Origin of the sequence: Labilibaculum filiforme, from assembly GCF_002843315.1 — a bacterium.
Taxonomy (GTDB): domain Bacteria; phylum Bacteroidota; class Bacteroidia; order Bacteroidales; family Marinifilaceae; genus Labilibaculum; species Labilibaculum filiforme.
The window spans coordinates 230,687-346,029 of sequence record NZ_MVDD01000004.1 but is presented as its reverse complement, the minus strand read 5'-3'; the positions used below and the strand labels follow the sequence as shown (position 1 = coordinate 346,029).

Genomic DNA, 115,343 nt, shown 5'->3' with positions numbered 1-115,343 from the left:
ACTACATCAAACAATTCACATTCAAAGGGAAGCGCATCTTTAACTTCCGAAAGCTTGGTAAGCCATATGGGAAAAGCTTTTAAAACGGCTTCGAATTTTACTTCCGAAAACTTAGCAATTTTTGCGGTGTCGTTCCCCATTTTTAGCGCCTCATTAAAGCGCTGTATATTTTTCCAGTCGGTATCCATTACCTCCAGAATCTGAAAAATATATTTCAAACGTATCAGTAACTGAACCTCTTTTATTTGAGCTTCATCGTTTTGCTTTAGTTGTTGGCTGTATTTCCAAATTGGAACCTGAATTTGGTTTCTTATATCGATGTATTTGGTTTTTATTTTGTTCCAAGTTCCCGTTTTTTCTTTACTAAGATGTTCTCCCCATTGCAGTTCATGATCCACTTCTTTTGCGAAAGAGGCTTCCAGCTTTTTAATCAATTTAGCTCGCGAATGTATGGCCGACGATAAAGCATCTATTTTTTGTACCAGTTCATTCCTACTCATGTTTGGTAAATCGAATTCTTTCAGCAGGAAGCTTAGTTTGCGCGCGCGAGTAAGTAAGGATCGCATAAATTGATTCAATGGCGTGGAGTAGGAACGTTTTTTTCCAGTTCGGACAACCGCTTTATCTATTCCTAATTGCTCGTTAATTTTCGATGCAATTACATCTACGGCTTCGTCGGTTCGCGACGCAATTAATACCGATTCTCCTCTACTCATGTGCTCCAAGGCAACAGCGCTAATGGTATATGTTTTACCTGTTCCCGGAGGTCCAACAATTAAAGTAATAGGATTTATCGCGCTCGATTGTAGGATAGCTTGTTGGGCTTCGCTTAAAATCATCGGAAGATTGCCCTTTTTGTATTTTCTGATTTTTTTGTTGAAAGCGACATCGAAGAACAGGGAGCGTAAAGGCAACGAATGATTCGATTGGGAAGCCAGATCGTTTAGTTCGTTCAATACACCTCTGGTGTTTGATGATTTTTCAACAATGCCTAGTATGCTGCTGGGTAGCAGTATAAATTCATCTTGTTTTTCTTTCGATAATTTCGCGATGTTCTTTTTTATAGAGCTTACGCTTGTATTTTCTGGGTAAGAGTAAATATTTTCGATGTTTACATTGGCAAAATACTTTTTAAAGAGTCGAACAATCGATTCAATGTGCTCAAAGCGAATAAAATCTTTTGGTAGTTCCTCAAAAAGGGGATCGTTAAGAATATCTCCGCAGGAATCCTGCGATAAAAGAGTAATAATAGGGTAGTTAAGCCTTCTTTCGCTGGTATTGATGGATAGATAAAAGAATTCTTCTTTTTGTGTTATTTCAGCAGGATAATAGAACAGTGGAGCACATAAAGTTTTTACATCTCCTTTAAAATCGGTGTAGTTCCCACAAATAAAAAAGGTACCGTAAAGTAATTCCTTTTCTTTCTGGTAAATTTGCATTTTCTTTAAAATAGCTAAAGCTTTTACAGAATCAATCGGAACAATTGGGTGATTGTCGGTTAGCAAATCTTCTTTTCCTTCGAAGTACACTTTATTTTCAATTTTCGCATCTAAAAAATTATAGATGATTAACTCACGATTATCAGCTTGGTAGCAGTCGTGAAAGTATTGAATCAGATGGTTGATTGAATCAGGCATAATTGAATTTTGTGTAGAGTAGAGAATAGAGTGGTGCTGTAGTTTTTAAATTAGTTCAATATTCTAGCTAGTTCGGTAATAAACTCAGAATTGCTGTTTATACTATTGTGTCCTTCCCCTTTGAGTGTGATTAATTGATCGCTCGATTTAATAACTTTTTGAAGCATAAGCGAAGATTCGTAGGGAATTACCTTATCCTCGGTGCCATGAAAGAGAACAATTGGCATTCGGCATGCTACTATTAGTTCATTGGTTGGGAACTTATACTTTAGTAGTACTGTTGGTAAATATCTATACCTACGTTTCATCATATCCGTTAAGCTGAAATAGGGCGCTTGTAATAGTAGTAATTTCGGATTATTAGTGGATGCCAGATGGGTTGCCAATCCCGTTCCTATTGAGTAACCCAAAACAATCACCTGCTTTTCGGGATATCTTTTCAGGAGTAAGTTATATGCAATTTGTACATCGGTAAAAAGTTGTTGCTGACTATTTATTTCACCTTCGCTTTTGCCAAAGCCTCTGTAGTCGAGCATAAAAATATCGTAGTTTAATTTGTTGAAGGTTTTGGCAACTTCGCCACAATTAGTAAGTGAACCTGCATTGCCATGTAGATAAAATACAAGGCCTTTTGAATTTTCTACCGTAAATAATAGTCCATTTAGATTTTTATCATCTTCACTTTCAACATTTATTTCCTCAAAATTCATGTCGAAAGAATACTGATACTCTTTATCTAATTTTTGGGGAAAGAAAATTAATTTTTCCTGATTGAAATATAGAAGACTTGTAAGTAATAATACAAGGATACAAACAGCTTTTATACAACGGGATAAGAGTTTTTTCATGGGATTATTTCGCTAATTCTACTTTAAGTTGATTCCAGCCGTTTTTAGTCAGGATACTTTTGATTTTTGTGGATGTAGAATCGCGATTTTCCAATGTATATTTGGCACGAATTTCGGACTTGGGATGGGTGTCGATCCACACTGGATGTTTCGAATTAATGTGCTCGGATAAACTGATTCGAATTAGAAAATTTGCGAAAGCAGTTACATCTATTTGTGCATTATTTAAGTATTCAACAGCTTTTAAATCAGCTTCTTTTTCTAATTTTCGGTCGTATGCCGATGAAGATAAAAGCTTAGCGCTTTTCTTTACTGTTTTCGCATTGTTATTGCCACTACTTATGGATGTAATTACAGATAATCCCACTTCTTTCAGCATTTTTTTCACAACATGATTAAGTTCTATGTGTGCAATTTCGTGACAAATTACTCCAGCTAGTTCGGTATCACTTTCGGCAGCTAATAGTAAACCACGATTTAAAATTAAGTGTTTATTTGGAAACGCGAATGCATTCACCTCTAAATTATCAATAATATGTACTTTAATGCTTGTTTTATGGATAGCATTATTTTCACAAATTTTTGTAAGAATACTATCTACAGATGGAACGATTAGCCCTGTGGTGATTTCTTTTTCATCTGCACGAAAGCTTTCCCAGTAGATATCGCCTAGTATTTCTTCCGTTAAAATTTGTGTTTTTTGTTTCGTAAAGAAAGACAACCAGTTGATCTCTTGCAAGCCAAATAGTAATCCGAAGAAAAGTCCTGTGCTTACCAGTGCTTGAAAAACGATCTTTTTCATCTTATTTTTTGCAGATTAAGTTGGTGATTTCGCCATAGAACCACCACGAAACATGAATTCCTTTTCGGGTGTTTACTGCTGTATATATGCTTGTTGTAAATTCGGCCAGATTAAGCAGGAAAGCAGTAATTAGATAGGAAATGTAGTGGTTGGTAATGGGTTGGGAATCAAATAGAATTGCTACGGTCCACCAAAAGCCAAAACTATTTACAAATAGTAAAGAGAACTGCGAAAGTAAAGCTTGTGTGCAGTGCCAGCGAACAAAGTAGCTTTCTTTTCTATTGGCAATAAAAAAAAAGAAAGTGGCAATTAAATTGAAAATGGGGAGAGGTAATCCTACTACCATCGCAGCAAGCGAAATCACATAGCTGTTCGAAGCTTTTTCGGCTTCATGTTCTTGTACTTCGTAAGGGAATTTACCGGGGCTCATATGTCTTTATAAATGTTCCAAATCCAATTTAATAGAACTAAGCCGATGAGAGGTACTGCAACGGCTTTTTGCTTTATAATGCGCTCTGCTTGCTTGTAGAAATGGTAAAAGCTATCCTTTTTTAATAAATAATCAATACAAATCCAAATCGGACTTACCATCATAATTAAAAATAGAAGGAAGCCAATTGGATTGAAAAGAAAAGCCTGTTCTATCTTGCCATGAAGCAAAGATAAAACAGACCTTGTTGACCCGCAGGAAGGACAGGGAATGCTAGTTACTTTTTTAAACAAACAAACATTTACTTCCTTCGAAAGAAATTCGCTTTCGTTTGTCAGGTTGAGAAATAACCATAAATATCCCACTAAACATGCTCCAATTAGTAGGGCATAAAGCCGATTCCTGCTTACTATCATTTAAGCTAGTGCTTGCATTAATTTAGTCATGTTTTTTCCTTTTGCTGCGCCCATAATTAGGAACCAATCGACTAAGGTCCAAATTCCAAGGCCACCACATGTTATCAATTTACCAATTCCCAATCCTGTATCGCCCAAAAAGAAACGATCAATACCCAATGTTCCACCTAGTAAGGAAACGATTAAACTTGTTGTTGGATCTTTAAAAGAGATAGATTGAACAACTGACCATTTGGATTCATCAGCATTTTTTAAGCTTTCTCTGATTCCTATGATTTGGTGACTTTCGAAATATTTTCCGTAGGTCATGATAAACATGTCAACTTTTTGTGATTCCATAGTGTAAAATTAGATTTTATAGACCTACTCGTATGGCTTTTCGGATGCGCCCTATTTTTAAAGTGGTATTCGATTCCACTTGAATTTTATTTTGTAAAAATAAAAGATGCTAAAGTATGAAAATCATTTTTTGTAACATACTAAAAAGATAAATAAATGGCTATTCTGTGAGGTTTTGGTGATTATTTTCAATTTTTTTTGGAAGAACGCAAGTTTATTTGTGATTGGGTGTCTAAGCAATTAAATTCACATACCGTATCGAAGTATTTTTACTATGACCGAAAAGGAGTTAGTTGAACAACTTAAATCTGGAAATGAAACTGCATTTCGCCAGCTTGTCGAGACATATCAGGCAATGGTGGTGAATACGGCTATGGGGATGCTTCACAATAAAACAGATGCCGAAGATGTTGCACAGGATGTTTTTATTCAAGTGTACCATGCAATAAATGAATTTAGAAGGGAGTCAAGTTTAAAAACTTGGTTGTATCGAATCACAATTACACGAAGTTTAAATACAATTCGGTCGAATAAAAGAAGAAAATTTCTTCATCGAATCGAAGACTTTTTTCAGACGAAGAAGGAGGAAATTAGTGAGGAGGCAAGTTTTATAAACCCCGATCGATATTTGGAGGAAAAAGATCATGCGAAGGCAATTCATGCGGCCTTGGATGCTTTGCCCGAAAATCAGAAAATTGCTTTTACATTAAGCAAGTACGAGGAATTAAGTTATGCGGAAATTGCTGATTTAATGCAAGTTTCAAAATCGTCGGTAGAGTCATTGCTATTTCGTGCGAAAACGAATTTACAGAAAAAATTGATCGATTATTATAAAAATTTTAAGAAGTAGCGCAAGTATTTTTAATCCCTGGTGTCCAATACTTAAAATAAGACAAATGAAATGCAAAACGGTAAATAGCAAATTAATTTTTTATCTGGAGAAAGAACTCTTGAAGGATGAAATGGTACTGGTAGAAAATCATTTGTCGACTTGTAACCGGTGTTCCGAACATTTGGCGCTATTAAAGAATGCCATGGGAGTTATCGATAAGGAAAAAATGCAAGCAGTAAATCCTTATTTTCTTTCCAAAACACTAAACCGATGGAAAGAGGAGCAAGAGGAAAGCTCTTCGCCTGTGTTTACAAGAGTAGTAATGCCGGCGTTACTAGGTTTGGTTTTTCTGATGGCGATTGGATCGGGTATTTTTATGGGAGCAAATTTTGCTAAGGATTCGGAAAATTTGCAACAATCGAATGTAATCGATCCTTATTTTAATGAAATAGATAGCGAAACCATTGAATTGTTCTTTTTAAATGATGGATATCATGAATAACACAAAGAAATTTTGGATGTGGTTGGCTTTTATCTTGTTGGCAATTAATTTGTCTACAATAGGCTCGTTCTGGTATCATATGCAAAAAGAGCAGCCAGTAGCGGATAGTAATGTAGAATTGCCAGATGAATTCAGAACCAGATTTTTGAAGGAGCAATTAGGATTAGATGAGGAGACGCGGATTGTTTTTCGTACCCTAAATAGGAAGTACAATCAGGATGCAAATCAAATTATGAAGGAGTTGAATGGACTAAGAAAGGAAATGGTGCAGCAATTGGGAACAAAAAATTGCGATACTCTGGAACTGAAAAATATTGCCGGTTTAATAGGTAGTAAACATCAGGAGTTGAAATTGGTAACCGTTCAGTTTTATTTGGATATGAAGAGTGAATTGAATGAGGAGCAACAAATGAAACTTTATGATTTGTTTAGTAGTTTATTACAAAAAGAAGTGGAAGTAAAACCACCACAAGGCCGAAGAAAAGGCTGGGGGCGTGGCAATGGTCCTGGCGGTAGATATCAATAGCATTTAATTATAACAATTCTTTTTTGGAAGTGATTTGTATTGCATCCTGGGAGAAGTATGTCAAAAAATAACAAAAAATGAAGATCATGAAAACACAAAATTTAATTAAAAAGCTTGGATTACTGCTCTTAGTAATCGTATTCACAATTCCTGCAGTTAGCAGTTTTGCACAAAACAGACGTGGAACGAATGATTGTTGTCAAATATCAAATTTAACGGTGGAGCAGAATCAACAATTGGCTGATTTAAGAGCAAGTCATTTACAAGTTATGGATGCTTTGCGTACCGAAAGAAGGGCTGCAACAAGTGTAAATGCTCGGGAAATTGTGAGAGAGAAAATGCTGGAAGAACTTAATAGACACACCAATGCCGTAAGTGCCATATTAACTCCTGCACAACGCGAACAATACCTGCAAAACAAAAACTCGAATAGTCAGTTTTATGGAAGAAACGGGAGAAGAGGAAATGCTTGTGCTTATGGGTGCAGACAAGGGAGAAATGGCAGGGGAGCTTATGGGCGTGGAAACTGGTAAGGAATGCTTATTTGTAATGTAAACCGAAAGGGCTGTTGATAGAATATCGATGGCCTTTTTGTAGGCATTGCAAGTGATGATGATTCCTAAAATTTTCCTTAAGTTTGAATTTCGAAAGAATCAAAACAAAAAAAAATAGATATGGAAATTAGAAAAAACGAAACTCAGTTGGTGTGTATTGCAAGATTTATTGCAAAAGAGGGAGAGTCCGATCAGTTGATCAAAAATTTGCATGCTTTACTACTTCCAACTCATCAGGAGGGTGGTTGTATTCGTTACGAACTTAATCAGAGTATTGATAATCCGCATGTTATTACTTTTATCGAGAAGTTTTACGATCAGAAAACTTTTGATTCGCATTGCAATCAAAAATATATAGTCGACTTTTTTAAGGGAGATAAGCCAGATCACGTAAAGGAATTTGACGTGAGTTTGCACAAAGAAATATTAAAATAGGGAGGTATTATTGAGTTTAAGTACCCAGCGTTCTTCGTACTTCCACTTTCTAGTAAAGAAATATTGAAAAAAGAAAAGAGGCAAACCGATCTGATTTGAGAAAATTTCGGTTCACCTCTTTTTGGTTCCTTTAAATACAGCTCGAAAAAAGCTGTAGGTAAAGGAATACTAATTTGCTTTGATCCATGCTTGACCCACTTTTAAAATTGTACGACCAGCAACGTCGTTAATAATAATTGCAGCCATCATATACCAAGCGCATAATGCACAAATAATAAGTTCGTATCCTGCTACTACGTTTAATATTGGGAATCCGAAATGTCCTAAATCCAAAAGAATAAAGCCAATTACCAAAGTTGTAAAGGTAGTTGCCATTGCTGCATGAATAAAGAAAGATGCCACCCATAAAATAAGGGTAAATAATGTCCAGGCTAATAGGTAATATCCTACATCAGTAGTCGATGATTTGTATACTCCGTAAAAATTCATCAACCAGATAAGTCCTAAGCCAATCCAAAAAGATCCGTAACCTGCAAATGCTGCAAAACCAAAATTGTTTCCATTTTTGTGTTCCAGCATGCCAGCCATAAGCTGTGCGAATCCACCAAAAACAAAACCCATTGCAACAACCGGACCTAGTCCACACAAGCCTATGTTGTGAAATTGCAATAAAAGGGTTGTCAATCCAAACCCGCCAAGTCCGACTACCGCCGGATTACCTAATTTACCGTTACTCATCTTTATATTTTATTTCTAATTTTTCCGACCGCAAAACTAACAATTTGATCAAAAGACTAGTACTCTGTGTAAGTAGTTATAAAACATGCTTTTAGGGAGATGTTTTGTTTTGGAATCTGTAAGATCTTGATAGTTAATGGGTAAGCATCTTTTTTGTGGAGGAAATAGAGATTTATTCCTCTAAAAATGTGTACAAAAGGTCTGAAAAAGAGGAGAGAAGACTCCAAATAAAAAAAACCTTATGCACAAGCTGTGCATAAGGATTAGTAATGATTTTTTTTGAAGTATTTTAAAATTTATAAGTAAACATAGAGCTTCACATATCAGCAGCACGTAAAAAGGAGTGATTCGCTATCTACTGCTTAATTCTAGTTCTTTGGTCGAAATTTCACGCATTTCAATTTTACGGATTTTTCCGGTAACGGTAATTGGAAATTCGTTTGTGAATTTAAAGTACTTAGGAATTTTATAAGTAGCAATTTGTCCTTTGCAGTAATTTCTAAGCTCTTCTTCCGAAGCCGATTTTCCTTCCTTAAATTTTACCCATGCCATTACCACTTCGCCGTATTTGTAATCGGGTACGCCTATTACATATACTTCGCTGATACTTTCGTGAGAATGAAAAAATTCTTCTATTTCGAAGGGAGAAATGTTTTCTCCACCTCGAATAATCATATCTTTTATTCTACCCGTAATGCTAACGTAACCTTCTTCGTCCATGCTTGCCAAATCGCCGGTATGCATCCAACCGGCATCATCAATTACCGATTTGGTGGCTTCTTCGTTGTTCCAATATTTAAGCATTACTGAATAACCTCGCGTACAAAATTCGCCAGCTTCACCACGTTCAACAATCTTTCCCGTTTCCGGATCAACAATTTTTATTTCCTGATGAGGATGAACACGACCAACCGTACCCACTCGTTTGCTTAGCTTATCGTTTACAAATGTTTGAGTGGAAACAGGAGAGGTTTCTGTCATTCCGTAGCAAATGGCTACTTCTTTCATGTTCATTTTTTCCTGTACTTCGAGCATCGCTTTTTCCGGACAAGAAGCTCCAGCCATAATTCCGGTGCGCAAACTGCTTAGGTCGTACTTTTTAAAATTAGGATGTTCTAATTCCGCAATAAACATTAAAGGAACTCCATACAGCGAGGTACATTTCTCGTTCTGAACAGTTTGTAAAACGGTTTCAGCATCGAAAGCTTCACCTGGAATAACCATTGCGGCACCGTGCGTAATACAAGCCAAATTTCCCAATACCATTCCAAAGCAGTGGTAAAAAGGCACAGGAATACAAACCCGGTCGTTTTCGTTGTAATGCAAACGCTCGCCAATAAAATAGCCGTTGTTTAAAATATTATGATGTGTTAAAGTTGCACCTTTTGGAAATCCCGTTGTTCCCGAAGTATATTGAATATTAATTGGATCATCAAATTGCAAGTGCTTTTCAATTTTTTCAATTTGAATGGTGTTAATTCTTTTTCCTGCTTCGATTAAAGCATGCCAGTCGCGATCCAATATCACAATTTGTTTTAGGTGAATACACGACTGCCTAACTTCCTGAATAATTTCGAAATAGTTCGTTTTTCGGAAGCCTTCCGACATGATTAATAGACTAATTTCAGATTGACGAAGTGCAAATTTAAGTTCTTTAGCTTTATATGCGGGATTTACGTTTACCAGAATTGCTCCAATTCGTGCAGTAGCAAATTGTACAATTACCCATTCGTGTCGGTTTGGCGACCATATTCCCACACGATCTCCTTTTTCTACACCAAAGGCAAGTAATCCTTTCGCAACATCCTCAATTTGTTGCCAAAACTCCTTATAGCTTGCGCGATAATTCTGATAAGGAACAATTAGAGCATCTCGATCGCCAAATAATTCGACTGTTTTGCGAAGACGCTCAATAATTGTTTCGCCTAAAAGAGGCAAGTTCGAGCTACCATGCTCGTACGATAGTTTGTTCATTCTTTTCAGTTTATAGGAGCTAATTGAACACAATTAACCCGTGATGCAATTATTTTATAATACATCAATTAACAATTGAAAAACCATCTTTCGTTCGTTCACCGGAACCGGTGCAACTTTTTTGATTAGGAAGTAATATAGTTGTGTTGGAGTGTGAACTCCTTGTTTTAATATGGGCGCAATTTATAAAAAATATTTTAGCAGACAATAATTGTATTTGTGATAGAGAACATAGATTTACTATTTGCTTATTTCATTCTAAATACAGAGAAATGGCGGTTTAAAGTCGTATTAGTGGAAAAAGGAAGCCCTATTCATTTTCCCAAACAATTGTTTTAATATCTTCCCAATAGGGACCAAATTGTATTTCTGAAATTACACAGTTATCGATCCATAGATGTAAATTTTTATTGCGGAAAAAGATCAATTCATGGGTTGGAAACTCCTCCGAATAAACATCTTCAAATTCATATTCTCCGAGTTGGAAGTGTTCTAATTCATCCAGAAGCATGCTTTTACTTAACCCAAGTTTAATAAACTGAAAAATACTATAACGGCTATCCAACACCGAAATGTAGCTCAGTTTGTATTGGTCAATCGATTCAAAGGTAAAGCTAAGTCCTTTCTCATGGTAGAAAAGACTTACACTTCCTTCGTTTGGTGCAAGAGAATATTCCTTAACATCATCTGGGTTTCCCAGTATTTTTTCTACTTCGGCTCTAAGCATTCCAAATTGAATATTTAGAATTCCTTTTCCCAGTATAATGTCATTTTTATTCATGTTTTTATTTTTCGAATGGATATTTTAAACCGATTTGTGATCTCACCTGATCCATAATTGATAAAATTCTTTTGCTTTTTAGTTGAGGAACTACAGCACTTTCGGTTGCGCCATTGTTTAGTAATTCATTTACAGCGTATGCTTCATGATTGTATCCAAGCTGTTTATCGGTATCAATAAACTCTAATTGTTCTTCCTCACTAATTAAGAATGCTTTTTTGGCCATCCAAAACTGAGGAATTTCAATGCGTCCTTTTGTACCATATATAACAGCTTCATTTTTAAGTTCGCACACAAACGAGCTTGAAATTTGAGCCATTCCTCCGCATTTGTATTTTAGTTGAATACTATTATAATCATCAACTCCAGTTTCCGAAAAATGAGCCATTGACTGAATACTTTCCACCTCATTATCAAACACCAATTCAGCCATGGCGATGCCATATATTCCAATATCCAATAAAGCTCCACCTGCAAGATCCGGATTTGCTAATCGCATTTTTTCATCCATATCACCAGGAAAACCAAAACTAAGCTGAACCTGTTTTATGTCTCCAATTTTTCCTTCCTGAATCCAACTCACTACTTGCTGTATAGCAGGTAAGTAGTAGGTCCAAATAGCTTCCATAAAAAACAGATTCTTTTCTTTTGCAAGATTTTGAAGGATAGCAAACTCGGCAGAGTTTACGGTAACTGGTTTTTCGCACAAAACAGATTTGCCGTTGTTTAGGCAAAGCATGGCATGTTCTAAATGAAAATTGTGTGGTGTAGCGATATAAACGACATCAATTTCCGAATCTTTTACCATTTCATCGTACGAGGAATAGGCTTTTGGAATTTTAAATTCCCGAGCAAATTCATTCGATCGATTTGCCGATCTCGATGCCACCGCACTAATTATTCCATTGTTTACTACTTTAAAGTCATCTGCAAATTTCTTTGCAATTCTGCCTGCACCTAAAATTCCCCAATTAATAGTCATAAAAACAAGTGTTTATTTTTTAATTCATCAGAATGATAATAAAATTCGGATGAAAAATTACGATTCAGATAAAATTACTGATTTTTAAATATAAGCTTTTGTGTTAAAAGGAGAAATGAAAAAGCAGTATAGTTTTTCTTGTGTAATGGATGGTATTTTAGTATTACTAAATAAAATATAAGATTTATTTAGCTGATAATAAGAGTTGTGTCGTTTTTTGCGAGGTTTGTTTCTTTCTATTTATGCTTACTGTTACCGGGCTAAGCTAAGAGGAAATTTTTCTAAATAGTTAAAAAATGTTTATCAAGCCGTTCAAAATGTCTATTTTTATGCTTTCAAAATCAAAACGTAAACGAATGGCTATAAATTTTCGAGCTACTGAATATATTCTGGAGTCTCTTGAAACAGGGAAGAAATTTGAAGACGAGGGTTGGACTTTAGATGCGCCAGCAGAAGAGAAAGCTTGTTTAATAAGAACAAAGTATCAAAAAAAGCAATTGGAGCTGAAGGATAGCTCGTTGGGAATTTACAAATTTGCCGATTGGTTGCCAATTTATAGAATATTGGAAGGATCGTCGGCTCCTGCAACTTATAAAAGTGAAGGATTGTCTAAATACCTTGGTCTGGAAAATTTATATATCACATTTAGTGGATATTGGCCGGAAAAAGGAGCCAATTTTAGAACCTGCTCTTTTAAAGAAACAGAGGCATTTTCGGTAAGTGGACGATTGAGTGATACAGGAAAAGTTCTTGTGGTGGCTTCTGCGGGAAATACAGCACGTGCATTTGCAAGAGTGTGTTCCGATAATAACATTCCTTTGCTTCTTTGTGTTCCTGAGGATAATATTGATGCTCTGTGGTTCGACGAGCCAATTAAGGAGAATGTGAAATTAATTGCTACAAAATCGGGAAGCGATTATTTCGATGCAATTCATTTGTCGAATTTAGCTTGTCAGTTAGAGGGATTCATAACCGAAGGTGGTGCTAAGAATGTTGCCCGTCGCGATGGAATGGGAACCACTGTTCTTTCTGCAGTAAGCGAAATTGGTAAAATTCCTGATTATTATTTCCAGGCGGTAGGTAGTGGAACAGGAGCAATTGCGGCTTGGGAAGCCAACCTTCGATTTATTGAAGATGGTCGTTTTGGTTCCAATAAAATGAAATTGATGGTATCGCAGAATACTCCTTTTTTGCCAATGTACGATGCATGGAAGGTAGATTCGAGAGATATTTTGCCTTTAGATGATAATTTGGCCAGAAAGCAGGTAGAAGAAATTGTTGCTAAAGTATTGTCGAACCGGAAACCTCCTTACTCTATTGTTGGTGGCCTGTTTGATGCAATGAAGGATGCTGGTGGCGATGTTTTAAAAGCGACTAATGAAGAAGCTTTAGAAGCAGCTAAAATATTCGAAAAAACAGAGGGGAATGATATTCATCCGGCAGCAGCGGTTGCCGTAGCTAGTTTAATTAAATATGTACAGGAAGGAAATATCAATAAAAAGGCATGTATCATGTTAAACATAACCGGTGGAGGAGAAGAGCGCTTCAAAAGAGAAAAAGAGGTTTGTTATTTGAAACCATCTCATATTTTCGATATTAACCCCGATTTAAATTCATTAAAAGAGGTTTTAGATAAGCTCTTTAAAATAGAATCATCAGAAATAATATAAATAGAAGCAGGCTTTCGAGCCTGCTTTTTTATTTTCTTACAATATTGGTGATTATCTGCTTTTAAACAAACAGATTTGTAGTTCTTGCTCGTAAGTTATTTAGAATTATTGGTCTTTTTTTGTTTCTCGTGAAGTCATATCGAATGGAGCAATTTCTAAATTTTTGGTGTAATTGTAACCCAATTCGAAAATGTCTTCGGCATGATTACCATTTAATATTTCATACTCTCGTAGTCCGGTTGGTTCAATAAATAAGGAACATTTTTCTTTGTGTCGGATGATATTGGAGTGAACCCCCAGCTGAAAGGTTCGGGAGGCAACCTGCACTAAATTATCAAACTTTTCAATTTTATGAACCGGACTCACATTAACTGCAATAATAACATCGCATTTTTGCAGCAAGGGAGAAATTGGAAGGTTGTCGAAAAGCCCACCGTCGGAGTACATTTTGCCATCGATTACAACAGGAGCAAACAGTACCGGAATACTTGCCGAGGCTAATATATAGTTGGTTAAATCTCCTTCTTTAATATATTCAACTCTGCCATCGTTTAGGTTCGATACGGCTATAAACATTGGAATTTTTAAGTTTTCAATTTTCTTTATTTTAATATGTTTCTTAAGATCCTGTTTTAAGCCATCCAAACTAAATAAGCCAAATTTTGGATAATGTAATTTAGAGTAGGCCAAAAGTGTTTTATTTTTTAGAATTTTTAAGGTTTTGTCATAGGTATATCCCGAAGCTATAAAGGCACCAATTATTGCTCCTGCACTTACTCCTGAAATAAGATCTGGTCGTATTCCTTTCTCTTCCAATGCCTTTAGTACGCCTAAATGAGCAAAGCCTCGAATACCACCTCCTCCTAATGCAATTCCTATTTTCATTTGCTAATCTAATTTAAATGTTGGATTGTAAATTATGCCGATCACATTTCCCCAAGGATCTATTACGCTGGCTACCCAGATCTCTCCACCTACATTTGTTGGTTTTTCGTGAATAGCTGCACCCGCGTTTAATAAATGCGAAAATGCTTTATTTATATCTTTAACACCCCAGTAGGAGAGGATGTTATCTGTTTTAGGAGAGCTTGGTTCGCTTTCGGGAAGTAAGCCAAGCTCATAACCAGCAATCGAGAATCCAACGTAAAAATCTTCGTCAAAATAGGGAGCGGTATTGAATGCTTTGGAATACCATGTTTTTGCTTTTGTTAGATCAGTTGTTTTGTAAATAGTAGTTCGTAAACCTAAAAAATGTTTTTTCATATCAACGGATTAAGTAAGAGGGTAACGAGTGAAGTATAGTTTGTAAAAATTTAAGTAATATTTTTATAAAATACTCAATTGATTCTAATTAATCTATTTTTAATGTCGCGTTTTTTACAAAAAAGAGCTTACCGTTTCGATAAGCTCCCCACCTTATTAGTCGTTCTAATTCTTGATTGCTCCTTGAATAATTTCATCGACTACCGAAGTGTCTAAAAGAGTGGATATGTCACCAAAACTCGAGTGATTTCCTTCCGCAATTTTTCGGAGTATTCGTCGCATAATTTTACCCGATCTAGTTTTGGGCAGGCTTTTCACAAGTTGTATTCGATCGGGTTTTGCAATTGGTCCAATTATTTTGCTTACTCCTTTTCGAATACTGCTCTTAATACCTTCTTCGCCGCCAGCTGATAGTTCGCCACAAACCACAAAAGCATAAATTCCTTGCCCTTTAATATCATGAGGAAAGCCGACAACTGCCGATTCATTTACCAATGGGTGTTCGTTGATCGCATTCTCAACTTCTGCAGTTCCCATTCGGTGTCCCGATACATTAATAACATCATCAACGCGACCTAAAATTCGATAGTAGCCATCTTCATCCCGTTTTACTCCATCTCCCGAGAAATAAAGATTATCATAGGTGCTAAAATAGGTCTTTTTAAATCGCTCATGATCTCCCCAAATGGTTCTTAGCATTCCAGGCCATGGATATTTAATGCATAAATTTCCTTCCACGCTTTTGCCAGATAGCTCTTTTCCTTCTGCATCAACAATAATTGGTTGAATGCCTGGGAGAGGTAAGGTTGCAAAGGAAGGTTTGGTAGGAATGATTCCTGCAATGGGGCTAATTGCAATTCCACCAGTTTCGGTCTGCCACCAAGTATCTACAATTGGACATCTGTTTTTTCCAACATGATCGTGATACCAATGCCATGCTTCTTCATTAATAGGTTCTCCAACGGTTCCCAAAACCTTTAAGGAGCTAAGATTCTTATTTTCAATATATTCCTGTCCCATCGACATAAGGGATCGGATGGCGGTAGGAGCGGTGTAAAATTGAGCAACCCCATATTTATTTACGATATCCCAATATCTACCTGCATCAGGATAAGTGGGTATTCCCTCAAACATCATTGTTGTAGCTCCATTTAATAGGGGACCGTAAACAATGTAAGAGTGTCCGGTAATCCAACCTATATCAGCAGAACAAAAGTAGATATCCCCATCGCTGTATTGAAAAACGTTTTTAAAAGTATAGGCGGTGTACACCATATATCCGCCACAGGTATGAACAATTCCTTTTGGTTTGTCGGTAGAGCCGGATGTGTATAGTATGAATAAACTATCTTCTGCATCCATTACTTCTGCTTCGTGCATTTCGTCGGCATTTGCCATGCATTCGTGCCACCATATATCTATTTTATTATGGAAGCTTATTTTTGAATTGGTTCGCTGTACTACAATTACTTTTTTTATACTCGGGCACTTTTCTACAGCTTCATCAACAATATCTTTAATTGGAATTATTTTACTTCCTCGATATCCACCATCCGATGTGATTACCATTTTAGCATCCGCATCAATAATTCTATCTGCAAGAGAATTTGCCGAGAATCCCGCAAAAACGATAGAATGAATGGCTCCAATTCTTGCACAAGCAAGCATGGCAATTGTTAATTCGGGAATCATAGGCATGTAAAATGCAATCCGATCTCCCTTTTTAATTCCTTGTTGAAGCAATACGTTAGCGAATTTTTTAACCTCTATAAATAGTTCAGTATAGCTAAGAATTCTATTTTCATCCTTGGGGTCGTTAGGTTCCCAGATTATTGCGGGTTGATTGCCTCGTGTGAAGAGATGTCTTTCGAAAATGTTTTCAGTAATGTTCATTTTTCCATTAACGAACCAATTAATTCGAGGTTCAGAAAAGTTCCAATCTAATATTTTATCCCATTTTTTTCTCCAAAAAAAACTTTCTGCAATTCTACTCCAAAACTCTTCTGGTTTTGCTACACTCTTTTGATACTCATGGATGTATCCTCCCAGAGTGCTGATTTTATCTATCATGTGTAATAGTATTAGGTTATTAGCTTAAATGTACATATCTCAATATATGAAATTCTGTATTCTCTGCCCAATATTTTTTTTTGGCAATATTCGCAGGGTAAAAAAAGAAAGGAAAACGAAAAGTTGCCACGATTAAAATGATATTTTACTATATTACCATGTAAATAAGAAATGACTCTTGGTTTTCAAGGGTTTTTTAATTGGAATATAAAAGGGAATAATGAGTAATAAAAAAATGGTAGTTATTGTTCTGTCGCTAATTTTGATTTTATCGATTAGTGCAGTATTGGTCATTAATGGTTTTCCGGAATTAACACCTAACTGGAGTGTAGAATCGAAGTCGATACTTAAGCAGTACATTAAGTTATTTGGCTTTTTAAGTGTAATGGGATTGGTTTATATTCTAGTTGAAGGATTGAAAATGGCAAAAGTGCAGGAGCAAGAAATTGAGGATGAAATTAAATAATTTTTTCTGCGATTTTAACAGAATAAGAATGAATTGTGAAAGTCTTGATTTTGTTGAAGTTTCGGATGGTTATTAAAAAAAAAATAGTTCTTAAGTGATTTTTTTTTTTTGAAGAGGACATTTCTTTGAAAAAATGTTTTTATTTGCAAATTAAGGCAGTTAGTAACAACAAAAATATTTTATGATTACGTAGATGAAAAACACCTATTTTGATTTGATTGAGCAAAGCTATTATTTCCCACAGGAAGGCTTTGATTTACGCGATGATTATCTCACCTTTCAAGGTATTTCTATGAAATATCTTATAGAAAAACATGGTACTCCATTTAGATTTTTTTACCTTCCTCGAATAGGAGACCAAATAAAAAAAGCCAGAAATCTTTTTAATAAGGCGATCAAAAAAAACAATTACGCTGGTAGTTATCACTATTGTTATTGCACAAAATGTAATCACTTTGCTCATGTAATTGGAGAAGCGTTAAAGCACAATGTTAATCTTGAAACTTCTTCAGCTTTTGATATTGATTTGATTTTGAATCTTTACCGGGAGAAAAAAATCGATTTGAATCGAATAATTGTTCATAATGGATATAAAACGGACGATTATCTGAAAAAAATCCTGGATATGCAGGAGGTTGGTTTTAAAAATAGTATTATCATTTTTGATAGTGTACAGGAATTAGATAGACTGGAAATAATTGCTAAGGATCGAGTTGTTAAAATCGGTTTAAGAATGGCGATTAATGAGGAATCTCAATCGGCTTATTATACTTCCAGAATGGGAATTCGAAGTAACGAAATTATTAACTTCTATCATGATAGGATCAAAAATAATCCTAAGTTCGAGCTTAAAATGCTTCACTTTTTTGTGGATTCAGGAATTAAGGATAGTTTGTACTATTGGGGTGAATTTCAGAAGGCATTAAAGGTATATACCGAATTAAAAAAGGATAGCGAAAGTTTGGACTCATTTAATTTGGGTGGAGGTTTTCCAATTCGTAATCATCTAGGATTCGAATACCATTACGAATACATGATTAATGAAATTATTGCTAATATTAAAGATGCTTGTACAAAGGATGAAATTCCAGAGCCAAACATCTATACCGAATTTGGTAAGTATACTGTTGGTGAGAGTGGCGCAATTGTATTTAAAGTGCTGGAACAGAAACAACAAAACGATACTGAATCTTGGTATTTAATAGATAATAGTTTAATGAATACTATTCCGGATGCTTGGTCTATTCACGAGAAATTTATTCTATTGCCTATTAATAAATGGAAAAATGAATATAAGCGGGTAAATATTGGAGGAATTAGCTGTGATCACTCAGATTATTACAATTCCGAAGATTTAAACCAAGAGGTTTTGCTTCCGAGTTACTCCAACGATGAAAAAGAACCATTATATATTGGTTTTTTCCACACAGGAGCGTACCAGGATGCGATTAGTGGATATGGAGGAATTAAACATTGCTTGATTCCATCCCCAAAACATGTAATTATCGACAGAGATGAAAAAGGTAATTTTTTCGATTATGTGTATCGAAATGAACAATCTGCTGATGAAATGTTTAAACTTTTAGGATATAAAAAATAGTACTTGCCTCTCTAGAAATAGAAAGGGACGTGTTTAAAGATATTGCAGAATTGGCACTGCAAGGAGACGAAAGTTTCAAATTTAACTGCCAGATAATATTAAAAGACTTTGCTATAAATTTAAAATCATGCAAAATAAAGGAGCCGTTACTGAATTCATATTAGAACATTACAGACATTTTAATTCTGCAGCTTTGGTAGATGCGGCTGTTGCTTATGAAAAGCACTTAGCCGAAGGAAAGAAAATGATGATTACCCTTGCAGGTGCTATGAGTACTGCAGAATTGGGTAGATCTTTGGCAGAAATGATTCGTCAGGATAAGGTTCAGATTATCACTTGTACAGGAGCTAACCTGGAAGAAGATATCATGAATTTGGTTGCTCATTCACATTACAAAAGAGTGCCTCATTACCGAGACTTAACCCCAAAAGACGAATGGGCTCTATTGGAAAAAGGTTTAAATAGAGTAACAGATACCTGTATTCCGGAAGAAGAAGCTTTTAGAAGATTACAGAAACATGTTTACGATATTTGGAAAGATGCTGAAGATAAAGGGGAAAGATATTTTCCTCATGAATTTATGTATAAGCTGTTACTTTCTGGTGTTTTGGAGCAATATTATGAAATAGATCCTAAAAATAGCTGGATGTTGGCAGCGGCGAAGAAAAATTTACCAATTGTAGTTCCTGGATGGGAAGACTCTACTATGGGTAATATTTTTGCATCGTATTGTTTAAAAGGAGAGTTGAAAGCTTCAACCATGAAGTCGGGAATTGAATACATGACATGGTTGGCAGATTATTATACCAATAATGCAGGAGACCAAGGGATTGGATTTTTCCAAATTGGTGGTGGAATAGCAGGTGATTTCCCAATTTGTGTGGTGCCAATGTTGTATCAGGATATGGAAAGAACAAACACTCCATTTTGGAGCTATTTCTGCCAAATTTCCGATTCTACAACTAGTTACGGATCGTATTCGGGCGCTGTTCCAAACGAGAAAATTACTTGGGGTAAATTAGGTATTGATACACCTAAATTTATTATTGAATCGGATGCTACTATTGTAGCTCCATTAGTTTTCGCCTATTTATTAGGGTGGTAATTTAAAAGAAACCAAATATATTTCCATTTTTCGATAAACAAATTATTGTATGAAGAGCAGCAATAAACCAAGAGTAATCCAGAGCTATGAAAAGCTTAGTCAGGAGATACAAGAGCAAATAAAATTGTATTATTCAGAGGGTTATATGGATAATCTGATTGAATTCAGAAATCATAATAATGAATTAGTAAGTGCCTTGCCATTCGAGACTGAGGATAAAATTTACATGGTTCGCATGTCCGTTCGAAAAGCACAAGAGCTTATTGAAGAGGATGATGACTTTGATGATGATGGAAATCTGCTAGACAGTAAGAAGGAATCGTATGAAGATAAATATTCCGATTCCGATTCGGATTATTTGCTATCTGATGATGATGCCGAGGATGATATTATAGATGAAGTCGATTTGGAGGATGAATAAACGTTTAGCCGTTAATTCTTTCCAAATTTAAATAATTAAAGAAGGCGATAGAATCATTAAATTGATTTTATCGCCTTTTGAATTGAATGTATTCCTGAATTTTTTGGAGGAAAGAAATAGCAGAATTCTATAAGTTAAGGGACTATAGATAATCCTGCTACTTCAGTCAACCACTACGCACTAAATATTTTCTCTGTTCGAGAGAAAATCAACTAGTACTTTCTATTTGAATCACTAAATTATTCTTCGCTTAAGCTACGGTTGATTTAGCTTGAATTAAATTGTATTTACAACTGCACCTTTTTAATTGGAATAGGAAGAGAGTCGGGATCGGTTCTAGAGCAATATTTCTGTTGAGTTGTACGAGTATTTAAAATACAAAATTGCAGAGGCAATGTCCAGTAAAAACGGAACTTTTATCGCGAAGACTGCTGTGTTTAAGGAATACTAATCACTAAAGTTCTTTTGGTATTTAAAACAAAATGTAAATTGGATTCTTTATTTTTTGACATAAAAAAAAGGATTGTTTCCCGAAAGAAACAATCCTTTTGTGTAGTATTGGTACTTCTATTATATGAATAGATTAATATTTGATTTTTCTGCTTCTTCCAAATAAGTTGCAACCCCTCCGATTGTAACTCCTTCCAGTAGTTCATCCTTATCAACACCCATAACGTCCATAGACATTTGACAGGCAATCATTTCCACACCATTTTCCATAGCCGTTTTTAGTAAATCTTCCAAAGAATCCACTTTTTTCGACATCATTCTTTTTTTCATCATTTTTGAGCCTAAGCCCATCATGTTCATTTTAGATAGCTTCAAATCGTCAGCATCGCTTGCCATCATTTTCGCAAACATTTTACCCATTAAGTCTTTTTGAACTTTCGGTTTATTTGCCTTTTTAATAACGTTCAATCCCCAGAATGTGAAGAATAAAGTTACTTTGCTTCCTGTGGCAGCCGCTCCGTTAGCAATTACAAGTGATGCCAAAGCTCGATCTAATTCATCCGAAAAAACAACCATGGTTTTATTCTTTGCAACACCACCAATTAAAGTAGGACATTGTTCCTCTTTCTTCTGTTTTTCGATAAGAGCTGTAATAATTCCTTTGTCCGATTCAACAGAAATTAATTTGTTACCTGTCATGTTGCACCAAGAAGCAACGTCTTTCATAAATCCCTGATCGGTAACCTTTTGAAGAAGTCGATCACCATTTTCCAGTTTATCGATTTCTTTTTTAAGTTTGATGATTGGTCCAGGACATTGTAATCCACAAGCATCTACCTCAATAGTTTTAATATCAGATCTAATTTCTTTTTCGGGTGTGCTTGATTTTTTTCTGTAAATATGACTATCGTTAGCCACATAACTAGATTCGAAAATATCTTCGTTGCTTTGTTTGCAGGTGGCGTGTTCGTAAGTTTTGTACCCGCCACTTAAATTACAAACATCGGTAAAGCCTTTTTGCATTAATATTCTTGCAGCAAAATAGCCACGTAAACCAACTCCGCAATAAATAATTATTTTCTTATCTCTAGGAATTTCATCCAAGTGATTTCTAATTTCATCTAACTCTATATTTACAGCATCTTCAATTTGCCCTAATTCGAATTCTTCAGGAGTACGAACATCTAAAATAAAATTACTCGCAGCATGAGATTGAAGCAATTCATCCCAATGAATAATATTTACCAAACCTTCAATAATATTTCCTGCAGTAAATCCGGCTTGGTTTACAGGGTCTTTAGCTGAAGAGTAGGGAGGAGCATAAGCATGTTCAATTTCCTGTAAATCATATATTGTTCCTCCTTTTTGAAGTACAGTTGCAATTAAATCGATTCTTTTATCAACACCTAAATAGCCGATTATTTGTGCGCCATACAGTTTGCCGGTTTTTGGATCGAATGTAATTTTAATTGTTGTTGGCATTGCGCCAGGGTAGTATCCTGAATGTGATCCGCTATGGATAATATTGGATACGTATGAAATACCTTCTTTTTTAAGCACTTTTTCAGCCAATCCGGTTGATCCAATGGTAAGATCAAATACCTTGGCAATAGCAGTAGCAATTGCTCCTTTGTAGGTTTGTTTGTGGCCTAAAACCAAATTATTAGCTAAAATACGGGCTTGCTTATTCGCCGGACCAGCTAAATATGCATTCGTATATTTACCAGTGATAGGATGAGGAAAAGCCATTGCATCGCCTAATGCATAAATATTAGGATCGCTGGTTTGTAGGTATTCGTTCACCTTAATACCACCGTTTGGTGCCAATTCTATACCGGCATCTTTAATTAGTTTGGTTTCCGGTTTTACACCGATAGAAAGAATCACCATATCAGCATCTACCTTTCTACCCGATTGCAATTGAATTTCTAGGTGATCGGTCTCTCTTTTAAATTGACTAACTCCATCATTCAAATAAAATTCAACATTTTTCACTTTTAGATGTTGATGTACAACAGCAGCCATTTCGTAATCAAGAGGAGTCATTACTTGTTCTGCCATCTCAATAATGGTAACCATCATACCTAGGTGATGAAGGTTTTCAGCCATTTCTAAACCAATAAATCCTGCTCCAACAACAACTGCTTTTTTTGGCTTATTTTCGTTGATGTAAGTTTTTATTTTATCTGTATCGTGAACGTTACGAACCGTAAAAATTGCTTGGTCTTTAATACCGGGAATTGGTGGTTTTATAGGTTCAGCACCTGGCGAAACAATCAGTTTGTCGAAAGTTTCGGTGTAACTTGTATTGTTGATTAAGTCGTTGATTTCAACTAATTTGTTTTCGCGATCGATTCTAACTACTTCGTTTTTAATGCGAACATCAACATTAAGTCTTTTTTTAAAACTTTCAGGGGTTTGAAGTAATAAGTTCTCCCTTTCGGTAATAACATCTCCAACATAGTAAGGTAAACCACAATTTGCGTAAGAAATGTGCTCGCCTCTTTCGAACATGATTATCTCTGCAGATTCATCCATTCTGCGTAAACGAGCAGCTGTTGTTGCTCCTCCTGCTACGCCACCAACAATTAAGAATTTTGCCATTGTATATCGTTAAAAAGTTATCTTTATTACAATCTTTATATGTAGATATCCACATAATTACAGTGCAAATGTAATCTTTCAAAAAAACATTGCAATATTACCACGCTAAAATTTAGTATGTTGCTCAACATGTTAAATTTATAAAAAAGAGTTAAGTTATTGTATTATAGTGGTTGCAATGTTTTTTGGTTGGAGGTTGAAAGCTCTCAAATGAGAATATTCTTATAACCAATAATGCTTCAGGTTACATTAATAAAGACTTCAAAAGAAAAGTGATTTGCTTTGATTATAATGTAAAAGAATATTATTTTCTTTATAGAATAGAACGGGAATATGATAAAATGTGAGAATATTAACTTAAGTTTTCCTAAGCAAATTGTATGTGAAAATTTTAGTTTCGAAGTAGCAACAGGCGAGTCGGTTTGTATTAGCGGACCATCGGGTAAAGGAAAGTCAAGTTTGCTAAAAGTGCTAATGGGTTTTATGATACCACAATCCGGTAAAATTCAAGTAGATGGTTTAGATTTGAATAGTGATACCATTGCTACTATTCGGAACAAAATGATATGGTTGCCTCAAAATAGCAATTTACCAGTTGATTCGGCTGATGAACTAGTTGTTTTGTTGCAAATGAAGGAGGAGCAAATAAGAAAATTTAATCAATTTTTAGAGCAATTAGGAGTAAAGGAGTATGGAGGCGATAGGAGTTTTAATGAGATTAGTGGCGGACAGAAACAAAGAATTGTTTTAGCTGCATGTTTAAGTCTTGATAAACCAATTATTCTTTTAGATGAACCTGTTTCGGCATTGGATGATTATTCCATTGATTTGCTGTTTGCAACATTAGGTTCCTTGCCAAACAAAACCATAGTTTCTACCTCTCATAATAAGAAATGGCTTGACTTTTGCGACCGAACTATAGAACTATGAAAGAAATTGTTGACATAGGAATAGAGAGCTTGGCTTTGGGATTTTTGTTAATGATTATTCCAATAGTTGGTTTTATCTACTTTCAAGTAAAAATTGTTAAAGAAACGCTTATTGCTTTGTTTCGGATGGTGATACAACTTTCCTTGATAGCTTTTTATTTAGAATATATTTTTGAATGGAACAATGCCTGGGTAAATGTTGCTTGGGTTAGTGTAATGATATTGGTTGGAACTTTTACTACTATTAAGCGGGCAGGACTGACCTACCGTTTTTTCATTCTTCCCTTTGCTATTTCAGGTTTCATAAGTATCTTAATTTTAGATGCCTTCTTTCTTGGTTTTGTGATTCGTCTCGATTATGTTTTTGATGCTAGATATTTTATTCCGATATCAGGTATGGTTTTGGGAAATGCTCTCAACCACAATATTGTTGGTATCAGCAATTATTTTAATCGTTTATCGAAAGAACAAGAATTGTATTATTTTTTGCTGATAAATGGAAATAGTAGAAAGAATTCTCTAGCACCATTTATTCGATCGGCCATAAAAAGTGGTTTAAATCCGTTAATTGCAAGCATGTCGGTTATTGGTTTAATTTCCCTACCAGGAATGATGACAGGACAAATTTTAGGTGGAAGTTCGCCCGTGGTTGCGATTAAGTATCAGATATTAATTATGCTTGCGATATTTGTTGGTTGCTCCATTAATTTAATGCTTAGTATTCTTTTGGCAAATCGTTTTGCCTTCGATTCTTTTGGTCGAATTAAATCCAATTTATTTAAAAAATAAAACTTCTCACTATATCGAAGTTTTTGGTGTAGTATGCTGTTAGTCAATAGAAACGGATTTCGACGTGTTTTGATGCAACCGTTTTCGTTATTTGAAACAGTTCTAAACTCCATGCTTTTGGTTTTCTTTTATTGATTTTAAATCAAATATTGGTATTTTAGCAACAATTATTAGAAACAAAGGTCATTTTTGTTACAAATTATAAGCTGTAAGATGGAATTAGCTGCCATATATTATTTTGTGAATGCATATCTAGTTGGATATTTAAAGTTATTTGGTGGACTATAAAACCCACTCCCTTCCTCGATCCTTGTGATCAAATTTTCATTCTGTTTTTCAAATAATTGTAATTGATGTTTTAGTACATCAATAATTATATAATTAGGCACTTTATATTTTCGAAGTGTTGTAACTTATAGATTAACCAAAATAGTTAAACAAACATAACATGCAAAAATCTTTATTATTAGGCGTCGAAGCCATTGCTCAAGGAGCAATTGATGGTGGAATGTCTGGAGTTTATGCGTATCCGGGAACACCTTCTACTGAAATTACCGAGTACATTCAACATTCGAAACAAGCAAGAGAATTAAACATTCATAGCGATTGGGCTGCTAATGAAAAAACAGCCATGGAATCAGCTTTAGGAATGTCGTATGCAGGAAAAAGAGCAATGGTTTGTATGAAGCACGTTGGATTAAACGTTGCTGCCGATTGTTTTATGAATGCCGCTATTACAGGAGCAAATGGAGGAATGCTGATTGTAGTTGCCGATGATCCATCGATGCACTCTTCTCAAAATGAGCAGGATTCTCGAGTGTATGGTAAATTTGCAATGATGCCAATTTTAGAGCCTTCAAATCAGCAGGAAGCTTACGATATGTCTCGTTTTGGGTTCGAATTATCGGAAGCTTGTGAGATTCCGGTATTGATGAGAATTACGACTCGTTTGGCTCACTCGAGAGCGGGAATTGCTAGAGCCACTACGCTTACGGCTCAAAACAAATTAAAACTTCCCGAAGATAAATTGCAATTTGTATTACTTCCTGGTATCGCACGAAAGCGTTACAAAATGTTGTTAAGTAATCAGGAAAAATTCGAAGCAGCTTCGGAAGATTCCGCTTTTAATTCATATACCAAGGGTACCGATAAGTCGATGGGTATTATTGCTTGCGGATTAGGATATAATTATTTAATGGAAAACTATCCAAATGGAGATTGTCCTTATCCTGTAGTTAAAATCAGTCAGTACCCAATACCTCGTACCATGATTCATAAAATCACCAGCGAGTGCGATAAAGTGATGGTTTTAGAAGAAGGTTATCCGGTGATTGAAGAATTACTGAAGGGATACTTAGAAAAAGAATCGGTTGTAGGTCGTTTAGATGGTACTCTTTCGCGCGATGGTGAATTGACTCCTGATATGGTGGGAAGAGCGCTTGGATTTAAAATTGAAGAAAGTCTTGAAATACCAAGTATCGTTGCTGCTCGTCCGCCAGCATTGTGTGTTGGATGTAGTCATATAGATGTGTATAAAGCATTGAATGAAGTAATTGCAGAGTATGGTTCAGGTCGTGTATTTGCAGATATAGGATGTTACACTTTAGGTGCCTTGCCTCCATTTAATGCAATTAACTCTTGCGTAGATATGGGAGCATCAATTACCATGGCTAAAGGTGCGGCTGATGCCGGATTAATTCCTTCGGTAGCAGTTATTGGAGATTCAACTTTTACTCATTCGGGAATGACTGGTTTATTGGATGCGATTAATGAAAAGACGCCAATTACCGTAATTATTTCTGATAATGAATCCATTTCTATGACAGGTGGTCAAAAGTCATCGGCAAAAGGAAAATTGGAAGCAATTTGCGAAGGTTTAGGAGTAGAGAAGGAACATTTGCATGTTTTACTTCCTGTGCCTAAAAAACACGAAGAAATAAAAGATATTTTCCGTAAAGAGATTGAATATAAGGGTGTTTCTGTAATTATCCCTCGAAGAATATGTGTACAGAAAAATATTCGGGATCAAAAAATTAAGAAAGCAAGAGCTGCAGCTAAAGCTTAGCTAAATATTAATCTGGGAAAAGTAATTATAAAACCTTCATTTTTGAAGCTTTCTGCACATAGAAAGACGATTATTTGCTAAGTTTTATAGAACAAAAACTTAAAACAAAAATAGATGAAAACAGATATGGTTATTGCAGGTGTTGGTGGTCAAGGGATTTTATCCATTGCCGCTGCTTTGGGTTCTGCTGCTCTAGATAACGATTTGTACATGAAACAAGCTGAAACTCACGGTATGAGTCAGCGTGGTGGTGACGTTCAGTCGTTTATGAGAATTTCTGACAAGCCAATTTATTCCGATTTAATTCCTAAAGGCGGTGCTGATATTATTCTATCGGTAGAGCCAATGGAAGCATTACGTTACCTTCCTTATTTAAAAAAGGGTGGTTATGTAGTAACCAATTCAACTCCTTTTATTAATATTAATGATTATCCAGAGCAGGAAGAATTGGAAGCAACGATAAAAGCTTTGCCTAATTATGTGTTGATTGATGCAGACAGAATAGCCAAGGATGAAGTTGGTTCAGCTCGTGCGTTTAATTTCGTAATGTTAGGTGCTGCATCTCCATTTATCGATGTTCCATTTGAATATTTAGAGGAAGGAATTCGTAAAATATTTGGCAGAAAAGGCGAAGATGTGGTAGAAATGAATATTAAAGCTCTTCATGCCGGACGCAAGTTCTCGGAAGAAAATAGATAGTCAAAACTCAATTATTATAAGTCAAAATCCCCGTTTGGAATTTATTCCTAGCGGGGATTTTTTTATTCGTTTAAAAGGGTAAGATGATTGGATCAAAGTCTATGTTTAATTAGTGATGGCACTTATTCCTTGCACCTTTATACTTTGAGCTTAATTTATCCTTTATGGTCTAAAATTTCACTAATTGTTCGCAGACAAATTGCAATTTCTCTTTTAAAGGGATGATTGGGCATAATTCCACTTTCTGCATCCATTCCGTTTAAAATCCCCATCCAAATCGCACTTAAGCCAAAACCAACCAACACATCATTTTTGTAGTTTTCTACGAAAATCTGACGGTATTGCTCGGTAAAATTGTTAAAATTAACGGCTATTTGAAAAGCATAGGAAGCATCGGGATTTTCTCCGTTTTTCATATGGTAATCGATCACTTTTAGGAAGGATTCGGACAGTTTTGTAGCTTCAAATTCTATTTCATTTCTTTTATTTGGATGAATATCCATATCGTGTACTCCTTTAAGAATCAAATCATTGATATCTTCGGCATTTATTTTATTTTTTAATAATATAGGTTCCATGTTACTTGCTATTTTTGTAAGAACATCTAAATTACTCGAAAAATGTGAGATTGCATTGCTAAATGCTTTGATTATTTAGGAAAGGTGAGTAGTAATTACAGTTCCTAAAAAATGAAAATCATGGATGAATTAATTTGGATTTTAATAGGGATCATTTTTCAAAAGAGAGGTAAAAGGTTGATCCTTCTCCCTGTTTGCTTTCTACCCATATTTTACCATTGTTTAGTTCCATAAATTCTTCGCATAGAATTAAGCCTAATCCAGTTCCCGTTTCCTTATTAGTTCCTGGGGTAGATATATTTTCGTCAATTTTAAAAAGATGAGTAATTTGCTTTTCTGTCATACCTACTCCAGAATCGTTGATGGCAACAATAAAATTACCGTTTTTTTCTTCTGATGAAATGCTTATGCTTCCTTTTTCATGGGTGAATTTAATTGCATTATTTACTAAATTCATTAGCACAGTTTCAGTCGAATTCTTATCAAATGTAGCGATTGAATTTTGGGGAATAGAATTAATAATAGAAATGTTTTTAAGCTTTGCAGCAGCCTGAGTGAGTTGTATAATATTTGCGATTAGACTAGAAATGTCTTGTTCTTCTTTATGTATTTTGATACTTCCTTGTTGAATTCTCGACCAGGTTAATAGGTTCTCGAGTAAATTGAAGGTGTTCATGGAAGCATTATGCAAATCATTAATATACATTTTGCGTTCTTTTTCACCAATTTCCTCATAAGATTGGGATAGAAGTTCACATAAACCAACTAAAGCGCTAAAAGGAGATCTTAAGTCGTGTGCTATAATAGCAAAAAACTTATCTTTTGTACTGTTGGCAATTTCTAATTCCGATTTCTGATTTTCGATTATTTGATGGGATAGTTTCTTTAATCGAGCTCTATTCAGTAATATTAGTACCAGAACAATAACCAAAAGAAAAACAATAATTAAAAAGTTGCGAATTTGAGTTTGCTTCTCGGTGTTTAATTTATGCAGAGCAAGGTCTTTGCGAAGACTTTCGTTTTCATTTTCTTTCAGCTTTGTTTCGAATTTAGTTTCCAGTTCTGAAATTTGTTGCTGACGAGTTTCAGTAAAAGTTCTATCCTTCTCATTTAATTCTTTTTGTTTGTATTCTAATGCTTTTTCGAACTGTTTGGTTTTAGTGTAGTAGTAGCTATAATTACTATATAAATCTTTTTTATTGGTATTTATGTTGTATTGGTCTATGAGTTCATTGGCCTCATCTAAATGTAGTTTTGCTTTGCTAAAATTTTGGTTGGTAACCTGTACCTCTGCATCTATAATTAAACTAATAATTAGTTGAGTATAAATTTTATTAGCCCTATTTAAGTCTATTGCTTTTTGTAGGTAGGAGGAGGCCAATTCCATATTGTTTAATCGGTAGTTGGTTTGCCCTAAGTTCGTATAAAGAAGACCAACTTGAATTAAATTGTTTAGCTGTTTAAAGGCCAATAAAGCCCGATTGAAAAAGCCTAAAGCTTTTTCATCTTCCCCTTTACGAGTGTAGCATGCTCCCATATTGGTTAAGGCTGCTGCATAGGCAATGGTAGCGTCTAAAGAATCGGATTTGGCAATTACTTTTTCGAAGTATTTCATCGCATTATCGAACTCCTCGTTGTAAAGTAAAGTGGTGCCTATATTTAAGGATATGTTAATTAGTACTTTATCAATATTAAGACTATCTGCAAGTTGGTACGCTCGGGTAAAATTTTCCAGAGCATCGTTATATTTTGCCTGATTGAGATAGTTGGCAGCAATTGTATTAATGCATTGTAATTGTAGGCGAGCTTCTTTTGAGTCGATAGATCTTTGATATGCCTGTTTTAAAAAAAATAAAGAGCTATCGGATTGTCCGGTAGCATAATAATAGTATCCTTTAAAATATTGCGACGAAATACTTTCTTTGGTTAGCTTACTACTATCTGCAATTTGAAATGCTTTTTTATTGTAGATTATTGCTTGCTCAAGTTTTCCTGAGTGAATGGATGCATACGATAAAATATTAAGCGCATTTACTCGAATACTGTCTATATTATGCATTTTCGCTAATGAGTCTGCTTTTTGAGAGTAAGCTGCGACTTTAAGAATATCTTTATAATAGACTTCTTTTGCGAGTAGAAAGTAAATGTAGGCTTTGTCTTTTTCTTCAGATACTTTTAATACTTTTTCTAAGCTATCAATTTTACTCTGACTAAAACCAGATAAGGAATAACTAATAAGAAGGATAAACAAAAAGAGTTTTTTCATAGCTTAACTGTAAAAAAAGGAATTCAATATTTAAAGATCTAATTGTACGTCATTATTGGGAACTTGTTCACAAAAAGTAGAAAAAAAGGCTGTAAAAATCAGTGTTTCATAGTTATGATTGATAGTAGGTTGAAGGAAGGAGATATAAAAAATGAGTCCTCCTAATGATAATAGATGTTTTGAGTATAAAATAACCAATTTGATTATGAAAGTCAGCTGTACATGCTTTTTTTGAATCGTTAGCATTGTGAAATGCTATTACTGAAAAGGTTAGGGGAGGGAAAATGAATTTTGGCACTAATCATATCGAAAATAATCCCTAAAATATAACAGACTTATTGTAAATAAGTAGTTTTTGGTTGATTGGATACAACTACTTGTATATCTGGCTGAAAAAAAAGGAGCTCATTTATTGAGCTCCTCTGAGTTTATTTTATTTCTTTTTTAATTCGTAGATGTCTTTTCTGCGATCTCGCAAATTTCGAACACTTCCAAATTGGTTCAGTTCTCGAAGCAAGTCAATATCCACATCAGCAATAAGAATCATTTCGGTATTCGGGGTTGCTTCCGCTTTAATTCCATTGGCTGGAAAAGCAAAGTCGCAAGGTGTAAATACCATTGATTGAGCATATTGAACATCCATGTTGTGTACTTTAGGTAGGTTACCTACACTACCAGCAATTGCAACATAACACTCATTTTCGATAGCTCTGGCCTGAGCGCAGTTTCTAATTCGAGAATAACCGTTTTGTGTATCGGTTAAAAATGGAACAAATAGTATGTCCATACCTTCGTCGGCTAATAATCTACTCAACTCAGGAAATTCAACATCGTAACAAATTAGGATGCCGATTTTTCCACAATCGGTATCAAATACTTTTAATTCCGATCCATTTTGCATTCCCCAAACTTTTATCTCGTCGGGTGTTGTGTGTAGTTTTTCGTAACGTTCAACAGTACCATCTCGTCTACACAAGTAGCCAACATTATAAAGTCGATCATTTATAATTTCGGGCATACTACCAGAAATTATATTGATGTTATAAGAAATGGCAAGTTCCGAAAATTTTTGAACAATAGTTTCTGTGTGTTCTGCTAATTTCCGTATTGCTTCGGGCTCGGATAAATGGTTGTTTTCGGCCATTAATGGAGCATTAAAGAATTCAGGGAATAAGGCAAAATCGGAGCGATAACCAGAAACAGCATCTACAAAATATTCTGCTTGATGCATTAATTCATCTAAGGTTTTGTAGGAACGCATTTGCCATTGAATTAAACCAAGGCGTACAATTTTTTTGATGAGACTAGGCTTTTTATTCTTCTTCTCATAGTAAATGTTATCCCATTCAAGTAGTACCGCGTAATCATTAGAATCTTCATCACCTTCCAAATAGTTTTTCAGAATTTTAGATGGATGAAAATCATTCGAAACTTGGAAATTTAAAACCGGATCGTGAATCTCTTTTCGTCTTACTTTTGCAATGTATTCTTTAGGTGATAAGTGGTCGGAGTATTTATGATAGTTAGGTATTCGTCCGCCAAATGCGACTCCCTTTAAATTTAAACGTTCACTTAATTCTTTTCGATAATCGTACAAACGTCTTCCTAATCGTAAACCTCTAAATTCGGGTTTAATAAAAACATCAACTCCATACAAAACATCTCCATCCGGATTATGTGTTGAAAAAGTATAATCGCCAGTTATATCTTTGTACGTGTGCTTGTCATCAAATTCGCTATACTCAACAATAATTGATAAAGCACATCCTGCAATATGATTATTTACCTTAATAACCACCTGGCCATCAGGAAAATTATCGATCAAAGTTTTAATTTGATGTTCTCTCCAATATGAATTGGGCATACTTGTGTATGACTCAATCATTGCTTTCTTAAGTTCTTGATAATCATCTAAACTCAAAAAAGATAATTCAATGTTTTCTATTTCTTGCATGTTAATAATAGTAGCAGAATAGGTTGTGCAACAGTGCACAAATCGTTCTGTTTTTGAAAGAATAAATATAATAAAATTGGTAATATTTTGAGTAGTAGTAAAAAAATAATAAAAATACGATTTTAAGTAGCCGTGTTAAGAGTAACTAATCTTAAATTTATGTTTTCTAGCGAAGGGGAATTGCGGGTTTCTTGCTTCTTACATGATTACAGGAGGTTTTAAAAGTTTTAAAAAAAACTGCTAGGACATAAAGAATAATGTTGCCATAATGAAATGATTTAATCAAGTTTATTGAAAAAACTCACACCATTAACTTAGAAAATACATCGATAATTTTGTAAATTTATTCTTGCGGTTTCTTTTCAACCAATTAATTATCAGCTATATGAAACATCCATGGCAAAGTAATTTTGACACACAGGGAGATGATTATTCCAGCATGGTAAGTTCCATATGGCAACTAAAAAACAAATTATAATCATATGAAACGTCCATGTATAAAGCTTTCTACACACAGGGAGATGATTATTCCAGCATGGTAAGTTCCATATGGCAACTAAAAAACAAATTATAATCATATGAAAACAATAAAGTGTTTATTTGTTTTTATTCTCATCCTGATGTTAGGATGTGTAAATAATAAACCACAATCCCAAGAGGAAAAAAAATCGTTGCCTAGCTATAATGGCGAAATTAGAATAAAAGGAGCTTATGCATTATTGCCCCTTGTTCAGCAATGGATTACGGAGTATCAAAAACTTCATCCTGAAGTGGTATTTAATTTATCTCCCTTAGGAAGTGGCGAGGTACTTCCCGAAATTTTTTCGGATACTAACGATATGGTAATGATTTCGTCCGAATTGCCAGATAAATTGGAAGCAACAGCATGGGTATTTCCTGTAGCCAAGCTTTCTGTTGTTTTAATTGTCAATAAAAATAATCCGTACTGGCCTCAAATCCATAAAAATGGAATAAAAAAGGACGATTTGGCGAAATTGTTCACTGGCGAAATAGCTACGTGGGGCGATTTATTTGGCGAAGCGGGGAAAAATCCTGTATCGGTTTACCTTCGTTCCGATCAGGCGGGAGCTACCGATGTATTATCTAAATATTTATGGCTTGAAAATCAGGAGTTGAAAGGAATTGGTATTGTAGGGGAACATTTATTAATGGAAACCATTAAGAGTGATCCGCTTGCAATTGCTTACTGCAATTTTATTTACTCTTTCGATTCAAAAACAAAAACATTTATCGATCCCGTAAGTATTATTCCGTTAGATTTAAATCAGAATGGACAGCTCGATCTAAAGGAAAATTTTTATGAATCTTTTGAAAGATTGCAACGAGCAATGTGGTTAGGGAAATATCCGTGTACATTAAATAGACCGTTACGATTTGTTGCATCGGAAAAACCTGCCACAAACGAATTACACGATTTTTTAAAATGGATTATACTCGACGGGCAAAAATTAGTGCCTGAAATGGGATATATGGAACTTCATTCGAGCGAGGTTCAATGCTGTTTATCACACATCGGAAAATAAATAAATTTTGCCTTTCGATTGCTTATTTGTAAAGTAAGTCTAGTCTATAAAAAAACTCCTTTGAAAGTATCAAAGGAGCAATTCAGGATTAATTATGTTTTTACTCTTTAATGCGTACATAAATGTGTTTAATATTTCGTTTGCCACTATCGCGTTGGTCAATTTCGAAATATTGTTGCATCGATTTAATTAGAGGAGTTAATTTCGAAAAGCCGTAGTTTCGAGGATCAAAATCGGGTTTCTTTTTATTGATTAACGAACCAAGTTCTGCCAGAAAAGCCCATCCATCGTCGTCGGCAATATCTTCAATCGAATTTTTTAGTAGGTTCACAAATTGCTTGTCAATTTTGTCGTATTTTGGTGTTTCAGAAGCACTTGTTGTAGTATTTGTGGCTGCTTCTTTCTTCTTTTCTCGAAGTTTTTTGCCACTAATAATTTCGATATAAATAAATTTATCGCAAGCCACAATAAAGGGGTTAGGTGTTTTCTTTTCTCCAATGCCAATTACAAGCATTCTAGATTCTCTAAGTCGTGTTGCCAAACGAGTAAAATCACTATCGCTGGATACCAAACAAAAACCATCCACTTTACCATCGTGCAGAATGTCCATGGCGTCGATAATCATGGCCGAATCGGTAGCATTTTTTCCCGTGGTGTAGGAGTATTGCTGAATGGGAGTAATAGCGTGTTCGAGTAAGGCAGGTTTCCACCCAGCAACAGTAGGTTTGGTCCAGTCGCCATAAATGCGTTTAATGCTTGGAGTACCTAGTTTGGCAATTTCATCGAGCATTCCTTTAATGTTCGCATATGGGATATTATCTGCATCAATCAGAACCGCAAGGTTCAAGTCATTATTTTCGTTCATAATTTTTTGTAATTATTAATAGGACTAAGGTAAGAATTTGGTTTGGAAATTAGCTCCTTTTAGCGAAAAGAGTATTATGTTGTGTGTTTCGAAAGGGAAACATTACTTTTAATTCATCTCAAATATAGAAGGAATCTAATAAAACTTATATCTTCGGAATAGCTTAGTAGCTGAACTGAAAATTGTGTTTTTTGTGAACAAAATACGGCACAAAACTGTTTAGGGATTATACATTGATAACAACTAATAAAATCTTTTTTGCAATGAAGAAACTCCTTATATTTCTCCTGATTTTAATCAATATTGAGGCCTACTCGCAAGTAAGAACCGAAATTACCGGATACGTAAAAGATAAAATCGATCTGCCTTTAATTGGAGCTTCGGTATATTTGGAGAATACCACCAATGGAGCTACTTCCGATACCAACGGGTACTATAAAATCGAGAATGTAAAACCGGGTACTTATAATTTGGTGGTAAGCTATTTGGGTTTCGATGGACAAACCCGTTACAATATTGAAATTAAATCGGTCGGAAATCAGCTGTATAACTTTACACTTTTAGAACAAACACAAAACCTTTCCGAGGTAATCGTATCCAATAAAAATAAAGTAACTCGCCCGCGCGAAACGCCACTTTCCACACAAACACTTAGTGCAGTCGAAATTGCAACTTATCCCGGTGGGAATAACGATGTAGTTCGTGTTGCTCAGTCATTACCAGGTATTTCGCCTTCGCCCGGTGGTTTTCGTAACGATTTAATTATTCGCGGAGGTGCACCCAACGAATCGGTTTACTATTTGGATGGTGTAGAGATACCCAACATCAATCACTTTAGCACGCAAGGTAGTTCGGGTGGTCCGGTTGGCATTTTAAATGTTTCCTTTATTGATGATGTAAGTTTGGCCACCTCTGCTTTTGGCAGTCAGTACGATAATCCTCTTTCGGGCGTACTGCAATTTTCGCAACGCGAGGGAAACAACCGAAAACACAACACCAACTTTCGATTAAGTGCCAGCGAGGCAGCTTTAACGCACGAAGGTCCTCTATTGAAAGGAAAAAATAAGGAGAGTAAAACCAGTTACATTATTTCGGCAAGACGATCGTATCTGCAATTTCTATTTAAAATGATTGGCTTGCCCATTCGTCCCGATTATTGGGATTATCAGTACAAAATCACACATAAAATAGATAAATACAATACCTTACACCTTATCGGATTAGGTTCTATCGACGAATTTGCCATTGATGCTTCCGGGACTATTGATGAGGATCAACAATCGACTTTAGATCAGACTCCTTTTATTGAACAACGCACCAATACCATCGGTTTGAGTTGGAAAAATCGGTTTAAAAACGGCAAAGGTTTCATGCAAACCACCATCAGTAATAATTTGTTAGATAATGATTTTTCGAGGTACGCAGACAATGAAAATCAGACTGGATTGTACTTTAAAAATGATGCTCGCGAAATGGAAACTAAATTGCGATATAGTTTGACTTATTATGCCAAAGATTGGAGACTATCGGGTGGTTTTAACGCACAACGAAGCGATTATGAAAATAAAACCATAGATAGTAACGAAGGATTTCAATACAATACGAAAATCGATTTTATGAAGTACGGGATGTTCGCAAATGCTACTAAATCTTTTTTCGATCAGAAACTCGATTTCTCTTTTGGTTTTAGAACCGATGGCGATAGTTTTACTCAAGGCAATGATTTGTTTTCTACTTTTTCGCCACGATTGGCTTTGTCTTACGAATTTGCCGACGATTGGAAGGTGAAAGCAAGTGTTGGGCGTTACTTTAAGCTACCGCCCTATACTATTTTAGGATTTCAGCAAAACAATTTGTTTGTAAATAAGAAGCTTGATTATACGCAAAGTGATCATTATGTATTGGGTATCGAGCGAATTCTTGGTCCTTCGTCGAACCTAAGTGTTGAGGGATTTTACAAGCGATACAAAGATTATCCTGTTTCGGTTCAGGATCAGGTTTCCTTGGCCAATAAAGGAGCCGATTTTAATATCTTGGGGAACGAAGAAGTGAAATCGGTAGGATACGGACGAGCTTATGGTGTGGAATTTTTGTTTCAGCAGAAGTTGAGTCATCGTTTCTACGGAATTTTCTCTTATACCTTTTTCTATAGCGAATTTACTGGCTTCGATAAAAACAAATATTTACCATCGGTATGGGACAGTCGTCATCTGGTTTCCTTAACCGGAGGATACAAACTCAATAAAAATTGGGAGTTAAGCGCTCGTTATCGATTTGCCGGAGAAACTCCATATGTTCCCGTAAATATCGAGGCAACTACGTCCCGTTATCCGGATATTGTGTTGGATTACAATCGACTAGGAGCCGAAAAAATGGGTGTTTTTAGTCAGTTAGACGTTCGAATTGACAAGAAGTGGAATTTTAAAAAGCTTTCGCTCGATCTGTTTTTCGAAATTCAAAACATCCTAATGCGTAATTCACCCGAGTCACCCGAATACGTGCTTCAGCGAGATGATATGGGCAACACAGCAGATCCTCGCAATTTGATTCAGTTAGAAGAGGAGGATGGAAAAGCGATTCCAACTATTGGTATTGTAATTGATTTTTAAACTCCAATTAATGACTCTTAAAGTTTAGGATGATATTGGAAAGTATGCGTAACTTGATAAAACAGACAAGAGGTCCATTCCTTACAAATCGTTAAATAAAAACTAAAATGTCGAAGCTAATTCATATCGTATATATAAGTATTTCCCATCGAGATTTATCCGAGAAAGAACTATCCGATTTTTTGCGTGAAATTCGTGCTAAGAATAAAAAGTTAAACATTACGGGCTTACTACTTTATAAGGATGGCAGTTTTATTCAGGTTATTGAAGGAGAAGAGGAGACCCTACAAACGCTTTTTAAACAGGTTAAAAACGATTCTCGTCATACCAATATTATTGAACTGCTTACAGAACCAATTACCGAGCGATCGTTTCCCGATTGGTCGATGGGTTTTAGAGTTGTGGAGACAAAAGATTTGGAAAAAATTCGTGGATTTTCGGCACTAATGAACGAAGAACACGATTCGGAAGTATTGCCAGGAATTGCCGATCAGGTACTAATGCTTTTGAATAGTTTTCGCCACTATACATAAATTGAAATAGTTGTTTTTTTATTTCATTCCGGTATCGATTAATTTTTGTTTCCACTACTTGAAGTGTTTTGTAACTTCAAAAAAAAAAATAACTTTGAGCATATATAAATGGTTCAAGTATTGTTTTTATCTCCATATAAAACAATAATAATAAAGATGTTTACCAATTGTGCTAGTGCCAAAACTCAACCATCGTTAAATGACAAAATCATCAAGTATACGTCTTACAAAATCCAATTTTCGAAAAATGTTCGATTCGTATTTTAAGGCATTGGTTGGCTTTGCAAATGGTTTTGTTGCTGATCTTAGTTTAAGTGAAGATTTGGTACAGGAGGTATTTGTTAGCCTCTGGGAAAAGCAAGATGAATATCAAAACGAGATTGCTTTAAAAGTGTATTTGTATCGTGCGGTTCGAAACAGATGTTTGAATACAATTAAGCACGAGCAGGTAAAAGCCAAATACCTTGAAGAAACACTTCCTAAATTGGAGTCGGAGGAGTTTTTTCTCGATCAGGTTTTGTCCGAAGAGGTATCTCGACTCTTGTATAAGTTCATAGCAGAATTACCTGTGCAAAGGCAACAAATTATTCGGTATAGTTTGTTGGGCTTAAAAAATCAGGAAATAGCCGATATTATGGGCTTAAAAATGAATACCATAAAATCGCATAAGTTAAATGCTTATAGGGATTTACGCGAGAAGCTGGGTAAGCATGTCTATCTTATTGCTATTCTTCTCGACCTAAATGCTTAAAAGAACTATTCGCATTTCTACACATCCTTTTAACAAGGATTAAATTTATTCATCGAAAATTCTTAACTTATTAAGGATGGAAAGCTGTGGCTTTTCTATTCTGCGGGTTTTATAGAGATTTTGTTTGCTTAAGACGCTCTGTTTTAGCACAAATTAATTTTTTTTCAAAAAAATACACATTTCCACTAACACTCTTTTCAAACTTAGGGGTCTCTTAATTAAATCACACAAAAGAAATGAAAAACATATTTGATATTGCAAAGCTAATTTCCAAAGAAAAGGTGGGACAGTTAACGGATGAAGAAACTCGTCAATTAACTATTTGGAAAGAAAGTGGGAGAGCAGAAGAGAGTGCATATAAAAGGGCATCCGATTATAAATGCATTCAGGAAAAGCAGGAATTTTATTCGAAGATTAATGAGGAAAAACAGTGGAGCCAAATTACAAAGCGGATACCGGAATTAGGAGAACGTCCAATTTTTAGATTGAGAAATGTGATGAAGTGGGCGGCTATATTTTTGCTTCCCTTATTGGCAACTACTTATTTGCTTAACGAAGTTTATTGGAGTCAAAATGAAGTATTGGTGGAGGCAGGTAGCCCGAAAGCCAGTTTGCAACTTGCTAATGGGAAAACCATTTATTTGGAAGATTTTCAGGGAAAGGAAATTAAAACAGGAAAAGGAAAGTTGGCAAGTAACCAAAATAATAGTTTGGTATATCAGGCCGGAGAAGCTACTGAAGATGTATTAGCATACAATAAAATTAGTACTCCAGTTCAAGGAGAATATACATTGGTTTTATCGGATGGAACCAAAGTGCAGTTAAATGCTCAAACCAGTATTGAATATCCTGTTGAGTTTGGAAAAGGAAAGAGAGAACTAAAATTGCTTGGAGGAGAAGCTTGTTTTGAAGTAGCGAAGGATGCTAAAAGGCCTTTCATTGTTCATTTAGCGAATGGTTCGGAGGTGGAAGTGTTGGGTACGGTGTTTAATGTTATGGCTTATGCCGATGAGGCCGAAATACAAACAACACTTGTAGAAGGAAAAGTGAAGTTTGCTTTTGGAGAGAAGAATGTAATTCTAGCACCAGGCGAACAGTCAGGATTAAATAGAAATACAAGTAAAATTCAGGTTCGAGAAGTAGATGCTTCGGAATTTTTAGCCTGGCGGGATGGAAAATTCCTTTTTGATAAAGAACCTTTGGGTAGCGTATTTCGAAAAGTGTCTAGATGGTATGGTGTCGAAGTAAATTGTAAGGATCAAGCATTGCTAGAAAGAAGAATATCGGGTGTAATAAACCGATACGAAAATATTGATAAGTTAATTAGTCTGATTGAGGAAGTTTCACCAGTTCAGATCGATTTAGATAAAAGAGAAATGATAGTATCTAAGAAATAACTGATAATAGAAAAAAATATCCTTTAAATGAAGGAGCTTATGAAAAAATAAAAAAAAACGGGGAACGGACCAGGTTCCCCGAAAATAAGAGTCTTACGACTCAATAAATGTAAGTTAAACCGATTGTCTAACCCAATTTCAAATTTATGAAAAAAAATTGTGTTTACGTTGGCTGTGAGAATAGATTCTCACCGCTAAGAAAAATACTACTAACCATGAAGCTAAGTGTATTTTTATTTCTGCTAGGAATTTTGAGTGTTAATGCGAATGAGATTTTTTCGCAAACATCCTTAAATTTTAGGATGGAGAAAGCTAGTGTTGAGGAAGTTCTTGAGCAAATACAACAACAGTGTAGCTACGATTTTATTTACGACTACGAGTATGTGAATGAATTGAAGGCTGTTAGCGTAGAGTTTCATGATGCTAGTCTTGATCAAGTACTTTATGAGGTGTTACGAAACACCAATTTAGATTATCGTGTTGAGGATAAAATGATTGTTCTGTTTCCTCGTGAAATTACAAAGCCTGTTAAAACAGAGTCTGTAAACTCTCCAGTTCAGAAAAAGAAAATAATTACGGGTAAGGTTACAGATAACGATGGGATTCCATTGCCAGGTGTTTCTGTTGTTGTAAAAGGCACAACTGTTGGAGCTGCTACAGATATAGATGGAAATTACTCTATTGGTTTTGAGGTAGATAAGGCTATCTTAGTTTATTCATTTGTAGGAATGATTGCTCAGGAATTTGTCTATGAAGGACAAACAGTACTTAATGTAACTCTTTTTGCTGATGCGGAACAAATGGCTGAGGTTATTGTTACAGGATACCAAACTATTTCAAAAGAAAGATCGACTGGTTCATATGCTATTGTTAAAGCAGATGATATGAGAAGTATGGAAACTAGCTTGCAAAGCAAGTTGGAAGGTTTAACTTCTGGGGTTTTAAACTCATCGTTTGGTGATGGTAATTCAATGGCAAGTTACTTACCAGACTCAGATAATGATAATCGTTTGATTATGCGTGGTATTTCTACCATGTCTGAAAATTCTTCCCCACTAGTTGTTATTGACGGTTTTCCAAGTAGTGAAGGTTTGTCAAGTGTTAATCCTAACGATATTGAGCAGATTACTTTTCTTAAGGATGCTGCTGCTGCGTCAATTTGGGGATCTCAATCTTCAAATGGTGTAATTGTTATAACAACTAAAAAAGGTACTCAGTCTAAGCCTAAAGTTTCTTATAAATTTACACATCAATACATTCCTAAATGGGATCTTGATTATTTAAATAAAGCTTCGGCAGACGAAATGATTACCTTTCTAGAAGAATCATTCGAAGGAGCTCCTGCAGCTTATATGAATTATTGGGCCCCTACTGAGTTAGGTACATTGATGCAGGACTACAAAAATGGAGTTATTACTGAAGCTGTTTATAATGCTGGTGTTGCTGAACTTAGAGCACGTGGTGATAATTATGGTCAGATTGAAGATGAGTTGCTTGAAGCTGGTGCTATTCAACAACATGACCTATCAATCCAAGGAGGAACTGAAAATATTAGTTATCGTGCAGCGATTAACTACATGAAGAAATCTGGAGGATATGTAGGAAATGAAAATGAAAAAATTAATATCAGCATGAATAACGATTTTAATATCAACAGTCGCTTAAAAGCAAGTCTGGGTATTAATTTCATGTACGAAGATGTTGATTATTCTCCTGTTTATGCAGCTGAACCTGGTTATAGTGGAAGAAGTGCAGTTGTTGATCGTATTACTCCATGGGAAATGCTTAAGAATGAGGATGGTAGTTATGCTAATCAATCTAGTGGATACCTTAGTGCACCTTTAGGATTAGGAGGTTCATATCCTCTATCACATTCTCAATCTTTATTGGATACATATGGTATAAATACGTTTAGTAACATTCTTAATGATATTGACCATTCAAAACGAGGTTATGAGTCATATATGACCAGACTTAAGGCCAGTTTTAATTATAAAATTATTGAAGGCTTAAACTTCAATGGTGGTGTTCAGTATGAAAAAGGCAGTAGAACTGATAAAAGTTACTGGGGAAAAGAGCATAGAGGAGTAGCTCAAGCTAGAACATTTTTTGCTATTGGCGGGCCTAATGGTACAATTGCTGAAGATAAAATACCAGAAGGTGCTATTCAACAAATAAATACTGGCGATAATTCTTCATATACTATTCGTGGAACTCTGAATTATACAAAAGAATTAGGTAAACATTCATTTACAGCATTAGGTGGTGGAGAAATCAGTAAACGCTATAGTGAATATTATAAGACTAGTCAATTTGGTTTAGATACCAAAACATTGATTGAGAAGCCTATGGATATAGCTTCACTTTCAGGATTTAATTTTGGAACTTTGGGTAGTTATGGTTATAGCTATTACTTTGGGAATTATGATGATTTCTTTCAGTTAACATCTACTGATGACCGTTATGCATCCTATTTTGGAAACTTTGCATATACATTCGATAATAGATATGTGTTTAATGCAAGTGGTCGTATTGATAATTTCAATTTATACGGTGGAGAATCAAGATTCAATAAAAAGCCATTATGGGCTTTAGGTGCTGGGTGGAATGTATCTAACGAAAAGTTCATGGAAGAAATTGAATGGTTAGATCATTTAAAGTTTACTTATACCTACGGTAGTAATGGTAACGTGGCAAGAGGTGCAATTCCAGAGTTGCAAATTAGCCAATCTATTGATTCCTATCATAACGGTTTGGCTGGTACTATTAGTTCACCTAAAAATGCTTCTTTAAAGTGGGAAGAAACAATTACGAACAATTTAAAACTTGATTTTGGTTTATTCAATAGTAAGTTATCAGGTTCGATTGATTTTTACCACCGAAAAAGTAAGGATGTATTATCAGGAAAGGAAATTGATCCTACTCATGGTTTGACTCGTGTTACTTTTAACAATGGTACAATTGTTAATAAAGGATTCGAATTCGAATTGGGTGGAACGGTTATGGAAAAAGGTGATTTTTACTGGGGAACAAAATTCTTATTATCGTATAATCATAACGAAGTTGTTGATATTAATACTTCAACAAGAAGTCAGTATCCTGAAGATTTACTACGTGGTTTATATTCTGCTCCTGGAAAACCTACAAATGGTTTATATAGTTTCCAGTGGGCTGGTTTAAATGAGCAAGGACATGCACAAGCAATAGACCAGAATGGAGAAGCATCAAGTAGTTATATAGATATGGAAGGTACTAGTATGCTTAAGTTTAGCGGAACAGTAGTGCCTTCATGGGTTAGTAGTTTTACCACTCAGTTTAAGTATAAAAACTATGAGTTGTCAGCCTTATTTGTTGGTAGTTTTGGAAACATCATGCGTAAGGATGTTCCTGAGATTGCTATTGACGAGGTTTATAGACCACATGCAGATATATCTAAAAGATGGAAAAAGCCAGGTGATGAAAATCATACAAACATTCCAAAAGTTGGGACTAGATATACAGAGCCTGCTTTAGCTAATTATTTATATGCTTATGCTGATATTAATGTAGTATCTGCTGACTATATCAAGCTTAGAGAAGTTAATTTTATCTACAATTTTCCTAAGAAGTTCTTATCAAGTTTATCCTTAGGATCTGCACAAGCTATGTTCCAGGTTACGAATCCACTAAAATGGACTAAAAACAAAGATGGTATCGACCCTGAAGCTATGGATATGTCTTTTGGTAAAAGACAGATGCCAATTATGACTTCTTATACTGTTGGTCTAAATATTAACTTTTAATTCTGGATAAAATGAAAAATAAAATATTTGCTATATTAATTGGTTTAACGGTTTTCTTCACTTCGTGTGAAGATTTCCTAAACGAACAACCCAAAGGGTCGTTTATTCCTACAGAAATTGAGCATTTTGAGTCTTTAATGCTTTCTACCTATACGATGCAAGGACGTTTTTCAGCTGGTTTAGTTTTAATGTCTGATCAAGTTACTGGTGATGCTGCAACCTTAGCAGCAAATGATGCTAATAACATTAGACGTTATCTATTGACTGATTTCACTGATGAAAGTTTAACTGAGAGTAATGAGTTCTGGGAATGGGGCTACGCTCGTATTTTTGTTTACAACAGTATTATTGAAGAAGCTGATAATAAAACTATTGCAGGTACAGAAGATGAATTGAATACTTTAGTTGCATTAGCGAGAGCTGCTCGTGCTTTTGATTACTTTGATTTAGTGAATGCATTTGGAAAATCTTATAATGCATCAACTTCATCTACTGATCTATCTGTACCTCTAGTTGTTTTGGCTGATGTAAATGCTCAAATACCTGATAGAGCAACAGTTAAAGCTGTATATGATTATATGGTTCAAGAACTTACTGAATCTTTACCATATCTTCCTGAAACTAGATACTATAAGACTCTTATGCCTGGTAAGGATATGGCATATGCACTTTTGTCAAGAATTTATCTATTCATGGGAGAGTATGATAAAGCAAAAGAAAATGCTGATTTAGCCTTAGGTATTAATAGTAATATTATTGATATCAATAACCCATTTCCAACTGTTATAGAGAGTCAAGAGGTTATTTATGGAAAATGGAGACATAACTTTTTGTCAAGAATAAGTTATGGTCGTTATGGAGTTGGATTTGCTGTTGCACCGGACTTCGCTAGTACTTTTGATGCAGATGATAGAAGATTAGCTGTATTGACTTCTGGAAATACCGACGGTGATGGTAACTTATACCTTGATCCAAGCGAGTCTGAATTCAATATCGGACTTTCTGTGCCAGAGTTGTATTTAAATAGAAGTGAGTGTCTTGCAAGAACTGCAGGTTCTGATGTTCAGGATATTATCGATGACATGAATACTATTCGTAGTAAACGTTATGTAACAGGTACATATGTTGATTTAACAACAACAGATATTCCTGATTTAACATCTGCATTAGCATTTGTTTTAGCTGAACGAAAAAGAGAATTGGCTTTTAGAGATATACGTTTATTCGATATGAGAAGGTTAATGGTTACTGGTGATTATACTCAAACTTTAACGAGAAGCTTTTTGGGTAAAGATTATTCAATTGCTCCTAATGCCAATAACTGGTATATGAACATTCCATTAAAGGTAATGGACTTTAACCCTTCTTGGGAACAAAGTCCTAGAGATGGAGTTTCTCTTATTAACTAATCAACTAAAATTGGTCGATTATCAATCGAGGTTTTATCTCATATTTAAATTGACCGTTTAGTTATTTATAAAATATTTCAGGTGTTTGGGGTAACACTTAAACACCTGAAAAATTATTTCTGAATGGAATTTAATTTTCTATTCTTATTACCACTCCAAAATCTGTTTTATCAAAATACAGATTTAAAAACTATAACTCTTTCTTGAAAATCAATTTGTAAGCCTGTTTGGAATCGACAAGTATTAATTACCAATAAACAATTAATGATTTAACATTATGATCAAAAAAATATTTACCTTACTCGTTATTTTAAATGTTGTGCTAATTGCACAGGCTCAGGAAAAACAAGATGTAAGCGTACTTTACGTAGGTTATAGTCCAGATAAAGAAATGCCTGCCAACACTCCTACTTCATGGACTTCAGGAGAACGTTTCGCTAAAGAATATAAAACAAGAATGCCTGCTTTTATTGATTATCTAAATCAGTATTTTGCTAAGGTGGAAAGTGTAGATTGTCGTGATTATACAGCAGATCTATCAAAGAAATTTGATGTCACCATATTCGATGAAAGAGTAAAATCAATTAAGGACAGAATATATGAGCGTGATCCAAAAACCGGAGCAACCTTAAAATACGAGCCAGCTGTATATTTACCTGCTGATTTTAATAGTCCATCGGTGTTTATTGGGCATCCTGCTGCTGATATGGGAAATCCATTAGGTTCTAAATTAGATTGGTATTGTCTATGTTTAGACCGCCATGCACACCACACCAAATTTGATCACGCCATTTTCAAAGGACCATTTAAAGTTAATCCTACCATTAAAGATCGTCCAACACCAGCTCCAATTCTAAAATCATGGGATGGTTTGGATATGCCAGCTGAAATTCCAATGTGGGAAGTGAATACGGAAGGTTATCATGATGGGAATGGTTACCGTATTGGTATGGTAGCTCGTGGTTGGGGTTTTACAGATTCGCCAGACGCAGAAGTAATCTCGAGTGGAGAATGTGACAAACAAAAGACAGCCGTAGCAATTGGTCGTCATGGAAATCATTTTTTATGGGGATTTGCAGGCTCGCCGGATTATATGACTGACGAAGCAAAGCAAGTATTTGCCAATGCTATTGTGTATACATACAAACACAAGAATGACCAATTTATTGCAAAAAAATACAATCAACGTATTGCAACAAGAGTATATATTGATGAACTAGCTTTTTATACCACAAAGAAGTCATATGACGGAACTGTTAAGTTCTATCAAGAAATGAACAAAAAGACTGCAAAAGCTCAAAAAGAACTAAAAGAAAAGCAAGCAAAAGGAGAGGAATTGTCTGAAAATGAAAAGATGACGCTTTCTATGCCTACTCAAGAACTACCAACACGCGAAGAATATTTAAAGAAACAAATAGGAAGAAATAGCTGGAGTTCAATCACAGGCTTGGATACCTTAAAAGTGAGAACATTCTTAAAGGAAAATAAGCCTTATTTCTTTTCTCAGCCTGATGGCATGTACGATTTAAGAGTTGATGAAGATGCTAAGAGCTTAGGTGTAGCCAATACTGATATTAAAATATTAGATGTTGCAATTTCTCTTTTGGAAACAGGTAAAGATGCAGAGAAAGCAAACAGATTGCTTTGGCGTTACACTATTGAAGATTTTGCTACGGCTACTGAATGGAGAACTTGGTATAACAAATACAAAAGTAAAATGTTCTTTACCGAAGCTGGTGGATATGTTTGGTTGATTAACGATGCAAATGCGAATCCTGATACTCGTCCTAGAAAAGATAAGAAAGTTGAAGATAAGAAAGAAGCTGTTGCTACTATAGAATTGGATGAACCAACACACGAAGAACCTGTAAGTGCAGGAGCAATTTTAGTGGATGGAGAAAACGAAGGTGAAAAACTTGTGGTGATTCAAACGAAAATTATGGAGGGATATCACATTTATGCCTATGTGCCAAAAGGAGAAGCTTACATTAAAACCGAACAAGGCATTGAATTGCCTGCAAATGTTGAACTAGTTGGTAAATGGAAAAAAACAGCACCAGCGCCTTATCCGGGAAAACCAGGCATCTTAATTTACAAAAATGACGATAGTTTTCAGCAAGCAATTAAGATTGGTGCTGATGTTGAAAAGGGAACAACAATTACATGTTGGTTGTACTATCAATGTTGCGATGCTTCTATTTGTTTTCCACCCAAAAAGAAAGAATTCATTTTAGAAATTTAATCGAATTAGCATATAGGAACGGCTCTTTTCATAGGAATACAAAGCGTTCCTATATGTAATTTCCACATATAGAATACATACTTTTTTCAAACACAATTTATTTATTTCATCATGAAAGTAAATTATTTTTTAGCCGTAATTGTAAGTTTCATCCTTGTTTCCTGTGGCACAAAAAAAGCGGAACAAGCTCAAAATATTAGCGTGACTATCGATGGTCATGTAACTGGATATGATAAAGAATTAACACTGTACGGAACGTTATTACAGGAAGTGATCAATCTGGATAGTAACGGCAATTTTAGTGTTCGTTACGATTCAATAAAAGAGGGAAACTACTCACTATTATTGGGATCGGAAAGTAGTTTAGATCTTTACCTGAAAAAAGGAACGAGTTTGCATCTAGATATCGATCTTGATAAGATGGAAGCCTGCGATAAAAAGGCGGTAACAATTTCTGGAGAGAATAATGATGAAACTGAATTACTTTATGCATTAATGGTGAATTCTCCAAAATTTCAGTACGACAGAGCAGCATATAAAGAAGTTTATCTGCCAGAAGTAGAAAAGAAAAATCCTCAAGAATTTGAGGCTTATCAGTTGAGTTTGTTGGAAAAAGAAAGAGCTCTTGTTAAAAAGTTTGTAGAAACAAAATCAATACAAGAAAATTTCCTAGAGGTTTATAATTTGGAACAACTGTTACGATATAATTTTACTTTCCAATTGTACGCAAGAACAGCTAAAAGAAATAACCCAGATAAAGACTGGACAATTCCTGTAAAGTTTGATGCCTATTTCAAAAATGAAATTCCTAAAAACGATTTTAACTTGTATCACAAAAGTGGTCAATATGCCATGTATGTAAGAGGAGGTTATCATGATAAAATGCGTGAGGTATTGTCGAAATATGAACGTGAGTCGATGGATTACTTTAAAACAAATTTAGCCTGCTTAGACACTTGTTCGTTTCCTGCTTTAATCAAAGAGGATATGTATAATGGTTTTGTTATTAGTTATATGAGAGCTAATGATGATGCTATAAAAACCTATTTGAATGGAGTTATTTATGACAAAGTAAAAGATAAAGAAAGACTAAAAAGTTTTGAAGAATATAAAGCAGGACAAAATGCTTATGCCGATGGCAAACCTGCTCCTCAATTTACTTTAACCGATATTAATGGAAATGAAGTTTCCTTATCAGATTTTAAAGGAAAGATGGTAATGATGGATTGTTGGGCAACGTGGTGTGGACCTTGTGTTGCGGGCTTGCCAAAATTCAACTTGTTGAAAGAAAAGTATGCGGGAAAGAATATCGTATTTCTGGGCATTTCGGTTGACGAAGATGTGGAATTATGGAAGAGAAAAGTGAATGAGAATAAAGGTGGTGTGCTTACTGGAATTCAATTGAATACTTCTATTAACAAGAACACATTCAAAAAAGATTTAATGGTTCAAGGCATTCCACGTTACATTTTAATTGGAGCCGATGGGCTTTTAATTAGTAGAGAGTCGCCACGTCCAGGTACTGAAGAATTGTATCAATTGATTAATGAAAACTTATAGTCAGCTATGAAGAAAATACTTATTTCGCTATTAGTTGTACTATATACTAGTTCAGCTTTTGCTCAAGGAATTGAATTTGAGCACATTACTTTCGATGAAGCATTAGCTAAAGCAAAAACTGAAAATAAACTGGTTTTTCTGGATTGCTACACAGCATGGTGTGGGCCTTGTAAATGGCTAGCCAAAACCATTTTCCCTATAAAGGAAGTTGGTGATTATTTCAATAAAAATTTTGTGAACATCAAAATGGATATGGAAAAAGGCGAGGGGCCAAGGGTACAGAAGATGTATTCTCAAATTAATTCGTATCCTACTCTGTTATTTATTAATAGCAATGGGGCAGTTGTGCATGCCATTAAGGCTGCCTCCGATGCTTCATCTTTGATAGAAGAAGCAAAGAAAGCGCTTGATCCATCGAAAAGAATTGATGTTATGGAGGCCAAATATGAAAGTGGGGAAAGAGCTTCTGGTTTCATGCTTAATTACCTAGTGGCTATTGCAAATCAAGGGAATAAAGAGAAGTTCGAGCGTTTAGGAAATGAATATCTGTCAAATTTATCAAACGAAGATTTAATTGATAAAACTAATTTCGAAATTTTAAGAATGCTTGATTTTGAATATGAAGGTTCGCGATGTCTTTTTGTTAAAAATCACAAGGAAGAATTTGTAAAAGTAAGTAGTATAAAAGAAGTCGATCAGTATTTGTTTTATGCACATACCACTTATGTTGGCAAATTAATGAGTAAGCGGGAGGTCACATTCGAAGCTTTAGATGAGGCATTGAAGAACTATCTATCTGAATTTAGTTCGCGTGGAGAAGGTATTGCAAGAATGGGATATAAGGAGTATTATTTGCGTCATAAAATGTTTGATGCCTATTTTAACCTGACCAATAAGTACATCGCTAATGATTTTGCAATAAGTAATGAGGAAGGTGTGTATTGTATTATTTCTTCGGTTTATGGTATTGCTTTAGATTCGGAGAGTAAAGATATTGAAGGCGCGGATGAATGGGTGATTTCAAATTGTGAGAGAGCCATAAAACTATCTCCAGATACAGCTGAACCTTATCTCTTTTTAGCTTCTGTTTACAAAAGACAAAATAAAAAGGAATTGGCTGTTGAGAAGGTGAATATTTATCTCGATAAAATGAAAGTTTTGGGAATGGAATTAAAGCATGATAAGCTTGAAATTGTTGAGGCTATTAAAGCAATGTAGTGATATGATTTCCGTATCAGTAATAAATATTTTTAAAAGAATTTTTAATGATTTGTAACATGAAACGAAATAGTAATATTCAAAAATTAATTTTCTTTTTTATCAGTCTTGTTTTCTTAGGCTGTACAGAAAAACAAACTGTAAATTATGCGATAGTTTCGGGTACATTAATAAATGCAAATGAGGATGAAGTAAAGCTTGCTTCAATTTTCACCAGTATAAGTATCGATACAGTTCCAGCTATTACGCATGTACTAAAACTTGATGGAAAAGGAAGTTTTATCGACACCTTGTACATTGATGGGAAACGTGTTTTTTCTTTAGGTCAAGCTAAAAGTCAGCTTGCATTTACAATAAAACCAGGACAGCATTTGCAGTTGACTTCTGATTTTTTAGATGTTCAAAACACAACAGTATTTACTGGTGATGCATCTGATGTAAATAATTATTTGTTTAAAAAGGTACAAATAGACAATAGAATAAATAATATTTACCGTGATGAAAAAGGTGATGATGTTGCTTCTTTCATAAAAAAGCAAGAAGCTTATAAGGGTGAATATATGCAGTTACTTGCATCAAGTACTGGTTTAACAGATGCATTTATTTCCAATGAAAAAAAGGATATTCAATACACTAAGGTTCGTTCTTATATTGCCTATGCTCAGGGCTATAGATATATAAATGGGGAAGATGCTCCAGAAATACCATCAGATTTTTTCGATGTGGTTTCAGAAACCAATATGCAAGATTATAGTGAATTTAAACGATCTGTTCTGTATCAGTTTTTGTTGAGAGGATATTACGCTTATGAGTATACAAAACTGGTTGGTAATATTTGGGAGGCGGATCCGCTTGAAAAGCTAAAAATGCTAAGCAAAATGATTACTGACAAAAGCATTTTGGAAGAATTGTTCATCATGAATGCTAGATATGATATTACAAGAACACCAAATTTGCAAGCTTATTATGATTTCTTTAATGCTAATGTTTCGAATCAAGTTTATAAAGATGCTGTTCGAGAAACATACGATGGTTTAATGGCAACTAAGCCTGGTCAAAAATCTCCTGAGTTTGTGAATTATCAGAATAGTAAAGGAGGAACGACTTCCTTATCTGATTTTAGAGGAAAGTATGTTTATATCGATGTATGGGCAACTTGGTGTGGACCATGTAGAGGCGAAATTCCTTATTTACAAAAGGTAGAAGAGCAATATCATGGAAATGAAAATATTGTTTTTGTGAGCCTATCTGTTGATGAGCTTATAAATTTAAGCAAGTGGCAAACATTTGTTAAAGAAAAAGAGCTGGGTGGTGTGCAACTAATTGCTGACAAAGCCCTCGATTCGGAATTTGTTAAGAAGTATCAGATTATGGGGATTCCTCAGTTTATTTTAATTGGTCCTGAAGGAAAAATTGTAACACCTGATGCGCCAAGACCATCAAATCCCGAATTGATTAACTTGTTTAATAAGTGTGGAATTTAAACGAAATAAAAGACTTACAAAGATGAAAGACACAAAATTAAGGTTTCTACTTATGTTCTGCATGAGTATTACAATACTACTAAGTTCTTGCCAGCAGAAAGAAAAATTTGATGGCTATACCATTAAAGGATCCGTTAAGGGATTAGATTCTGGTATGCTTAAAATAGTTGAACTAAATTATACAGATAGAGATGCGAAACCTGTTGTTATAGATAGTGCGCAAATTAAAAATGGCCAATTTGAGTTGAAAGGAAAGATTGCTTATGCGGATCAGCATAGTGTAAGAATAGGCTCAGAATTTTATACCGATTTTATTCTGGAGAATTGTGCAATGACATTGGATTTAGATGTTACTAAGAAGCAGGATGGTATGAATAGTATTTATACTAAAGTGACTGGTTCTAAGCTAAATGATTTATTAAATAAGCATCAATTTGAAGAGGACAGTCTTTTTAATCAGGAAAAGTATGCTGTATTTACGGGTTTGCGTGCCGAAATGATAAAAGTTTATCAATCTAAAGATGAAGAATTGATTCAAAAGTACAGAGAACGTTTTTCTAAGTATGAAGACTTAAGTAATGAACGTTATGCTGAAAGAAAAAAATCGAAGATAGACTTCATAAAAGAGCATCCAAACTCTGCTATTGCACCATATGTGCTAAGTTTTCAGTTTAGCGAAGGCAGAATGTCTAAAGAGGAAATGAAAGAGATTTATCCAATTTTTGGTGGGGAAGCCAAGCATACTTCCATGTATGAATATTATACAAAAACGTACGATGAGATTTTTAATCGTTTAGCCGAAGGAGCAACTGCTCCCGATTTTACTTTGCCAACAAATACAGGAGGAACTCTTACTTTATCGGAAGTAAAAGGGAAGTATATTTTTGTTGATTTTTGGGCATCCTGGTGTGGACCTTGTCGTGCATCATTCCCTCATTTAAAGGAAGTTTACGCAAAATATCACAAAGATGGCTTCGAAGTGGTTGCCGTTGGTGCCGCCGATGTGGAATCAAAATGGTTGAAGGCAATTGAAAAAGATCAAACAGTTTGGAATCATGTTTTTGATGATGGAGGCGGAGACCATCAGTATGGTAAAGTTTCTAAGTTATATGCAGTGCCATTTTTACCAACAACCTTCTTATTAGATGAAAAAGGAGTTATTCTTGGTCGTCAGTTAAGAGGCGAGTCTTTGGATAAAAAGATGGAAGAATTGTACGGATATTAATCAGTAATAATAAAATGCCTAACCAATTATTATAGATAAAGAGATGAAAAATATACTTAAAGTAACGCTAGGGTTAATTTTGATGTTGTCTTTTACAACAACAAAAGGAAACCTAAAAGCAGTAGTACAGAATGACAAATCTGATTTGAAAATTTTGTATGTAGGTACAAATCCTGATAAGCCATTATCTAAAAGAGATAAAGCTTATGCGGTTGATACAGTACGAGTAATTGAGATGCAAAAAGCACGAACTCCTGATTTTGAAGCATTTTTAAATCAGTATTTCAATACCGTTAAAGTTGTTTACGGGGAAGATTTTAAAGAGGAAATGTCTGCATCTTATGATGTAACGATTATTGATACTTATTTAAAAGCATTTGCAGGAGGTCGTTCAACCGATCCGGAAACGGGGAAAATGGTTTACGAAAGACAGCGATTTTTAACAGAGAAGTATGATGCTGCAACCATAATGATTGGAGAACCATCTGCTTATATTGGGGAGGGACGTGAGTTAAATATTGATCATTTATGCCTTTGTTTGGATGCTCATGCGCTTGGAATGAAAGAAGAGCATCCAATTTTTAATAAGCCCTTTAAAGTAGACATGTCAAGAGAAGATGTAAAGCTTACTGGGAATTATCATGCACGATATAGTGGTCGCGATTTAGGGGAAAGTATGCCAATGTGGCGAATTCAAACCGAAGGTTATCGCGACGAAAAAGGATTCCCTGTAGGTTTGGTTTCTAGTGAATTTGGTTTCGATAATGAAATCGATTCCGAATGGATTTCTAGTGGAACATGTGATAAAGGAATTAATTCTACTGCTATTGGTCGTCATGCGAATTTCTTTCATTGGGGATTTGCGGCAGCACCAGAGTATTTAACGGAGAGTGCCAAATTAGCTTTTATCAATGCGGTTTATTATATCGCCCCATTTAAGGGAGCTAAGCAGATTACTAGTAAAGTGAAAGGAACAATGACACGTGCCTTACTAAGAGAACAACAGTGGACTGTTTCCGATCAAGGATCAGCAGCATGGTTAAATTATATCGAAGAAGGAGCAGTAAAACAAAGAGAAAATAAAAAGAAATTACAAGCGAAAAAAGATGAAGGTAAAGATTTGTCTGAGTTTGAAGAAATGATGTTGCAAACACCAGATAGAAAAGAAACACGTGTTTGGACCATTCGTCATGAACCTCAAGAGTTGAAGGATCAATATGGTGAGAACTGGGCTGCTTATGAGAAGTACTACATTGATAATATGGATTATTTCTATCCTATTGGATATTATGACACTAAAGTGGATGAAGATGCCAAATCTTTAGGAATTCCTAACAGCGATATCAAACTACTTGCTACGGCTGTAAAAATGTTGAATAATGGAGATCGTTCCGATATGGCTATGGAACTTTTAATCAGATACACAAAAGAGTCATTCAAGACTGCTGAAGAATGGGCAAAATGGTTCAAAACCAATAAGAAGAAGCTTTATTTCTCAGAGGGTGATGGTTACAAGTTCATTGTGTTGCCCTAATGTAAAGACATCAGATTATTCTTTTTAAATTATTAAAAAATGAAAGCATATTATATTTTGATACTTGCGTCGCTTATGGCGTTGGTATCTTGTAACTCGAATAAAACGAGTAATACAAAATCGAACAAAGTTGTAATAGAAGGTACAGTTGTTGGCCACGATGAAGCAATTGGTTTATGGGGTAAAGAGCTAAATGAGCAAATTGCTGTTGATGCTAACGGACACTTTAAATTGGAGAGTGAAGAAATACCTTCTGGAAAGTACGATCTTACTTTTGGAGGTATGAATTCTATAGAAATCTACCTTAAAGCAGGTGCTATTTTGAAGCTCACTGTTGATAAAAATAAGATGATTGCATTGGATAAAAATGCAATTTCTGTATCAGGAGAAAATATTGAAGAATCTATTTTGTTGCATGAGTTAGATCAGCAAAAAGCACTTTACCAGTATAATTCCTGGGCAGATTATAAGGAGCAGAATTACCCTAAAGTTTATGGGAAATTACCTGCTGATTTTATTGCAGATCAAGAAAGTGAATTGGAGAAAATCGTTGCTTTTATCGATCAGTTTGCTAAAAAGCATACTTCTATTGATAAGGAATTTGTGAAGCACTTAAAATTAACAAAAATGCTTGATTTAAATTCAACTATTAATCTATATGGTAGAATTGCTCCAGATTATTTTCCAAACACTAAAATTGAAGTGCCTGAAAACTTTAGTAATTATTTTGCAGATAGAATTCCTCAGAACGACTTTGTGCTTTACGAGAAACTTCCTGAATATGCTGACTATGTGCGAGATGGGTATTACATGCAAATGGAAGATGCCCTTTCTAATCATGAGCGTGAATCATTACCATACTATAAGGCAAAACTGAATTTTCTGGATACTTGCGATTTTCCTGAAGTCATTAAAACATCTATGTACAATGGCCTAACCATTGGCTACATGAGAACTCGTGATGCAGATGTGAGAGCCTATTTGGATAGTGTTATTTATGTGAAAGTTAAGGATACAGAATCATTAGCAAGGTACGAGAAGTTTAAAGAAGGAGAAGCAACTTATAAAGATGGAGATATGGCTCCACAGTTTACCTTACAGGATATCAACGGTAAGGATGTTTCTTTATCCGATTTTAAAGGCAAAATGCTAATGATGGATTGTTGGGCAACCTGGTGTGCGCCTTGCATTAAAGGATTGCCAAAATTCAACAAGCTAAAGGAAAAATATGCAGGGAAAAATATTGTATTTATTGCCATTTCGGTTGATGAAAATGTAGATGCTTGGAAGAAAAAAGTACTTGCTAATAAGGACAATCTTTTTACAGGTATTCAGCTAAACACTACTCAAAACGAAAATACTTTTAAAAAGGATTTAATGGTACAAGGTATTCCTCGTTATATACTAATTGGAGCTGATGGTCGATTAATTAGAAGAGAGGCTCCAAGCCCTGAAACTCAAGAGCTTTATGAATTAATTGATAATAATCTTAAATAATAAATTCGAAATAAGCAATGATGAATTATATAAGAAAAACGAACTTTCTTGTCTTCTGTATCGGTGTAATCTTTGCATTAAGTTCTTGTCAGCAAAAAGAAAAACACGATGGCTATATGCTAAAAGGCACTGTTAAAGGACTTAATAGTGGCTGGGTAAAATTGGCGGAAAGCAGTGGAATATCAGATAAGACGATTGTATTGGACAGCGCAGAGATACAAAACGGTGTTTTTGAGTTCAAGGGAAAATTAGAAAGCCCCGATATGTTTAACTTGATTATTAATGACATAAGCGGAAGGGTTTTTCTTGAAAATAGTGAAATAAATATCGATATAGACTGGTCGGCAATAACTCCGGAAGATTGGCAGTTTACTCCTGAAGTATCAGGTTCGAACGTACACAAGGAATATTATGACGTGGAGGCAAAACTTAATGCTGTGTACAATTCTGAAAAATATACTCCAATAGAAGAATACAGAAAAATTCTTGAAAAAGCCAGAAAAAGCAAAGACTCAAAAATGATGGAAGATGCTATGGCTCTTCAAAAAAAGCTATGGCCATTAATAGAAGAGCAAGGGCGAGAATACACTCAGATTAGACATGATTTTGCAAGGGAAAATCCAGATTCTCCAATAGCAGTTCATGTATTAGGCTATCAATTTTCCGAAGGTAGAATGAGTAAAGAACAATTAAAGGAGTTTTATACGCTTTTTAAAGGCGATGCAAAAAAAACCTCTTTTTATAGGAACTTTATGACCAAGGTGTATAAGGATGTGTTCGAAAATTTGGGAGTAGGCAATACTGCCCCAGATTTTACGCTGGAAACTGTGGATTGCGATGAGCTTACTTTGTCCGAAGTACAAGGAAAGTATCGATTGGTTGATTTTTGGGCGAGTTGGTGTGGCCCTTGCAGAGCATCATTTCCTCATTTAAAGGAATTAAGGAAAAAATACGGAAAGGACGGTTTTGAGATCATAGGAGTTGGTACCGCAGATACGGAAGATAAGTGGCGAAAAGCCATTCAGGAAGATCAAACACCATGGATACATGTTTTTGATGTTCATACAACAAAGAGTTATGGGCCTGTTGCTCAGTCGTATGCTGTGCCACATCTTCCTACTACTTTTTTAATTGATAGTGAAAGAAAAATTTTGCTTAGAAATTCTACTAAGGAAGAGTTGGATGCAAAATTGAAAGAATTATTTGGTCGTTAAATAAAACAAATAGATAAAAGATGAAAAAAATAATGATGTTGTGCTTGGTTGCACTAGTAGTTTTGCAAGCACAAGCGCAAGAATACAAAATATCAGGAACCATTAAAGGTTTGGATCAACTTAATGGAAACATTTTTATAGAAGATGAAAATGCTGAACGTGGTTTCAGGATCGATTCTGTAAGATTTGATAAAGGAGCATTTAGTTATACGGGAGTTATTAATGAACCTACAGTTGTTACCATGTCATTCAGGTCATTGCTTAAAATGGCAGGTCGTGGTTATATTCCAACTAAATGTGTTTTGCTGTCTTATGTAGCTTTCCCAGGAGCAGATATTAAAGTAAACGGAGAAGCTAAAGATTTTTGTGATGCATATCCTTCGGGAGATGCAGAAAATGAGATTTTGGCTAAGTTTTATTCACAAACGTCTCCTTTAACTAATGAGGCTGTGAATATCATGCTGAAACACGCAAAAGATACAACATTGAGTGCTGAGCTTAAAAAAGCAGATGAAAAAAGAGGTGATGAGCTAAATAGTAAAATCGAAAAGCTTAGAGTTGATTTCTTGGCTAAACATGCATCTTCAATTGCAGGTCTTTGGTTAATGGAAGATATGATCATCCGTTCTCAAATTGAAATGTCACAAGTAGCCGAATTAATGGAAAAGGTTGATGCTGATAAGTATAAAGATCTATCTTACTATAAAACTTTAGCCAGCAGAGTAAAAGGCTATAAGGAAACAGGTATTGGCATGAAGGCTCCTGCAATTGCAGGCATGAACACACAAGACGGTAAGGATTTTGATTTAAAAATGTTACATGGAAAATATGTGATTATCGACTTTTGGGGAACTTGGTGTGGAGCTTGTTTAGCTGGTGTACCTGAAATGAAAAAATTTAGAGATGCACATGCTGATAGATTACAAATTGTGGGAGTTGCCAAAGATGATAATTTAGAGAAAGTTCAGAAGTGTATGGAGAAAAAAGAAATGAACTGGCCTAATATTTTGGTAGGTAAAGATGATCAAGATTTTGTAGCGAAATACAATGTACAAGGTTACCCAACAAAAATTTTATTGGATAGAAGCGGGAAAATCTTACTTCGTTCTGTTGGTGAAGGAGAGGAGTTTTATCAGGAGGTTGAAAAATTGATTCAATAATAATTTTAATTTGTAAGAGTTGAGTCAATTATATTTAAGAGCCTTTCAATTTAGGGGCTACTGAAAGATCTCCTACTTTTATAGGATGATATAAAAATATAAGGATGCAATATGAGTAATTAAGCTCAATTATTGTATCCTTTTTTATTTCATTCCCTTAATGGTCATTATTTCAATCCAAAAGTTGTCCATTTTCCTAATTTATATGTTCATTTTTGTTCTGATAATTAGAGTGCAAATTGACTAATTAGACAAGCTCCTTTACTTGTTTTGTTGAATCTATTTTTCAAATTTTAAAATAGATAAGTGTGGCAAAAATGAGGAAGATAAGATGAAAATGTCTTTTTAATGATCACCAATTGAGTCTTTAAAAATAGTTGTGACGAAAGCTAAATCAAAAAAGTAAGTTTGAGATTTTTACCATCTAAATAAGATTGTTTTATTTGGAATAAAGAAGTGAACAAGTATAGGAGTTTGTTTAATTGGAAAGAGAATTTAGACTTGGAAAGACCAAAAAAATAATATTATTTTGTTTTAAAATCTCCGACAATGACCCGCAGTTCAGACAAAATTATTATTCTTGATAATAGCGAAACATTAAGCTACAATTCATTATTTAATGAAATGTATGCCGGACTTTGTTTGTTTTCTGAACGATTTTTGATGATTTCGAGCGAAGGAGAAGATTTGGTGCAAGAGGTATTTGTGAAATTGTGGGATAAATTTGATGATTTTGACTCCTTAAATGCGATTAAAGCATATTTGTATCAGGCAACCAGAAATGCTTGTTTAAATTCCATCCGTCACGAAAAGGTAAAACGAAAATACGAAGCCGAACAAGTACATCAAGTCGAATCGGAAACCTATTTTTTAAAGCAGGTAGTAGAAGAAGAGACTAGTCGTATTATTGCCACCTCTATTGACGAGCTTCCTCCGCAGTGCAAAAAGATTTTACAACTAAGCATGCAGGGCTTAAAAAATCAAGAAATTGCCGATGATCTTGGTATTTCGGTTAATTCTGTAAAAACACAAAAAGGGATTGCCTACAAAACACTTCGTAGTAAACTACAAAACATCTTTGATATCGTGATGCATATCATGTGGATGTAAATTTTCGTATCTTTTTCTTAGTTTCTCTTCACCCACTTTTTTAAACTGGGTGTTTCATCTATACAAGAAGAAGAAATGAAGAACACACAAGAATACATTAGATTATCGCAACTACTTGCAAAACAGCTAACTGGTGAATTGTCATCCATAGAGTTAGAGCAAATCACCCTTCTCGAAAAGGAAGAGGATAAAAAAGATATTCTGAACTCAGTTAGAGAAAAAGGAATTGATTTTGATCGTTTGGAGAGGTATCAATCTTTTAATTTAGAAGAAGCTCGTAAGAAAGTAGATTGGAAGATTCGCTTTGTAGAAAAAAGCAAAAAAAGTAGTTTGATAAAAATGCTTCGTTACGCTGCTGTTTTGGCATTGCCATTGGCTTTAGCAGTTTACATGCTATACGTAGCCGATACTACTCCGTCGAATAAGCTTGAACAAGTTTCTGTTGAAATTCAACCTGGAGAAACAAAGGCTCAGTTGTATCTTTCTGATGGTAGAATTGTTGATTTAGAGAATCAGGAAAATAAATTAATACAAGAAACCAACGGAGCTGTAATCGAGAAAGATTTAGTGGGGTTAAATTATCAGAAACAACACCAAACAAATAACTCGTTAAAAGAAGTCGAAAACGTAGTGGTTACACCTGTTGGGGGCGAATATCAACTAACATTATCCGACGGAACAAAAGTTTGGATGAATGCAATGTCGGAGATTCGTTATCCAGTTCAATTTTCAGGAACTACTAGAAAAGTGAAAATAGTAGGAGAGGTTTATTTTGAGGTAGCAAAAAATGCAGGTAAACCTTTTATTGTTGATGTAAACGATGTGGAAATAAAGGTGTTAGGAACACAGTTTAATGTTTCGGCTTATCCCGATGACAGAAGCATACAAACAACTCTTGTGGAAGGAGCAATCCGATTAAAGTCTAAAGAGCTATCCGGAATACTAACTTCGGTTGATTTGAGCCCCGGAATACAGGCGAATTACGATCACTTTTCGAAACATTTAGACACTCAGGTGGTTGATGTTGATAGAGTTACTGCTTGGAAGAATGGAAAGTTTGTTTTCGAAAAAGAAAGTTTAAACGATATCATGAGAAAATTAGAACGCTGGTACGATATAAAAGTGTTCTTTCAAAGCAATGAGTTGAAAAATAAACGATTTAGTGCCAGAATTGATCGATACGGCAATATCAATGATGTTCTTGAAAAAATGCAGCAAACAACTAATATCCGTTTTGATATAAAAAACAATATTATTCAAATAAAGAAGAATTAAATCTTAAAAATAGAAAAACAGGGAATGCGGCAACATCCCCTGTTTTATAAATCAAATAAAGTTTTCCCAGTAGGAAGACAATGTTTAATCTAACCATTCCAAATTTATGAAAAAACTAGCCTTGTACAAAGTTTTTCCTCTCGGGGAAGAACTTCGAAAATTAATTCGCGTTATGAAAATTACCAGTTTTTTAATTTTAATCGCCAGTTTGCAGATTTCTGCAAATGTATATTCTCAACAAACCACTTTTACGGTTCAATTTAAAAACGCCAGTATTTATGATTTAATGCAGGAGGTAAAAAATAAAAGTGAGTTTGATTTTTTATATTCCGATGATGAAATTGAAGGAGTTAAAATCAACAATTCGGAATTTTACGGATCGCGAGTTGAGGATATTTTAACCGAGTGTTTAAAGGAAACAAAAATTACCTATGTAATTGAAGATAAGGTTATTATTTTGATGCCTGCACCTGCTAAAGCAACTATTACAGCTCCAGTGCAAAAAAAAGAGCTTAAAGGAACGGTTACCGATCAGGATGGAATACCATTGCCTGGTGTTTCTGTTGTTGTAAAAGGTACAACTGTTGGAGCTGCTACAGATATTAATGGTAATTATACCCTAGAATTGGTAAACGACAATGCGGTTCTTGTATATTCATTTGTTGGAATGCTACCAAAGGAAATTGCTTATGCAGGTCAGAAAACCATTGATGTAAAACTTCTTTCTGATGCAACACAAATGGACGAAGTTGTAGTTGTTGGTTATGGAGTTGTGATGAAGAAAGATTTGACAGGAGCCATTTCGACTGTAAAAAGCGAGGAGCTTTTAAAAGCAAATGCTGCAAGTTTAGATAATGCTCTTTCTGGTAAAATCAGTGGTGTGTTCATGACTCAAAATAGTGGTGAGCCAGGTGCTGGTTCCAGTTTAAATATTCGTGGTATTACGAGTGCGAATGGAGACAATCAGCCTTTATATGTTATTGATGGTGTGGTTGTAACTGTAACTCCTCAATTGGACGATTATACCGGTTTAGATAATCTGCCAGATAATCCATTAATGGCTATTAATCCAGCAGATATTGAGAGTATTGATATTTTAAAAGATGCTTCTGCAGCGGCTATCTATGGATCGCGTGCTGCCAATGGTGTTGTAATTGTTACTACTAAACGTGGTAAGCTAAATTCAAAGCCAAATGTTCGTTTAAATTACAATTATACAGTTCAAAATCAGGCTCGAACAATTGATTATTTAAATGCTGAAGAATTTAAAGCATACAATATCGATTTAGCGAATGCATACATTGCTGAAGGTGTGCCTCATCCTACAGCTACTCAAATTTTAAATGCTCCTGATACCTATTTTGGTGATGCAGATAATGATTGGTACGATTTGCTAATACACGACAATGCACCAACTCATAATTGGACCGCAACCATTGACGGTGGTAGTGCTAATGTTGCTTATTCTATTGGTGTAACAGGAACAGATCAAGAGGGTCTTGTAAAAAAATCTGGCATGAAACGCCATGGTTTTAGAACCAATTTAGATTTTACCGTAAATGAGTTCATGAAGATAGGTGTTACTTCGAATTACAATAGAAACGAGACGGATGGGAGTAATGCTCTATCGGGTATTTTACCACGTCCTGATATGCCGATTTATAATGAAGATGGCAGTTTTTATGTATATAAAGATGCTTCTGGAGCTAACAGAACGAGTCCAGTTGCTAGTAATTCTGCAACAAATAATCGTGTTACTGATTCTTACTTGGCAAGTGCATATGGCGAAATTTCCTTTTTAAAGGATTTTAAATTTAGAAGTAGTGTAAATGTTAGTGTGATGAACTCTAAAGGATATAGCTTTACGCCAAGCTACTTACAATACAACCCAAATCAAACTTATGCAACGGGTGTAGGTTCTAATTCACAGTCGAAGTCAACGACCTTTGAAAATACGTTAACTTATCGAAAAGAAATTGATAAGCATCGTATAACAGGTCTGTTTGGTATTGCTTGGTCGCGTGACGAACTTGAATACACAAATTCAAATTATGAGGAATATCCCGATGATGAGTTTTTAACAAATGCGAGTTCTGCAGCTAGAGTTGCTAGTCATGGTGGTTTAAATACCATTTCAGGATTAAATTCTCAGTTCGGAAGAATGAATTATTCGTATGATGATCGATATCTAGCGACATTTACAGCACGTAGAGATGGTTCTTCAAAGTTTGGACCCAATAACAAATGGGGCTTCTTCCCATCGGGTGCATTGGCTTGGAAATTGCATAATGAATCTTTCTTAAAAGATTTTGAACAACTAAATGAATTAAAGTTACGTGCAAGTATTGGGCGAACAGGTTCAGCTAATTTATCTGATTTCCTTTATACATCATATTATACTACAGATGGAGCTCTATATGCAGGAAACTCAGGTATTTTACCAGAAGGTATTCCTAATGCAGATATTAAATGGGAAAAAACCGTTCAGTATGATTTAGGTTTGAACTTTTCTTTATTTAATCATAGACTATACGGAGAGGTGGGGTATTTCCAAAAGAATACTTCCGATATTATATTGAATGCTCCTATTCCAAACGAAAGTGGATTTTCTGGTCGTACAGAAAACCTTGCAGATGTAGAAAATACAGGATTTGAATTCGAAATCGGAGCTGATATTATTAGAACAAATAACTTCAGATGGAAATCCAACCTTAATTTTTCATTTATTAATAATGAAATCACCAAATTGAATGGTGGTGATTTTGGATATGGAAATACTACCGGATTGGTTAAAGGAGAATCTGTTGGTGCTATTTTGGGATACGAAACAGATGGTTTTATTAACACAGCTGAAGAATTGGCTGCATTAAATGCTGGTTCAGCAAATGGTTATTATATGAGTTCAGCTACAATTGTAGGCCATTATAAATATGTTGACCAGAACGGAGATGGTACGATAAATTCGGATGATAAAGTAGCCTTAGGTGATATGAATGCTGATTTTTACGGAGGTTGGACGAATACGCTTAGCTACAAACAATTCGAATTTTCATTCGCATTTAAATTCTCAAAAGGAAATTCACGAAAAGTGGAATATTTGTCTAGTGCCTTATTTCATAGTTTTGGAACTAATATTGCAAAAGATATTATTGGAAATACATGGACAGCAGATAATATGGATGCTAAATATCCAATTTTATCTTCAAAACCATCCTATATTTCTTCAAGCGATGTGTTAGACCGACAAGTGCAAAAAGCAGATTACATTCGTTTAAAAAATGTTCGCTTGGCTTATACTGTTCCAGAATCATTCTTCCAAAATAGCTTTGTAAAAGGTCTTGGAATGTATGTTGCTGCAGATAATTTATGGACAATTACCGATTATGAAGGTCTCGATCCTGAGGTACTTTCTGGAACATCTAGAGGAAAAACGGCTACGGCTTCTTCTGATTATGGAACTTATCCATTAGCTAGATCAGTTGTTTTTGGTATTAATGTGAACTTTTAAAAAATAGACAAATGAATAAATTAAAATATATACTGGTGTGTTTGCTATTTGTTGGAGTAGTTTCATGCGATTTGACAAAGGATATTGATGATTATGAGCCGGAATATGTGCTTGATGCCGATTTAGCCATTCAATCTGCAAATGGTCTCGAATTGGCTGTAAATGGAATGTATTCTCCCTTTAGAGAGTATGGAATGGTTGTAGGGATAACAATTGCGAATAGAATGGGCGTGGTTGCCGGTGGGTTTTATGGCGGATTCGATACTTATGATTCTTTTACATTTACTTCGGAAGAATCATCATTAGAACTATATTATACCAATTTGTACCAGATAATTGCAGCCGCTAATGGTGTAATAGAGGCAGGCGAAAAATTAAGCGATGAGGATGGATTTGAAGGTAATAGAAGATCGGAGATAATTGCAGAGGCAAAGATTGCAAGAGCATTTATGCACTTTTGGATTCTTTCTAACTTCGCACAGTATTACGATATCGATTCGGAATATGGTGTAGTAATTCGCGACTATGTGGATACAAATGCAGATGCAGAACCAAGAAGTACTGTAGCTGAATCGTACGATTTCATTTTAAGCGATTTGAATGATGCAATTGAAACTGGAGTTAGCTTTAGTGAGCATTATTTGTTTTCAACAGACTTTGCAAAGGCTTTAAAAGCAAAAGTATTATTGTATAAAGGAGACTACGCAGAAGCAGTTCTACTTGCTAAAGACGTAATGGATAACAGCACTAATCATGATTTGGAAAGAAACTATTCGGATATCTTTTCAGCAACGGGGAAATATAATTCTCAGGAGGTTTTCTTTTCTCCTTATTGTGATAATGATGAAGATTGTTCATGGGGTAGAATAGTACCATTTTCATCTGCTATTACCTCTAGCTATTCTGCTTATGCAAAAAGTAGTGCAACATTTGGAGGAGAAACAACGCTAAATGATAGTGAAAGAATCGCCCTAATAGAGGCATACGGGATCTTTTCTAATGGTAAATTTATATCGAATTTTTCCGGTTCTGAATCGTATATTACTTTACGAATGGGTGAAATTTATTTGATTTATGCAGAAGCCTTAGCTCGAAGTACAATTGGAGCTAATACAGATGCGGTTGCTGCTTTAAATGTTATTCGAAACAGAGCTAATTTACTAGATCGTAATCCTGCTGATAATGCGGAATTGTTAGAAGCAATTCGTATTGAAAAAATGAACGAGTTAGCAACAGAATTTGGTGAAGATTGGAGAGATTTAGTTCGTTATGCATTTATCGATAATGGTTTTGATGCTGGGTTTAAAGTGTCAGATTATGAACCTAAAGCAACTATGAGCTATAAGTTTATTTTACCAATACCTAAGTCTAGTTTGGAAGCTTCCGATGGTATTGTGTTACAAAATCCTCTTTATTCTGCGGAATAAAGGATAATCAAATAAAATAGTTGTCCCAGACTCTTGACTCATTAAAGAGTTAAGTGTTTGGGATTTTTTTACGAATACATTTTAAATAGAACCTCTGTAAGGTATTACAGACTAAATTAAAAAATAAGATGAGGAGAAAGATGAATCACCTATTGGTATTGATTTCTATGTTTGCTGTTTTAGCATGTGGAAACGATAATACCTATGTAAATCCTGTTATTGAAGGAACAGTAACTGGTTTTGATAAAGAAATTAGCTTCTTTGGAATAAACTATGGAAAGCAAGTTAAAGTTGACAGTGCAGGAAACTTTAGAATAACAGGTGATTCTATAGGAACGGGGATGTACACTCTTGGGTTTACAATGTTAGATTCTAAGAAGGTTTACTTAAAATCGGGAACTGTTTTAAAGATTACTATCGATTACCCCCAGCTTATTGCAAAGAATAAGGAGGCAGTTACAATATCAGGAGAGAATATTGAAGAGACTGAATTATTGCACGAACTAGACATGAATTCTCCTATTTATGAGTATGAGTCAATGGCAGATTATAAAAAGTATCATTATGAAAAAGTATATGCCAAACAACCAGATGTCTTCTTAGCAGAACAAAAAAGTAAATTAAAAGAAACAAATGTTTTAATCGATCGTTTCGTTGAGAATCATTCTACTATCGATATGGATTTTATCGAGATTCTTAAACTAGAAAAATTGCTTTCTACTAATTTTACTATTGGACATTACCATAAAATGATTGCTTTGTATATGCCTAATGAGGAGATTGATGTTCCAGCAAATTTTACCAATCATTTTGCAGCTCAAATTCCTCAGGATGATTTCGAAATGTTTAAGAAATCTACTCAGTATAAGAGCTATCTTACCAATAAGTACGCAGCTAAAATGTATGAAGCTTTGTCAAGCTATGAAAGAGAGTCTCTTGATTTTTATAAAGCTCAAGTTGATTTTCTTGAAAAGTGTACCTTCCCAAAGGTTATTGTTGAGGATTTTACAAATGGACTAAGAGTTGGTTACGTAAGAAGTAAAGATGAGAAAGTAAAGACCTATTTGGACAGTATGATTCAAATAAAAATTACTGATGTTAAGACATTAAAAATACATGCCGATTTTAAGGCTAATGAAGCAAGTTATAAAGATGGCGATCTATCCCCTCAGTTTACTTTAGTCGATATTGATGGTATAGAGGTTTCTATAGCAGATTTTAAGGGTTCAATGGTAATGATGGATTGTTGGGCTACTTGGTGTGCTCCTTGTATAGAAGGTTTACCAAAATTCAACAAACTTAAAGAAAAATATAAGGGAAAAAATATTGTTTTTCTAACTGTTTCTATCGACGATAATGTAAAGGCTTGGAAAAAGAAAGTGCAAAAAAATAGTGATGATATTCTTGGTGGTATTCAACTAAACACTTCACAGAACGAAAATACCTTTAAGAAAGATTTTAGAGTACAAGGTATTCCTCATTATATTTTAATTGGAGCTGATGGACGTATTATTAAGCGAAGTGCGCCACATCCAGGATCAGAAGAGTTGTACGAGTTGATTAACACGAATTTGAAATAAGAAGAAGATATGAGGAGAATTATTATACTGGCTATTGCAGGATTAGTTGCGTTAACAAATCTTGTAAATGCTCAAGAATATAAGATATCAGGTCACATTGAAGGACTTGATGGCGTAAATGCAGTAATGAGAGTTATAGATTCAAGTGCTGAGAGTGGTTTTAGATGGGAGAACATTCCTTTTGTGAAAGGGAATTTTGAGTATTCTGCAAAAGTTACTGAACCAGAAGTGATAAGATTGTTTATCGATTCTGATGATTTAAGAAAAAGTGTAGGGCGTGGAATGATACCAACAGAATGTACTTTATTACAATACATAGCCTATCCGGGTGCTACTATTAAAGTAGCTGGAGAGGCCGTTGACTATTGTAACGCATACCCTTCAGGCGATAAGGAAAATGAAATTTTTGCAGCTATAAATGCGAAGCTGTATCCTTTAATGAACGAAGCGGTAAATATTTCCGTTAAGCTTGCTGTAGATTCTACTTTAAGTGATGAATTTATTAAGCTGGAAAGTAAAAAAGCTGAAGAACTTTATCAGAAAGTGGAAGCTTTAAAAATGGAGTTCCTGACTAAGCATGCGTCTTCAATTGCAGGTTTGTACATGATGGAACATATGATTGTTCGTTCCAAAATTGCAATAGAGAAGGTTTCCGGGCTAATGGATCATGTAGATGCTGACAAATACAAAGATCTGTCTTATTATAAAACTCTTGAAACTAGAGTTAAAGGGTATAAAGAAACAGGAATGGGAATGATTGCTCCCAAAATTACAGGAACCAATGTTGTTGATGGAAAAGAATTTGACTTAGCATCTTTAAAAGGAAAATTTGTAATTATCGATTTTTGGGGAACCTGGTGTGGTGCTTGTTTAGCAGGAGTTCACGAAATGAAGAAATTCCGCGATGCTCATGCCGATAAACTTCAAATTGTTGGTCTGGCTAAAGATAACAGTGTGGAGAAAGTACAGAAATGTATGACTAAAAATGGAATGAATTGGCCGAATATTTTGGTTGGAAAAGGAGAACAAGACTATGTTGCGAAATACAATGTACAAGGGTTTCCTACAAAAATTCTCTTAGATAGAAATGGCAAAATTTTACTTCGTTCAGTAGGTGAGAAAGCAGATTTTTATCAGGAGGTTGAAAAATTGATTCAATAAGAAAAATTCACCTATTTATTGGTTTAAATATTTTTAGAAAGAGGATGTTCCAGATTTTTGGATGTCCTCTTTTTTTATGGATTATTTTTCGGGAACTATAGTAGAAAAACCTTGCGTGAAGAAGGATGTGTTTGTTGAATGGTATATTCTGGAAGTGGGGGCGATTTAAATAATGTTAATTAAGGTTAAATATGATTTTTTATTCACCCAGATAGTAAACTAAAATGTCTTATAAATAGTGAGCGAAATAGTATCTACTAAAATTTAATAGAAAATGAAAAAAGTATTTGGAATAATTGTAGCCTTATTTATTAGCCTTGCTTCTTTTGCGCAAGGAATAGCATTCGAACATGGAACTTTTGCTGAGGCTTTAGCAAAAGCTAAAAAGGAGAATAAAATGGTTTTTATGGATTGCTTTACCACTTGGTGTGGTCCATGTAAAATGATGTCTAGTAATATCTTTCCTCAAAAAGAGGTTGGCGATTTCTTTAATGCAAAATACGTAAGCATAAAAATCGACATGGAAAAAGGAGAAGGTATAGATCTATTAAAGACCTATAATGTGAAGGCTTTTCCAACCATGTTGTTTTTAAATGCAGAAGGAACTGTATTGCACACAATGGTTGGAGGATCGGATGCTGAAGGTTTAATTGCCGAAGGTAAAATCGCTCTTGATCCAAGTCAAAGAATTGGAGCTTTGAAAGAAAGATACGCCAAAGGCGAGAGAGATGTAAAATTCATCTCAAAATACATACAAGCCTTACAGAAAGCATACGACGAAGAAAACATGAGTAAACTTGGAAAAGAATTCTTAAGCAATACTCCTGTTGATCAACTTTGTAACGAAGATGCATTTACAATTATGGCTTGTGCAGGAGTAGAATACAATAGTAAGGCATACTCTTATTTAATTGCTAATAAAGCTAAGTTTATCGAATTAGCTGGAGAAGAAAGCTATGCGCAGCTTATTGGTACGGCTATTCACGATTATCTAACTGCTTTAATTCCAACTTTAAATTTAGAAGGATTAAAAGCTGAAATAGAGAAAACAAAGAAAGATTTCGTTTCTCCACAACAAGAAATGATGGAGGAGCAACTACTTAGCCAGTATTATATTTCTCATAAAGAATATGCCAATTGGTTTGATGCAAATGAAAAAGCTGCTGATAAGGCGCTTGTTGAAGACAAAAATATGGGTTTAAGTATGTATATCAATACTGCTTATCGAGTAGCAATGGATCCTGCTTTCGATAATGCGGGTATTTATGACAAGGCAATTGCTTTAACTCTTAAAGTAAAAGATGCCGATTCTGAAATGCTTGCAGCATACTATTGTTTGGCTAGCTTGTATAAGAAAACAAATAACAAGGAGAAAGCACTCGAAAATATCAATATTTTCATCAGTAAAAATGCCGAGACAGGTGGAAGTGCTGATGCAAGAGTAGATCAGTTAAAATCGGCTATTGAGGCCATGTAAATTTCTACCTGTAAAAGTGCAGCTAATCGAGAGCTAAAGCATACTGCCTGTGTACATTCAAAAAGAGAGAGTAAGGGTTTGTGCGAAGTTTTTTAAGAATGCCGTTTATTAGCAATGATTTGCAAATAAACGGCATTCTTTTTTAATAAGGGAGAACAAATGTTTTTGGATTCTGCTTCACCCAAAGCGTGTTTATTCTTACTATCGTTTTTCTTAGCAGATATTTAAATCTTTTTATAGTTGGCCCGATATTCCAATGGCGATACACCACTAATCTTTTTAAAGCACTGGTTAAAATAAGCCACAGAACTATAGCCACATTCAAAACCTATTTGGTTAGAGCTTAGGTTGGTATTGATTAAAAGTTGTTGGGCAAAATCAATACGGGTTTCTTTTACAAACTGAGAAAAAGTTTTGTGGGTTACTTTTTTAAAAAAACGACAAAATGAGCTCACATTCATTTCGGCAAGTTTAGCTGCATTCTGAACGCTAACATCGGCCATGTAGTTATTCATGATGTATTCGTGAACTTTCTTTATTCTGTTCGATTTGGTAACAAATATGCTATCAAAATAGTCTTGCGATACGATAGGTTCGTAATTGCCTTTTTGAAATAAATCCAGAACTTTAATAAGATATATCAGGCGATCGATGCCTTGGTAGTTAGGAAAATCACAGATAAGATTAACAATCTCTACATCTAAATTGTTGGGTGTAAATCGTAAGCCATATTTAGCCTTATTTAATAGGTTTTGAATGACTTTCATTTCTGGCAATCCGGAAAAACGAGTTCCAAATATAGAACGGTCGAATTGAATATAAACCGATTCGCAGTGCTCATTATTATCAGGCTCAAAAAATATAGGATCCGAAAACCATGCATGGGGTACATTACCACCAATAAGAACCAAATCGCCTACGGCAAAAAGGCTTGAATTATCTCCAACTACCCTTGTCCCGTACCCTTTCGTAATTAATAGCAATTCAAATTCGTTGTGATAATGCCACGAGCGCTCAAAGTATTTTGCGGAGTAGGTTCCTACATAAAAAGAGTGTCCTTTATTCAGTTCTATATTTTCAACATTTGGTATCATAGTGTGTTTATTTGCCTTGTTTGCCCATGCGTGCAAATATAACTAAATACTTGGCAATTATTTGAAAAAATAAGTGTTAAGTATCCTTTACTATTGTACCAATCAAAATCCATAAGGTCAATCACTAATAATAATTAAGATGGACCTTAGCATAACAAACTAATTAAAAGACTCAAATAATGAAATGTGATTTACAAAGTAAGTTTAATGAGCTTTACGAAGCAAAACCTAAGTATTTAGCCTATTCTCCAGGACGAGTTGATTTAATGGGAAGTCATACCGATTATAACCATGGCTATGTGGTTACCATGCCAATTAATTTGGAAATAGAGTGTGCTTTTACACCCAATGAAACCGGTGTTGTAGAGTTGTATTCGTGCGACTTTAATACAACAATAAAAATCGATACCAAAACCGGAGAAATGGTGGAAGGAGACGATTGGGGAAAGTATGTAAGTGCAGTCGCAAAAGTTCTTATAGATGAAGGCCATGTATTAAAAGCCTTTAAAGGTGCATTTTGCAGTACCATTCCTGTAGGTTCTGGTTTATCAAGTTCTGCAGCTCTGGAAGCAACAGTGATGGCTATGTTAGCTCATGTTTCTGGTTTTGATATAGACAAAAAGAACATGGCTTTGTTAAGTCAGCGTGCCGAAAATGTTTATGTAGGTGTAAACTGTGGTATTTTGGATCAGTATTCAGTTATTTTTGGAGAGAGACATAAGGCTATTAAGTTGGATTGCCGTGAGTTAACACACACACAAGTGAGTTGGCCAAACGATTTAATGGTTGCTATTTGTAATACAAATAAGCCACGTACATTGCATGGATCGGAGTATGATAATCGCCGTGCTCAATGTGAAGAGGCAGTAGCCGAGTTTGCTAAAATTGACAAAAGTATTACTCACTTAAGAGATGTAAGCATCGAGTTTTTTCATGCTAATAAAGGAGTGTTATCAGAAGGTGCTGCTAAGCGTGCTCAGTTTATTATTGAAGAAAACGATCGTACACATGAATTGGAAGAAGCCTTAACAAATGGAGATTACCCTTTGTTGAAGGATGTTTTCAATCGTTCTTTCGAAGGTGCCAGAGATTTGTTCGAGATTGCAAACGATACTATGGGACAAATGTATACAGCAATGTCAACAGCTCCTGGTGTTGTAGCATCACGCCAAGCGGGTGCTGGTTTTGGAGGTTGTATGGTATCCCTTGTTTACAAAGACAAATTAGAGGAATTTAAAAAAGGGGTGTTCAATACTTACAAAGAATTAACAGGTATCGAGTGCATTATTTATGGGGTTAAAACAGCTACCGGCACTCACATTGAACCTTGTGCACAAGAAGTATTAGAAAACTAACAAAATATTGTAATGACAAAGAAAGAAGTTATAAAAATGGTATTGGATGGTAAAAAACCTCCTTATGTACCATGGGATTGCAAATTTACTATCGAGGCGCTTGAAAAAATGAAAAAGCACTATGGTGAAGATGTTGATGTGGAAGAATTGGTAGGGAATCACTTTATTAAGCTTGGACAGTCGAGTGGTTTTAAAACAGATATAGGCAAAGATCGTAAAATAGATATTTTTGGTACGGTTTGGGATATGTCTCTGGAAAAGGATATAGGGAATGTAGAGGGACTTGTGCTTCCAGAACCAACATTGGAAGGTTATGAATTTCCAGATCCTGAGAATCCTATCTTGTATGCAGGAATTGAAGAAAAGATTGCAGCGAACAAAGATAAGTTCGTTTTATACAGTATCGGATTTAGCTTATTTGAGCGTTACTGGTGTCTTCGTGGCATGGAAAATGCCTTTATGGACTTTATGATGTATCCTGATTTTGTGAAGGATACCTTGCGCAAGATTGCTGATTTCAATATTGCCGTTATTAAAAATGTATGTGAACGATATCCAGAAGTAGATGGTATTTACTTTGGGGATGATTGGGGTGCACAGAAAAAATTATTGATGGGTAAAGAGGTATGGATGGAGTTCTTATATCCAGAATTAAAACGCATGTATGCCAATACCAAGTCTTTCGGAAAATACCAGTTAATTCACTCTTGTGGTGATATCGCCGAGATTATTCCTGAATTAATCGAAGCTGGTGTTAATAGTATTAATCCGTTTCAACCCGAGGTGCTTGATGTAGATGAATTGATGAATACCTACAAAGGAAAAGTAACCTTCCATGGAGGTCTTTCAACTCAAAAAACCTTGCCTTATGGTTCTGTGGAAGATGTACAAAAGGAAACAAAACACTTATTAGAGCTAGGTAAGGATGGGGGATATATTTTCTGTCCGTCGCATGCTACCGAGGGAGATACTCCAATTGAGAACATTGTTGCGTTTATTGATTTGATTCTTGCTCAAAAACGGTAATGACGTAAATATATCAAATTTATATCCTTAACAGACCGAAAATTAGGTATTAAAAAACAAACTAGTCGGTTTTGTTTAAAAGTTGGACATAATTGTATTAAATAATGAATGGGATTGAAAGTACTTTTAAAAAAAAGTATTGGAGTCTATAAAATTAAAGGAAAATGGAAAAGTTATTTGAACAATTGGCATATTGCATCGAGTTTGGTAAAATAAACAAACAATCACCATATCCACCTAATATGAAAGATCAGGAAGGTGCTGGTGAACTTACAGGGCAATTGCTTGATCAAGGTGTGTCTGCAGACGATATTCTTCAGAAAGCACTGATTGTAGGGATGGAAAGAGTAGGTGTCAAATTTCGTGAAAACAAAGTGTTTGTACCTCAGGTATTAATGTCAGCCAAAGCTATGGATGCTGCGATGATTCAATTGAAACCACACTTTGCCAATAACCCAGGGTCTCAAAAAGGTACGTTTATTATTGGTACTGTAGAAGGAGATTTACACGATATTGGAAAGAATTTGGTTTCTATGATGGTAGAAGGTAATGGTTACGAGGTAATTGATCTTGGAACTAATGTTAAAGCAGAAGTGTTTATCGAAGCGGCAGAGAAAAATCCGAAAGCGGTAATTGGTTTATCTGCTTTACTGACTACTACAATGAATAACATGGAAAAGATTACTATAGCTATTAAAAAGCACAATAAAAACACTACGGTTTGTGTTGGTGGAGCTCCGGTTAACCAAGAATTTTGTGAAAGAATTGGTGCGGATAATTACAGTCCGGACCCGCAGGGTACAGTTGAGTTTTTAAATAGAACGGTAGCGTAATCTAAAATAAACGCTGAAATCGATAAGGATATTAAGATGAAACGTCCATGTATAAAGCTTTCTACACACAGGGAGATGATTATCCCAGCATGGTAAGTTCCATATGGCAAAAACTTGAAATTATAATCATATGAAACGTCCATGTATAAAGCTTTCTACACACAGGGAGATGATTATCCCAGCATGGTAAGTTCCATATGGCAAAAACTTGAAATTATAATCATATGAAAGGATTAGAATTAATAAAAAAAGCAATGCGTCTCGAAGAAGTGGAGCGTATTCCATGGGTGCCTTTTGTTGGAGCACATGCTGGCGAATTGCTTAATATGACTGCAACAGAATATCTAAAATCTGCCGATAATATAGTCGCTGGTGTTAATAAAGCCATTGAATTATACAATCCGGATGGAATACCAGTTGCTTTCGATTTACAAATAGAAGCGGAAGCTTTAGGCTGTAAATTGGCTTGGGCTGATGATAACCCACCGGCAGTAATATCGCATCCATTAAAAGAAGGTGTAAAGCTCGAGGATATGAAGGTACCTTGCCCTTGCAGTGCTCGTATTCCAATGGTAATGGAAGCTACTCAGCGTTTGCGCGAGCAACATCCAGATATGGCTCTTTACGGATTAATTACCGGACCTTTTACATTAGCTCTTCATTTGTTGGGAACCGATATCTTTATGGATATGATGATGGATCCGGAAGGAACACATAAAATCATGCGTTTTGCAACCGATGTTGCCTTGATGATGTCGAGCAACTATATTGAAGCCGGAGCTGATGTGATTGCAATTGTAGATCCAATGACCAGTCAGATTGATCCGATGAGTTTTGAAACATTTGTGAAGCCTTATGTGACTGAAATCAACGAATTTATTCGTGAAGCGGATGCACTTAGTTCCTTCTTTGTATGTGGTAATGCACAGCAAAATATCGAGGAGATGTGTCAGACGAAACCAGACAATATTTCCATTGACGAGAATATTCCTTTGGATTTTGTTCGTGATATCGCCTTAAAGCACAATATAAGTTTTGGTGGTAATATGAAACTTACTCTTGTTTTATTGATGGGAGATGAGGAAGCATCACGTCGCGATGCATTGGAATGTATGGATATTGGAGGTAAGAAAGGATTTATTTTGGCTCCGGGTTGTGACCTAGCGATGGCAACTCCTGTTAAAAATCTTCAGGCGGTTGGCGAGTTAGTGCACGATGAGATTCTTCAAGGAGAATTGCGCGCATCGGAAGCAACTGTTGGCGAAATAGAAAAGCTTGATTTAGTGAGCCATTGGCGTGACGATAAGGTAGTTATTGATGTAGTTACTTTAGATTCATTATCTTGTGCACCTTGTCAGTACATGTACAATGCAGTGGTTCGTGCATCGGAGAAGTTTGGCGATAAAGTAATTTATAAAGAGCACAGCATCAAAGAAAAAGAAGGTGTTCAAATGATGGCAACTTTAGGAGTTCGCGCTATTCCAACTATTGTAATAGATGGAAATGTAGAGTTTGCTTCTCAAATTCCACCACTTAGCGAAATTGAAGCTAAGATTGAATCTTACTTGGCTGATAAAAAATAAATATTGGAAATAATCGATTAAACCCTTCAACATTTTTGTTGAAGGGTTTAAGGATTAGTTGTTTTTACAAAAATAGCATTCTAAACGTTTGTGAGAATATCGTATATTATCTTGATATAAAGAAAACTAGACTCGAAATTAAGATGTTGAGGCTGTTGTTTTGAGCGCCTTAGGAGATGGCATTTTTTTTAATGTGTTTTGTTTAACGAAGGCTTTAGAAAGACTGGGAAGTTGATCCCGATATAGAATTTGTAAGTATTTGTTTTTACAAATACAACAAAATTCATTTTCGGGAGAAAATCACCCAGTCGCACTTAAGACTGAGGCAAATAAGAAATACATTTAAAAAGTAGCCTTGAACTTCTTTGCTTCGTTTCTTGTTTCAAGACAAGAATTGGAGCTTAGCGGAAATCGTGAATACAAATGAAATCATTTACTGAATGAACAAATGATGTCGGGTTTGGGCGGAAAGCCCAATACAAAAAATAAATAGGACAGTATTGTTTTCACAACAAATATTTTAAGAAAGTTAGATCAATTATGCTAGCATTTAATTTAATAACCGGCTTTTTGGGAAGTGGAAAAACCACTTTGTTAAGTAACTTGTTACAGGAATTATCACCTAAAAAAAGAATAGCCGTTATTCAAAACGAATTTGCACCATCTGGTGTTGATGGAAAGGAATTGAAGCAAAAAAATGAAGGTTTTAAGTTGGTGGAAATTAACAATGGTTCTGTTTTTTGCGTTTGTCAACTGCATACCTTTGTGCAAAGTCTGCAACAGCTTATTTTGGAGTATAAACCAGAAATCATCTTTTTAGAAGCTTCAGGTTTGGCCGATCCTATAAGCATTATTGAATTGCTTCAAGCCGATCAACTGAAAGATATTGTTACTTTAGATAAAATTATTAGTTTGGTTGACGCGCCTAACTTTTTTAGGGGATTAAGCTCATTGGTTCGGTTTAAACATCAAATCATGGTAGCCGATACGCTTATCATTAATAAAACAGATTTATTTGAAGGCGATCTTAAAGATATCAATACAGAGTTAAAAACGTTGAATCCATATGCCGAAATAATTACTACAAGTTATGGAAAGGTAGATTGGGAAGCGCTTACAGTTAAGGAAACAGTGAAAAGTAAGGCCGCTCAACGATATATGGGGCAGGAATCGGAGGGAAGACCGGATATGAAAGCGTGTGTATTGCGTACACATGAAAAACTATCGGAACAGCAATTCAGAGATTTTATTGAAGACCTACACCTGCAATGTCCACGTATTAAAGGTTATTTGAATTTAGATGATGGACGTGTAATGTCGGTACATACGGTTTATGATTCCATAGAATTTGTACTGTTGAAAAATTATGTAGGACCAAGCGAACTGATTGCTTTTGGTTATAATTTGAAGATAACAGATTTGAAAAAGAAATTTAAAAGATTTAGCAACAGTGCCATTTTGTAAGTAAGTTCTACGAGCAATGTATTGTCGTATTTTATTATTTATAATTAACTAACATTCAGCTTGTTTTGCAATTATTAATTGTTCATTATTAATTTCTTAATGGCTAACCTCTAATAAATAAAAAGTGGATAATCTAAAAACAAAACACTTTACGTTTCAGCTTAAGGATCTTGAAATATCTGTTGAGCTTATTGAAGAATTGGCACGTATCGATGATAGCATGCCTGAGTATTCAAGGTTTTTGAAAGAGGAAATTGACTCCACACTCTCTTTATCTCAGATTGAAGGTGGATATACCATTTTGCCGGCCCAACTTGATCAGAATACAATACATATTGGAGATCATTGCTTTAATGTTGGTAAATCAATTGCCAATAAGTTTACGAACAGTACTCATATTGCTATTTTTACATGTACTACGGGTCCATTGATAAGCGACCGACTAAAAGAATTGAATTCGCAAGGTCTTATTTTGGAAGCCTATTTAATTGATTTATTGGGTTCTGTAATGGTTGAAAAGGCCATGGATAAACTACAAGCAATTATTGAAGCAGAATGTACTTCGAAAGGAGTAAATATTACCAATAGGTACAGTCCTGGATATATGAATTGGGATGTGAAGGAACAGAAGGATTTGTTTGCCTTTTTGCCAGAAAATTTTTGTGGAATAAAGTTGAATGAATCCTGCTTAATGACGCCGGTTAAGTCGGTTAGTGGTTTTATTGGTATCGGCGAAAAAGTTCGTTTTATAAAGCACGCATGTCAATCATGCAATAGCACTAACTGTTTGTACCGTAACTCAAAAAATCATTGTTAATGCCAATTATCAACATACAGCATCAGGGGAAAAAGCTTACAAAGAACTTTAAGACAGGTGAAAGCTTGTTGAAAATTTTGTTAGACCATAATATGCCAATTACTGCCAATTGTGGTGGAAAAGGCACTTGTGGTAAATGCAAGGTGGATGTAAAGGAAGAAGGCATTGTATTAGCATGTCAGCATTATCCCGAGCATGATTTTGAAGTTCATTTGCCCAATACCGGTGAGGCGAAGATATTAAGTACACATATGCTTAATGATGAAATGAATACTTCAGAGAGCACATTAGCAGAAAGTGAAAATAACTATGGTTTAGCCATTGATATTGGAACCACAAGTGTTGTGTTTTACTGGGTGAATCTTCAATCGGGTAATATTGATCATGTTGAAGGGATACAAAATCCGCAGACCTGTTATGGTGCCGATGTTATTACGCGGATCAATCATTGCGCTGCAGAAGAAGGTTTATTCGCTTTACAGAAACTAATTGTTGATGCCATTAATGATAATATTCTTGCTTTTTTAGCGAAAGATAGCTCTGTTTCGCTCTGTAAAATATCGGTAGCGGCGAATACTTGTATGCTTCATTTGTTAACAGGTGTTGATCCAATGCCAATGGCTTTGGCTCCTTTTATTGCCCCTTTTACCAATGCAAAAATAGTAGCAGCTTCCAGTTTGGGCATAAAAGTTAATGAGGATATTAAGATCCATTTGCTTCCATCAGCATCGGCTTTTGTGGGTGCCGATATTGTGGCAGGTATAACCTCGCTCAATCCGCCTGAAAATATTCAAAATTATTTGTTTCTCGATATTGGTACCAATGGCGAAATGGCTGTTGTAACACCCGAAAAAATATATGCATGTGCCACAGCTGCAGGTCCGGCTTTCGAAGGAGCTACTATAAGTTGTGGTATGGGCGCCTTTGATGGAGCAATATCCGCTTTCGATAAGAAAGGATATCATACCATTGGAGACAAAGCTCCTGTGGGAATTTGTGGCTCCGGATTAATCGATATTATGGCCTATTTGCTGGAGAATGGAATTGTTGAATCAGAAGGAAACTTAAGTGAAGATTACGTGTTAGTAAAGGCAAGTGAATCGGCACATAAAGAGGCTGTTTACATTAGTCCGCAGGATATTCGCGAAGTGCAATTGGCTAAAAGTGCTATTTTTACGGGGATAAAATTGTTACTGCAAGAGGCTAATCTTGACTTTAGTCAGCTCGATTCGGTTTATTTGGCAGGAGGTTTTGGAAATTATATGAATCCCGATAATGCCGTAAAAATTGGATTAATACCTCATGATGAACAAGTGCCTGTTGTTCCGGTTGGAAATACATCGGGAGCCGGAGCAGTATTGCATGTTCTTCATCCTGAGTTTAATGATAAAATAAATACGGTTCTCCATAAAATCACAACTATTGATTTATCGGAACACCCTGATTTTGGCTTGGAATTTGCCATGAATATGTATTTTTAGATTTGTTTAAGAGTTCTTCACTCTTATTATTTTCACGAAGTGATTTAAGTAATTAGAAATTAATAATGAGCAATTAATAATTATCAAACAGACTGTATTATAGTTAATTATAAGAAATAAAATACGACAATACGTTACTCGTAGAACTTAGTTTTCAGATAAACTTTGAAAGGTTTAAAACAATCTTTGTTCAAGAGTTTAACTACTATTTGCAAGCATAGCCCTCACAAAGGCTATGCTTTTTTATTTCAACAGCATATGTCTGGTAGAGAATGACGAGATACTATACTTTATGGCCAGCAGAAATGAGATGGGCTGTAGATTAACAATTGTTAACAAATATTTTTGAATTTTGCTTCACCCTATATGCCTTTATTCTTGTCTTTAGTATAATTGAGGCATACTATTAGAGTAGAAACAGCAAATAAGAATACAAATTATGACTAAAAAAATTATCGGTTTAGTAGTATTAGTAATGATGATTAGTGGAACATCATTCGGACAAATTTTAACTCCAGCCAAATGGAAAGTAGAACTGTCGAAAAAAGAGATTAAAGCAGGTGATGTTATTGATATTGTTTTTAAAGCAACAATTGATAAAACCTGGCATTTATACTCTAATGATTTTGATCCCGATTTAGGTCCAATTTTAATTGAGTTCGATTTTGAAGAGGATGCAAGTTATGAGCGCATTGGCGAAGTGAAACCAATAAATGCTAAAAAGCATTTCGATAAAATATGGGATGGCGAGGTAAGTTATTTCGAGAATACAGCCGAAATGCGTCAGCAAATTAAGGTGAAAAGTTTACCATTGAAATTGGAAGGAACCTTCGATTTTCAGTCCTGTTCCGATGTTAGCGGACAATGTGTAATGGGCGACGATGAGTTCGACATAACTTATCCTGCGAACTAAAAAAACACAATCAAAAAATAACAATCACACCATTTACGAAAGGAATTTAACGATTTTATATCTCTATTAAATTTCTGAATTGAAAAGCCACCAAAGGTGGCTTTTTTTTATAAAAAAACGACTTCCCATTCACCCGTTATAGAATTTACACGTCATAATTAGTAGAAAAAGGATTCGAATTGAATCTAATTGTAGTCAAACCAAAATCTACTAAAATTAAGATATCATGAAAAGAATAGGGTATTTGTTGTTTGCAAGTTTGTTTTTTTTCTCTTGCAATCAGGAAAAGTTGAAAATTAAGGGGGAAATAGAGGGCTTAGCAGATGGTTCGTTACTTATTAAATTGAAAACCAATAAAGAGTTCGATGAGAAATGTATCGATACTTTACTAGTTGAGAATTCTGAATTTGAGTTTAGTTCAGAGGCAATTAAACCACCGGTTCGATTTACCGCCTGGGTAAATGATTCTTGTGAATTTGATATCTACATTGGTAATTATGGCAGTTTTGATGTTGTTGGAAAGCTTGATGATCTAAAGCAAATACATGTAAATACAGATGATTTAGCATCGGAGTATTATGCCTATTGCAATCGATTAGATTCGATTTATATTGAGCCAATACAAGCGAAACTAGAATGGGTGAAACAGAAAAATATTATAGTGGAAAGGGGAGGAAAATTGACTCAAGAAGATGAGTTTAGAATGTTTGATTACAACAAGGACATAAAAAAAGCCCAATCGCGACGTAGAATGGCAATTCTGAAAACGGTACGTGCGAATCCTACCTCTTATGTGATGATGGCAGTAATTCAGAAGGAGTATCAAGCATTCAACACTAGACATAAAGCCGAAATGATAAAAATATTTAGAAAGAGGTTTAGCGATACAGCTTTATTTTGGCAGATGGGTGATTAATTATCATAGAAGATTAGAGTAAAAGAGTTAGCAGTTAAAAGAGTGGTTACATATTGGGTAACTGCTCTTTTTTTTGACAATACGTAATGAATTTTCAATGTAAAATTTACTTAGTTGGTGCTGTATATAAGTTCTACGAGTAATGTATTGTCCTTTTTTATTCTTTATAATTAACTGCCATACAGTTTGTTTGATAATTATTAATTACTTTATAGACATATTTGTTAAAGCATATTTTTCCTAATTAGAGTAAAAAGCGAATTGCAAAGGAACAAGGAGTATTAGTTTTTTTTGTTTTCATTTATTTGTAGTCGACCTACTTGCAAAAAAATTAATATATTGGCAATACTATAGCTGTAAAAGCTGAAGACTAAGGAAAGTTTAAATAAAACAGTAAACTCTATACACCCATTATAGATATGAAGTAGTTATACTAATTTAGAAGGGGATTCATTTGCTAACCACAAAATATGAAATTATCCGAAGAGCACGTTAAAAAGTTTATGAATGGTGATTTGAAGGTATTTAATAAAATTCATCAGGATATGTATCATTCATTGTGTCTTTATGGAGCTAAAATTATTCCAGAAGAAGATGTTGTAGATGATGCAGTTCAGGAAGCATTCATAGCTCTTTGGGATAAACGAAACAGCTTAGATAATATTTTCCGCATTAAAGGCTATTTGTACACTGTTGTTCGCAATAAAATTATTACTCATATTCGATTAAAAAAAACGGTTTCAATAGAAAGTACTCCCATTGAACTCGAAGAAGAGGATTTTAACGAATACATTCTAAAGGAAGAAGCTTATAAGCTTTTAAGAGATGCAATTGCCAATCTGCCCGAAAGAACTCAATTGGTAATCAATTTTAAAATTGGTGGTTATTCCAATAAAGAGATAGCCGAAAACCTAGAGATAAGCGTAAATACAGTAAAAACGCTACAAAAAGCTGGATATTCTAAGTTAAGAGCTCAACTAAAAGAAAATGTATTTGTTTTGATTTTACTTACTGAGTTATTCTAAATTTATTTCAAAAAATACTCTTCGAAGTCCCCCATTTTATAGCCTTTTCAAAAAAAAGATAAAAAAAATCACTTTTTCATACGCCCACTTTTACTCTTTGGTAGTTGTATAGATAAGAGCAGTTAATATTTACTGTTCTAATTTAAGGGGAACTGTATCAGTTAATGGTGCAAATGCAATTACAAATGGTAAAAAAAATAGAGAATAAAATTAAAAAAGCGGATGCCTACGCTAAGTCTATCCTGAATTCTAAACAGGACGATTCAGGGATGAGTGCATTAGAAAAAGAAGCTTTAAGCGCATTAAACGATGGTAGTTATAAAGCATGGCGTGAAAAATCAATAAAGGTTTATAACCAAGAAGAGAATTGGAAAAGAGTAGAGGCGCAAATTAAAGGAAGAAGGAATACTCCAGTTTACAGAACAATGCAATTTTGGCAATCTATCGCAGCAGTTTTCGTGATTTTTATTTTAGCAGGAGGCGCTTATTTCATTTTTAACGATTTAATAACAACGAAACCAGAATTGATTCAGCCAGGAACCTCTTTGGCTTACCTCGAGGTAAATGGTGACGAAAGAATTGCTTTAGCTCAAAAGGATACTGTCTTGCAGTTTAGTAAAACAAAAGCAATGGTTAATTCTGGTAAAATCACCTATTCGTTATACGATTCAGAATTAAGTAGAAACGAATATCATAAAATTAATGTTCCTAGAAATGGAGAGTATTACGTGGTATTACCCGATGGAACAAAAGCATGGGTAAATTCAGCATCTTCAATCGGTTTTTATTCTCAATTTAGTGCTAATAAAAGAATTATTGAGTTGCAAGGGGAGGCTTATTTTGAAGTAGAAAAAGATAGTCTTCGACCATTTATTGTTAGAACAACGAATATGGATGTTCGGGTTTTAGGAACACACTTTAATGTGAAGGCCTATGCTGATGAAGATTATACCTACACAACTTTAAGCGAAGGAAAAGTGCAATTGACCATGGGAGAGAAGAGGGCAAATATGATACCTAATCAGCAAATCGTACTGGATAATCTAACGGGTAAATATGAAGCAAAACAGGTGGATGCCTCGATTTATACTGCTTGGAAGGATGGTAAATTTATTTTTAGAGATGAACCATTGGAGAATATCATGTCCTGCTTAAGTCGTTGGTACGATATTGAGGTTTTCTATCCAAATCAGGATATTAAGAAAGAGTTGTTCTCGATGAGAGTAAACCGTTACGAAGATATAGACGCATTATTAAAGAAAATGGAAAAAACAGGAGCCCTTCGTTTTACTTTAAGCAAGAAGGCTGTTGTTGTAGAGAGGTAAAAAAAATGGGAAAATGATAGTGCAATATCATTCTCCCGGTAGCTAAATATAAGTTTTCACGATTATCTAACCATTACAAATCTATGGAAAAAAAACCAAACTGGTTCTGTGTTTTTATGCGGAACAGAAGAAAAACATTTAGGATTATGAAATTAACTCTAATGTTTCTGATTATTGGAATACTACAGGTTTCGGCTAATGTATATTCCCAAAACGGAAAATTAAGTATTCAAGTTGAAAAAATGGAACTAACGGATCTATTTTGGGAACTGCAAGAAAACTCAGATGTTGTATTCATCTATAAATCGAAAGATTTAATTGGATTTGATAAGGTTAGTATTACTAGAAATAATGCTAGCATTCAAGAAATTTTAGAGGAAGTATTAGAAGGAAAAGACCTTGAATACTCCATCGATGAGGATGTTGTTATTATTAAGAAAAAGCGTGTTGAAGAGGAAAATTCAGCACCTATAGAAGGACAACAGAAAAAATCGATTAAAGGAAAAGTTACCGATAAAAATGGTACACCATTGCCTGGGGTTTCGGTTTATTTAAAAGGAACTTACAATGGTGTAGCAACCAATATTGATGGAGAATTTAGCATTAATGGAGGGGCAGGAGATATCTTGGTTATTAGTTCCGTAGGAATGGAAACTAAGGAAATTACAATTGAAAATCAATTGGATTTGAAAATTGTTCTTATGGAGCAGACTTCCGAATTGGATGATGTCGTTGTAACAGGTTACTTTAATAAAGGTAAGGCAGGTTTTGCAGGTACTGTTACTAATTTTAGTCAAGAAGATTTGGTAAAGGTTTCAACAGGGAATGTTTTAACCACTATTTCGGCATTAGATCCTAGCTTTAGAATACACGAAAGCAATTTATTAGGTTCCGACCCTAATTCAGTTCCAGATTTTACAATTCGTGGTAGAGGAAGTTTTTTAAATTCATCAACTCAGCCTGTTTTTATTGTGGATGGTTTTCAGTCAACAGCAGAGTATGTTATGGATATGGATCCTAATAGAATTGCCTCTATTAATATTCTAAAAGATGCTTCAGCAACTATTCTATATGGTTCGCGTGCGGCTAATGGTGTTGTTGTGATTGAAACAACCAAACCTGAGGCAGGTAAATTAAGAGTGACTTACGATTTTAGACCAACTTTTGAGTTTGCCGATTTACGCGATTATAACTTAATGAACGCCACCGAAAAATTAGAATTCGAAAAAATGGCAGGTCTTTATGATTCTGAATACCCACAGAACCAATTGTATTATGACAAACAATATAATGATAAGCTTAAACGAGTTAGAGAAGGTGTTGATACTTATTGGTTGTCTAAGCCATTGCGTAATGCAGTTTCTCAAGCACATTCGTTATATGTAGAAGGTGGTTCTGAAGATGTACGTTATGCAATTGACGCTAAATATACTAATCAGCAAGGTGTAATGAAGGGATCGGGTAATGAGCAAATTGATTTTGGTTTTAAATTGATTTATAGAATAGCAAATAAGATTACCATTAAAAACTATGCTCAGTTTGTGTATAAGGATAGAGAGAATTCACCATATGGTAGTTTCTCCAATTATACCAGATTGAATCCATACGAGCGTACTCGTGATGAAAATGGTGATTTAATGCCAATTTTAGAAGGTGGAGCTTTGAACCCGCTTTATGATGCTAGCTTACCTTCAAGAAATACTTCGAATTACCATACATTTTATGAACGTTTAAATCTGGATTGGAATATTTCGGAAGCATTTAGGTTTGTTGCACAGGCTAACGTGATGTTTCAAGACAATGAAAGTGAAATTTACACTTCTCCTTTCAGTTCAATATATAATGGTATATCTGAACCTGAAAAAAAAGGTAGTATGACTGTCTCAGATGGTAAAGTCTCTGAGTTTTCTTCAAATATCAATTTACAATACAACAAAGAGATTGACAATCATACCCTGTTTTTTGTAGTTGGCGGTGAGATCATGTTTGATGAAAGTGATAATCGAGGTTTTACGGTACAAGGATTTCCTAGCGATCAGTACATAGATGTGGCTTTTGCTATGCAATACCCCGAGGGGAATAAACCAATTAGTAGTTCTTCAATTTCAAGGTCGATGGGTACTTTTCTTAATGCTAACTACATTTACGATAATCGCTTTTTTATTGATGGTTCGCTACGTTATGATGGTTCTTCAAAGTTTGGTGCAGATAATAAGTTCGCTTTATTCTGGGCTGCAGGGGCAGGATGGAATTTGCATAATGAGTCCTTTTTTACATCTGATGTAATCAATAATTTAAAGTTGCGTTACAATTATGGTGTCACAGGTAACCAGGAGTTTAGTGCACATCAGGCATTAACCATGTATCAATACCAAACAGATCGTTTTTATAGTAATGCGGCACCTGCTGTATTAATGGCTTATGGTAATCCTGATTTAAGTTGGCAAGATGTAAAAACTCACAGTTTAGGCTTAGACTTTGGCTTTAAGGAAAATCGGATACAAGGATCGATTAACTACTATAAGAAAAATACGACAGGTATGCTTACAGATGTTACTGTAGCACCATCTTTAGGTTTTCCAAATGGACAATACAAAGCAAACTTAGGCGAAATCGAAAATAAAGGATACGAATTGAACTTAAACTTAATTCCTTATCGTAACCGCGAAAAAGAAATGGAAGTAGGGCTTGGAATTCAAATTGCTAAGAACGAAAATAAAGTTCTGAAGATTTCGGAAGCTTTAAAAACCATTAATGATGAGAACAATGAAAATAAATTTGTTCCCGGTTCTGTTTATAAAGAGGGCAGGTCAATATCGGCTTTAATGGCGGTTCGTTCTTTGGGTATTAATCCGACTACAGGTGAAGAATTATATTTAAAAGCGGATGGTAAGACTGTAACTACTGTTTGGGATGCTAACGATAAAGTGTATATAGGCGATACGGAACCTGAAGTCTTTGGTAATATCAATACTAATTTCGCTTACAAGAGATGGAATTTGAATATGGTATTTGATTACTCTTTAGGAGCTAAAGTTTATAACAGTACAGTAGTTGATAAAGTTGAGAACCTGAGTCCATACGACAATGGTGATAAAAGAGCCTTATACGATCGTTGGAAGGAAGTGGGAGATTTGTCTATGTATAAAGGGATAAGTGATGCAGGAACAACATATATCACCGATCGTTTTGTACAAACAGAAAACTATCTGCGCTTACGCAGCATGACACTAATGTATAAAATTTCTAATTCGGAAAAGTTGAAGAAATACAACATACAATCCCTTCGTTTAAGTTTTTATGCCAATAATCTGTTTAGAGTATCTAATATAGAGGTGGAAAGAGGTTTATCTTATCCTTTTGCTAGAAGTTTTGGCTTTGGAGTTAATGTTATGTTTTAGGTAAAAAAAAAGAGACAGATGAAACGAATTATAAAAAATATAAGCTTCATAGCCATGCTATCGATGCTGGTTGCTTGCAATGATTGGCTAGATGTAACACCTCTTGGAGATGTTAAAGCGGATGATTTGATTACTACAACTAACGGAATGAACTCTGCCGTAGCGGGCGTTTATTATCTGTTAACAGAAACAGAAATGTACGGGCAGGATATGAGTTATGCTTCCTATGATGTATTAGGCCAATATTATGATATAAAAAATATTGAGCATGATGATTATGCATTATCGAAATTTAACTACATGGACAATACAGTTAGAACACGAATTGATGGATGGTGGTCTAACTATTATGAATGTATTGGGCAGTGCAATAAAATTTTAGAAGCATTTAATGATGAAATGCCAGAAATTCAAAATGCTGAACTATTTAAAGGCGAAGTGTTAGCATTAAGGGCATTTTGTCACCTGCAGGTTTATCGTGTATTCGGACCAGTTACTCAAAATGTTTCCGATTTGGAGCAAAAGGCGATTCCATATCGAACAGAATTTAATAATGTGGCAACCTCTTTTTCAAACTGTAAGCAAGTGCTTGATTTTGCCAGAACAGATTTATTAGAGGCGGTAGAATTAATGAAAGGGGATCCTATTACCACAGGAGGTAAACGAGATGATTTGAATGACTCACAGTTAAGTTATAATAACATTCTGGTGAATAGAGTTGCTCGTTTAAACTATTACGGGGTTATGGGTCTATTGTCACGTGTTGAGCAATTGTCTTTTAACCAAAGCCAAGAAGATGGAGCGTATTACTGGGCTAACAGATTGCTGGAAGAATTAGAAAGTAATACATCAATTGCCTTATCAGGACAAGAAGTTACTGATGGTAAAGACAAAATGTTTTCATCGGAGATTATTTTTTCCTTATCAAGAAATGACCTTTGGGATCTTACAGAAATAAAATTGGGACCTAACCTTGGTATTGGAGAGGATGTTGTGAAGCTACAAATAAATGGTACTGCTTATAATGAGTTGGTGACTTTTGTTTATGGAAGACAGCCTGATGGTTCCGGTAGTGATTATCGCTTGGTAAATTGGTTTGATCAAGTGGCTGGTAATAATTCTTATCCATTAGTAAAATACACCGAGCCCTTAAATAATTACGATGAAGATTCTGATTATTCCTATCCCGAAATTGCAATTATCCGTTTATCTGAAGTGTACTACACAATGTGTGAAGCATTAATTGGGGTTGATAATGTGAAGGCTCTTGAGTATCTGAACGCAGTTCGTACAAAGAGAGGGATGTTTGAATTGGAGGCGAGTGAGGCCGTTAATGTAGAGACTTATTTAATGCGTGAAAGGCGTAAAGAGTTTTTTGGGGATGGGGAAATTTTCTTCATCAACAAACGATTATTTAAACCTATCGAAGCATCATCGTCAAATACAGTAATGCCTTCAAAGGAGATATTCGAATTACCTATACCAGAGGATGAATATGAATTTGGTCCAGAGGGTAAATAAGGTGTTTAATTAATAGTCATGATTAAGTATAAAACAATTAGGAGAATGATTAAATGAATTTGTTTTTTTAGATAAGTTCTGCGAATCAAAATCCTGATGCTTATGACTTGATACTAATTTTGAATCAAATGAAAAATATATTTATACTACTAATTTGCTTAACTATAAGTTTTGCATTTAGTTCATGTGATAGTGAAAATGAATTTACCGAGTTTAATACCTCAACAGCTTATATCAATTTAGTTACTGAGCTTGATAGTATAGAGTTTTCTTTTGCCGAAGAGGTAGATGAAGTACAATCTTATATTATTAAAATACCCGTGGCAATTGCCGGTGTTCCTGCAGATATTGATCGTGAGTACAAAGTAGAATTAATTGAAGACGAAAGTACCGCTGCAACTAGTGATTGGAATGCTTCAAGTATCGAGAACTTAGTGATTAAACAAGGAGCAGTATATGACACTTTACGCATTAAGCTTAATAGAACTGAAGAACTAAAAGAAGAAGTACGTTCATTAACTTTTAGATTAGTATCAAACGAAAATTTTGGTTTAGGGCAAGATGATGCGCTTCAAATAAAAGTTAAATTCTCGGATATATTATTACCTCCTATTTGGTGGAATTCTTGGGAGCGATATTTTGGAACTTTCTATAAGGAGACTTATTTCAAATGGAAAGAAATTTACTACGAGGGCGCCGATCCAAATTATGTATATGCTGGATGGATGGAAGCCAGTGAGGATATTAATAAGCCAATGTATTGGAATAATATGCCAGTGGCATCTTTTCCCATTCAGCCTTATTATTACCCTTCAACAATGGTTTTTGTTACTCAAATGAAGATTTTCTTTGATGAGAATGAGGTATATGGAACCAATCCTGATGGATCTAAAACGAGGATTAAAATAATTAATACGTAGATTATGAAAATGATAAAAATATTTTCATCCATATTGTTTCTAACATTGCTATTAGCTTATGGATGCTCCGATGACTTAGGAAATTACGATTATAAAGAGTTAAATAATGTTGAAGTAACTGGTTTACCTGTAGATACCACCGTTGGGGTATTAGAACATTTGGTAATAACACCAGTTATTGCAAGAGAATTGGAGGGGCGAGAAGACGATCTTGAATTTACTTGGCGAATTGGTACAAGCGATACAATATCGATGGAACGCAATCTTGATTACGTGATTGAAACTTCTGTACCAATGGGGAAGAATATCTGTTATTATCATGTAATGGATAAAGAAACAGGGGTAAGGTACTATTACGAATTTGAGTTAAATGTAGTAGCAACTTTCAATTTAGGTTATTACGTTTTGTCAGAAATGCCCGATGAATCAAGTTTGATCTCTTACCTTAATACCAATTACAATGAGAATTCGGAATGGATTAGTACCAGTACAATAGGTGATTACACACTAGGTAACAAGCCTTGTGGGATGGCTAAAAATGCAAATTGGAGATATGGATATGAATTGCATATTCTAACTCAGGAAGGGTTATATCCATATGTGAAAACAAATGTACAATCCTTTTTACCTACTGCAATTATTAATGCAGAAAACTATATTAAAGGTCAAGGGACAGGTGCTTTTTCACCAACTAAATTAATTTCGAGTACCAATAATCAGTATTTTTTAACAGGAAACGGTTTCTCAGTATTGAATAGTGGTATTATGCATGCACCAAGTGGAATTACAGAAACCTACGATTGGGCCTTGTGCGGCTGGTGGGGCTATCGTTCCAGTGCGCCCGACGAAATTTGGGGCTATGATAAACTTTCCAATAAAATTTATACCATTTATAATACACCAGGAGGTCCATTATTTGATCTAAATTCGATTACAGAAGCACCTTTGGGAGATATTTCTTTTGATGGCTATAGAGTAATGGGCTTAAGTAAAACTGAAACAAGACTTGCTATCGATTTGGGAGTTGTTTTATTGGATGTCGTGGCAGGAAATACTAATGAGATTGTTATTCATAGCCTTAATATGGATCGTGAATATGCTTCATGGAGTCCTATTGGAGTATATGATATACAAACCAGTCAATCAACGATTCTGCCAGTAGCCGGAATCAATGCTGAGAGTTTATGTAAGAAGTATGGTAGTAATTTTTACATCACCATAGGTCAATCAATCTATTCAACTCCAGTATTAAATCCTGTTTTAACCAAGATTGCTGATATACCTGTTGAGTATGGTATCCCAATGGATTTCGATATGACAAATGTTGGAACTAATCCTCAGCAATTAGTAATTGCTACCTATAATGAAGGGAGTAGTGATGAACTAAAAGGTTCAGTAATTTATCTCGATCCTCAAAAGAAACAAATAACAAATATGTTTAAAGGTGTTTGTGGAAAAGCGGTTCAAGTAATTACTGCTGAAAAGTAATAGTTAGATAAATCAGATTGGGAACTATTTGTGCAATAGTTCTCAATCTGAATACCGAATAAAGGAAATCGAACTTTTTGCCATTTATATTGCAATCCCGTAGTGTTGATGGAAGCTTAATACGCTCTAATTTCTTTCAAGTAGTAAGTTACGCAAATCAGTAAAAAAATATGAGGAAAATAGTTATACTAACTGCAGTTATATTAACTGGGTTATTAACAGCGATGTGTGCTGTAGAGAAAGACAAAAACACAAAAGACATAAGCGTGCTTTATGTTGGTTATTCGCCAGACAAGCCACTTCCAAAGGAAATGCCTGTTAGAGATGAGGATAAAACGGAATATATCGAGCGATTGAAAGTTCGTATGGGATCTTATGAAACCTTGCTTAAAAAACACTTTAATCATGTAAAGACAATAGATGGTAGTGATTATAACGAAGCTCTTTCTGATGATTATGATGTAACCATTTTTGATGGTATGCCTACTGCGATTAAGGAGGAAAAAAGAGTATATAATGATAATAACGAACTAATAGAATGGGAATTTCCAGAGTATTTGTCTAAAGATTATGATAGAGCGACTATTACCATTGGTATCTGTTCGCCACAAATAGGTCAGTCGTTAGGCTTAAAAAATGATTGGTTGTGTCTGTGTTTAGAATTTGATGCACACCATATTAGAGTCGAGCACGATATTTTTAATACCCCATTCAAAGTAGATCTTACTTTTGAATCAAAAGATACACCAAACTATATCTATCATTATCCATCTGGTAAAAATGTGCCAAAACAAATTCCAATGTGGCGTGTATTAGCTCCATCTTATAATAATTCTGCATTAATACCAGGCATGGTTTCGCGTGGCAATGGCTACGAAGATTCGCCCGATACAGAATATATCTCAAGTGGAGTTTGTGTTAAAGATGTTGGCGCAGTAGCATTAGGTCGTCATGCAAACTTTTTTCATTGGGGTTTTAATGGTGCTGCTGATGATTTTACAGAAGAAGCTCAATTGGTTTTTATTAACTCTATTGTCTATATCAATCAGTTTAATGGACAAAAGCCAATTGCCCGTAAATACAACGATAGAATACAAATACGCGAAGTGTCAATTGCTTATAGTCTTCGTGACGTTTCTGAAGAAAGCTATAAGAAAAGCGTTCAGGAATATGAAAGATATAACGCTAAGGAAATACAACGCCGTGCTGAATTGATAGCGAAACAAAAAAAAGGAGACAAATTAACCGCTCCACAAAAGTTTTTTTTAACTAAAAATAAAGGAGTGCTACCTACACTCGAAGAATATTTGAAAAATAAAATGGGTGACGACTTTACCATTTTTGGTACTGATATGGAGGCATATCGCAAGTTTTTACTTGAAAACAAAGCATACTACTATTGCCATGGTAGCATTCTTAATTACAAATTTGAATTAGATAAAGATGCACAACAATTAGGCATTGCAAATAATGATCTTAAGATTCTTGAAGAGTCAATTGCGTTATTAAACAATACTGATAAAAAAGAAGTAGCTCAACGTATTTTACTACGCTATACAGAACAGCATTTTACAACACAAAAAGAATGGGAAAATTGGTTTCAATCTAATAAGGAAAAACTTTTTTTTACCGAGTCGGGTGGTTACAAGTGGTTGGTAAATACGATAAAATAAAAAGATTATGCGTGAATTACATATGGTTCTTATTCTCATTATTCTTTTGGCAAGCTCGTGTGTAACAGCTCAGGAAAAGAAAGTAGATGAGGCACTTGAAGAAAAAGCTTTTGAAGCTTATGAAACGATTCAATTGAATAAGCCCAATGGCACTGATCCTGTTAATCTTGGTGCACTTGTGGTTTGGAATAAAGATAAAAGTTCACTCGCTCTTGTTATGCGTGTGCTAATAGCAGATGATTGGCATATTTATGCTAGTCAGAAAGGAACCTCAGCATTTATTATGACCGAATTGAAAGTTGAATTACCTAATGGTATTCAACAAATAGGAGAATGGATTAAGCCAGATGCTCATTATTTTTCGGAAGACTTAGATGTTTATGAAGGGGAGCTTTTATATATCGGCTACTTTAAAGTAACATCCAGAAAAGTAGGTAAGGGTAAGGTTGGTTTGTATTACCAGACCTGTGATTTAAATCAGTGTTTTCCTCCTAAAACAAAAATGGTTGATTTAGATATTAAATTATAAATATTTGAGTAATACGAGAGTATTAGTAATTGCAGTCTTAATGTGTTTTGTTTAATTCTTAATACAGAACTCAGAGTTCATTGTAGAATGAAGGAGGGAGTTGCACCCCATCTAATTAAGCAAGCGAAGATAGTTGTAAAAGAGTAATTTGGTTTATTATGGTTTAATGAAAAGTAGTAAGCGTTAACAACAAATATATTTAATGAAATGAAAAATTTAGTAATAGTGAAGTTATTGGTTTGCGTTTTGTTTTGCTCTGTTATAGGGGTTGCAAATGCACAGGAATCGAATAAAGATATTAAAGTACTATACGTAGGTTACAATCCAGAAAAACCAAAGCCAGAAAATTATGGTCGTGTATTTGGCGGTGCTCCAGAACGCTTAGAGAAAGATTATCAAACTAGGTGGCCGGCATTTAAAGCCTATTTAGAGGAACATTTCACTAGTGTTACATGTGTTGATCCAAGAGATTATAAGCAGGAAATGTCATCAAAAGTAGATGTGACCATATTTGATGAATTAACGACACCAATAAAAGAGGAAGTAAAAGAATATGATACAAATGGAAAACTTGTAAAATATGCTAAGTCAGAATACTTAACTTCTGATTATAAGAATGCTACTATTTTTATTGGTAAATGTGCACCAGATTTAGGAAGAAGTTTAGGCTCTAAACTAGACTGGCATTGTTACTGTTTGGAAGGTGATGCGCAAAGCCTACAAACACAGCACCCAATATTCAATACGCCAAATAAGGTAACCCCTACTATGGTGATGAATCCGACTCCTAAAAATTGGTTGCATTATGATTCTAGTTTGCCAAAGCAGATGAAAATGTGGAAAGTGCAAAAATTAAGTGCAAAAAATTCGGATTACGTGTTGGGGATGGTATCTCGTGGAGCTGGATTTTTAGATTCACCAGATACTGAATACATCTGTGGTGCAGAATGTAAAAGTATCGAATCTGTAGCTTTAGGGCGTCATGGTAATTTATTTTTATGGGGTTTTAGTGGGTCTCCAGATATAATGACCGAAGAAGCAAAAGATGTATTTTTCAATACCATTGTCTACATGAAACAGTTCAACGGGGCAGGTCTTATTGCAAAAAAAATGGATGAAACCATTATTATTCGGGATCCATATTTAGATTATAGAAAATCTAAAATTACTCTTGAAAATTTTGAAACTTATAAGGTTGATTGGTTGAAGTATAATGAGAAGAGCATTGCTCGTGCCGATGAATTGAAGAAGCAAAAAGCAGAAGGTAAGAAACTATCGAGAATTCAAGAGATGTTTTTGAGTAAACAAAAATCAGTTCCAACAATAGAAATATGGATGGAAGAAAATGTTGGAGAGGAAGCATTTAATGCTGTTGGTTCAGATATTAAGGCCTATTACACGTGGATTGAAGAGAATCGAGAATTCTTTTACTGTATACACACAAAAGACTTCAGACATGTGCTTTCAGTTGATAAAGATCTTAAACAATTAGCGGTTTCCAATAGAAAAATTGAAGTCTTAGAAAAATGTATTGGTCTAATAAGTAAAGGCGAACAAACTGATATTGCTAATCGTGTTCTTAGAAAGTATACCATGGAAGATTTTAAAACGGCAAAAGAGTGGAAGAAATGGCTGAAAAAAAATAGATCTAAATTATTCTTTACTGAAGCTGGTGGATATAAATGGTTAATTAACACTTTAAATTAAAAGAGGATGAAAAATGCATTAAGGCTATTCGTGTTGATCATCTATTTATATGGAGGTAATAATGCAATAGCTCAAATCGATAAAATCGATTCCGATTTGGAGATGATGGTAGAGATGGAGCAGATGGATCTTGTAACATCAAAACCAACAGCCATGGATCCATTAAGCTATAATGCAAAGGTGGTATGGTCTGAAAATAAGGATCAATTAGCAATTGTATTGAAGGCCGATTTGTTAAACAATTGGCAGATTTATGCATATGCTTCTGATGCTTCGGCATACATCACAACCGAAATCAGATTTGAAGCGCCAAAAGGATTGGAACCAATTGGAGATTGGCAAAAGCCAATTGCGAAACCTTATTCAGAAGGAGTAGAAATATTTAAAGGAGAAATATTCTTTGTTAGATATTATAAGGTTGTAGATGGTGTAAAGTTCGTCAAGCCAATTAAATGTGGTTTGTACTATCAAGCTTGCGACCCAAACCAATGTTTTCCTCCTAAAACAAAAACTGTTGACTTACAATTTTAATAAAATAAGAAATGAAAAATATAATAATCACTTTTATTGTTCTACTTTTTTGTGGAAGTGTTTCAGCACAAGGAATTAATTTTGAAAAATGCACTTACGAAGAAGGTTTAATTAAGGCAAACAATGAAAACAAGTTAGTTTTTATTGATTGTTATACCGAATGGTGTGGTCCATGTAAAAGGTTAGCAAAAGAAGTTTTCACCCAAGAAAAAATAGGAGCGTTTTATAACACGAATTTTGTTTGCCTTAAGATGGATATGGAAAAAGGGGAAGGTATTGAACTTGCTTCATTTTATGAAGTAAAATCATATCCAACTTTGTTAATTCTGAATACTGAAGGCGAAGTTCTTGGAAGAATGAATGGAAGAACAGCAGAGGATCTAATTGATCAAGCTAATGGTATTTTAAAGGAGAAATAATAATTATTAATTGAATAGTTGAAGTAAAGCCATCTCAGTTTGAGGTGGCTTTTCAAATTTACACAAGCAAGATTTAAGTTTGCGCTAAGGCTAATTCTGATAACAGATTTAATCTTCATACAAAAATAAAGGCACTACCTCAGTTTGATTTTTACGAGTATTTTAGAAAATCGTCAAATTGCTAATGGGCGACCACTTATTGTCTCGGGGAGGGTAATTGTTACCGATTGAAGCCAAGAAATTGCCAATGGACTGCTCCAAGTTACCGATTGGATGCATAAAAGTCCCGATGGGAGGGTGTGACCTGCCTCGGGACTAATAAAATTGGGCATTCTAGGAATTAATCGTTAAGATATTTTTTCTTTCGATCTTCATTTTTCCAGAAAATATAACGACCATATTCACGAATGGTGCTCATCTTTTCTGCAAGCAAAGTGTAGGCTTTGTCTCTCATTAATTTCGTGGCACTGTTTTCCTCTTTCGATCCATTTGATTCAGCTAATAATACAGACATATTGTGTGAAGTGATTTTGGCTTTTGAAAGAAGAGTATCAACTCCAATCAATTTTAATGGTTCTGGGTTTTTTTCACCAAGTATGGCTAGTTCAATCAAATCTTGAATCATGTCAGCATGTCCACCACCCTCACGAATACGCATCACTTTTTTATTTACATTCTCATTATTTCGAAATACAAAACTAAAATGATGTAGCATTTCATCGCGTAAGTCATAAGCTTCAGGAGATTGCTCCAACCACTCCTTTTGAGCCTCCTGTCGAGCACGGTATTCGCTCATCCATTCTGCCTGACAATATCTTACAGCACCTGAAAGGGTAGTCAGGTCAGTAATAAACGTAATATCCAGTCCGGCCTTTGCAAGACTTTCTTTGTCTTTAATTGCCTCTATGGCCAGCGTTTCTGCACTGGCAGTCACCTCGTCGATAGGTTGATTCGGTAATTTCACCTCCGAAAGGGGAAGGGCTTCAATTCTTTCTTTCCATGTTTCAAAATCGTTTTGATAGTCCATGATTAAATAATTAGTTTTGTATTTACAAGGGTCCATCGGCCTCCTCTTCCAGTTCGCCGCCAAAGTTTTCCGGTTGATGACCAGCCGATGGCTTCCCTTTTTTTTCGAAAAAAGATTTCAAATAAAAATATCCTTTCAAAAACGATTCGGAAATTAAGTAAAATTTTTTAAAAAACAAGAGTGTAAATATGTCAAGTTGTTTCTAACGTATAATTTTTATTTGGCTTAACAATAGTTTCTCGTGTATCGTTAATTGGTTGTTTACTTAGTGGTTAGTAGTCAACATCCTTTGTTTGGTTGTTTTTTGTTTATTTAGATGCTTAAATATCTAAAAAAGAAACGGTTTTAAAGTGGTGTTATTTTCTAAAAAAATAAATTACTTAACGCTTACTGTTAAGCGATTCAGGTTGATTTTCTTTCTGAGATTTTAATATTTTTAAAATATCCCGTTTGAATATCCAAGTAGCTTTTCTACATTTACATACGAAAAATATGGCAAATCAGGAGCAGGAAATTATCAGAATGTTTAAAAGTGGAGACCAGGATGGCCTTCGCCTCTTGTTCGATTTATACTACGCACCACTTTGTGCATACGCCCATAAATATTTCGATTCATTGGATCAAGCAGAAGACATTGTTCAGGAAGCCTTTATTACTTTATGGGAAAAAAACAGCCGTTGCAATTGGTCGTCACGGTAACTTTTTTTTGTGGGGATTTACAGGTTCGCCTGATTATATGACTGCTGAAGCAAAGCAAGTATTTGCCAATGCAATTGTTTATACACATAAGCATGCAAAGGATAAGCGAATTGCTAAAAAGTACAATGATCGAATTTACACGAAAGACTTTATTTATTGGACTTTGCATAATATTAAGATGAGTTCTTTTAAAAAATCCCAAGAATTAAAGATAGAGCAAAACAATGATATAATTAAACGACAAGATGGGGTTAAGGAAAAACAGAAGAGGGGAGAAGAGTTAAGTGACATAGATCAAATGCTTCTTGCGTTTAAGCCTATGCCTTTGGAGTCTTTTGAGCAGTTTTTAGCAAAATACATGGAAAAGAAACCCTACTTAAAAGAAACAGGTTTAGATACGGTGGCAATAAGAAAATACTTGCTTGAAAATATGGATTATTTTTATGCTGAACCTGATGCCTTCGAAGGTTTAAAAATTGATGAGGATTGTAAGAGTTTGGGGATAGCTAACACAGATATTAAAATTTTAGATGCGGCTATTTCTTTGTTAGAAAAAAACAAAGATATCGAGAAAGCAAATCGATTATTGTGGAGATATACTCTTGAAGATTTTAAGACTGCCAAAGAATGGAGAGCTTGGTATACGAAGTACAAAAATAAAATGTTTTTCACACAATCGGGTGGTTTTGTTTGGATGATTAACGATCCAAATGCAAATCCTGATATTCGTCCGAGAAATGATAAAAAAGAAGAAGTTGAAATAGCGGATGAGTTAACTAAGCTTGGCTTGCAATTGGCCGAACCAACCCATGAGAACCCTGTTAGTGTAGGCGCAATGCTTGTTGACGGAAAGAATGAGAACGAAAAAACGGTATTGATAGAAACAAATATCATGAGTGGTTATCACATTTATGCATATGTGCCTAGTGGTGAGGCTTATATTAAAACAGAATTAGGTTTAGACTTACCCGAAGGAGTTGATTTAGTTGGCAAGTGGGATAAATCATCTCCTGCTCCATATCCTGGAAAAGATAAAATTTTAATTTATAAAGGTGAAAGCAGTTTTAAGCAGGCAATTAAATTTGATGGTAAAATAGCCAAAGGAACAAAAGTAAAGTGTTGGTTGTATTATCAATGCTGCGATGCTTCCATCTGTTTTCCACCCCAAAAGAAAGAGTTTGTGTTAGAACTTAACTAATTTAAGATCACTCTTTGGGATACTATTCCGCAAAGTGTGTAAGTGATATTTTTAGGGTTAGACTTTAGTTAAGTCTGACCCTTTTTTATTGCTGTGTAAAAATTATTTAAGCCTACTCACTTTTTTTACATGAAAGTTAGAGTTCATCTTTTTAATAACGGTTTGTTCTAGGTTTTTGGAAGCAAAAAGTGAGTAAATTCAATAAAACAGGAATCAAATTGCCTATTTTTGTTACAATCAAAAAAAAAAAATCGTAAAGTTTTCGGTCTATTAGAAAGCTAATTTTTATCTAATCTAGATTTAAATCATTTTCGATTTGTGTAGATTATCAGTAGTATTACATCGTTTGCAATTAACAAAATAAAAAGTAAAATGATGAGTCGTGAACTTGTAAGAGCTTAGTAATTAACAAATTTTAGCAATTTTTTTTAGAAATGCTTTCACCCTATTGAGTGATTTGGTTGTCTTTAAAGTAACAAAACAGAATGAAGAGAAGAATCAAATAAACTAAATCAACTCAATTACATTGAATTCTATTTTATAGGTAGCATTCAGTTAATAAAAAGATTAAAAAATGAAATTGAAATTTACAGTTCTTGCCATAATTATGGTAGTGTTTAGCGGATTTTCATTTGGACAGGTCATACAGCCAGCCAAGTGGAAGGTCGAGTTTTCGAATAAAGAGGTTCGGGTAGGTGAGCAGTTGGATATTGTGTTTAAGGCCACTATTGATAAAACTTGGCACGTATATTCCAACGATTTTGATCCTGAATTAGGACCAATACTTATTAAATTCGATTTTACCGAGAATTCAAGCTACGAAAGAGTAGGCGAGGTAAAACCAATAAATGCTCAAAAGCATCACGACAAAACTTGGGATGGCGAAGTAAGTTATTTCGAGAACGAAGGGGAAATGCGCCAAACCATTTTGGTAAAGGAATTGCCTTTACTTGTTAAAGGAGCTTTCGAATATCAAACCTGTTCGGATGCTACTGGTCAATGTGTAATGGGCGACGAAGATTTTGATTTAAAAATTGGAGATGCGCCAGTTCAAGTGGCACAGGATGAGGAAGCCAAAATTATTGATCCAGCCAAACCAGCTGCCAATAAAAAAGGACTTTGGGCAGTGTTTATTTTTGCTTTTTTGGGAGGTTTGGCAGCTATTTTTACTCCTTGTGTATTCCCAATGATTCCAATGACCGTTAGCTTTTTTATGCATAGCAGCGAGAATAAAGCCAAAGGTAGAATGCAGGCTTTCTTTTATGGAGCTTCGATAATTGGAATATATACTTTTATCGGTACATTATTAGCGGTTGTTATGGGGCCCGATTTTGCGAATTTTCTTTCCACGCATTGGGTGCCTAATATATTCTTCTTTTTAATTTTTATGGTATTTGCAGCATCATTCTTCGGAATGTTCGAAATTACCATGCCAAGTTGGATGGTGAACAAATCGGTTTCTAACGAAGATAAAGGTGGTTTAATGGGAGCATTCTTTATGGCATTTACTTTGGTATTGGTTTCATTTTCATGTACCGGACCTATTGTTGGAGCCATTTTGGTTGCATCTGCAGGTGGCGAGGTGTTAATGCCTATTGTTGGAATGTTAGGTTTCTCAACCGCTTTTGCATTGCCATTTACCTTATTTGCAATTTTCCCAGGCTGGTTAAACAAAATGCCAAAATCGGGCGGATGGTTAAATTCTGTAAAAGTAGTTCTAGGATTTATCGAACTTGCTTTGGGTTTAAAATTCTTAAGTATTGCGGATCAAACCTACCATTGGGGAATTTTAGATCGCGAAGTTTACTTAGCGGTTTGGATCGTGGTATTTACTTTAATGGGATTCTATTTATTAGGGAAATTAACCTTTTCTCACGATAGTGAAGTAAAGTTTGTTAGTGTACCTCGTTTGATGTTATCCATTTTAACTTTTTCCTTTGTAATATATATGATTCCAGGAATGTTCGGAGCTCCTTTAAAAGCGCTTTCGGGATATATTCCACCACAAGCAACTCAAGATTTCGATATCAATCAAATTGTAAGAAATAATGCGGGAACCCTTGGTACTACCCAACATCAGGAAACACACACGGCTAAGTATTCAGACTTTTTACATTTACCACATGGTTTAAATGGGTATTTCGATTACGAAGAAGGAATGGCAGCGGCTAAAAAACAAAATAAACCTGTGTTTATGGACTTTACCGGACATGGTTGCGTTAACTGTCGTGAAATGGAAGCCAATGTATGGGCAGATCCACAGGTTTTGAAGCGTTTGCAGGAAGATTATATTGTAATTGCTATGTACGTTGATGATAAAACAAAATTACCTGAAGAGGAATGGATTGTTTCTGAATACGATGGCAAGAAAAAGAAAACTTTGGGCAAAAAGAATGCCGATTTACAAATTCGAAAATACAATGTAAATGCGCAACCATATTATTGTTTGTTAGATTCGAATGGAGAAGATTTAACGGAACCTACCTCCTATGATTTAAATGTGGATAATTTTGTTCGCTTTTTAGAACGAGGAAAGGATAAATTCAATCAAAAAAAAACAGCGGGAATAATTGATTAAATGCAGTTAGTAAAATATAATTGTTTGGATAGAAAAGGAAGCATTCGTAACTATTATTAGTTTGTGTTAATTAGTTAGTGAGTTTTCATATATAAAGTGTGAAAATAGTTTTAGTGGGATGAATGCAGATGGCAAGGCCGGCAATCCTTGTCGTCTGCTCATTAAACCCAAAACTTTCAATTCGATATCAAACACATAAAAGATAAACAACAACAAACATTAGTTAGTGGTGAAAAGGGCAGGGAAGACAAGTTATTATCCCCAATAATCTGATCTAAAAATATCCCTGCTCTTTTTTTTTAAGAAGAAACTGATAATATACTATGAAACGTCCATGTACAAAGCTTTCTACACACAGGGAGATGATTATTTCAGCATGGTAAGTTCCATATGGCAACTAAAAAACAAATAATAATTATATGAAAACCAACATGGTTTCATACATTGAACCCCAATTAGAAATGATTTTTGAATCAATGGAAACCTGAAATTACGTTTCTCACATTTATGAATTAGGAGGAAAATATTTAAAGTAAAATTTAACGTATGAATAAGATTGTATCATTACTCTTTGTGAGTGTTTTTTTATGTTCTGGTTTGGCATCTCAAGCTCAGAATACAACCACGATACCTTTGAACCCAAAGGTGAAACATGGAAAATTGTCGAATGGATTAACCTATTATGTAATGCATAATGAGGAGCCAAAAGATCGGGCTAGTTTTTATTTTGTACAAAATGTAGGAGCTATTTTGGAGGACGACGCCCAGAATGGTTTGGCTCACTTTCTGGAGCATATGGCCTTTAATGGTCTCGAGAATTTCCCTGGAAAGAACATGATTGATTATTTAGAGAAAAACGGTATTTTGTTTGGTCGCGATATTAATGCTTACACCGCACAAGACGAAACTGTTTATAATATCAGCAATATTCCGGTGAGTAACGAAGGTTTATTAGATTCAGCACTTTTGGTTTTGCACGATTGGTCGGGTGGATTACTATTAGAAGGTAAAGAAATTGAATCGGAGCGTGGTGTAATTCACGAAGAGTGGCGCACGCGTCGTAATGTCAATTTTAGACTAAGAAGTGCAACAAATCATGTGATGATGAATAATTCAAAGTACGCCGATCGCGATGTGATTGGATCTTTAGATATTATCGATAATTTTGAACATCAAAGCTTACGCGATTATTACGCTAAATGGTATCGTCCCGATAATCAGGCGGTTGTTGTTGTTGGTGATGTAGATGTAGCAGTTATCGAAGCAAAGGTAAAGGAATTATTCTCAAAAATTCCGATGCCGGAAAATGCTGCAGAGAGAGTATATTATACAGTAGAAGATAGTAAGGAATTGGCTTATGTTGTTGCTAAAGATAAAGAAGCAAAAAACCCTACTATTATGTGGCTGTTCCGAAGCGATGCTCCAAAAGTAAACAATGAGGAAACACTTCGTAAAGATATGGCCAAGAGTATGTTTTCATCTATGCTTAATGCACGTTTATCTGAAAAAACGAAGAAAGTGGAATGCCCTGCAATGGGTATGGAGTTTGGATCATTTAACATGACCAGAACAAAAGCTGCAGATTATATCTATGTTAGTCCTAAAATGGGTACAGAATTGGAGGCTTTTGCCGAAGTTCAAATGGAGTTAGAACGTGTAATTCGTCATGGTTTTACTGCTTCGGAATTGAATAGAACAAAGGTTCAAATTCAAAGATCTTATGAATCTTATTATGCAAATCGTGAGAAAATTAAGAATGACGATTGGGCGAAGCAATTAGGCGATTTTTTCTTGAAAGCAGAACCTTTTCCTTCCATAGAATGGGAAATGGAATTTGCAGCGAAAATAATTCCGGCTATTAGTTTGGAAGAGGTGAATGCTCAGGTGAAAAATTATTCAAATGTGAACAATTCGGCTCTAATTTTAAATGGTCCTGATAATGCAGAACAGTATTATCCTACTAAAGCGGAGTTATTAGCAGTGGTTACTAAGCTAAAATCTCAAGAAATTGAAGCTTATAAAGACGATGCTGGAGATACACCTTTGGTGGATAAAAAATTAGTAGCCGCAAAAATTAAGACTACTTTTAAAGTAGATGGAATGGATGCAAAAGGCTATGTTCTTGCCAATGGTGCTAAGGTGCTTATTCTACCTACCGAATTTAGTAAAGATCAAATTTCTTTTTCCTCCTTTAGTTTTGGTGGAAGTTCATTAGTGGACACCAAAGACCTGGCTTCGGCTGATATTGCTACTAGTTTGGCTCAAATATCGGGTGTGGGAAGTTACGACGTAACTCAATTGCAAAAGAAACTTGCAGGAAAAATAGTTAGCTTGAAAGCTAATTTAGGAGAACTAACCGAAGGTTTTAGTGGTTCGGCCTCTCCTCAAGATTTTGAAACTTTATTACAATTACTTTATTTAAATTTTGAAGCTCCACGTTTCGACCAAGAGGCGCTGAATGCTCAACTTGCTCAGTGGAGAAATTATGTGATTAATAAAAAGGTGGATAATGAAGCTGCTTTAAAGGATAGTATTGCTTTAGCAAATACCAACCATTCGGCACGTACTTTACTTTTTGGAGAAGAATTTATTAATAATATCGATTTTAATAAAGCTGTAGAGGTTTATAAAGATCGTTTTTCGGATGCAAGTGATTTTACATTTGTGTTTGTTGGAAACATTAATCCGGAAGTACATCTTCCATTAATTCAAAAATACATTGGTAATATTAGTTCTAGTAATAGAAAAGAAACTTTTGTAGATCATCAGGAAGGACCAGCAAAAGGAAAAACTTCTACTATTTTTGAACGGGAAATGGCTGTGCCTAAAACAACCGTTTCTTATAGTGTTGAAGGGGAGGCAGAATACAATCTAAAGAATAGATTAATGCTGAACATGATTTCTCAATTGCTTTCGAAAAGATATATGGTAACCATTCGTGAAGAAGAAGGTGGTAGCTACGGAGTTGGTGTTCGTCCTTCTTTTTCGGCCTTGCCAGTTGCAGAATTCTCTCTTGGTATCAGTTTTGACTGTAATCCTGATAAACGCGATCGTTTAATGGAAATTGTTCGCGAGGAAATCACGAATATTACCGAAAAACCATGCGATGCCAACGATTTGACTGAGATTAAAAATAATTTCAAGAAATCAAGAGAAGAGTCTGAATTACAAGATGGATTCTGGATGGGAAGTTTACAAAATAATTTAATGTATGGAACCGAATTCACGAATAAGGAAGACTATAAAAAACTAATTGATAATATTAGCAGTAAAGATATTCAGGCGTTTGCATCTAAAATTTTAAAAGAAGTAGATACCGTTGAGGTAATCATGAACCCAAAACAATAAATAACAAAATCATTAGTCTGTTTTGATTTAGTTAGGACCGGTTAGCGGTTGGCGCTGGTCGGTCCGCTCTTTTATCTGAAACTATTAACCAACCACTATTACTTACCGAAAAGCATTTATTTGCTTTTTTTATAAAATCAGCAATGAAAGAAGTTTATCTGCAAAAACTAAAAGAAGAATTTGTTCCTGCACTTGGATGCACCGAACCTGTGGCTGTTGCTTATGCCGCCTCGAAAGCAAGAGAGATCTTGAATCAATTTCCAGATCGAATTGAATTCCATGTAAGTGGAAATATTTTTAAGAATGGAATGGGAGTAGGAATTCCAGGTTCAACAATGGTTGGTTTAACTATTGCTGGTGCTTTGGGAGCCTTAGGAGGGAATCCGATGGCGGGTTTGGAAGTTTTGGATGGAATCAATCATGATGTTGTGGAGTTGGCGCAAACCTATGTGAAACAAGGGAAAGTTAAAGTAGATGTGAAGTATAATGTTGCTAAGTTATACATTGAGTGCATCTGTTATAAAGGGGAAGAATCTGGTCGGGTTATCATTCAGGATCGACATACTAACATTGTTTCCATGGAACGCAATGGAGTTGTGCTTTATAAGAGTAATCCTGAATCGAAGGAAGATGCCGTTTCCAGTATGAAAGACTGGAGTTTTAGCAGTATTTATGATTTTATTAATACAGTAGATATTGCGGATATCGCTTTTCTTGAGAAAGGAATTGCTCTTAATAAATCCATTGCCGAGGAAGGCTTAAAAGGATGTTACGGGCTGCAAGTTGGAAAATCGATGATGCTTAATATTCAAAAAGGCATATTGAAAGAGGATTTAATGAGTCGGTCCATTATGCTCACCGCAGCTGCGTCGGATGCAAGAATGGCTGGTAGTTCTATGCCTGTAATGTCGAATTGTGGTAGCGGAAATCAAGGAATTAGTGTTACGCTTCCTGTTGTGGTTGCTGCCGAAGAATTTAAAGTTGGGAACGACAAATTACTAAGAGCTTTGGCTTTGGCATTATTAGTTACGATTTACATGAAATCATTTGTTGGTCAATTGTCAGCTCTTTGTGGGGTACTATTGTCTACTGCTGGCGCAGGATGTGGTATTACATACATCATGGGAGGAGATTTTCAGCAATTAGGAATGACTTTGCAAAATATGACTGGAAGTGTAACTGGTATGATTTGCGATGGAGCTAAGTATGGTTGTTCGCATAAAATAGCAGCTAGCGTAAGTGCAGCCATCCAGTCTTCTTTATTAGCAATGAATCACAATTGTTTAAATGGTTCGAATGGGATAATCGATGATGATGTGGAAGTTACGATTCGTAATATTGGTCGTTTAGCAAATGAAGGTATGGAAGTAACCGATGAGGTGATTCTAAAAACCATGTTGGAAAAGATGAAGCAAGTTTCTTAAGAATATAGAAAGAAGAATTTTAAAGAATGGAAAGTAAAGAAGATATTGAAAGAGTAAAGTGTCTGATTATTGGATCGGGACCAGCAGGATATACAGCAGGAATTTATGCCTCAAGAGCAAATTTGAATCCTGTAGTTTATGAAGGATTACAGCCTGGTGGTCAGTTAACTACTACAACCGAAATCGATAATTTCCCTGGGTATCCCGAAGGTGTAACTGGGCCTGTTATGATGGGAGAGTTAAAGAAACAAGCAGAGCGTTTTGGATGTGATTGTCGTTGGGGAATCGTTACGGATGTAAACTTAGAGCAACGACCATTTAAGGTTAAAGTAGATGGAAATAAGGAAATTGAAGCCGATTCGGTAATTATTGCAACCGGTGCTACTGCTAAATATCTTGGTTTGGAGAGTGAAGAAAAATACAGAGGTTCGGGTGTTTCGGCATGCGCTACTTGCGATGGGTTTTTCTATAGAGGAAAAGATGTAGCTGTTGTTGGTGGTGGCGACACCGCTTGCGAAGAGGCTTCCTATTTAGCTGGTTTGTGTAAAAAGGTATACTTAATTGTTCGTAAAGATTTTTTAAGAGCTTCTAAAGCGATGCAGGAAAGAGTGCTTAGAACAAAGAATATCGAAATTTTGTGGGAACACAATACCTTAGAGTTAACCGGTGAGAATGGAGTAGAAGGCTGTACATTAATCAGTAAACTTGGCACTCCAATGGAGAAAGAAGTAAAGATCGCTATCGATGGTTTCTTTCTAGCCATTGGTCATCATCCCAATTCTGATGTATTTTCTAAGTATGTTGATACGGATGAACAAGGTTATATACTGACTCAAGCAGGTACTCCCATGACAAATGTAAAAGGAGTTTTTGCCTGTGGCGATGTTCAGGATCCAAATTACCGACAAGCGATTACTTCTGCAGCATCTGGATGTCAGGCAGCCATGGAGGCAGAGAGATATTTGGCAGAGATGAATTAATATAAAACTTAGCTTAGTGCACCAGTTCGGCTAAATAAATAACTTCCATTATTTATGGTGCAAATTTCAGTAAAGTTGGCAATCCCGTATATTTCAGACATGTATTCGTTTTAAATCAACGGTTGGGATTGCCTCTTTTTCCAATATAGTAAAAGAGAAACGAATCCTAAAATCCTACTAAAAAAAATGAATGTTTTTTAGAGGATGTAAAAAACGATTCCAACTAACAACATACAACACAAAACAACAACACAACTGCAAGCAAACGCTTAATAAGTATGGAACAAACACTAAGCGGAAGAATTCATGGTATTTCTAGTCTAATTGGAAATACTCCATTATTGGCAATTGAATTCGAATACAAGGGAACAAGAAGAACAATATATGCAAAGGCCGAGTATTTAAACATGACAGGTAGTATAAAAGACCGCATGGCCTATCATATTATCGAAAAAGCATACGAAAGTGGTGCGTTGCGCGAAGGTGATCAAATTATCGAAGCTACCAGTGGCAATACAGGTATTGCTTTTTCGGGTATTGGAAGAGCAATGGGACATCCGGTAACGATATTTATGCCCGATTGGATGAGTAAGGAGCGTATCAATTTAATGAAAAGTTATGGGGCCAACATAAAATTGGTTAGCAAAGAAGAAGGTGGTTTTCTGGGTAGTATTGATATGGCCAATCAATTGGCCGAAGGGAATAGTAATACATTTCTTCCGCTGCAGTTTTCCAACGGAGATAATTGCGAAGCTCATTACAAGACGACCGCACAAGAATTATGGTGGCAATTAAAATATAGAAATCTAATTCCTGATGCTTTTGTTGCTGGAGTTGGCACAGGAGGAACTGTGATGGGGGTTGGTAAATATTTAAAAGAGCAAAACCCGAACATACAGGTTCATCCTTTAGAGCCTTCTAATTCGCCAACCATGTCAACCGGTCATAAAGTTGGAAAGCATCGTATTCAGGGGATCTCTGATGAATTCATTCCCTCTATTGTTGAGTTAAACAAACTAGACGATATTGTGAGTGTTGACGATGGAGATGCTATTATTATGGCTCAAAAACTATCATCGATACTTGGCTTGGGTGTTGGAATTTCTTCAGGGGCTAACTTTTTAGGAGCACTAAAAATTCAGGATCAGTTAGGCGGAGAAGCAGTAGTGGTTACTGTTTTTGCCGATGATAATAAAAAATATTTGAGTACCGATTTAATGAACGAAGAGCCAATTAAGAAGGAGTTTTTGGCTCCGAATGTAAAGCTTCATAGTTTTCGCTCCTTTAAAAGAGTTTGTCATACTTGCTGTGATCCAACAGATTGTGTCGAAAGCGAATTTAATGACTCCTACGAAATGCTAAAATTACCTCTCTGTCCTCGAAGAAGTTAATTAGTGATATAATACTTTATTAGCCCGTTGAACCAATTGTTCAACGGGCTTTTTTAATCTGCCAAAGAATACGGAATGACCATTTGTTTATACTTTTGTGTCTCGATATAGATAGATTCAAACAGGAATAAATTAGGTAGATTTCTTTTTGTTTGGATTTTATTGATAAAGCACCTAAATTTCAGCGTAAACAAAACAGATCCCATCTTGAAAAGAATCGCCCTTATTTTCCTTTTATTTTTTCTTTCTAGTCTACATGCATTCACTAAAGTGAAGAGTACAGGAATTCCATTTATAAAGAATTATCACAGAAGCCAATACAACGGAGGAACCCAAAATTGGGATATTGTTCAGGCTCCCAATGGACTCGTTTATTTTGCTAATAACTCAGGAGTGTTAGAATTCGACGGTAGTAATTGGCGAGTGATTCCAATGCCAAATATTTCGGTGGTTCGTTCTTTGGCAGTAGATAGTACCGGGCGGGTATTTGTTGGTGCTTATAACGAATTTGGATATTTAGAGCCAGACCATCAAGGAAAACTAATTTACCATTCTCTTGTTGATTTGTTGCCCGAAATGGATAGGGAGTTTGAAGAAGTATGGCAAATTTTCCCCTATAAAAAAGGAATCCTCTTTCATTCCTTTCAAAAAATATTCTATTACCGCGATGGGCTTATTTCTCAAATTCAGGATAAAAATGAATTTCATTTTAGCTTTATGGTGCGCGATCAGTTTTATGTGCGCGAACAAAAAAAAGGGCTTTGCAAATTAGATGGTCGCTCCTTAGATATTCTAAAAGGAGGAGAATTGTTTAGTGATATCGAAATTGTTAATATGATTCCCTTTTCGAACAATACAATACTGATAGCCACTGCGTTAGATGGATTATTTTTATACGATGGAACTCAAATTTCCCCTTGGAATAAGGAACTTAGTCAATTATTTAAAAGTAATCAGGTATACACGGGTTTGGCTATTGGAGATTCGAAATTTGCTTTTGGAACGGTACGAAATGGAGTGTATATTATTAATAAGGAGGGACAAATAGTTCAGAATATTAATACCGAAAAAGGCTTGCAGAATAATACGGTTTTAAGCTTGTTCTTGGATAAGAATGAAAATTTGTGGATGGGATTGGATAATGGAATTGATTATCTGGAAATTAGTTCTCCTCTTTCTGTTTTCCCGAAAGATAAGAATTTGGGAGCTGGTTATGCATCGATTTATTACAAAGGCTATTTGTATTTAGGAACGAATAGGGGTTTATTTACGCGTAAATATGATTTCTCTGGCAATGCGGTAAATGGGGAAGAAGAATTTAAATTGGTTATAAATACATCGGGGCAAGTTTGGAGCTTACAGGTAATTGATGATGAATTGATTTGTGGACACAATAAAGGAACTTTTAGAATTGAAAAAAATACAGGAGAATTAATTTCTAATATAGCAGGAGGTTGGAAATATCTTTATAAAAAAGAGTATCCAAATAAAATGATAGGAGGTACTTATACTGGTTTTACTCTTTTCGAGAAATCTGCACAAACAGGTAATAAATGGAAATTTGTTAAACGAGTGGAAGGTTTCAACGAATCATCTCGCGAAATTATTTGGAGCGATGATAATAGTATCTGGATGTGTCATGGTTACAAGGGAGTTTATCATTTGTATTTAAATGAGGAGCTTGATAAATGCACAAAATTCAAATTCTATGGTGTGGAAGATGGTTTTCATTCTAATTTAGGAATTGATGTTAGTAGGCTACGCGGAGAAAACGTTTTTGCAGGTAGGGATGGCTTTTATAAATATGTTGCCGAATCCGATCAATTTGAAATCCATCAGAACTTGAATAATTTATTTGGAACCGAAGAATCTGTTAATAAATTGTATGAGCAGAAAAATGGAGATGTTTGGTTTTTTCAGGGAGAGAACGTTGGTCTGTTAAAGTCGCAAGTCGATAACTCATACGAAATGCTTAAGAAACCTTTTGCCTCCTTAAAATCTTCTTTTATTGTTGCTTTCGAGAATGTGAATGTAATCGATAAAGAAAATGTTTTGTTTGGAAAAGAGGACGGTTTTGTACATTACGACCCAACGGTTATAAAAAAATACAACGAACCATTTTCAGTTTTTATTAGAGAGGTTCGAATCAGTAGTTCTCAGGATTCTATTATCTATTATGGAGCCTACTCCAATGTCAAGGAAATTCAGTTTAATGCCGATGGTGAAAATCGAATAGAGTTGCCCTATAAGAGCAATGCGCTTCGGTTCAAATATGCTGCATCGCAATATAGCAATCCAGAGTTAATTCAATACCAATGCCAATTAATAGGCTTTGACGAAACCCCATCCATATGGGAAAATACTTTACAAAAGGAGTACACCAACCTTCCCGAAGGAGAATATGTGTTTGAAGTGATTTCACAGAATCAGTACGGACTTAATTCTGCCAAGGATCAATTTCATTTTACCATTTTGCCACCTTGGTATCGCTCACGAGTAGCATTTGTTATCTATACTTTATTGGCACTATTCTGCATTTATGCAATCATTATTCTTATACGAATTAGAATTAAATATCTGCAAAACCATTTAAAAAAGAAGCAGGAAGAGGAGCTAAAGCAAAAGGAACAAAAGTTTAGGGAGGAGGCATTGATTGCCGAAAGGGAAATTGTGCAACTAAGAAACGACAAATTGCGAGGCGAAGTTGAATTTAAAACGCGGGAGTTAGCCGGATCTACAATGAATATTATTCATAAAAACGAGGTGCTTTCCTATTCTGTAGGAGAATTGAAAAAAGCTTTGAAAAAAATTAAAGATCCAACGGCATTGGTACAGGTAAGACAACTAATGAAAACTATCGATGCAGAATTTAATAGCGATCAGGATTGGGAACAATTTGAGATGCATTTTGATCAGGTACATGAAGATTTTTTGAAAAGGCTTCGAGCCGAATATCCGCAATTAACACCAAAAGATTTACGAATTTGTGCTTACTTAAGAATGAACTTATCCACAAAAGAAATTGCTCCTTTAATGAATATTTCGGTTCGGGGAGTAGAAATAAGTCGGTATCGTTTGCGTAAGAAATTCAATATTACACGCGATGAAAATTTAATCGACTTTATTTTGAACGTTTAGTCAGGGGTATTTTTTCTGATCTAAAAAAGGCTAATGGTGTAAATCATTAGCCTTTTTTCATTATTTGATGTAGGCGGTATAAAAAATGAAAAAATGTTAAAGTAAGTTAAATATATAGATTATAAGGTAGTTATAAATATTAAAAAGGCAGTTGACGTAGTAATGATGTAATGGTGTTTTTAGTATGTAGAGTTTGTGATGTATTGGTTTTTTAGGAGGTGCAGTGATCTTGGTCGTACATTGCAATCGTTGTAGGTGTAGATTGTGAAAGCAACGCACAGAATTAATATTCTAATCTTAACTAACTAATTTTATGAAAAAAACAGTCTTGTTTTTATTTCTCACATTCTTTTGCATGACAACGTTCGCGCAAGGGCATGTTGTGACTGGTGCCGTTTCCTCGGCAGAGGATGGTACACCCATACCATTTGCCTCGGTAGTGGTAAAAGGAACAACTATTGGAACTTCTACTGATTTTGATGGAAACTATTCCTTAGAACTTGGTGAAGAAGATATTATTGTGTTTTCTATGGTTGGGTTTTCAACCCAAGAAATTGTTGTAGGAACACAAGATGTGATCAATGTTATAATGGTCACCGATAATATGGGCTTAGATGAGGTCATTGTTATTGGATATGGTGTTCAGAAAAAAAGTTCCGTAACTGGTTCTATTTCATCGGTTAAAGCAGAGGATATTCAAAAAATGCCGATTCAACGTGCCGAACAAGCATTGCAAGGACAAGTTTCTGGTGTACAAGTAACATCGAATTCAGGTCAGCCAGGTGCTGGTTTATCGGTTAATATTCGTGGAATTGGTACTACCGGAAATTCACAGCCACTTTATATTATCGATGGCAATCCTGTAGGCGATATTTCCTACTTATCTTCTACCGATATTGGTAGCATGGAGGTATTGAAAGATGCTTCTGCTTCTGCTATTTATGGTGCTAGGGGAGCAAATGGTGTTGTTATTATCACCACAAAACAAGGAACTCAAGGTGCTGCAAAACTTTCTTACGATGGTTATTATGGTATTCAAAATGCATGGAGACAAATGGATCTTTTAAATGCACAGGATTATGCTATGATTATTAATGAATCTTTATTGAATGCAGGAAAGGATAATACCTCTGCTGATTGGATTCAGGATTCTGAAATTGCTGGTATAGGTTCAGGAACAGATTGGCAAGAAGAAATTTTCCGTAAAAATGCACCAATTCAAAGTCATACGCTTTCGTTAAACGGTGGTACCGAGAAAATATTATATTCTACTGCACTATCTTATTTTAGTCAGGATGGTATCGTTTCTGAGGATAAATCGGAATATGAGCGTATTAACTTTAGAGTAAAAGGGGATTATACTTCCTATGATAAAAAGTTAAAAGTTGGTACATCGATGGTGTATTCTCACTTTACTTCGCAAGGAGTTGATCCTAATAGTGTATACAATTCTCCTTTGGCTCGTGCAATTAATATCGATCCTATTACTACTGTGAAGGATGCAGATGGTGAATTTTCGTGGCCAATACGTAACATGCAGGAAATCGTAAATCCAGTTGCTGGAATGTATTACCTGAATGACGAATACAAAACAGATAAAATTGTTGGTAATTTGTACGCAGAATACAAAGTAATTGATCACGTAAAAGTGAAAACTTCCTTAGGTATTGATTATGCCTATCAATGGCACGATGTTTATACTCCGGTATATGCTCTAAGTACAATTACTCAGAATAGTACAACAAAGGTGAGTAAAACCATGAATAGTTGGTACAGTACAAACTGGGAAACAACAATTAATTACAACAACACTTTCGGAGAGCATGAATTAGATGTAATTGCCGGAACAACTGCAATGACAAGCAACTATGAGAACTTAAGTGGTAGTGGTAGCGAATTGATTATTGATGGAATTGATTATGCTTACATTGATAATGTGGGTAACATTGAAAGTAAATCTGCAGGAGGTACTTATAGTTCTAATTCTCTATTATCCTTGTTTGGTCGTGCAAATTATAGCTTTAAAGATCGATACATGGCATCTGTAACGGTTCGTCGTGATGGGTCATCTCGTTTCGGACCAAATGATCGTTACGCTGTTTTCCCTTCTGTTTCTACAGGATGGATCGCATCCGAAGAAGATTTTTTAAAGGATAATTTAGGTCCGGTTACTTTTCTTAAGTTAAGAGTTAGTTGGGGACAAAATGGAAACGAAAATATTGGAAATTTCAGATACCTTTCTTCCATTGCTAATAATCACAATTATAGTTTTAATGCTGGTACTGTTGTAAATGGTTCTTCGCCATCAAAAATTGCGAATCCTGATCTAAAATGGGAAACTTCGGAACAAACCGATATAGGTATTGATCTAAGATTAGGTTCAAATTTCTATATGAATTTGGATTATTACGACAAGAAAACAAAAGATCTTTTGATTGATGCTCCAATTCCTGGATACGTTGGAAATAGTGCTCCTACTGTTAACGGTGGTACTGTACAAAACAAAGGTTTCGAAGCATTAGTAGGATACAATGGTAATTACAACGATTTTACCTACGGTGCTACTCTTAATTTCTCAGCAAATAAAAATGAGATGACTAAGATTAATAACGATGAAGGTATTATTTACGGGGATGTAAATGTTGGTCCTTCAGGAATGAAAAATCTAACCATTGCTAAAGAAGGGGAGCCTATTGGATATTTCTGGGGATGGGAAACTGCCGGAATTTATCAAAATCAAGCACAAATTAGTACCGATGGATCTCATCAACCAAATGCAACTCCTGGTGATTTAATTTATGTAGATCAGAATAAGGATGGAGTAATGGACGATGCCGATAGAATTAACTTAGGAGATCCACATCCTGATTTTACGGTAGGTTTAAATTTGAACTTCTCTTATAAAAATTTCGATTTAAGTATGTTCTGGTACGGTGTAGTAGGAAACCAAATTGTTGATGCAACTCGTCGTTACGATCTTCCTAATGCAAACTATCAAACATCTATTTTAGACCGATGGACAGGTGAAGGGTCTTCGAATTCAACCCCTAAGGTATCTTGGAGTGATAGTAACAACAATAATGGTAATTTTTCCGATTACATGGTTGAGGATGCTGATTATTTGAGACTTAAGAATCTACAAATTGGTTACACTTTACCAAAATCAGTTTTGGATAAACTTCATATAGAGAAATTTAGAATTTATGTGTCGGGTGATAATTTATTGACTTTCACAAAGTATTCTGGATTAGA

General features: G+C 35.1%; 86 protein-coding genes (2 of these 86 running past the window's edge). 66 read left to right on the top strand and 20 right to left on the bottom strand.

Features of this window, described 5'->3' with window-relative positions:
• The 6 genes in view from BZG02_RS08175 to BZG02_RS08150 are tightly spaced (at most 50 nt apart) and all read right to left on the bottom strand, a layout consistent with a single transcriptional unit that may run on beyond the window.
• Positions 1-1,637 carry the 5' portion of a DEAD/DEAH box helicase gene (locus BZG02_RS08175; protein ID WP_101260925.1) on the bottom strand. Its footprint begins 1,153 nt before the window's first position, so 1,637 of the gene's 2,790 nt are visible here — the first part of the coding sequence; its start codon is at positions 1,635-1,637; the stop codon falls past the left edge of the window.
• Between the two features lie 50 nt (positions 1,638-1,687).
• Complete coding sequence (locus tag BZG02_RS08170) at positions 1,688-2,485, bottom strand: alpha/beta hydrolase (protein WP_101260924.1); 798 nt, start codon at positions 2,483-2,485, stop codon at positions 1,688-1,690.
• A gap of 4 nt (positions 2,486-2,489) precedes the next feature.
• Entirely contained in the window at positions 2,490-3,287 is a 798-nt protein-coding gene (locus BZG02_RS08165; protein WP_101260923.1) for a M48 family metallopeptidase, read from the bottom strand.
• Between the two features lies 1 nt (position 3,288).
• Complete coding sequence (locus tag BZG02_RS08160; protein ID WP_101260922.1) at positions 3,289-3,717, bottom strand: magnetosome magnetite crystal formation protein family; 429 nt, start codon at positions 3,715-3,717, stop codon at positions 3,289-3,291.
• Positions 3,714-4,133 carry a DUF2752 domain-containing protein gene (locus tag BZG02_RS21300; protein WP_101260921.1) on the bottom strand — a complete coding sequence of 140 codons (420 nt, stop codon included), beginning with the start codon at positions 4,131-4,133 and terminating at the stop codon, positions 3,714-3,716. The genes BZG02_RS08160 and BZG02_RS21300 overlap by 4 nt, the downstream gene beginning before the upstream one ends.
• A complete protein-coding gene (locus BZG02_RS08150; protein ID WP_101260920.1) occupies positions 4,134-4,472 on the bottom strand; it encodes a TM2 domain-containing protein in 339 nt (112 codons plus the stop codon).
• A gap of 274 nt (positions 4,473-4,746) precedes the next feature.
• Here BZG02_RS08150 and BZG02_RS08145 point away from each other — a divergent pair, with 274 nt between their 5' ends.
• From BZG02_RS08145 to BZG02_RS08125, 5 genes are all read left to right on the top strand, one after another.
• Complete coding sequence (locus BZG02_RS08145; RefSeq protein WP_101260919.1) at positions 4,747-5,322, top strand: RNA polymerase sigma factor; 576 nt, start codon at positions 4,747-4,749, stop codon at positions 5,320-5,322.
• Between the two features lie 46 nt (positions 5,323-5,368).
• Complete coding sequence (locus BZG02_RS08140; RefSeq protein WP_101260918.1) at positions 5,369-5,806, top strand: anti-sigma factor family protein; 438 nt, start codon at positions 5,369-5,371, stop codon at positions 5,804-5,806.
• Positions 5,799-6,332 (top strand): periplasmic heavy metal sensor, encoded by a 534-nt coding sequence (locus BZG02_RS08135; protein WP_180335669.1) that lies wholly within the window; start codon positions 5,799-5,801, stop codon positions 6,330-6,332. Before BZG02_RS08140 ends, BZG02_RS08135 begins: the two co-directional genes overlap by 8 nt.
• Before the next feature lie 86 nt (positions 6,333-6,418).
• Complete coding sequence (locus tag BZG02_RS08130; RefSeq protein WP_101260916.1) at positions 6,419-6,865, top strand: hypothetical protein; 447 nt, start codon at positions 6,419-6,421, stop codon at positions 6,863-6,865.
• A gap of 141 nt (positions 6,866-7,006) precedes the next feature.
• Entirely contained in the window at positions 7,007-7,321 is a 315-nt protein-coding gene (locus BZG02_RS08125; protein WP_101260915.1) for a putative quinol monooxygenase, read from the top strand.
• 168 nt (positions 7,322-7,489) lie between these two features.
• Here the strand turns inward: BZG02_RS08125 and BZG02_RS08120 are convergent, their stop codons facing one another.
• From BZG02_RS08120 to BZG02_RS08105, 4 genes are all read right to left on the bottom strand, one after another.
• Complete coding sequence (locus BZG02_RS08120) at positions 7,490-8,059, bottom strand: acetate uptake transporter (protein ID WP_101260914.1); 570 nt, start codon at positions 8,057-8,059, stop codon at positions 7,490-7,492.
• 351 nt (positions 8,060-8,410) lie between these two features.
• Positions 8,411-10,033, bottom strand: a complete 1,623-nt coding sequence (locus BZG02_RS08115) for an AMP-binding protein (protein WP_101260913.1) — start codon at positions 10,031-10,033, stop codon at positions 8,411-8,413.
• A 310-nt stretch (positions 10,034-10,343) separates the two neighbouring features.
• A complete protein-coding gene (locus BZG02_RS08110; RefSeq protein ID WP_101260912.1) occupies positions 10,344-10,814 on the bottom strand; it encodes a hypothetical protein in 471 nt (156 codons plus the stop codon).
• A gap of 4 nt (positions 10,815-10,818) precedes the next feature.
• Complete coding sequence (locus BZG02_RS08105; protein WP_101260911.1) at positions 10,819-11,796, bottom strand: Gfo/Idh/MocA family protein; 978 nt, start codon at positions 11,794-11,796, stop codon at positions 10,819-10,821.
• Positions 11,797-12,152: 356 nt separating this feature from the next.
• On the opposite strand from BZG02_RS08105, the gene BZG02_RS08100 reads away from it, so the two are divergent.
• The gene (locus BZG02_RS08100; protein ID WP_180335668.1) at positions 12,153-13,466 is read left to right on the top strand and encodes a cysteate synthase; all 1,314 of its coding nucleotides are present in this window, start codon (positions 12,153-12,155) and stop codon (positions 13,464-13,466) included.
• A 105-nt stretch (positions 13,467-13,571) separates the two neighbouring features.
• Here the strand turns inward: BZG02_RS08100 and BZG02_RS08095 are convergent, their stop codons facing one another.
• The 3 genes from BZG02_RS08095 to acs all read right to left on the bottom strand — a co-directional run bounded on the left by BZG02_RS08095 (position 13,572) and on the right by acs (position 16,799).
• A complete protein-coding gene (locus BZG02_RS08095; protein ID WP_101260910.1) occupies positions 13,572-14,351 on the bottom strand; it encodes a patatin-like phospholipase family protein in 780 nt (259 codons plus the stop codon).
• A gap of 3 nt (positions 14,352-14,354) precedes the next feature.
• Positions 14,355-14,729, bottom strand: a complete 375-nt coding sequence (locus tag BZG02_RS08090) for a VOC family protein (RefSeq protein ID WP_101260909.1) — start codon at positions 14,727-14,729, stop codon at positions 14,355-14,357.
• Positions 14,730-14,894: 165 nt separating this feature from the next.
• The gene (acs, locus tag BZG02_RS08085; RefSeq protein WP_101260908.1) at positions 14,895-16,799 is read right to left on the bottom strand and encodes an acetate--CoA ligase; all 1,905 of its coding nucleotides are present in this window, start codon (positions 16,797-16,799) and stop codon (positions 14,895-14,897) included.
• A 220-nt stretch (positions 16,800-17,019) separates the two neighbouring features.
• On the opposite strand from acs, the gene BZG02_RS08080 reads away from it, so the two are divergent.
• The 4 genes from BZG02_RS08080 (at position 17,020) to BZG02_RS08065 (ending at position 20,391) form a co-directional block, all read left to right on the top strand.
• Entirely contained in the window at positions 17,020-17,265 is a 246-nt protein-coding gene (locus BZG02_RS08080; protein WP_101260907.1) for a hypothetical protein, read from the top strand.
• A 193-nt stretch (positions 17,266-17,458) separates the two neighbouring features.
• Positions 17,459-18,865, top strand: coding sequence for a type III PLP-dependent enzyme domain-containing protein (locus BZG02_RS08075; protein WP_101260906.1), 1,407 nt, complete (start codon positions 17,459-17,461; stop codon positions 18,863-18,865).
• 127 nt (positions 18,866-18,992) lie between these two features.
• Positions 18,993-19,970 (top strand): deoxyhypusine synthase family protein, encoded by a 978-nt coding sequence (locus BZG02_RS08070; protein WP_101260905.1) that lies wholly within the window; start codon positions 18,993-18,995, stop codon positions 19,968-19,970.
• 49 nt (positions 19,971-20,019) lie between these two features.
• Positions 20,020-20,391, top strand: a complete 372-nt coding sequence (locus BZG02_RS08065; RefSeq protein WP_101260904.1) for a hypothetical protein — start codon at positions 20,020-20,022, stop codon at positions 20,389-20,391.
• Between the two features lie 570 nt (positions 20,392-20,961).
• Here BZG02_RS08065 and BZG02_RS08060 read toward each other — a convergent pair.
• Positions 20,962-23,445 (bottom strand): CoA-disulfide reductase, encoded by a 2,484-nt coding sequence (locus tag BZG02_RS08060; protein WP_101260903.1) that lies wholly within the window; start codon positions 23,443-23,445, stop codon positions 20,962-20,964.
• Between the two features lie 333 nt (positions 23,446-23,778).
• Here BZG02_RS08060 and BZG02_RS08055 point away from each other — a divergent pair, with 333 nt between their 5' ends.
• From BZG02_RS08055 to BZG02_RS08040, 4 genes are all read left to right on the top strand, one after another.
• Positions 23,779-24,375 carry an ABC transporter ATP-binding protein gene (locus tag BZG02_RS08055; RefSeq protein ID WP_101260902.1) on the top strand — a complete coding sequence of 199 codons (597 nt, stop codon included), beginning with the start codon at positions 23,779-23,781 and terminating at the stop codon, positions 24,373-24,375.
• Positions 24,372-25,163, top strand: a complete 792-nt coding sequence (locus BZG02_RS08050; RefSeq protein WP_101260901.1) for an ABC transporter permease — start codon at positions 24,372-24,374, stop codon at positions 25,161-25,163. The genes BZG02_RS08055 and BZG02_RS08050 overlap by 4 nt, the downstream gene beginning before the upstream one ends.
• Before the next feature lie 448 nt (positions 25,164-25,611).
• Positions 25,612-27,228, top strand: a complete 1,617-nt coding sequence (locus BZG02_RS08045; protein WP_101260900.1) for a thiamine pyrophosphate-dependent enzyme — start codon at positions 25,612-25,614, stop codon at positions 27,226-27,228.
• A 114-nt stretch (positions 27,229-27,342) separates the two neighbouring features.
• Entirely contained in the window at positions 27,343-27,927 is a 585-nt protein-coding gene (locus BZG02_RS08040; RefSeq protein WP_101260899.1) for an indolepyruvate oxidoreductase subunit beta, read from the top strand.
• A 155-nt stretch (positions 27,928-28,082) separates the two neighbouring features.
• Here BZG02_RS08040 and BZG02_RS08035 read toward each other — a convergent pair whose 3' ends face one another.
• From BZG02_RS08035 to BZG02_RS08025, 3 genes are all read right to left on the bottom strand, one after another.
• Positions 28,083-28,505, bottom strand: a complete 423-nt coding sequence (locus BZG02_RS08035) for a hypothetical protein (protein WP_101260898.1) — start codon at positions 28,503-28,505, stop codon at positions 28,083-28,085.
• A gap of 151 nt (positions 28,506-28,656) precedes the next feature.
• Positions 28,657-30,771 (bottom strand): tetratricopeptide repeat-containing sensor histidine kinase, encoded by a 2,115-nt coding sequence (locus BZG02_RS08030; RefSeq protein WP_101260897.1) that lies wholly within the window; start codon positions 30,769-30,771, stop codon positions 28,657-28,659.
• A gap of 433 nt (positions 30,772-31,204) precedes the next feature.
• Complete coding sequence (locus tag BZG02_RS08025; RefSeq protein WP_101260896.1) at positions 31,205-32,725, bottom strand: carbon-nitrogen hydrolase family protein; 1,521 nt, start codon at positions 32,723-32,725, stop codon at positions 31,205-31,207.
• A 578-nt stretch (positions 32,726-33,303) separates the two neighbouring features.
• Between BZG02_RS08025 and BZG02_RS08020 the strand changes: the two genes are divergently transcribed.
• Positions 33,304-34,269 carry a PstS family phosphate ABC transporter substrate-binding protein gene (locus BZG02_RS08020; RefSeq protein WP_101260895.1) on the top strand — a complete coding sequence of 322 codons (966 nt, stop codon included), beginning with the start codon at positions 33,304-33,306 and terminating at the stop codon, positions 34,267-34,269.
• A gap of 100 nt (positions 34,270-34,369) precedes the next feature.
• Here BZG02_RS08020 and BZG02_RS08015 read toward each other — a convergent pair whose 3' ends face one another.
• Positions 34,370-35,134 carry an NYN domain-containing protein gene (locus BZG02_RS08015; protein ID WP_101260894.1) on the bottom strand — a complete coding sequence of 255 codons (765 nt, stop codon included), beginning with the start codon at positions 35,132-35,134 and terminating at the stop codon, positions 34,370-34,372.
• 263 nt (positions 35,135-35,397) lie between these two features.
• Here BZG02_RS08015 and BZG02_RS08010 point away from each other — a divergent pair, with 263 nt between their 5' ends.
• The 22 genes from BZG02_RS08010 (at position 35,398) to BZG02_RS07905 (ending at position 70,287) form a co-directional block, all read left to right on the top strand.
• A complete protein-coding gene (locus BZG02_RS08010) occupies positions 35,398-37,743 on the top strand; it encodes a TonB-dependent receptor (RefSeq protein ID WP_101260893.1) in 2,346 nt (781 codons plus the stop codon).
• Between the two features lie 107 nt (positions 37,744-37,850).
• Positions 37,851-38,276 (top strand): BLUF domain-containing protein, encoded by a 426-nt coding sequence (locus BZG02_RS08005; RefSeq protein WP_101260892.1) that lies wholly within the window; start codon positions 37,851-37,853, stop codon positions 38,274-38,276.
• A gap of 199 nt (positions 38,277-38,475) precedes the next feature.
• A complete protein-coding gene (locus BZG02_RS08000; protein WP_101260891.1) occupies positions 38,476-39,027 on the top strand; it encodes an RNA polymerase sigma-70 factor in 552 nt (183 codons plus the stop codon).
• Positions 39,028-39,263: 236 nt separating this feature from the next.
• Entirely contained in the window at positions 39,264-40,424 is a 1,161-nt protein-coding gene (locus BZG02_RS07995) for a FecR family protein (protein ID WP_101260890.1), read from the top strand.
• Positions 40,425-40,570: 146 nt separating this feature from the next.
• Positions 40,571-44,206, top strand: coding sequence for a SusC/RagA family TonB-linked outer membrane protein (locus BZG02_RS07990; RefSeq protein ID WP_101260889.1), 3,636 nt, complete (start codon positions 40,571-40,573; stop codon positions 44,204-44,206).
• Between the two features lie 11 nt (positions 44,207-44,217).
• Positions 44,218-45,615 (top strand): RagB/SusD family nutrient uptake outer membrane protein, encoded by a 1,398-nt coding sequence (locus BZG02_RS07985; RefSeq protein WP_101260888.1) that lies wholly within the window; start codon positions 44,218-44,220, stop codon positions 45,613-45,615.
• A gap of 277 nt (positions 45,616-45,892) precedes the next feature.
• Positions 45,893-47,857 carry a protein-disulfide reductase DsbD domain-containing protein gene (locus tag BZG02_RS07980; RefSeq protein WP_101260887.1) on the top strand — a complete coding sequence of 655 codons (1,965 nt, stop codon included), beginning with the start codon at positions 45,893-45,895 and terminating at the stop codon, positions 47,855-47,857.
• Between the two features lie 111 nt (positions 47,858-47,968).
• Entirely contained in the window at positions 47,969-49,417 is a 1,449-nt protein-coding gene (locus tag BZG02_RS07975; protein WP_101260886.1) for a TlpA family protein disulfide reductase, read from the top strand.
• 6 nt (positions 49,418-49,423) lie between these two features.
• Positions 49,424-50,635 carry a thioredoxin family protein gene (locus tag BZG02_RS07970; protein WP_101260885.1) on the top strand — a complete coding sequence of 404 codons (1,212 nt, stop codon included), beginning with the start codon at positions 49,424-49,426 and terminating at the stop codon, positions 50,633-50,635.
• Between the two features lie 59 nt (positions 50,636-50,694).
• Positions 50,695-52,119 carry a TlpA family protein disulfide reductase gene (locus BZG02_RS07965; RefSeq protein ID WP_180335667.1) on the top strand — a complete coding sequence of 475 codons (1,425 nt, stop codon included), beginning with the start codon at positions 50,695-50,697 and terminating at the stop codon, positions 52,117-52,119.
• A gap of 22 nt (positions 52,120-52,141) precedes the next feature.
• Positions 52,142-53,344, top strand: a complete 1,203-nt coding sequence (locus BZG02_RS07960; protein WP_101260883.1) for an AhpC/TSA family protein — start codon at positions 52,142-52,144, stop codon at positions 53,342-53,344.
• 43 nt (positions 53,345-53,387) lie between these two features.
• Positions 53,388-54,878 (top strand): hypothetical protein, encoded by a 1,491-nt coding sequence (locus BZG02_RS07955; RefSeq protein WP_143470437.1) that lies wholly within the window; start codon positions 53,388-53,390, stop codon positions 54,876-54,878.
• Between the two features lie 39 nt (positions 54,879-54,917).
• Complete coding sequence (locus BZG02_RS07950) at positions 54,918-56,375, top strand: TlpA family protein disulfide reductase (RefSeq protein ID WP_101260881.1); 1,458 nt, start codon at positions 54,918-54,920, stop codon at positions 56,373-56,375.
• A gap of 20 nt (positions 56,376-56,395) precedes the next feature.
• Positions 56,396-57,589, top strand: coding sequence for a TlpA disulfide reductase family protein (locus tag BZG02_RS07945; protein ID WP_180335666.1), 1,194 nt, complete (start codon positions 56,396-56,398; stop codon positions 57,587-57,589).
• Between the two features lie 20 nt (positions 57,590-57,609).
• Complete coding sequence (locus BZG02_RS07940) at positions 57,610-58,749, top strand: TlpA disulfide reductase family protein (RefSeq protein WP_101260879.1); 1,140 nt, start codon at positions 57,610-57,612, stop codon at positions 58,747-58,749.
• A gap of 549 nt (positions 58,750-59,298) precedes the next feature.
• Positions 59,299-59,859, top strand: coding sequence for an RNA polymerase sigma-70 factor (locus BZG02_RS07935; RefSeq protein ID WP_101260878.1), 561 nt, complete (start codon positions 59,299-59,301; stop codon positions 59,857-59,859).
• 75 nt (positions 59,860-59,934) lie between these two features.
• A complete protein-coding gene (locus BZG02_RS07930) occupies positions 59,935-61,134 on the top strand; it encodes a FecR family protein (RefSeq protein ID WP_101260877.1) in 1,200 nt (399 codons plus the stop codon).
• A 106-nt stretch (positions 61,135-61,240) separates the two neighbouring features.
• A complete protein-coding gene (locus tag BZG02_RS07925; protein ID WP_101260876.1) occupies positions 61,241-64,642 on the top strand; it encodes a TonB-dependent receptor in 3,402 nt (1,133 codons plus the stop codon).
• A gap of 11 nt (positions 64,643-64,653) precedes the next feature.
• Entirely contained in the window at positions 64,654-66,069 is a 1,416-nt protein-coding gene (locus BZG02_RS07920) for a RagB/SusD family nutrient uptake outer membrane protein (RefSeq protein ID WP_101260875.1), read from the top strand.
• 128 nt (positions 66,070-66,197) lie between these two features.
• Positions 66,198-67,649, top strand: coding sequence for a TlpA family protein disulfide reductase (locus BZG02_RS07915; RefSeq protein ID WP_101260874.1), 1,452 nt, complete (start codon positions 66,198-66,200; stop codon positions 67,647-67,649).
• A 9-nt stretch (positions 67,650-67,658) separates the two neighbouring features.
• Entirely contained in the window at positions 67,659-68,810 is a 1,152-nt protein-coding gene (locus BZG02_RS07910) for a TlpA disulfide reductase family protein (protein WP_101260873.1), read from the top strand.
• Between the two features lie 274 nt (positions 68,811-69,084).
• Positions 69,085-70,287: a thioredoxin family protein gene (locus tag BZG02_RS07905; protein WP_101260872.1), complete on the top strand. Its 1,203-nt coding sequence runs from the start codon at positions 69,085-69,087 to the stop codon at positions 70,285-70,287.
• A 224-nt stretch (positions 70,288-70,511) separates the two neighbouring features.
• Here the strand turns inward: BZG02_RS07905 and BZG02_RS07900 are convergent, their stop codons facing one another.
• On the bottom strand, positions 70,512-71,381 hold the full coding sequence (locus BZG02_RS07900) for an AraC family transcriptional regulator (protein WP_101260871.1): 870 nt from the start codon (positions 71,379-71,381) through the stop codon (positions 70,512-70,514).
• A gap of 179 nt (positions 71,382-71,560) precedes the next feature.
• Here BZG02_RS07900 and galK point away from each other — a divergent pair, with 179 nt between their 5' ends.
• From galK to BZG02_RS07800, 20 genes are all read left to right on the top strand, one after another.
• A complete protein-coding gene (galK, locus tag BZG02_RS07895; RefSeq protein WP_101260870.1) occupies positions 71,561-72,736 on the top strand; it encodes a galactokinase in 1,176 nt (391 codons plus the stop codon).
• Between the two features lie 12 nt (positions 72,737-72,748).
• A complete protein-coding gene (locus tag BZG02_RS07890; protein WP_101260869.1) occupies positions 72,749-73,762 on the top strand; it encodes a uroporphyrinogen decarboxylase family protein in 1,014 nt (337 codons plus the stop codon).
• 164 nt (positions 73,763-73,926) lie between these two features.
• Positions 73,927-74,595, top strand: a complete 669-nt coding sequence (locus tag BZG02_RS07885) for a cobalamin B12-binding domain-containing protein (RefSeq protein ID WP_101260868.1) — start codon at positions 73,927-73,929, stop codon at positions 74,593-74,595.
• Positions 74,596-74,819: 224 nt separating this feature from the next.
• Complete coding sequence (locus tag BZG02_RS07880; protein ID WP_101260867.1) at positions 74,820-76,178, top strand: uroporphyrinogen decarboxylase family protein; 1,359 nt, start codon at positions 74,820-74,822, stop codon at positions 76,176-76,178.
• 540 nt (positions 76,179-76,718) lie between these two features.
• The gene (locus tag BZG02_RS07875; RefSeq protein WP_101260866.1) at positions 76,719-77,642 is read left to right on the top strand and encodes a CobW family GTP-binding protein; all 924 of its coding nucleotides are present in this window, start codon (positions 76,719-76,721) and stop codon (positions 77,640-77,642) included.
• A 124-nt stretch (positions 77,643-77,766) separates the two neighbouring features.
• The gene (locus tag BZG02_RS07870; RefSeq protein ID WP_101260865.1) at positions 77,767-78,459 is read left to right on the top strand and encodes a vitamin B12 dependent-methionine synthase activation domain-containing protein; all 693 of its coding nucleotides are present in this window, start codon (positions 77,767-77,769) and stop codon (positions 78,457-78,459) included.
• Positions 78,459-79,940 carry an ASKHA domain-containing protein gene (locus tag BZG02_RS07865; protein WP_101260864.1) on the top strand — a complete coding sequence of 494 codons (1,482 nt, stop codon included), beginning with the start codon at positions 78,459-78,461 and terminating at the stop codon, positions 79,938-79,940. Before BZG02_RS07870 ends, BZG02_RS07865 begins: the two co-directional genes overlap by 1 nt.
• A gap of 439 nt (positions 79,941-80,379) precedes the next feature.
• Positions 80,380-80,853, top strand: a complete 474-nt coding sequence (locus BZG02_RS07860; RefSeq protein WP_101260863.1) for a protein-disulfide reductase DsbD domain-containing protein — start codon at positions 80,380-80,382, stop codon at positions 80,851-80,853.
• 226 nt (positions 80,854-81,079) lie between these two features.
• On the top strand, positions 81,080-81,769 hold the full coding sequence (locus BZG02_RS07855; RefSeq protein WP_101260862.1) for a DUF4369 domain-containing protein: 690 nt from the start codon (positions 81,080-81,082) through the stop codon (positions 81,767-81,769).
• Positions 81,770-82,239: 470 nt separating this feature from the next.
• Complete coding sequence (locus BZG02_RS07850; protein WP_101260861.1) at positions 82,240-82,794, top strand: RNA polymerase sigma factor; 555 nt, start codon at positions 82,240-82,242, stop codon at positions 82,792-82,794.
• Positions 82,795-82,979: 185 nt separating this feature from the next.
• A complete protein-coding gene (locus BZG02_RS07845; RefSeq protein WP_180335665.1) occupies positions 82,980-84,119 on the top strand; it encodes a FecR family protein in 1,140 nt (379 codons plus the stop codon).
• Between the two features lie 146 nt (positions 84,120-84,265).
• Positions 84,266-87,520: a SusC/RagA family TonB-linked outer membrane protein gene (locus BZG02_RS07840; RefSeq protein ID WP_180335664.1), complete on the top strand. Its 3,255-nt coding sequence runs from the start codon at positions 84,266-84,268 to the stop codon at positions 87,518-87,520.
• Positions 87,521-87,538: 18 nt separating this feature from the next.
• A complete protein-coding gene (locus BZG02_RS07835; RefSeq protein WP_101260858.1) occupies positions 87,539-89,041 on the top strand; it encodes a RagB/SusD family nutrient uptake outer membrane protein in 1,503 nt (500 codons plus the stop codon).
• Between the two features lie 128 nt (positions 89,042-89,169).
• Positions 89,170-89,961 carry a DUF4843 domain-containing protein gene (locus BZG02_RS07830; protein WP_101260857.1) on the top strand — a complete coding sequence of 264 codons (792 nt, stop codon included), beginning with the start codon at positions 89,170-89,172 and terminating at the stop codon, positions 89,959-89,961.
• Between the two features lie 3 nt (positions 89,962-89,964).
• Positions 89,965-91,449 carry a PKD-like family lipoprotein gene (locus BZG02_RS07825; protein ID WP_101260856.1) on the top strand — a complete coding sequence of 495 codons (1,485 nt, stop codon included), beginning with the start codon at positions 89,965-89,967 and terminating at the stop codon, positions 91,447-91,449.
• Between the two features lie 170 nt (positions 91,450-91,619).
• Positions 91,620-93,122, top strand: a complete 1,503-nt coding sequence (locus tag BZG02_RS07820; protein WP_143470436.1) for a hypothetical protein — start codon at positions 91,620-91,622, stop codon at positions 93,120-93,122.
• A gap of 7 nt (positions 93,123-93,129) precedes the next feature.
• A complete protein-coding gene (locus BZG02_RS07815) occupies positions 93,130-93,651 on the top strand; it encodes a protein-disulfide reductase DsbD domain-containing protein (protein WP_101260854.1) in 522 nt (173 codons plus the stop codon).
• 207 nt (positions 93,652-93,858) lie between these two features.
• A complete protein-coding gene (locus BZG02_RS07810) occupies positions 93,859-95,358 on the top strand; it encodes a hypothetical protein (protein WP_101260853.1) in 1,500 nt (499 codons plus the stop codon).
• A gap of 6 nt (positions 95,359-95,364) precedes the next feature.
• Positions 95,365-95,889 (top strand): protein-disulfide reductase DsbD family protein, encoded by a 525-nt coding sequence (locus BZG02_RS07805; protein WP_101260852.1) that lies wholly within the window; start codon positions 95,365-95,367, stop codon positions 95,887-95,889.
• Positions 95,890-95,900: 11 nt separating this feature from the next.
• Positions 95,901-96,308, top strand: a complete 408-nt coding sequence (locus BZG02_RS07800; protein ID WP_101260851.1) for a thioredoxin family protein — start codon at positions 95,901-95,903, stop codon at positions 96,306-96,308.
• 340 nt (positions 96,309-96,648) lie between these two features.
• Here BZG02_RS07800 and BZG02_RS07795 read toward each other — a convergent pair whose 3' ends face one another.
• Entirely contained in the window at positions 96,649-97,335 is a 687-nt protein-coding gene (locus BZG02_RS07795) for a hypothetical protein (protein ID WP_101260850.1), read from the bottom strand.
• Positions 97,336-97,827: 492 nt separating this feature from the next.
• Here BZG02_RS07795 and BZG02_RS21295 point away from each other — a divergent pair, with 492 nt between their 5' ends.
• From BZG02_RS21295 to BZG02_RS07750, 9 genes are all read left to right on the top strand, one after another.
• Positions 97,828-98,034 (top strand): RNA polymerase sigma factor, encoded by a 207-nt coding sequence (locus BZG02_RS21295; RefSeq protein WP_101260849.1) that lies wholly within the window; start codon positions 97,828-97,830, stop codon positions 98,032-98,034.
• Between the two features lie 37 nt (positions 98,035-98,071).
• The gene (locus tag BZG02_RS07785) at positions 98,072-99,232 is read left to right on the top strand and encodes a protein-disulfide reductase DsbD domain-containing protein (protein WP_143470434.1); all 1,161 of its coding nucleotides are present in this window, start codon (positions 98,072-98,074) and stop codon (positions 99,230-99,232) included.
• Positions 99,233-99,806: 574 nt separating this feature from the next.
• Entirely contained in the window at positions 99,807-101,810 is a 2,004-nt protein-coding gene (locus tag BZG02_RS07780; RefSeq protein WP_101260847.1) for a protein-disulfide reductase DsbD family protein, read from the top strand.
• Between the two features lie 546 nt (positions 101,811-102,356).
• Complete coding sequence (locus BZG02_RS07775; protein ID WP_101260846.1) at positions 102,357-105,158, top strand: M16 family metallopeptidase; 2,802 nt, start codon at positions 102,357-102,359, stop codon at positions 105,156-105,158.
• A 143-nt stretch (positions 105,159-105,301) separates the two neighbouring features.
• Complete coding sequence (locus tag BZG02_RS07770) at positions 105,302-106,582, top strand: L-cysteine desulfidase family protein (protein WP_101260845.1); 1,281 nt, start codon at positions 105,302-105,304, stop codon at positions 106,580-106,582.
• Between the two features lie 26 nt (positions 106,583-106,608).
• Positions 106,609-107,562, top strand: a complete 954-nt coding sequence (gene trxB, locus BZG02_RS07765) for a thioredoxin-disulfide reductase (RefSeq protein WP_101260844.1) — start codon at positions 106,609-106,611, stop codon at positions 107,560-107,562.
• Positions 107,563-107,840: 278 nt separating this feature from the next.
• On the top strand, positions 107,841-108,953 hold the full coding sequence (locus tag BZG02_RS07760) for a PLP-dependent cysteine synthase family protein (protein WP_101260843.1): 1,113 nt from the start codon (positions 107,841-107,843) through the stop codon (positions 108,951-108,953).
• 207 nt (positions 108,954-109,160) lie between these two features.
• The gene (locus BZG02_RS07755) at positions 109,161-112,091 is read left to right on the top strand and encodes a helix-turn-helix and ligand-binding sensor domain-containing protein (RefSeq protein ID WP_143470433.1); all 2,931 of its coding nucleotides are present in this window, start codon (positions 109,161-109,163) and stop codon (positions 112,089-112,091) included.
• Between the two features lie 313 nt (positions 112,092-112,404).
• On the top strand, positions 112,405-115,343 hold the 5' portion of the coding sequence (locus BZG02_RS07750; protein ID WP_101260841.1) for a SusC/RagA family TonB-linked outer membrane protein. Its footprint extends 103 nt past the window's final position; only the first 2,939 of its 3,042 coding nucleotides appear in the window; the start codon lies at positions 112,405-112,407; its stop codon lies beyond the right edge, outside the window.

Coding starts and splice junctions, on each gene's coding strand:
- BZG02_RS08170 (WP_101260924.1), bottom strand. CDS start 2,485: ATGAAAAAACTCTTATCCCGTTGTATAAAAGCTGTTTGTATCCTTGTA.
- BZG02_RS08165 (WP_101260923.1), bottom strand. CDS start 3,287: ATGAAAAAGATCGTTTTTCAAGCACTGGTAAGCACAGGACTTTTCTTC.
- BZG02_RS08160 (WP_101260922.1), bottom strand. CDS start 3,717: ATGAGCCCCGGTAAATTCCCTTACGAAGTACAAGAACATGAAGCCGAA.
- BZG02_RS21300 (WP_101260921.1), bottom strand. CDS start 4,133: ATGATAGTAAGCAGGAATCGGCTTTATGCCCTACTAATTGGAGCATGT.
- BZG02_RS08150 (WP_101260920.1), bottom strand. CDS start 4,472: ATGGAATCACAAAAAGTTGACATGTTTATCATGACCTACGGAAAATAT.
- BZG02_RS08145 (WP_101260919.1), top strand. CDS start 4,747: ATGACCGAAAAGGAGTTAGTTGAACAACTTAAATCTGGAAATGAAACT.
- BZG02_RS08140 (WP_101260918.1), top strand. CDS start 5,369: ATGAAATGCAAAACGGTAAATAGCAAATTAATTTTTTATCTGGAGAAA.
- BZG02_RS08135 (WP_180335669.1), top strand. CDS start 5,799: ATGAATAACACAAAGAAATTTTGGATGTGGTTGGCTTTTATCTTGTTG.
- BZG02_RS08130 (WP_101260916.1), top strand. CDS start 6,419: ATGAAAACACAAAATTTAATTAAAAAGCTTGGATTACTGCTCTTAGTA.
- BZG02_RS08125 (WP_101260915.1), top strand. CDS start 7,007: ATGGAAATTAGAAAAAACGAAACTCAGTTGGTGTGTATTGCAAGATTT.
- BZG02_RS08120 (WP_101260914.1), bottom strand. CDS start 8,059: ATGAGTAACGGTAAATTAGGTAATCCGGCGGTAGTCGGACTTGGCGGG.
- BZG02_RS08115 (WP_101260913.1), bottom strand. CDS start 10,033: ATGAACAAACTATCGTACGAGCATGGTAGCTCGAACTTGCCTCTTTTA.
- BZG02_RS08110 (WP_101260912.1), bottom strand. CDS start 10,814: ATGAATAAAAATGACATTATACTGGGAAAAGGAATTCTAAATATTCAA.
- BZG02_RS08105 (WP_101260911.1), bottom strand. CDS start 11,796: ATGACTATTAATTGGGGAATTTTAGGTGCAGGCAGAATTGCAAAGAAA.
- BZG02_RS08100 (WP_180335668.1), top strand. CDS start 12,153: ATGGCTATAAATTTTCGAGCTACTGAATATATTCTGGAGTCTCTTGAA.
- BZG02_RS08095 (WP_101260910.1), bottom strand. CDS start 14,351: ATGAAAATAGGAATTGCATTAGGAGGAGGTGGTATTCGAGGCTTTGCT.
- BZG02_RS08090 (WP_101260909.1), bottom strand. CDS start 14,729: ATGAAAAAACATTTTTTAGGTTTACGAACTACTATTTACAAAACAACT.
- acs (WP_101260908.1), bottom strand. CDS start 16,799: ATGATAGATAAAATCAGCACTCTGGGAGGATACATCCATGAGTATCAA.
- BZG02_RS08080 (WP_101260907.1), top strand. CDS start 17,020: ATGAGTAATAAAAAAATGGTAGTTATTGTTCTGTCGCTAATTTTGATT.
- BZG02_RS08075 (WP_101260906.1), top strand. CDS start 17,459: ATGAAAAACACCTATTTTGATTTGATTGAGCAAAGCTATTATTTCCCA.
- BZG02_RS08070 (WP_101260905.1), top strand. CDS start 18,993: ATGCAAAATAAAGGAGCCGTTACTGAATTCATATTAGAACATTACAGA.
- BZG02_RS08065 (WP_101260904.1), top strand. CDS start 20,020: ATGAAGAGCAGCAATAAACCAAGAGTAATCCAGAGCTATGAAAAGCTT.
- BZG02_RS08060 (WP_101260903.1), bottom strand. CDS start 23,445: ATGGCAAAATTCTTAATTGTTGGTGGCGTAGCAGGAGGAGCAACAACA.
- BZG02_RS08055 (WP_101260902.1), top strand. CDS start 23,779: ATGATAAAATGTGAGAATATTAACTTAAGTTTTCCTAAGCAAATTGTA.
- BZG02_RS08050 (WP_101260901.1), top strand. CDS start 24,372: ATGAAAGAAATTGTTGACATAGGAATAGAGAGCTTGGCTTTGGGATTT.
- BZG02_RS08045 (WP_101260900.1), top strand. CDS start 25,612: ATGCAAAAATCTTTATTATTAGGCGTCGAAGCCATTGCTCAAGGAGCA.
- BZG02_RS08040 (WP_101260899.1), top strand. CDS start 27,343: ATGAAAACAGATATGGTTATTGCAGGTGTTGGTGGTCAAGGGATTTTA.
- BZG02_RS08035 (WP_101260898.1), bottom strand. CDS start 28,505: ATGGAACCTATATTATTAAAAAATAAAATAAATGCCGAAGATATCAAT.
- BZG02_RS08030 (WP_101260897.1), bottom strand. CDS start 30,771: ATGAAAAAACTCTTTTTGTTTATCCTTCTTATTAGTTATTCCTTATCT.
- BZG02_RS08025 (WP_101260896.1), bottom strand. CDS start 32,725: ATGCAAGAAATAGAAAACATTGAATTATCTTTTTTGAGTTTAGATGAT.
- BZG02_RS08020 (WP_101260895.1), top strand. CDS start 33,304: ATGAAAACAATAAAGTGTTTATTTGTTTTTATTCTCATCCTGATGTTA.
- BZG02_RS08015 (WP_101260894.1), bottom strand. CDS start 35,134: ATGAACGAAAATAATGACTTGAACCTTGCGGTTCTGATTGATGCAGAT.
- BZG02_RS08010 (WP_101260893.1), top strand. CDS start 35,398: ATGAAGAAACTCCTTATATTTCTCCTGATTTTAATCAATATTGAGGCC.
- BZG02_RS08005 (WP_101260892.1), top strand. CDS start 37,851: ATGTCGAAGCTAATTCATATCGTATATATAAGTATTTCCCATCGAGAT.
- BZG02_RS08000 (WP_101260891.1), top strand. CDS start 38,476: ATGACAAAATCATCAAGTATACGTCTTACAAAATCCAATTTTCGAAAA.
- BZG02_RS07995 (WP_101260890.1), top strand. CDS start 39,264: ATGAAAAACATATTTGATATTGCAAAGCTAATTTCCAAAGAAAAGGTG.
- BZG02_RS07990 (WP_101260889.1), top strand. CDS start 40,571: ATGAAAAAAAATTGTGTTTACGTTGGCTGTGAGAATAGATTCTCACCG.
- BZG02_RS07985 (WP_101260888.1), top strand. CDS start 44,218: ATGAAAAATAAAATATTTGCTATATTAATTGGTTTAACGGTTTTCTTC.
- BZG02_RS07980 (WP_101260887.1), top strand. CDS start 45,893: ATGATCAAAAAAATATTTACCTTACTCGTTATTTTAAATGTTGTGCTA.
- BZG02_RS07975 (WP_101260886.1), top strand. CDS start 47,969: ATGAAAGTAAATTATTTTTTAGCCGTAATTGTAAGTTTCATCCTTGTT.
- BZG02_RS07970 (WP_101260885.1), top strand. CDS start 49,424: ATGAAGAAAATACTTATTTCGCTATTAGTTGTACTATATACTAGTTCA.
- BZG02_RS07965 (WP_180335667.1), top strand. CDS start 50,695: ATGAAACGAAATAGTAATATTCAAAAATTAATTTTCTTTTTTATCAGT.
- BZG02_RS07960 (WP_101260883.1), top strand. CDS start 52,142: ATGAAAGACACAAAATTAAGGTTTCTACTTATGTTCTGCATGAGTATT.
- BZG02_RS07955 (WP_143470437.1), top strand. CDS start 53,388: ATGAAAAATATACTTAAAGTAACGCTAGGGTTAATTTTGATGTTGTCT.
- BZG02_RS07950 (WP_101260881.1), top strand. CDS start 54,918: ATGAAAGCATATTATATTTTGATACTTGCGTCGCTTATGGCGTTGGTA.
- BZG02_RS07945 (WP_180335666.1), top strand. CDS start 56,396: ATGAATTATATAAGAAAAACGAACTTTCTTGTCTTCTGTATCGGTGTA.
- BZG02_RS07940 (WP_101260879.1), top strand. CDS start 57,610: ATGAAAAAAATAATGATGTTGTGCTTGGTTGCACTAGTAGTTTTGCAA.
- BZG02_RS07935 (WP_101260878.1), top strand. CDS start 59,299: ATGACCCGCAGTTCAGACAAAATTATTATTCTTGATAATAGCGAAACA.
- BZG02_RS07930 (WP_101260877.1), top strand. CDS start 59,935: ATGAAGAACACACAAGAATACATTAGATTATCGCAACTACTTGCAAAA.
- BZG02_RS07925 (WP_101260876.1), top strand. CDS start 61,241: ATGAAAAAACTAGCCTTGTACAAAGTTTTTCCTCTCGGGGAAGAACTT.
- BZG02_RS07920 (WP_101260875.1), top strand. CDS start 64,654: ATGAATAAATTAAAATATATACTGGTGTGTTTGCTATTTGTTGGAGTA.
- BZG02_RS07915 (WP_101260874.1), top strand. CDS start 66,198: ATGAGGAGAAAGATGAATCACCTATTGGTATTGATTTCTATGTTTGCT.
- BZG02_RS07910 (WP_101260873.1), top strand. CDS start 67,659: ATGAGGAGAATTATTATACTGGCTATTGCAGGATTAGTTGCGTTAACA.
- BZG02_RS07905 (WP_101260872.1), top strand. CDS start 69,085: ATGAAAAAAGTATTTGGAATAATTGTAGCCTTATTTATTAGCCTTGCT.
- BZG02_RS07900 (WP_101260871.1), bottom strand. CDS start 71,381: ATGATACCAAATGTTGAAAATATAGAACTGAATAAAGGACACTCTTTT.
- galK (WP_101260870.1), top strand. CDS start 71,561: ATGAAATGTGATTTACAAAGTAAGTTTAATGAGCTTTACGAAGCAAAA.
- BZG02_RS07890 (WP_101260869.1), top strand. CDS start 72,749: ATGACAAAGAAAGAAGTTATAAAAATGGTATTGGATGGTAAAAAACCT.
- BZG02_RS07885 (WP_101260868.1), top strand. CDS start 73,927: ATGGAAAAGTTATTTGAACAATTGGCATATTGCATCGAGTTTGGTAAA.
- BZG02_RS07880 (WP_101260867.1), top strand. CDS start 74,820: ATGAAAGGATTAGAATTAATAAAAAAAGCAATGCGTCTCGAAGAAGTG.
- BZG02_RS07875 (WP_101260866.1), top strand. CDS start 76,719: ATGCTAGCATTTAATTTAATAACCGGCTTTTTGGGAAGTGGAAAAACC.
- BZG02_RS07865 (WP_101260864.1), top strand. CDS start 78,459: ATGCCAATTATCAACATACAGCATCAGGGGAAAAAGCTTACAAAGAAC.
- BZG02_RS07860 (WP_101260863.1), top strand. CDS start 80,380: ATGACTAAAAAAATTATCGGTTTAGTAGTATTAGTAATGATGATTAGT.
- BZG02_RS07855 (WP_101260862.1), top strand. CDS start 81,080: ATGAAAAGAATAGGGTATTTGTTGTTTGCAAGTTTGTTTTTTTTCTCT.
- BZG02_RS07850 (WP_101260861.1), top strand. CDS start 82,240: ATGAAATTATCCGAAGAGCACGTTAAAAAGTTTATGAATGGTGATTTG.
- BZG02_RS07845 (WP_180335665.1), top strand. CDS start 82,980: ATGGTAAAAAAAATAGAGAATAAAATTAAAAAAGCGGATGCCTACGCT.
- BZG02_RS07840 (WP_180335664.1), top strand. CDS start 84,266: ATGAAATTAACTCTAATGTTTCTGATTATTGGAATACTACAGGTTTCG.
- BZG02_RS07835 (WP_101260858.1), top strand. CDS start 87,539: ATGAAACGAATTATAAAAAATATAAGCTTCATAGCCATGCTATCGATG.
- BZG02_RS07830 (WP_101260857.1), top strand. CDS start 89,170: ATGAAAAATATATTTATACTACTAATTTGCTTAACTATAAGTTTTGCA.
- BZG02_RS07825 (WP_101260856.1), top strand. CDS start 89,965: ATGAAAATGATAAAAATATTTTCATCCATATTGTTTCTAACATTGCTA.
- BZG02_RS07820 (WP_143470436.1), top strand. CDS start 91,620: ATGAGGAAAATAGTTATACTAACTGCAGTTATATTAACTGGGTTATTA.
- BZG02_RS07815 (WP_101260854.1), top strand. CDS start 93,130: ATGCGTGAATTACATATGGTTCTTATTCTCATTATTCTTTTGGCAAGC.
- BZG02_RS07810 (WP_101260853.1), top strand. CDS start 93,859: ATGAAAAATTTAGTAATAGTGAAGTTATTGGTTTGCGTTTTGTTTTGC.
- BZG02_RS07805 (WP_101260852.1), top strand. CDS start 95,365: ATGAAAAATGCATTAAGGCTATTCGTGTTGATCATCTATTTATATGGA.
- BZG02_RS07800 (WP_101260851.1), top strand. CDS start 95,901: ATGAAAAATATAATAATCACTTTTATTGTTCTACTTTTTTGTGGAAGT.
- BZG02_RS07795 (WP_101260850.1), bottom strand. CDS start 97,335: ATGGACTATCAAAACGATTTTGAAACATGGAAAGAAAGAATTGAAGCC.
- BZG02_RS21295 (WP_101260849.1), top strand. CDS start 97,828: ATGGCAAATCAGGAGCAGGAAATTATCAGAATGTTTAAAAGTGGAGAC.
- BZG02_RS07785 (WP_143470434.1), top strand. CDS start 98,072: ATGACTGCTGAAGCAAAGCAAGTATTTGCCAATGCAATTGTTTATACA.
- BZG02_RS07780 (WP_101260847.1), top strand. CDS start 99,807: ATGAAATTGAAATTTACAGTTCTTGCCATAATTATGGTAGTGTTTAGC.
- BZG02_RS07775 (WP_101260846.1), top strand. CDS start 102,357: ATGAATAAGATTGTATCATTACTCTTTGTGAGTGTTTTTTTATGTTCT.
- BZG02_RS07770 (WP_101260845.1), top strand. CDS start 105,302: ATGAAAGAAGTTTATCTGCAAAAACTAAAAGAAGAATTTGTTCCTGCA.
- trxB (WP_101260844.1), top strand. CDS start 106,609: ATGGAAAGTAAAGAAGATATTGAAAGAGTAAAGTGTCTGATTATTGGA.
- BZG02_RS07760 (WP_101260843.1), top strand. CDS start 107,841: ATGGAACAAACACTAAGCGGAAGAATTCATGGTATTTCTAGTCTAATT.